The sequence below is a fragment of the Myxococcales bacterium genome (assembly GCA_016717005.1).
GTDB lineage: Bacteria > Myxococcota_A > Polyangia > Haliangiales > Haliangiaceae > UBA2376.
Genome location: JADJUF010000012.1, coordinates 1 through 115343, shown reverse-complemented (window position 1 = coordinate 115343; position 115343 = coordinate 1). Strand labels below are relative to the sequence as shown.

The following is a 115343-nucleotide window of genomic DNA, read 5'->3' as shown; positions in this document are numbered from 1 at the left end:
TTGCAGTAGGCGATCAGGTTCTGGTCGCGGCCGAGCACGTAGACGAGGCGGAGCCCCTCGTCCTGCCGGACGGTCCGGTCGACGAGCTGCTGGATCTCCGAGTCCTGGTTGTCGATCAGGAACTTCTCGAGCGCCTTGGCGAACACCTGCGTGGTCGTCGCGCCCTTGCTCTTGAGCGACTGCCGGAAGTTCTCGGTCTTCTCGCGCGCCGACTGGTCGTAGGCGCTCCGGATGTTGCACGCGTTCAGGGCCCCGAACCCCACGACCGTGAGGAGGATCAGGAATGTCGTGGTCAAGATCATCTTGACCGAGATGCTCAGACCGGCCCGCTTAGCCATTGAGCTTCAGATGTTATGCTCGCGGGTCGGAGGGGTCAAACCACCGGGGCGACACAGCGCCCCGACGACGCGGTTCCGCTCTCGCTGAAAGATTCCAGCACGACGCGGATCAGCGCGCGGTCACCACGGTCGTCCGTCGGTGTGTCGGCCCGGCGAGGCCGGCAGCGGCGACTGCGTGCCGTGCAGGACCAGTTCGGCGGCGTGCTCGCCATCGGGCGCGCGCACGAGCGACTGATCCATGCCGCCGAGCGGGCCGAACTCGACCTCGGCCAGCGCGGCCCCGCTCGCCGCGCGCACGGTGACGTGGTCCCCGCCGTTGTTGAGCTGCAGCGGGGCCATCACCACCGTGGCCACGCCGGGCAGCGCCGGCGCGCCGCCTCCGAACACGACCAGCACCGCGCCCGGTGCCAGGGTGGTCCCCGCGGCGAACGTCCCCCGGATCATCGTGGCGTCGGCCACGGTGGCGCCGCCCAGATCGAGCGGGGCCGCGCCGACGTTCACCAGCTCGATGAACTCGTCCTCGGTCACGCTGGCCACCCCGTCGCCGTTGGCGTCGAACCCGACCGGCGGGTCCGCCAGCACCTCGTTGATCAGCAGCCGCGCCGGCGCCCCACCGCCGCCGAACGGCGCGCCGTCGCTGCGCAGGCCCGGCGACGCCGGCGCGGTGGCCACGGTACGGTGGCCGACGAACGGGCTGGCGGGGTCACCGTCGCGCTGGCGGACCAGCGACTGATCGAGCCCGCCCTCGGCGCCGAACCGCAGCTCGGCGAGGAGCTCGCCGTCGGTGCGCCGCACGAACACCTCGTCGCCGCTGTTGTTGAGGTACAGCCCCGCGGTCGCCACGGTGATCACGCCCGGCAGGGCGGGCGCCGAGCCCCCGAACACCACCAGCGCCTGGCCCGGGCTCAGCCGGGTGCCATCCGCGAGCGTGGCCCGGACCGCGACCGCGTCCGCGATCGTGACGCCGGACAGATCGAGCGCCGTGTCGCTGACGTTGACCAGCTCGATCAGCTCGTCGCCGCGGGTCGAGAACACGCCGTCGCCGTTGGCGTCGAAGTCCGCCGGCGGATCGGCGAGGACCTCGTTGATGATCAGCCCGACGCCGGGCCCGGGCGCGCGCGCGCCGAACACCCGGACGCGATCGACGAACCAGCCCTGGCCGCGGTTGGCGTTGGCGTCGACGGTGTCGAAGGCGAAGCGGACCTGCACCCGCCGCCCGGCCAGGCCCTCGAGCGCGACCAGCCGGGTCGAGAACGCGCCGGCGGTCGAGCCGGTGCGCTTGTCGACGGCGACCACCACCGTCGGATCGTCGACGTCGACGACCTCGACCCGCAGCAGATCGCGATCGGCCGCGCTCTCGACGTCGACCAGCTCGTCGTAGGCCAGGCGTGGGGCCGCGACGTCGGTCAGGTCGATCACGGGTGAGACCAGCGAGCCGCGGTGGGGCGCGCCGCGGTCGTAGTCGCCGCTGGTCTCGTCGCCGTACCAGAACGCCGCCGCGCCCGCGCTGGCCCGGCGTCCGGACACGTGCCACAGCCCGTCCGCGGTCCAGGCCCCGAGGCCGCGCTCGGCGCCGTCCTCGTACACCGGCTGCGGGTCCGGCAGCGCCACGGTGACGACGTTGGACAGCGCCGCGGTCTTGCCGAGCTCGTCGATCGCTTCGAGCGCGACGTAGACGGTGCCGACCGGCGGCACCTCGAGCTCGGCGGTCTGGCGCGTCCCGGCCGCGGCCGGCGCCGGCCCCGGCGCCGGGGTCGCGCTCGCGAACGTGGCCTCGGTGATCGGCGCGGTCGACCAGCGCAGGTCGTAGCGCGCGGCGGTGCCGTGGGCGCCGTCATCGCCGGGCGCGGTCCACATGATCCGGACCGTGGTCGTGGTCACCGCGGTGCTCAGCAGGTCGACCACCGCGCCCGGCGGCGCCGGATCGCGCGCGACCACGAAGCCGAGGCCGTGACGCTCGGCCGCGGCGTAGAGCAGGTCCCAGTGGGGCGTGCCGTTGCCGAGATCACCGTCGTCGTCGTCGCGCAGGAACACCTCGCGCACCGCCTCGGGGATCCGCGGCGCGTTCGACGGCAGCGACGGGAGCACCAGGGCGCGGGCGCGCGCGTCGCCGGCGGTCTCACCCTCGGCCGCGATCAGGTTGGCCCGGGCGTGCCAGACGAACCCGGCCCAGGCCTGGCCCAGGGCGTGGACCTCGTCGGTGCCACCGGCCGGGTAGCGGTAGCTGTTGTCGCAGGTCCGGATCATGCGGTCGCCGTCGAACAGATCGCCGCCGACGACCGGCCCCTGGAACTCCAGGCACGCCAGCACGTCGCCCCAGCCCTCGGACAGGCCGCCGTTGGTGATGCCGCCGAACGTGTGGTCGACGGTGACGGTACTCGTGCGCGACGATCGACGCCTCCGCGCTGTTCTTGCAGCCGCCGCCTGAGCGGTAGAAGTTGATCGTGCGCGCGACCGGCGAGAAGTACGCGTTGCAGGTGCTGTTGAGGTTGACGTTGATCGCCAACGGCGCGCCGAGCGACGCCGGCGCGACGCCGTTGTCGCCGAGGAACTGCCAGGTGCGCGTCACGTAGTAGTAGGCCGTGGCCTGGGCCAGCGTGGCCTCGCCGGTCGCGCCACCGAGCGTCAGGTCGACGGTCGGCGCGGCCGGCGCGCTGGCCGTCAGCGCCGGCCCGGACAGATCGGCCACGGTCGCGGCCGGGCCGCGCAGGCGGGTCGTCACGGTCGCGCCGTCCGCCGCCGCCAGCAGGTAGCGGCCGTCGCGGCCGGTCACCGCGGCGGCCGCGCCAGCGGTGACCTCGGTCGACGCGAGCGCCAGCTCGGTGGCGCGCCCGCGGCCGCCCGGCGCGCCGCCGACCGCGACCCAGCCGCCGACCCGGCCGCTGGTGTAGTAGGCGCGATCGTCGACCACCTCGACCCGCCCGGCCCGCGGGCCGCTGGCGATCACCAGCGCCCGCAGCTCGCTGCCCTCGGCGACCAGCTCCCAGGTCAGCTGCAGCTCGCCGTCGATCGGCCAGATCGCCAGGTCGCCGGTGATCGGCGCCTGCGGCGCGACCCGCAGGTGGTCGCGCGCGTCGCGCTCGGCGGCGCCGCGCGCCACGGTCGGGGCCATCGCGACCTGGGCGCCCTGGTACAGGTGGTAGCTCGACGCGAGCAGCCGCTCGCCGTCGGCGCCGGCGCGGCTGGCCAGGTAGACGTAGGCCCCGCGCACCGGGACCCCCTCGACCTGCTGCTGCCCGAACACCGTCGTGAGCGTGCCCGCGCCCGCGGTCGGCATCACGTGCACCGACGTCGAGAAGTCGCGCCCACCGAGATCGCCCAGCACCTCGCGCAGCGCCGGCGCGCTCGCCCGCACCCGATCGAGATCGACCCGATCGCGCGCGATCCCGAGCACGATCTGATCGTGTCGATCGCCCCCGCGGATCTCGCGCTCGTAGCCCGGACCGCCGCCCGGCCCCCCTGGCTCGGCGCACCCGACGACCACCACACACCCCATCAACATCGCTCGCAACCGCATGGCTCCCTCCTCCGCGCGCACCACCGCGCGCCCTCGGTCGCTCAGCAAGGCCCAGGCCACGCGCGCCCACTCATGACGTCGCCGACTTGCGCCGCCGCGTCCGGCCGGACGTCCGAATTCCGGACAGAGACGGCCGAGGCCCGCCCAGGGCCGGACGCGCACGCCTGTCCGGGCGTCCGGCTGCGACCACCGCGCCGCGCCCGTGGCACAGTCGCCCGCGAGGTGGTTCGACGATCTGATCTCGGCGGACGCGACGACCGCGTCGCGCGGCGGCCGGATCGTCGCCGTGCGCGGGTCCGCGGCGCGCGCGCCGCTGCTATCGCCTCACGGCCGCGCGCCCATCAGGAAGAACGCGGCGCCGCCGAAGCGCGAGGCCCACGACGCCTCGTTGTGGACGCCGCCGCTCTGGACCACGTGGTGCAGGTCGACGCCCTCGACGTAGCCGAGCGTGGCGTAGCGCTGGGCCAGCATGTTGGTGTTGGTCACGTCGTCCATGCTGGCGCCGGCGTTGCCGGAGTCGACGTAGACCCGGCGCGGCCGCGGCGCGGCCGGCGTGGCGGCGACCCGGGCCAGGATCACGCGATCGTCCCACCACGTCGACGGGCTCATCGCGCCGACCAGCCCGAACACGCCGGGGCGGGTCACGCCGGCGTAGGCCGACACCAGCCCGCCGAGCGACGAGCCCATGATCGCGGTGTCGGCGGGGCCGGGCGCGGTGCGCAGCATCGCGTCGACGGTCGGCTTGAGCTCGGTGGCGACCATCGTCAGGTAGGCGTCGCCGCCGCCGCCGTCGCCGATCGAGCTGTCGACCGTCGGCGTCAGCTCGTAGATGCGGCCGCCGGTGTTGTCGATGCCGATCACGATCGTCTCGCGAGTCGTCAGGCACAGCCCGACGGTGCACCCGGCGTCGTCGGTGCACGCCGTGCTGTCGCCGCAGCGGCCGACCTCGCCCGCGGCGTCGAGGGTCTCGTCGACCCGCCACTCGACCCCGCCGAACGCGGTGCTCGGATCGAACAGGTTCTGGCCGTCGTGCATGTACAGGACCGGGTAGCTGGCCCGCGGGTTCTCGTCGTAGCTGGCCGGGAGGTAGGCCCGGATCGTGCGGTTGTTGTTGAGCGCGGTCGAGTGGAAGCTGCCCACCACCGTGACCACCCGGCCGGCGGTGGCGGTGAAGTGCGGATACAGATCGAGCGTCTGGCCCGGCGCGAGGTGGTAGTTCGGCCCGCGGGCCCAGGTGGCGTCGTCGAGCAGCGGCTTGAACTCGATCGGCGCGGCCAGCGCGTCGGTCGACAACGTCCACGTGTCGTCGGCGCCGGGCGTGAGCGCCACGCCGGTGGTCCATGACAGCGGCCCGCCCGAGCCCCGCAGCGTGACCGTGCGCGCGCCGGCCGGGTAGTGCACGCGCACGACCGTCCCCGACGACGCGTCGGGCGGCAGCGTCGCGTCCGCGGCAGCGTCGGGTGACCCCGTCGCGTCGGGAGACGCGGCGGCGTCGAGGGTGCCGGCGTCGTCGCCGCCACAGGCGGCGAGCGCGAGGAACAAGACCAGGGAGGAGCGCACGGCGCGCACCCTAGCCAAAGCCCGCCTCCCACACAACGCCGATGAATCGGCCGCCTCGAACGCGGCCCCCGCCCTCGGCGACGCCCGTGGCGTCGCGTCGTCAGCCGCGACTAGACGAGGCGGACGTTCTCGGCGCGCGGGCCCTTCGGACCCTGGCCCTCGTTGTACGAGACCTTCTGGCCCTCGCGCAACTCCTCGAACCGGACGCCCTCGACGGCCGACATGTGGAAGAAAACATCGGTACCCGAGGCGTTGGAGATGAAGCCAAAACCCTTGTCCGTAAGCCGCTTGATAGAACCTTCAGCCATTTGCACACTCTCCTGCGAACTCAGGGCCGCATCCGCTCGACAACGTCGTCGTGCGGTCAACGTGTGCGACCCAGACGCGCAGCATGGCACAAGGCTCGCCGACAGCAAGCGCTGTGACCACATGCCTGCACTCGGTCGACCGCCGACCACGCGCAGGGTCTGCGCCCGGGTCCGGGACCGCTGTTGTTTCGGCGCCCAGGCCCCGCAGGCGGCGCGGCGCGGCGCGGTCAGGCGCCAGGGGGCCGCACGGGCCAGGGCCGCAGGAGAATCCGGATCCAGGAGCCAGCCCGGGAGCCCCGTCGGGCCTTGCCCATCGAGGTGCCGGCCTGGTCCGGGGCAACGACGGACCACCGCGTCCCACGCACCGCCCCGCCGACCAAGCCGCTGACGCTCAGCGCCCGACGGCCCGGAGCATCACCATCGGCGTCATCGCGATCACGCGCAGCTCGGTCGCCAGGTACGTCTTCAGATCCTCGAGCGACGCGGTGTACGCGAGGTCGTAGAGCAGCTTGATGCGCATGTCGTCGGCCAGCGCGCCCTTGGTCTCGTCGAGGTCGTAGGGGTTCTGCAGCGTCGACGCCAGCTTCTCGATCTCGCTGCCGGCCGGGACCTCGCCGGTGTACCCGAGCGAGACCTGCGCCAGCCCCGTGATGCCGGGCTTGACGTCGCGCATGCGCTCCTCGAAGAACGGGATCGCGTACGCGAGGTTCTCGATCAGCTCCGGCCGCTCGGGCCGGGGCCCGACCAGGCTCATCTCGCCGCGCAGCACGTCCCAGAACTGGGGCAGCTCGTCGAGGCGCGACTTGCGCAGGAACTTGCCGACGCGGGTGATGCGCGGATCGTCCTTGCCCGCGACCACCGCGCCGGTGAAGCGCTCGGCGTCCGGCCGCATGGTCCGGAACTTGTGCATCTCGAACTCGTGGAAGCGGAAGCGCTTGACCCCGGCCTCGTACTTGACGTCGCGCAGGCCGCCGGCGCGGCGCTGCCGGAACAGCACCGGGCCGGGCGAGTCGATGTAGATCGCCGCGGCGATGATCGGCATCAGCGGCGCGGTCAAGGCCAGGCCCGCGACCGAGCCGACCAGGTCGATCGCGCGCTTCACCAAGCGGACACTGCGGTGCATCGCTCGGGACCGTACCACGCGCGGCGCGGGCGCCGCAGCCCTCGACCGGCGCACAGATCTGGTATGGTCGACACCCATGGAGTCGCGCCTGATCCGGCTGACCGCGCCGTGCTCGCTGCGGCATCGCGCGCTCGCGGTGCGCCTGGTCGCGGAGTCCTGCCGGCTGGTCCGCGGCGAGCGCAGCGGCGACGACCTCGGCGTCGGCTACGACGTCCGCGATCCGTTCGACGTCGCGGTCGTGTCGGCCTTCGCCGAGATCTACAACAACGTCGCGCTGCACGCGTGCGCCGGCCTGATCGAGCCGCAGGTCGAGCTGCGGATCATCGCCGACGACGACAGCCTGACGGTCGAGCTGGTCGATCCGGGCCGCGCGTTCGACCCGACCAACGTCGCCAGCCCCGACCTCGACGCGCTGCCCGAGGGCGGCATGGGCCTGCACATCGCGCGGGCCATGCTCGACACCGTCGACTACGAGCCGGGCCCGCCCAACCTGTGGCGGCTGACCAAGCGACGGCCGGCCCGCGCCGATCAAGACGCGCCGGCAGATCGCGACGACACCGCCGACGTAGACGCGCCGGCCGATCAAGACCCGCCGGCAACCCGTACCGCGCAAAGGTGAAACGTGCCCATCGACATTGTCCGCAGTGACCAAGACGACGCGACGTCGCTCCGCATCAGCGGCACGCTCGACGTGCTCACCGCCCCGACCCTCGCCACGACCATCGAGCAGATCGTCGAGGCCAAGCGGAAGCAGGTCACGGTCGATCTGGCCGGCCTCGATCTGATCGACAGCTCCGGCGTCGCCGGGCTGGTCGCGCTCTACAAGCGCGTGCGCGCCGTCGGCGGCCAGGTGCACGTCGTCAACGCCCGCGACCAACCGCTGGCGATCTTCAAGCTGCTGCGCATGGACAAGGTGTTCCTGCAGTAGTGCGGCGCCCGCGCGTCCTCATCGTCACGAAGATCTTCCCCAACGCCGCCGAGCCGCTGTCGGCGCCGTTCAACCGGCAGCAGTTCGCGGCGCTGGCTCGGCACGCGGACATCGTCGACGTGCTGGCGACGATCCCGTCGTTCCCCGGCGCCGGCCTGATCAAGCGCTGGTCGAGCGCCGGCCGCCTGACCGACGTGCCGGCGCGCGAGATCATCGACGGCCTGCCGGTCCGGCACCCGCGGACGCTGTTCGTGCCGCGCCTGGGCCACGGCACCTGGGGGCCGCTGTACGTGGCGTCGCTGGCGCCGCACCTGGTGCGCTACCGCGGCGCGGTCGACGTGGTGCTGGCGTCGTGGGCCTACCCCGACGGCTTCGCGGGCGTGGTCGCGGCCCGGCTCCTGGGCGTGCCGGCGGTGGTGAAGCTCCACGGCTCCGACATCAACGTCAACGCCAAGCTGCCGGGCCCGCGGCGCCAGCTGGCGTGGGCGCTGCCGCGCGCGGCGCGGGTGGTCGCGGTCAGCCAGGCGCTGGCCGACGAGGTCGCCGCGCTCGGGGTCGCGCGCGACCGCATCGCGCTGGTGCGCAACGGCGTCGACGCCGAGCTGTTCCACCCGCGGGATCGCGCCGCGGCCCGCCAGGCGCTGGGGCTGCCGCGCGACGCCCGGATCGCGGTCTACGTCGGCAACCTCAAGGCCGCCAAGGGCGTGCTCGATCTGCTGGCGGCGTTCGCGCAGGTCGACGATCCCGCGGCCCGGCTGGTGATCGTCGGGGGCGGCGACGAGCGGGCCGCGGTCGCCGCCGCCGCCGCCGCCGATCCGCGGATCGTGGCGGCGGGCCCGCGACCGCTGCCCGAGATCCCCACGTACATGGCGGCGTGCGACGTGCTCACGCTGGCGAGCTGGGCCGAGGGCACGCCCAACGTCGTGCTCGAGGCCCTGGCCAGCGGCCGCCGGGTGGTCGCGACCGCGGTCGGCGGCGTGCCCGATCTGATCGACGACCCGCTCCTGGGCGAGCTGGTCCCGGCGCGGCGACCGCCGGCGCTGGCGGCCGCGCTCGCGCGCGCGCTGGCGCAGCCGTACGTCCCCGAGGCCGTGGCGGCGCGGGGCGCCCGCGGCGGCTGGGACGCGAGCGCCGCCGCGCTGGCCGACGTGCTGCGGGCCGCGCTCGCGGCACCGACGTGACCCGCGCAGCCCCGGTCAGCGCGGCTGATCGAACGTCGCCTCGACGACGAGCCGGCGCAGCTCGTCGAGCACCGCGGCGTCGTCGAGGCTCGCGTCGTCGGCCTCGAGCAGCTTGGCGACCCGGCGCAGGCCGAACTGGACCGCGCGGCTCGACGCGTTGCCGTGGTAGGCGCCGGCGTTCCAGAACGTGTTGCGACAGATCTGCGGGTGGTGCTTGCCGCGCGCGCGGGCCAGCTCGCGCACCTTCCAGTAGCGGGCCTCGACCGCGGCCGCGGCCACCGGCGGCGGCCCGACCGCGCACGCCAGCGCCCGCGCGGCGTCGGCGCGCTGCTCCTCGCCCTGCCGGCACTCGCGGTAGAAGCCGTACGCGATCAGCGCGGCGAACCCGACCACCAGCCCGCGCCAGCGCCACCGCGACGCCGCCGATTCTGCAGTCGGCCGCGCGGCGGTCGAGGTCATCACCCGAGATTGTACACACGGGCCGGATCGCTTGACCATCGGGCGGGTTCGATGCGACGCCAGGGCATGCGCACCGCCGTCGCCGCTTCGCTGATGCTGGCCACCCTCGCCTGCGGTGGCGACGACGGCCCCGGGACCGCGACCGACGCCGCGGCGGTCGACGCCGACGGCGACGCCCCGACGCAGCCCGACGCGGCCGCGCCCGACGGCGCCGGCGCCGACGCACCGGCGGGCACGCTCGCGCTCATCAGCCCGGTCATCACCGAGGGCGGGGTCATCCCGCCCATGTTCTCGTGCCGCGGCACCAACGTGTCGCCGGCCCTGGCCTGGACCGGCGGGCCGACCGCGCCCGGCTACGCGGTGGTGCTGACCGATCGCAGCAACAACCTGGTCCACGCGATCATCTGGGACGTGCCCGGCGCGCTGGCGGCGCTGCCCGAGGACGTCGACAAGCTCGCCGAGCCCCTCGACGTGCCCGGCGCCAAGCAGCCGCTGGCCTACGACGGCCAGACCCGCGGCTACCTGGGCCCGTGCCCGGGCACGACCCACACCTACGAGTTCGCGCTGTACGCGGTCGACGCCAACCCGCTGCCCGGCCTGTCGCTGGCGTCGACCCGCGCCCAGGTCCTGGCTGCGATCACCGCCCACGACACCGCCAGCGCGACCCTGACCGCGACCTTCACGCCGTGATTGAATCGTTCGCCGCGCTGGCGCGTACCATCGGCGGATGAAGACGCTCCTCGTCTGCGCCGTGCTGGCCACCACCGCGACCGCCTGGGCCTGCCCGCAGCCGCCGCCGATGCGCGCGCACCTGCGGCTGGGCACGCCCGACGGCGCGACCATCCCCGGCAACGGCGGCCTGCTCGTGACCCAGTCGATGGAGCCGGACTACGGCGGCATGAAGCAGGGCGGCGCGGCCGCCGAGCTGCGCGTGCGCACCACCGACGGCACCGCGCTCACGCCCGCGGTCGACTACCTCGGCGACGGGATCGAGCGCTGGCGCTTTCCGACGACGACCGCGCGCGACCTCGAGGTGCTCGACGACGCCAGCGCGGTGATCGCCATGGTGCACCAGGTGCCGACGGCGCGTCGCGCGCTGGCCGCGCCGCGGGTCAAGCGCCTGACCTCGACCGCGGCCGGCGGCGCTGGCCAGCCCGCGTACGGCGTGCCGGGCTCGCACATGGTGCTCGACCTCGCGCTCGCGGCGCCATCGCCCGACGCCACGCTGATCGCCGAGCTGGTGGGCGCCGGCCCGTGGTTCACCGCCGCCGCGCCGGTGGCCAAGCGCATCGTCCGCGACACCTACGCGGGCAAGGGCTGCTCGGGCGGGCCCGGCCCGGTCCTGGCCGGCTCCCGCCTGCGGTTCGCGTGGCTCGGCACCGACGGGCGCATGTCGGCGTGGTCGCGGCCGACCACCGTCGTGCGCGTGCGCGCGCCCTGACCGATCGCGGCGGCCCGCGCGACCGCCGCGCGTCGGCGTGGTCGCGGCCAACCACCGGCGTGCACGCGCGCCCTGACCGATCTCGGCGGCCCGCGGTACGGTGCGGCCATGGCCGACGCGCTGGCGCCGTTCGCACCGCCGACCGCGGCCTGGTTCGCGGCGACGTTCGCGGCCCCGACGCCGGCGCAGGTGCAGGCGTGGCCGGCGCTGGCGCGCGGCGAGCACGTGCTGCTGGTGGCGCCGACCGGCAGCGGCAAGACCCTGGCGGCGTTCCTGGCCGCGCTCGATCGGCTGATGTTCGCGCCGCGCGCGCCGACGGTGAGCGCGGCCCGCGGCCGGCGCGGCCCCGGCACCCGCGTGGTCTACGTGTCGCCGATCAAGGCGCTGGCGGTCGACGTCGAGCGCAACCTGATGGCGCCGCTGGCGGGCGTCGGCGCGGCGGCGGCCGCGGCCGGCGTCGAGGCCGCGCCGGTGACCGTCGCGGTCCGCACCGGCGACACCAGCGCCAAGGAGCGGCGCGCGATCGCCCGCGGCGGCGCCGACGTGCTGATCACCACGCCCGAGTCGCTGTACCTGATGCTCACCAGCGCGGCGCGCGAGGCGCTGCGCGGCGTCGAGGTGGTGATCATCGACGAGATCCACGCGCTGGTCGGCAACGAGCGCGGCGCCCACCTGGCGCTGTCGCTCGAGCGGCTCGCGCACCTGACCGGGCGCCCGCTGCAGCGCGTGGGCCTGTCGGCGACCCAGCGCCCGCTCGACGAGGTCGCCCGGTTCCTGGCCGGCGCGCGGCCGGTGACGATCGTCGACGCCAGCGCGCCCAAGGCCCTGGCGCTGTCGGTCGAGGCGCCGTTCGCCGAGCCCGGACCGGCCGACGCCGCGCCGACCACGTCGAACTGGGACCGGGTGTTCCCGCGCCTGCTCGAGCTGGTGCGGGCCCACACCAGCACGTTGGTGTTCGTCAACTCGCGGCGCCTCGCCGAGCGCGCCGCCGCCGCGCTCAACGAGCTGGCCGGCGAGGTGCTGGTCCACGCCCACCACTGCTCGGTCGCCAAGGAGCAGCGCGGGCTGATCGAGGACCAGCTCAAGGCCGGCGCGCTGCGCGGGCTGATCGCGACCAGCTCGCTCGAGCTGGGCATCGACATGGGCGCGATCGATCTGGTCGTGCAGGTCGAGCCGCCGCCGTCGGTGTCGAGCGGCCTGCAGCGGGTCGGCCGCGCCGGCCACCAGGTCGGCGCCACCAGCACCAGCGTGATCGTGTCCAAGCACAAGGGCGACGTGCTGGCGTGCGCGACGCTGGTGGCGGCGATGCGCGCGGGCGCGGTCGAGCGCAGCCGCTACCTGCGCAACCCGCTCGACGTGCTGGCGCAGCAGCTGGTCGCGATGGCCGCGCTCGAGCCGTGGCCGGTCGACGCGCTCTACCAGGTGGTCACGCGCTGCGCGTGCTTCGCCGAGCTGCCGCGCGCCGCGTTCGACGCGACGATCGACATGCTGTGCGGCAGCTTCGCGATCGAGGAGCTGGCCGAGGTGCGGCCGCGGCTCACCTACGATCGCGCGGCCGGCGTGATCCGGGCCCGCGACGGCGCCCACCGGGTCGCGATCACCAGCGGCGGCACGATCGCCGATCGCGGGCTCTACGGCGTCTACGTCAGCGGCGCCCCGGCCGGCAAGGGCCGGGTCGGCGAGCTCGACGAGGAGATGGTGTTCGAGAGCAAGGTCGGCGAGCGGTTCCTGCTGGGCGCGTCGACCTGGCGCATCGACGAGATCACCCACGACCGGGTGCTGGTGTCGCCGGCGCCGGGGCAACCCGGGAAGATGCCGTTCTGGCGCGGCGAGAGCGCGATGCGCGCCTTCGAGCTGGGCCAGCGCATGGGCGCGCTGGCGCGCGAGCTGGCCGGCGTGCCCGGGCCGGCCGCGCACGATCGCCTGGTCGGCGAGCTGGGCCTGACGCCGGCGGCGGCCGAGGTGCTGGTGACCGACCTGGCCGAGCAGGCGCGGGCCTCGGCGGTGCCGACCGATCGCACGGTCGTGGTCGAGGTGTCGCGCGACGAGCTGGGCGAGCTGCGGGTGTGCGTGCTGGCGCCGTTCGGCGCGCGGGTGATGGCGCCGTGGGCGATGCTGGCCCAGCGCGCGGCCCGCGACGCGCTGGGCTTCGAGGTCGAGCTGCTGTGGACCAACGACGGCTTCGTCGTGCGGCTGCCCGACGGCGCCGGCCTCGACGGCGGCGACGCGTGGCTGTTCCCGGCCGCGGCCACGCTGACCGACGCGCTGACCGGCCTGATCGCGGGCACGTCGATGTTCGCGGCCCGGTTCCGCGAGGCCGCGGGCCGCGCGCTGCTCTTGCCGCGCCGACGCCCGGGCCAGCGCACGCCGCTGTGGCAGGTGCGCAAGAAGGCGCAGGACCTGCTGCGCGGCGCCCAGCGCGTCGCCGACTTCCCGATCCTGCTCGAGGCCTACCGCAAGTGCCTGACCGACGTGTTCGACGTCGCGGCGCTGCGCGAGGTCATGACCGCGATCGCCGACGGCACGATCGCGGTCGAGCGGCGCCTGGTCGAGGCGCCGTCGCCGAGCGCGAGCGCGGTGCTGTTCGGCTACGTCGCCAGCTTCATGTACGAGGGCGACGCGCCGCCGCTCGAGCGCCGGGCCGCGGCGCTGGCGATCGATCCGGCGCGGCTGCGCGAGCTCATCGGCGACGGCTCGCTGCGGGCGCTGCTCGACGCCGAGGTCCTGGCCGAGCTCGAGGCCACGCTGGCCCGGGCCGACCACCCGCCGACCACCGCCGACGGCTGGCACGATCGCTTGCTCTACCTGGGCGACGTCGACGCCACGGCGCTGACCGCGGCCGACGCGGCGATCGTCGACGGGCTCGTCGCCGCCGGGCGCGCGCTGGCGCTGGCGGTCGGCGCCCGGGCGCTGCTCGTGCCAGCCGAGTACGCCGGCCGCTACCGCGACGCGATCGGCGCGGCGCTGCCGGCCGGCGTGCCCGCGGCGTTCCTGGCGCCGACCGCCGATCCGCGCCGCGATCTGCTCGTGCGCTACGCGCGGACCCACGGCCCGTTCACCGCCGCCGAGCTGCGCGCGCGCTACGGCCTCGACGCCGGCGCGCTGGCCGCCGCGCTCGCCGCGCTGGTCGCCACCGGCGAGCTGGTGGCCGGCGAGTTCCGCCCCGACGGCGCCGACGCCGAGTGGATCCACGCCGACGTGCTGCGCAGCGCGCGGGCGCGGTCGCTGGCCAAGGTGCGCCGGCAGATCGCCCCCGTGTCGGCGGCCGCGTACGTGCGGTTCCTGCACGCGTGGCACGGCGTGGTCCACCGGCGCGCCGGCCTCGACCCGCTGCTCGACGCGATCGAGAAGCTCCAGGGCCTGCCGGTGCTGGCGTCGCAGCTCGAGGACGAGCTCCTGCCGGCGCGGGTCGCGCGCTACGCGCCGGCCGACCTCGACACGCTGGCGGCGGCCGGCGAGGTCGTGTGGCGCGGCGTGGCGCCGGCCGGCGCCAAGGACGGCCGGATCGTGCTGGCGCTGGCCGAGCACGCCGAGCGCTTCGCCGATCCCGAGGCCTTCGCCGCCGCCGAGGCCGGGACCGGCGAGCTGGGCCAGCGGGTGCTGGCGCTCTTGCGCGCGCGCGGCGCGCTGTTCTTCACCGAGATCAAGGCCGCGATCCCGATCTTCCCCGGCGACCTGGTGCGGGCGCTGTGGGCGCTCACCTGGAGCGGGCTGGTCGCCAACGACAGCTTCCGGCCGCTGCGCGAGCTGGGCGCCGACGAGGCGGCGCCGACGCGGCACGGTCGGCGGGCGCGGATCGCCGCGGCCGGGTTCCGCTCGCGCCGCACGCTGCCGGCCGCCGCCGAGGGCCGCTGGGCGGCGGTGCCGACGCCGACCACCAGCGCGACCGATCGCGGCCACGCGCTCCTGCACCAGTGGCTGGCGCGCTACGGCGTGGTCACCAAGGACAGCGCGACCGCCGAGGGCGGGTTCGCCGCCGCGTACCCGGTGCTGCGCGCGCTCGAGGACGCCGGCCAGCTGGTGCGCGGCCACTTCGTCGCCGACATCGCCGCGCTGCAGTTCGCGACCTCGGGCGCGGTCGAGCTCTTGCGCAGCCACGCGCGGCCGCGGGTGCCGCCGGCGGTGGTCGCGCTGGCCGCGGGCGACTGCGCCAGCCCGTTCGGCACGGTGCTGCCGTGGCCCAGCGGCGCCGGCGACGTGCGCCCGCGCCGGATCGCCGGCGCCACGGTGATCACCGTCGACGGCGCCGCCACCGCGTGGCTGCCGCCGGATCTCGATCACCTGTGCGCGTGGCTCGGCGACGACGCCGCGCTCGCCGCCGAGCTGACCGCGGTCGAGATCGTGCGGCTGGTGCGCGAGGCCCGGACCGCCGGCGAGCCGGCGACGATCCACACGATCGCCGGCGTGGCCGCGCCCGCGCACCCGCTGGCCCGGCACCTGATCGCGGCCGGCCTGGCCGCGCGCGACGCGACGCTGGTGCTCGATCGCGCGCGCGACGTGTGGCGCTGATCGCCCGCGGCGGCCGCGCGCGGCGCGACGCTGGTGCTCGATCGGGCGCGCGACCTGTGGCGCTGATCGGACGCGGCACGGATCGAGCGCCAGCGCGGCTCGCGCTGTCGGGTCCGCGTGCCAGCGTGGCAGCGATCGGCGCCGCGGCGACCACGGTCCGCGCGGTTGGCGCTGGGCACGCGGGTTGCTGAACGTCGTCCGCATGCGCCGCACGCCCCTGCTCGTGATCTCTGCCACCGTCGTCCTCGGTCCGCTCGGGCTCGCCGCGCCGCGCGCCCGCGCCGACCGCACGCAGGAGGTCGCCGACGTCGACGATCCGCGGTTCGCGTGCGCCCGGCCCAAGGCCAGCTTCGAGATCGGCTTCCCTGACGAGGTCGGCGTGCGCGATCTGGTGACCTGGGCCATGGGCTTCTCGTGCAAGCGCTTCATCTACAGCGCTGGCATCGCGTCGCGCTCGGCCAAGCTGACGATGGTCACGCCCGGCAAGCTCGACGCGGCCGCGGCCTGGGCGGTGTTCGAGGCCGGGCTCGAGGCCATGGGCCTGGCCGCGGTCGCCAAGGGCCCGGTCTACGAGATCGTCGAGGCCGCGAGCGCCAAGGACGCGGCGCTGGCGATCCGGCGCCAGTTCCCCGACGGCGGCAGCGGCGCGGTGCGGCTGCTCCTGCGCCCGGCCCATGTCGGCGTCGACGACCTGCGCAGCGCGCTCGACCTGGTCAAGTCGAAGTATGGCGTCGTGACGCCGCTGCCGAACCTGCGCGCGCTGCTGGTGACCGACGACGGCCGCCACGTCGCGCGCATGCGCACGCTGGTCGACGAGCTCGATCGCCCCGGCGACGGCGCCGGGGTGTGGGCGGTGCCGGTGACCCACCGCGATCCCGACGCGCTGGTCGCGGTGCTCGAGCCGCTGCTGGCTCCGGACACCACCGCCCCGTCGTCCGCCCGGGCCGCGCGCCTGGTGGCGGATCGTCGGGCCGGCGCGGTGTTCGTCGTCGGCGCCGCCGCCGACTACCAGCGGGTCGCGGCGCTGGTCGGCGTGCTCGATCGCGACCCGGGCGGCGAGACCACGATGACCGCGGTGCGCCTGCGCAACGCCCGCGCGATCGAGGTCGTGGCGGCGCTGGGGCCGCTGACCAGCGGCGGCGGCGACGGCAAGGCGCTGGGCCAGGTCAAGCTCGCGGCCGACGACGGCACCAACGCGGTCTTGATCCAGGCGTCGGCCGGCGACACCCAGGCGGTGCGGGTCATGCTCGACGAGCTCGACGCGCCGCGCCGGCAGATCTACGTCGAGGCGATGGTGCTCGAGGTGTCCGAGTCGGCCAACCGCCAGCTCGGGGTGTCCTGGCACGGCGGCGACGACACCGGCGACGGCGGCGTCGCGATCGGTGGGTTCCAGACCGGGACGCTGTCGTCGGTGGCGGCCGCCGACAGCCTCGCCAGCGCCGGCAGCGGCCTGCTGGCCGGCGTGCTGGGCACCTCGCTCACGAGCACGCTCCTGGGCGAGAGCGTGCCGTCGTTCGGCGTGCTGCTGCAGGCGGTCGCGGGCGCGAGCGAGATCGAGGTGCTGGCGTCGCCGCACCTGATGATGCTCGACAACAAGCCGGCGCTGATCTCGGTCGGCGCCAACATCCCGTACCTGTCGCGCGCGGCCACGACCGCGACCGGGGCGGCGACCGGCGCGTCGATCGATCGCCAGCAGGTGGCGCTGACCCTGAAGATCACGCCCCACGTCGCGCCGGCCGAGCCCGGCGCCAGCCCCGGCGACGCGCGCATCCGGCTCGACGTCGCGCTCGAGCACAACCAGCTCGGCGACTCGGACTTCGAGGGCCTGGGCCCGACCTGGAAGGAGCGCAAGCTCGAGACCACGGTCGTCGTCGGCGACCAGGACAACCTGGTGCTGGGCGGCCTCATCGACGAGCGGGTCGAGCACTCGGTCGAGAAGGTGCCGCTCTTGGGCGACCTGCCGGTGCTGGGCGCGCTGTTCCGGTCGAGCCGCGACGTCCGCACCAAGTCCAACCTGCTGATCGTGATCACGCCGCACCTGATCGACGACTCGGCGGCCGGGCGCGCGGTGTTCGAGCGGCGCATGCGCGAGCGCGAGGAGTTCCTGCGGGCGCGCTCGGCGCTGTCGACCCGGCTGGTGACGCCGCAGGTCGACTACCGCCGCAAGCGCGGGCTGGTCGCCGAGATCGACGCCCGGGTGCGCGCGACCGAGGCCGAGCGCGTGGCGCGGGCCGCGCTGCAACCCGCGGCGCCGCCGAGCGGCCGGGTCGACGCGCCCGAGGTGCCGGCGGCGCCGACGCCGTAGCAGGCGGCGCGTGCCCGACGCGGCCGCGGCGCGTACACCGCCCCCGGCGGCGCGACGCCAGCTCGCCGCGCGGTCGCCGGGCGCCGCGGAGGTCCTGGTCGACATGACCCGCTACCGGGAGGCGATCGCGACCTACCAGCGCCTGCTGGCGCTGCCGCTCGACGCCGACGCCCGGCGCCGGCTCACCGCCGCGCGCGACCGCGCCGTCATGCTGGCGCGCTGACTTCGCGCGCCGATCGCCGCGCGCGTGGTATCGATCGAGCATGATCCCAGGCGCGATCATCGGGCTCGTGGTCGGACTCACGATCATGCTGATGCACCGGCGCAACGCCCGGCGAGGCACTGGCGTCGCCGGCGATGTCGAGCGCGCGCTGCGCGAGCGCGGCCGGCAGACGGTCAGGCAGGTGGCCCAGACGCTCGGCAAGGACACGTTCCTCGGCCGCGGTCAGGTCGCGCAGGCGCTCGCGGCGCTGTCGTCGACCGGCAAGGTCCGCGTGCACCCGGCGCCGACCGGCACGCCGACCTTGAAGAAGATCGACGTGATCACCTACGAAGCGATCGGGTAGGCGGGCCGGCGCGTCAGGGCCGCGGCGCGATCAACCGGCTCCAGCGCGCGACGTCGACGACCGCCTCGGCGGTCAACCCGGCGTCGGCCTCGGCGCAGCGGGCCGCGCCGGCGGCGCCTCCGACCAGCTCGCCGTGGGCGCGCGCCGCGACCCGCGCGAAGCCGGCCATGTCGCACGCCGCGAGCGCGCGCGCGGCCTGGGCGTAGCCGTCGCGCGCGTCGGCGACGGCCCCGCTCGCGTGGGCGATGCCGGCCTGGACCAGCGTCGCCAGCGCCTGGGCCCACGCGACCGGCTCCTTGGCCAGCGCCTCCGCCGCGCCCCGCGCGAGCGCCAGCCGCTCGGGCCCGCGCCCCAGCGGCGCCGCGCCGATCGCCGCGCGCGCGAGCAGGTACTGGGCCTCGATCCGGACGGTCTGGATCCGGAACAAGAACGCGCGATCGAGATCGGCCCAGGCGCGCTGCGTGCGCTCGAGCGCGCCTCGGGATCGCCGACGTACAGATCGATCTGGGCGTTGGCGAGCAGCAGGTAGTAGTCGTGGAGGTTGAAGTCGGCGACGTCGGCGCGGGCCTGGGCCACGCCCAGGACATGGGCGCGCGCGTCGCCGGGCTTGTCCTGGACCAGCCACGCCAGGTTCGAGCGCCACGACCGCACCCCGTGCTGCGAGTAGACGTCGCCGCGATCCTCGGCGTCGCGCAGGTACAGCGGCGTCAGGCGCACGAACGCGCGGGTCTCGCCGAGGTAGTACAGCGCGGCCAGCAGGAACAGCTCGGTGAGATCCATCTCCCAGCGGGTGTGCACGCTGTGATCGCTCATCAGCCGCAGCCCCAGCTCGAGCTCGGTGCGGGCCTGGCGCCACTGCCCGTTGAGGAACGCCGCGAAGCCCTTGCACGCGGCGACCAGCCCCACGTACAGCGGCTCGCCGATCGCGTCGGCGACGCGCTGGGCGTGCGCCGCCGCGGTGGCCGCCGCGCGCGCGGTCGCGCTGCCGGGGACGCCCAGGTAGCCGATCTCGATCGCCAGCGCCTGGGCCACGCGCCCGCGCTCACCCAGCGCCAGCGCCGCGCGCAGGTGCCAGAGCTGCACGACCTTGCCCAGCGCCGGGTTGGCGAACGCCAGCCCGCTGGCGATCGACCACATCGCGTCGACCTCGCGCAGCGCCGACGCCGGCACCTCGTCGACGCCGCGCTCCTTGAAGCGCTTGCCGCGCACGCGCAGGGCCACGCGCTGGCGCAGCACCGCCCACGCCACGCCGCGCCGGCCGGTCGGTAACGTCCGCCCGAGCTCGGCCAGGAGCTCGTGGGCCAGCGCCATGCCCTCGCGCAGCTCGGCCGCGCGCAGGAGCTGCTCGAGCCGTAGCCGCCGCAGCTCGAAGCGCGCGTCGCCGGTGGCCAGCTCCGAGGCCGCCTGGAACATGATCGCGGCCTCGGTCAGCTGCCCACCGTTGACCAGCACGCCGGCGCGCGCGGTCAGCGTCGCCTTGCGCGCGTCGGGGTCGAGGTCGCCGAACTCGAGCGCGATCGCGTACAGATCGGCGGCGCGCCGGAACGCCAGGGCGTGCTCAGCGGCGGCCGCCGCGCGCACGGCCGGCGCCGCGACCTCGGCGGTGTCGCCGGCGCCCAGCAGGTGATCGACCAGCGGCTCGGGCTCCTCGGGCGCGTCGGCGAGGTAGGCGTCGGCCAGCGCGCGGTGGACCGCGGCCAGCTCGCCGCTGGCGAGCTCGTCGGTGATCGCCGCGCGGATGCGGTCGTGGAACGGCTCGACCCGCGCCCCGTTGACCCGACACAGGCGCTCGGCCCGGAGCAGCGCCACCGTGCCGGCCGGATCCGTCACCGCGGCCGCCCGCGCCGCGATGGCCAGCGGCAGCGGCCGCCCCGCGACCGCGCTCGCGGTCAAGAGCGCCCGGGCCGGCGCCGCCAGCTGGCCGATGCGCCCGCGCAGGAGATCGTCGAGGGTGGTCGCGCCACCGGCCGAGCCCGCTGACCGGGCCAGCTCGACCAGGAACATCGTGTTGCCGCCGGCGTCACGCACCAGGGCCTCGGCCCACGGCCCGACGTCCCCGTCGAAGCTCGTCACCAGCTGGACCAGCGCGCGGGCGTCGTCGATCGCCAGCGGCGGCACCTCGACGATCCGCACGTCGGGCGGCTCCGGCGCGGTCCGCGCGCGGCCGGCGACCGTGGCCACCATCGGCCCGTCGGTGTCCTCGCTGCGATGGACCAGCAGCACCAGCACCGGCGGTCGATCGCTGCGCGCGATCAGATCGCCGAGGAAGCCGGCGCTGTCGGCGTCGCCCCACTGCAGATCGTCGACGCAGACGATCACCGGCCGCAGCGCCGCGAGGCGCCCGAGCAGGTAGCGGAGCGCGCCGAACGCGCGCCGCCGCGTCTCCTGCGGGTCCATCACCTCGAACCGCCGCAGCTCGGGCTCGGCGATGCGCGGCACCCGCCGCAGCACCGGGAACAGCCGCGCCAGCGCGGCGACGTCGCGCGGCAACACGCCGGCCAGCTCGGTCGCGCTCAGCTTGAGGAGCGCGCCGGTCAGCGCGTCGATCAGCGTGTCGAGCGTCTTGTAGGGCACGCGCTCGCGCTCGTGGCAGCGCCCGGCGAGGATCAGCGCCTCGGCGCTGGCGTCCTGGAGGAACCGGTTGATCAGCGCCGACTTGCCCATGCCCGAGGTCGCGCGCACGAACACCGCGACGCCGCGCGCGCGCGCGTCGACGAGCGCCTGGTGCAGCGCCGCCAGCTGGGCCTCCCGGCCGACGAAGGGCCCGGCGCCGCTGGTGCGCTGGACGGTCGCGGTCGCCAGCGACGGCTCGCGGCCCAGCGCCGCCAGCACCGCCGCGCCGTCGGGCCGCGCCCGCGGATCCGGCGCCAGGAGCGCCATGCACAGCGCCGCCAGCGCCGGCGGCGCGGTGGGCGCCTCGTCGAGCACCGGCGGCGGCGCCTCGTGCTGCTTGCGGCGCATGACCTCGTCGGGTCGACCGTCGAACGGCCGCCGCCCGCACAGCGCCTCGTACAGCATCACGCCCAGCGAGTACCAGTCGCTGGCCGGATCGAGCGGCAGATCGGCGGCCTGCTCCGGCGACATGTAGACCGGCGTCCCGACCGCCGCGCGCTCGTGGGTGTGATCGACGCCGGCCAGCTCGAGCTCGGACACCAGCCCGAAATCGAGCACGACCAGGCGGCCGCTCGGCTCGACCAGCACGTTGGACGGCTTGAGATCGCGGTGCAGCTTGCCGGCGGCGTGGAGCGCGTACAGCGCGTCGCTCAGCTGGCCGAGCGCGCGCTCGAGCCGCGCCTGGTGCAGCGGCGCCGCGATCACCTGGGCGCGCGCGCGCGGACCGTGGGGCCGGGTGTCGCCGTCACCGTCGGCGCCGTCGCCGTCGAGGAACGGCTGATCGCTGCCATCGCTGGGCCGCACCCAGTCGATGAACGACACGCCGCGCACCAGCTCCATCGTGAAGAACCACTCGTCGCCGGTGGTGTGCAGCTCGTGCAACGTGCACAGGCCGGGGTGGGCCAGGTCGCACAGCGCGCGGAACTCGCGCTTGAAGCGGTACAGGTCCCGGGCGCTGGTCGCCTTCAACGTCTTGAGCGCGACCTCGCGCTGCGCCACCTGATCCCACACCCGGTAGACCACGCCCATGCCGCCGGCGCCGAGCTTGCCTCGGACGACGAAGCGCTCGTCGCTGGCGCGATCAGACCTGGCTTCGGCCCCCACGTCTCCAGCCTACCGGACCCTCACCCTCTCAGGGTGAATATTTTGTAACTCAGGCTACATCTACGGGATCAAACCGCGACCCTCCAGACCAGCTGCTGGGTCCGTCGACCGAGGTGCGGGACCGCCCACGTCGACGGCGCGGTGCCCGGCTCGAACAGCTCGACGGTGGCGAACCCGGCGGCGCGCAGCTCGTCGGTGAGATCGGCGCGGGTGCGGCCGTCGAACGCCATGGTCTGGCCCCGGGTCGCGCGCTTGAACAGCTGCTCGAGGCCGCGGCCGACCCGGCCCGGGCGCGGCTGCTCGACGAACGGCACCAGATCGAACACGACCGCGCTGCCCGGGCGCGCCGCGCACACGGTCGCGAGCCCGCGCCACAGCGCCTGCTGCGCGGCCTGATCGAGGTACATCAGCAGCCCCTCGACGACCACGCACACGGGCCCCGGCGCCAGCACGTCGTCGAACGCCAGCGTCGTGACGTCGTGCGCGTGCAGCACCAGGTTGGGCCGCGCCGCGACCGCGCGCCCGCGCTTGCTGCGCCCGAGCAGCTTGCGCTTGTGCGCGATCACCGCCGGGAGATCGACCTCGACGTACCGGATCGCGGGGTCGGCCGAGAGCGCGGCGCCGCGGCGCGACAGCCCGGCGGCCAGCTCGAGCACCTGCGCGCAGCTTGCCGCGGCGACCAGCCGATCGATCATCACGTGGCGCTGCACCAGGCCGTGGCGCAACGACGGCAGCTCGCGTCGAAACAGGCGCGCCACGCCGAGCGCGAGGTTGGTGGCGTTGAAGACGTCGCGGCTCTTGCGGCTGGAGAACAGCTCGGCGCCGTCGAGCTTGCCCCAGCGCCAGGCGTGGGCGGTGTAGAGCGCGGTGACCGACAGGTCGCCGGCGCGCGCCAGCGCCCTGGGCGCCGGCGGCGCAGGACGTGCGGGGTCGGGCGTCGCGTCCGGCGGCATCGCCCGCGCACCATACCCCTGGCGCTCGCCCGGGTGCCGGGTTGCGCCGCGCGCCTGCGCGATCTGTCCGCGGGCGGCGAGACGGGTAAGGCGGAGAAAGCACAGCGCCGGGCGGCGCCGGTCAACCGGTGGCGCCGGCCGGTCCGACCGGCCGGTCGCGAGCTCGGCCCCGGCGTCAGCCTCGGACACAAGCGCAATCGCCGGTGGGGATCAACGCCTGACACGCCAGGCCTGGAGCGCGAACTGTCCGCGTCAGGTGGTCGAGTCGTGGGATTGTCGTCGGGAAGTCGTCGACGTTGACCGGTCGCATGCGTTAGCGTGCGCCCGTCCGGAGTTAGTCCATGGTCCGCGACCGCCAGCACGTCCCCCCGTCGATCATCGTCCTGTCGCCGCTCGAGCGCCCCGATCCGGGCGTGGTCGCCGCGGCCATCGGCGCGGGCGCGGTCGGCGCGCTCGATCTCGGCCGCGATCCGGACCGCGCGCGCGCGGCGCTGGCGGCGCTCGGCCACCAGGTCGAGCGGTTCGCGGTCCGGTTTCCGGACGGCTGTCCGCTCGGCGTCGCCGACCTGCCGGCCGCGGTCGACACGGTCATCGTCACCAGCGCCGCCGCGGTCGCTGGCCTGGCGCCGCGCCGGGTGCTGGTCCAGGCGACCTCCCTGGCCGAGGCCCAGGCCGCCGTCGCCGCGGGCGCCGACGGGATCATCGCCAAGGGCAGCGAGGCCGGCGGCCGCGTCGGCGAGACCACGACCTTCGTCCTGGTGCAGGAGCTGGTCGGGGCGCTGGCGGTGCCGGTCTGGGCCCAGGGCGGCCTGGGCGTCCACACCGCCGCCGCCTGTCGCGCCGGCGGCGCCGCCGGGGTCGTGCTCGACAGCCAGCTCGCGCTGTGCCGCGAGGCGACGCTGCCCGCCGACGTGCGCGCGGCGATCGCGGCGATGGACGGCAGCGAGACCACCGTCGTCGCCGGCCACCGCGTGTTCACGCGCCCGGATCTGCCGGTGGCGGCGCTGCCCGACGACGTCACCGCCGACGACGTGCGCGCGCGCCTCGGCGCCGACTCGCTGACCGAGCAGCTGGTGCCGGTGGGCCAGGACGGCGCCAGCGCCGCCAGCTTCGCGCGCCAGTTCGGCGGCGTCGCCGCGGCGGTGCGCGGCGTGCGCGCGGCGATGACCACGCACGTGCAGCTCGCGGCCGAGCTGGCGCCGCTCGCGCCGGGCGCGCCGCTCGCGGCCGGCCACGGCCTGCGCTATCCGATCGCCCAGGGGCCGATGTCGCGGGTCAGCGATCGGGCCGCGTTCGCCGAGGCGGTCGCCGCCGCCGGCGGCCTGCCGTTCCTGGCCCTGTCCTTGATGCCCGGCGCCGAGGTCCGCGCGCTCGTGGCCGAGACCGCGGCCCGCCTCGGCGATCGGCCGTGGGGCGTCGGCATCCTCGGGTTCGTCCCGGCCGAGCTGCGCGAGGAGCAGCTCGCGGTGCTGCGCGAGATCAAGCCGCCGGTGGCGCTGATCGCCGGCGGGCGTCCGTCGCAGGCGGCGCCGCTCGAGGCCGACGGCATCGCGACCTACCTGCACGTGCCGTCACCCGGGCTGCTCGATCTATTCCTCAAGGACGGCGCGCGCCGGTTCGTGTTCGAGGGCCGCGAGTGCGGGGGCCACGTCGGCCCGCGCTCGAGCTTCGCGCTGTGGGAGATCCAGCTCGAGCGCCTGCTCGCGCACCCGGCCGTGGCCGACGTGTCGGTGCTGTTCGCCGGGGGCATCCACGACGCGCGCTCGTGCGCGATGGTCGCCGCGATGGCGGCGCCGCTGGCCGCGCGCGGCGCCAAGGTCGGCGTGCTGATGGGCACCGCGTACCTGTTCACCCACGAGGCGGTCGCGTCGGGCGCGATCCAGCCCGGGTTCCAGGCGGCGGCGGTCGCGTGCGATCGCACCAGCCTGCTCGAGACCGCGCCCGGCCACGCCACGCGCTGCGCCGACACCGCGTTCACCGCCGCGTTCGCCGCCGAGAAGGCGCGGCTGGCGGCGACCGGCGCGACGCCGCAGGAGCGGTGGGCCGCGCTCGAGCAGCTCAACCTCGGCCGGCTGCGCATCGCCGCCAAGGGCCTGCGCCGCGAGGGCGACGCGATCGTCGCCGTCGACGCCGCCAGCCAGGCCGCCGACGGCATGTACATGATCGGCCAGGTCGCCGCGCTGCGGTCGTCGACCTGCTCGATCGCCGAGCTGCACGACGAGGTCAGCGCCGGCGGCCAGGCGCTGGTGGCCGCGCACGCGGCCGCGCTCGACGACGCGCGGCCCCGGCCGGTGCGCCCGCGCGGCCACGCCACGCCGGTCGACGTCGCGATCGTCGGCGTCGCGGCGATCTTCCCCGGCGCCGGCGACACCGACGCCTTCTGGGCCAACATCGTCGGCGGCAAGGACGCGGTGCGCGAGGTCCCGCCCGAGCGCTGGAGCGTCGAGCAGTACTTCGATCCGTCGGCGACCGGCACCGGCGCCGGCAAGAAGACGCCGTGCAAGTGGGGCGGGTTCCTCGATCCGGTCCCGTTCGATCCGCTGGCCTACGGCATCCCGCCGCGCTCGCTCGAGGCCATCGAGCCGGTGCAGCTGCTCAGCCTCGAGGTCGCGCGGCGCGCGCTCGACGACGCCGGCTACGCCAGCGCGGTCTCGACCACCGGCCGCGCGCTCGATCGCGAGCGCACCGCGGTGATCTTCGGCGCCGAGGCCGGCACCGATCTGTCGAGCGCGTACGGCTTCCGCGCGATGTTCCCGCACTACGTCGGCGAGCTGCCGGCCGCGCTCGACCGTGCGCTGCCGACGCTGACCGAGGACTCGTTCCCGGGCGTGCTCGCCAACGTCATCGCCGGGCGCATCGCCAACCGCCTCGATCTCGGCGGCGCCAACTACACCGTCGACGCGGCGTGCGCGTCGTCGCTGGCCGCGGTCGACCTCGCGGTCAAGGAGCTGGTCACCGGCGGCAGCGACGTCGTCGTGTGCGGCGGCGCCGATCTGCACAACAGCATCAACGACTACCTCTTGTTCGCCAGCGTCCACGCGCTGTCGACCTCGGGCCGGTGCCACACCTTCGACGCCGACGCCGACGGCATCGTCCTGGGCGAGGGCGTGGCGGCGATCGTGCTCAAGCGCCTCGCCGACGCCGAGCGCGACGGCGATCGCATCTACGCCGTGGTCAAGGGCGTGGCCGGCGCCAGCGACGGCAAGAGCCTGGGCCTGACCGCGCCGCGCAAGGAGGGCCAGATCCGCGCGGTCGAGCGCGCCTACCGCCAGGCCGGCGTGTCGCCGGCCGAGGTCGGGCTGGTCGAGGCCCACGGCACCGGCACCGTCGTCGGCGATCGCACCGAGCTGGCCACGCTCACCGACGTGTTCGGCCGCGCCGGCGCGACCGCGGGCGCCTGCGTGCTCGGCTCGGTGAAGTCGCAGATCGGCCACACCAAGTGCGCGGCCGGCATGGCCGGGATGATCAAGGCGGCGCTGGCGCTCTACCACGGCGTGCTGCCGCCGACGTTGCACATCCAGCGCCCCAACCCGGCCTGGGACGCGGCCACCAGCCCGTTCCGGTTCCTCGACGCGGCCCGGCCGTGGACCGCGGCGCGGCGGGTCGCGGCGGTCAGCGCGTTCGGCTTCGGCGGCACCAACTTCCACGCGGTGCTCGAGGCCCACGACCACGCCCGGACCGGGCTCGAGGCGTGGCCGGCCGAGCTGCTGCTGTTCCGCGGCGCCGACCGCGCGGCCGCGGGCGCGACGATCGCCAAGGTGCGCGCGCGCCTGGCCGCGGCGCCGCCGCCGCGCCTGCGCGATCTGGCCCGCTCGGTCTGCGCCACCGGCGCCGGCCCGGTGCAGTTCGCGATCGTCGCCGACGATCTCGCCGACCTGCGCACCAAGCTCGACACCGCCGAGGCCGGCCCGGGCGATCGCCGCGGCGTCTTCGTCGCGTCCGACGTCGGCGGCCCGGTCGCGTTCCTGTGCCCGGGTCAGGGCAGCCAGCGGCCCGGCATGCTGGCCGAGCTGTTCCTGGCGTTCCCGCGCCTGCGCCGGCTCCTGGCCCACGGCGCGCGGTGGGCGCCGACGCTCTTGCCCGCGGCGGCGTTCTCCGACGGCGAGCGCGCGGCCCAGGCCGCGGCGATCACCGACACGCGGGTGGCGCAGCCGACCCTGGGCATGGCCGATCTCGCGATGGTCGAGCTGCTCGGCGGGCTCGGCGTGGTCCCGGCGATGGCCGCGGGCCACAGCTACGGCGAGCTGGCCGCGCTCGCGGTCGCGGGCGCGCTCACCGTCGACGATCTGCTGCCGCTCTCCGCGTTCCGCGGCGAGGCCATCCTGGCCGCGGCCGGCGGCGATCCCGGCACGATGCTCGCGGTGACGGCCGGCGCCGACGTGGTCGCGCCGCTGATCGCGGAGTGCGCCGGCGTGGTGATCGCCAACCACAACAGCCCGCGCCAGTGCGTGCTCGCCGGCGCGGCCGCGGCGATCGACCTCGCGGTGCCGCGCCTGACCGCGGCCGGCCTGACGACCCGCCGGTTCCCGGTCGCCGCGGCGTTCCACAGCCCGCTGGTCGCCGACGCCCAGCACGCGCTGGCCGCGCGGCTGGCGGTGCTCGACGTGCGCGCGCCACGGCTGCCGGTGTGGTCCAACGTCACCGCCGCGCCGTACCCGGCCGAGCCCGACGGCGTGCGCGCGCTCCTGGCCGAGCAGGTCGCGCGGCCGGTGCTGTTCGCGCCGCAGATCGAGGCGATGTACGCCGCCGGCGCGCGGGTGTTCGTCGAGACCGGCCCCGGCCAGGTGCTGACCCGGCTGGTGGGCGAGATCCTCGGCGACCGCCCCCACGTCGCGATCGCGTGCGACACCGGCAGCGGCTCGAGCCTGCGCGCGCTCCTGCGCGCGGTCGCGACGCTCGCGGTCCACGGCGTCACCGTCGACGCCGCCGCGCTGTTCGGCGATCGCGACGCGCGGCTGATCGACCTGGCGCCGGCCAAGGCCAGCAAGCGCCCGAGCGCGGGCTGGCTGATCGACGGGCACACCGCGCGCTCCGTCGACGCGCCCGCGCCGGCCCCCGCGCGCCCGGTCGCGCTGGCGCTGGCCTCGGTCGTCGCGCCCGCCGCGTCGCCCCGCGCCGCGGCCCCGCGCCCGCTCGGCCCGTCGCCCACCGGCGCCGCGCCGCCCCCCACGACCGTGGAGTCCAGCACCGTGGCCAGCGACCGCGACGTGATCGTGCTCGAGTACCTGCACAACGTCCGCACCGCGATCAGCGCCCAGCGCGACGTGGTCCTGGCCTACCTGGGCCAGGCGCCGGCGCCGATGGCCGAGCCGCTCGCCGACCACGCGCCGCCGCGGCTGCGCGCCGGCCGCCCGACGCTGCCCGCGCACCCGGCCGCGGCGCCGCCGCCGGTGGTGATCGACGTGGCGCCCGAGCCGACCGCGCTCGACCCGATGGCGCTGGTGCTCGAGATCGTCAGCGAGCGCACCGGCTACCCGCCCGAGACGCTCGGGCCCGACCTCGACCTCGAGGCCGATCTCAGCATCGACTCGATCAAGCGCATCGAGATCATCGGCGAGCTGGCCGCGCGCCTCGGGCTGCAGGTCGCCGGCGGCGGCGACGACGCGATGGTCGAGGAGCTGGCCACGCGCAAGACCTTGCGCGCGCTGGTCGACTGGCTGTCGGACCGCCTCGGCGCGCCGAGCCCGGGCGCCGCCGTCGCCGAGCTCGCGACCGCCGCGCTCGCTGAACCCGCGGCCGCGCCCCTCGAGCTCGGCCGCTACGTGTTCTCGCGCGTGGCCGCGCCGCTCGGCGCCGGGCGGGTCCCGACGGTCGCCGGCCGGAACGTCACCGTCGTCGACGACGGCCTCGGGGTCGCGGTCAACCTGGCCTCGCGCCTGGCCGCCGACGGCGCCGACGTCACCGTGGTCGCGCCCGGCGATCGCGGCGCGCGGCCCGACGTCGACGGCCTGATCGATCTCAGCGGCCTGGCCACGACCGTCCACGACGGCGACGGCGCCACCGCCGCCATGACCGCGATGTTCGATCACGTCCGGGACGCGGTCGTCGGCGGCGCGTCGAGCCTGCTGGTCGCGACCGGCCTCGGCGGCCGCTTCGGCGAGGATCCGGTCGACGCCGGCCTGCGCGGCGACGGCGCCGGCGGGCTGATCAAGACCGTCGCGGCCGAGTGGCCGTCGGTGCGCGCGCGCCGGCTCGATCTCGATCCGCGCGAGGCGCCCGAGCGCCTGGCCGAGCTGATCCACGCCGAGCTGAGCTGCGACGACGATCTGCTCGAGGTCGGCCACGCCGGCGGCGAGCGCGCCACCCGCACGCTGGTGCCGGCGCCGTCCACCAGCGCCGGCGGCCTCACGCTCGGCCCCGACGCGGTCGTGCTGATCACCGGCGGCGCCCGCGGCATCACCGCCCGGGTCGCGGTCGAGCTCGCGCGCCGCTGGCGCTGCCAGATCGAGCTGGTCGGCCGCTCGCCGCTGCCCGGCCCCGAGGAGGTCACCCTGATCGCCGCCGCCGACGCGCCGGCGCTGCGCCGCGCGATCCTGGCGGCGGGCGTGGCCAAGGAGCCGGCCGCGATCGAGGCCAAGGTCGCCCGGGTGCTGGCCGATCGCGAGATCCGCGCGACGCTCGCGGCGATCACCGCCGCCGGCGCCACGGTCCGCTACCACGCGTGCGACGTGCGCGCGCCCGGCTTCGCCGAGGTCATCGACGGGATCTACGCCCGCCACGATCGCCTCGACGGCGTCATCCACGGCGCCGGCGTCCTCGAGGACAAGCTGATCCGCCACAAGACCGCGGCCTCGTTCGCGCGGGTCTACGGGACCAAGGTCGCGGGCGCGCTGACCCTGGCCGAGCGGCTGCGGCCCGACACCCGGTTCGTCGTGTTCTTCGCCAGCATCTCGGGCGCGCTCGGCAACCGCGGCCAGGTCGACTACGCCACCGCCAACCAGGCGCTGGCCGCGCTGGCCGCGGCGATGGCGCCGCGCATCAGCGGGCGCGTGGTCGCGATCGACTGGGGCCCCTGGGCTGGCACCGGCATGGTCTCGCCCGAGCTCGAGCGCGAGTACGCGCGCCGCGGCCTCGGGCTGATCGATCCGGCCGCCGGCGTCGAGCACCTCCTGGCCGAGCTCGGCAGCGACGCGCGCGACACCGAGGTGGTGATCGTCGGCGGCGATCCGCGCGCGCTGGCCCCGCGCCCCGTCGACCATGCCTGACCACGGGCTCGACGTCGCGATCGTCGGCCTGGCCGCGGTGTTCCCGGGCGCCGCCGACGCCGACGCGTACTGGCACAACCTGGCGCGCGGTCACGACGCGATCGGCGACGTGCCCGCGGCCCGCTGGGATCCGGTCTACTTCGATCCCGCGGCCACGGCGGTCGACCGGTTCTACTGCCGCCGGGGCGGCTTCGTCGACGACCAGGCCGGGTTCGACCCGATCGCCTTCGGGATCATGCCGGTGACGGTGCAGGGCGCCGAGCCCGATCAGCTGCTGGCGCTGCACGTGGCCGCGCGCGCGCTCGCCGACGCCGGCCTGACCGAGCGGCTGCCGCGCGCGCGCACCGGCGTCATCCTCGGGCGCGGCGGCTACCTGACGCCCGGGATGGCCCGGCTGTCGCAGCGGGTCCGCACCGCGCAGCAGCTCGCGACCACGCTGGCCGAGCTGATGCCGGACCTCGACGCCGCCACGCTCGATCGCGTCCGCACGACCTTCTCGGCCCGGGCCGGCGAGCTCGGCGCCGAGGCCGCGATCGGCCTGGTGCCCAACCTGGCGGCGTCGCGCATCGCCAACCGCCTCGATCTGCACGGCCCGGCCTACACCGTCGACGCCGCGTGCGCGTCGTCGCTGGTCGCGGTCGATCAGGCCTGCGGCGAGCTGGCCCGCGGCCGCTGCGACGTCGTGCTCGCGGGCGGCGTCCACGTCTGTCACGACGTGACGTTCTGGAGCGTGTTCACGCAGCTCGGCGCGCTGTCGCGCGCGCAGCAGATCCGTCCGTTCGATCGCCGGGCCGACGGCATCCTGATCGGCGAGGGCGCCGGCGTGGTCGTGCTCAAGCGCCGCGCCGACGCCGAGCGCGACGGCGATCGCATCTACGCGATCATCCGCGGCACCGGCGTCGCCAGCGACGGCCGCGAGTCGAGCCCGATGCGGCCGCGCCTGGGCGGTCAGGTCGCGGCGATGGCCCAGGCCTGGCGCGACGCCGCGTGCGATCCGGCCACGGTCGGGATGATCGAGGCCCACGGCACCGCCACGCCGACCGGCGACGCGGTCGAGCTGGCCGCGCTCGCGCAGTTCTTCGGCGGCCCGGATCACCGCCCGGCGCCGGGCCTGGGCTCGGTCAAGTCGATGATCGGCCACGCGATGCCCGCGGCCGGCGTCGCCGGGCTGATCAAGGCCGCGCTGGCGCTGCACCACGACCTGATGCCGCCGTCGCTGCACTGCGACGAGCCGCGCGCCGAGCTGGCCGCGACGCGCTTCCGGATGCTCACCGCGGCCGAGCCGTGGGGCGAGCGCCCGCGCCGCGCCGGCGTCAGCGCGTTCGGCTTCGGCGGGATCAACGCCCACGTCGTGCTCGAGGCCGCGGGCGGCGTCGCGCCCACGCCGCGCCGGGTCCGCGCCCGCGCCGCGCCGTCGACGCCGGCGCTGCTCACGCTCGCGGCGGGCTCGATCGCCGAGCTGGCCGCGGCGCTCGACGGCGGCCCCGCGCCCGGCGGCCCGATGCGCCTGGCGCTGGTCGATCCCAGCCCCGAGCGCCGCGCGCTGGCCAAGAAGGTGCTCGCGCGCGGCCAGCCGTGGCGCGGCCGCAACGATCTGTGGTTCACGCCGCGCGGCCTCGGCGCCGCCGGCGGCCGGCTGGCGTTCGTGTTCCCCGGCATCGAGATCGTGACCACCCCCGACGTCAGCGCGGTCGCGGCCGAGCTGGGCGTGGCGGTGCCGCCGGCGCTGGCGTCGCCGATCGACGCCGCGCGCGATCTCGAGCACCAGGGCCTGGCGGTGTTCGCGCTCGGCCGGCTGCTCGACCTTGCGCTGCGCGCTGCCGGCCACACGCCCGACGTCTACGCCGGCCACAGCCTCGGCGAGTGGACCGGCATGGTGGTCAGCGAGCTGGTGCCGCCGGCCGCCGCGGCGGCGTTCGTCGGCGGCCTGCGCCCCGGCAGCCTCGAGGTGCCCGACGTGGTCTTCGCCGCGGTCGGCTGCGGCGCCGTCGGCGCCGAGGCCGCGATCGCCGGGCTCGACGACATCGCGGTCTCGCACGACAACTGTCCGCACCAGAGCATCCTGTGCGGTCGCCACGATCGCGTCCGCACCGCGCTGGCGCGCCTGGCCGAGCGCGGCGTGCTGTGCCAGGAGCTGCCGTTCCGCTCGGGCTTCCACTCGCCGCTCCTGGCCGACTACCTCGGCCCGCACCGCGCGCACCTGGCGACGCTGGCGCTGGCGCGGCCGCGCACGCCGATGTGGTCGGCGACCTCGTGCGCGCCCTACCCCGAGGAGCCCGACGCGATCCGCGCGCTGGCGATCGACCACCTGGTCAAGCCGGTGCGGTTCCGCGAGCTGGTGACCGCGCTGGCCGGCGCCGGCGTGCGCGGGTTCGTGCAGCTGGGCGTCGGCAGCCTGACCAACTTCATCGGCGACACGCTGCGCGGCGTCGATCACCTCGCGGTCGCCGCCAGCGCCGACAAGGGCGACGCCGCGGCCCAGGCCCGGCAGCTCGCGCGGGTGCGCGCCGCGCTGTGGGTCGAGGGCTGGGACGGCGCGCCGGCCGCGCGCGCGTCGTCGCCACCGCCGCGCCCGCTGCCCCGCCTCGATCTCGGCGCGGCGCTGGTCCGCCTCGACGGCGCGCTGCCGCCGCTGGCGCGGCCGGCCACGACCTCCGCCGCGCCCATCGGCGATCTGGCCGCGGCCCTGGCCGACGTGACCTCACCGATCGCCGCCGAGCTGGCCGCGCTCCTGCGCGAGGCGGCCGAGGCCAGCGCCGCGGTCGCGCACGCCTGGCGCCAGCCGCCGACGATCCTGCCGACGCCGCCGGCGCGCGCGCGCACGCTCCGGCGCACGCTGTCGGTCGCCGCCGATCCGGCCCTGGTCGATCACTGCTTCTACCGCCAGCCGCCGGGCTGGCCCGAGGTCGCCGATCGGTTCCCGGTCGCGCCGATGACGATGATGCTGGGCATGATGCGCGACGCCGCCCAGGCGCTCGCGCCCGACCGCGTCGTGATCGCGCTCGAGGACGTCGCCGCGCTGCGGTGGCTGGCGGTGGCGCCGCCGGTCGAGGTCGAGCTCACCAGCCGCCGCACCGCCGACGACGCGGTCGAGGTCGAGCTGGTCGGCTACGCCCGCGCCACCGCGCGCCTCGCCGCCGCCTACCCACCGGCGCCGGCCGCGCGCACCCGGCCGCTGACCGCGCCGCGCCCGACGCCGGTCGACGCCGCGCAGCTCTACGCCGATCGCTGGATGTTCCACGGCCCCGGCTACGCCGGCGTCACCGCGATGGGGCCGATGGGCGACGACGGCGTCGACGGCGAGATCACCGCGCTGCCCGCGCCCGGCGCGCTGCTCGACTGCGCCGGCCAGCTGATGGGCTGGTGGGTCATGGACCACGAGCGGATCGATCGCCTGGCGATGCCGATCCGGATCGCGCGGGTGGCGCTGTACGGCCCCGAGCCGACGCCCGGCACCCGGGTCGCGTGCGCGGTCCGGTTCCGCGCGCTCACCGCGGTCGCCGCCATCGCCGATCACGAGCTCACCGTCGCCGGTCGGGTCTGGTGCCAGATCGACGCCTGGGAGGATCGTCGCTTCGACAGCGACGAGCCCTTGTGGAAGGTGCTGCAGTACCCCGAGCACAACGCGCTGGCCGAGGTCACCGCCGACGGCTACGCGCTCGTGACCGAGCACTGGCGCACGGTCGCGTCACGCGAGCTGGTGATGCGCCGCTACCTCGGCGTCGGCGAGCGCGCCCAGCACGACGCGGTCGGCGCCCGCGGCCGGCGCGCGTGGCTGCTCGGCCGGATCGCGGTCAAGGACGCGGTCCGCCGCCACCTCTGGGCCGCCGGCGCCGGCCCGCTGTACCCGATCGAGATCGCGGTCGGCAACCACGCCGACGGGCGGCCGTTCGTGACCGTGCCCGACGGCCGCGCGCTGGCGGTGTCGCTCGCGCACAAGGACGAGCTGGCGGTGGCGCTGATCGCCCCGGCCGGCGCCACCCCCGGCATCGACCTCGAGCGGATCGAGGCGCGGCCGGCGTCGTTCGAGGCGGTCGCGGTGTCGCCGGCCGAGCTGGCGCTGGGCGGCGCCGGCGATCGCGACGCCTGGCTGGCTCGGGTCTGGGCCGGCAAGGAGGCCGTCGCCAAGGCCCGCGGCACCGGCCTCACCGATCCCCGCCACCTCACCTGCACCGCGGTCGCCGGCGACCGCCTGACCATCGACGGCGTCGCCGTCGACACGCGCACCCACGGCGCCCACGTCGTCGCCTGGACCTGGCTGGAGCCCGCATGACGCTCGACCCCACCACCGCCGCCACCATCCTCGCCACCGTCGAGCGCCTGATCATCGAGATCGCCGGCGACGAGATCACGCTCGCCGGCCCGATCACGCTGGCGACGTCGTTCAACGGCGACCTCGAGCTCGAGAGCATCGAGTTCGTCGCGCTCGCCGAGAAGCTGCAGGAGCACTATGGCGCCCGCATCGACTTCGTCGGCTGGATCTCGACCAAGGAGCTCGATCAGATCATCGCGCTCACGGTCGGCGAGCTGGTCGAGTTCATCGCCCGCGCCCCGGCCTGACCATGCGCTTCGTCGACACCGGCACCGTGCGGCTGCCACGACCGACCTGGGCGCGGGCCCGGCGGTGGTGATGCTGCACGGCCTCGTCGTCGGCACGCTGGCGTCCTGGTACTTCACGGCGGCGCCGACGCTGGCGCGCGCCCACGCGGTCCGGCTCTACGATCTACGCGGCCACGGCAAGAGCGCGCGCCCGGCCACCGGCTACGACACCGCGACGATGGCGGAGGACCTCGCGGCGGTCTCCGCCGATCTGCCGGGGCCGATCGATCTGGTCGGCCACAGCTACGGCGCGCTGGTCGCGCTCGCGTTCGCGCGGCGGCATCCGGACCGCGTGCGCCGCCTGGTCGTGGTCGAGGCGCCGCTGCCGCCGGCGCAGTTCGCCGAGCACCACGGCTTCCTCGGCGCCAGCCCGGCCGAGATGATCGCGGCGCTGCCGCCGAGCCTGCAGGACGCGCTCGCCGGCGGCCGGCGCCAGGCCGGGCGGCTGCTCGCGACCCTGCGCGCGCTGGCCTACGACACCACGCTCCTGGCCGACCTGCAGGCCGAGCCCGATCTCACCGCCGCCGAGCTGGCGGCGATCGCCGCGCCGACCTTGTGCGTCTACGGCGATCGCTCGTCGTGCCTGGCGGCCGGCCAGCGCCTCGCCGCCGGCCTCGCGCGCGGGCGCCTCGCGGTCCTGCCCGGCGGCCACTACCTGCACCTCGACGCCCGGGACGCGCTCACCGCGCTGATCGTGGAGCACCTCGATGGCTGACGTCGTCGTCGACGGCGTCCGCCTGCACGTGCAGCGGCTCGGCGCCGGCCGCGCCGCGGTGTTCGTCCACGGCCTGGTGATGGACAACCTGTCGTCGTTCTACTTCACGCTGGCGACCCCGGCCGCGGCCCACCGCGCGGTCGCGCTCTACGACCTGCGCGGCCACGGCCTGTCGGCCCGGCCCGCCACCGGCTACGCCCTCGCCGACTTCGTGGCGGAGCTGGCCGGGCTCGCCGACGTGGTCTCGCCCGAGGCGCCGATCGACGTCGTCGGCAACAGCTTCGGCGGGCTGGTGGCGCTGGCGTTCGCGGCCGCGCACCCGGCCCGGGTCGCGTCGCTGGTGCTGATCGACGCCCACGACGGCACCGACGGCTGGGCCGCGCAGATGGCGTCGACGCTCGGGCTCCAGGGCCAGGCCCGCGACGCCAAGATCGCGGCGTCGTTCCAGGCCTGGCTGGGCCGCCACAGCGAGCGCAAGCGCACGCGCCTGGCCGAGCACGCGCGGGCGCTGGTCGAGGACACGACGCTGGTCGCCGACCTCGCCGCGTCGCCGCCGCTGGCGCTGGCCGCGCTGGCCACGATCACCGCGCCGGCGCTCTTGCTCTACGGCGCCGACTCCGACGTGCGCGCGCGCGGCGAGGCCCTGGCCGCGGCGCTGCCCGCCGCCACGCTCGAGATCGTGCCCGGCTGCACCCACTCGATCCTGTGGGAGGCCACGGCGCTGGTGCGCGCGCGGGTCGTCGCCTGGCTGGAGGCGCGCTGATGGCGCGGATCCTGTTCGTCGTGCCGCCGCTGACCGGCCACGTCAACCCGACGGTGTCGGTGGCGCGCGCGCTCGCGGCCCGGGGCCACGAGGTCGCGTGGGCCGCGCACCCGGGCGCGGTGCGGCCGCTCTTGCCCGCGGACGCGCGGATCCTGCCGATGCCCGAGCGGGTCGACGCCGCCCACGCCGCCGACGTCACCGACAAGGCCCGCGCGGTCCGCGGCGCGGCCGCGCTCAAGTTCCTGTGGGAGGACTTCTTGATCCCGCTGGCGCGATCGATGCGCCCGGCGCTGACGGCCGCGGTCGCCGACTACCGGCCGGAGCTGCTCGTGGTCGATCAGCAAGCGGTGGCCGGCGGCCTGGTCGCGCGCGCCGCCGGGCTGCCGTGGGCCACGACCGCGACCACCTCGGCCGGCGTCACCGATCCGCTCGCGGCGCTGCCGCAGGTGAAGCGCTGGCTCGGCGAGCTGTTCGCCGACCTCGAGCGCGAGGCCGGCCTGCCGCCGGCCGGCGACGGCGGCGAGCTGTCGCCGCACCGGGTGATCGCGTTCACGACGCCGGCCCTGGTCGGCCCGGCCGAGGGCTTCCCGGCCCACTACCGGTTCGTCGGGCCGTCGGTGAGCGACCGCCCCGAGCCGGCGTCGTTCCCGTGGGCGGCGCTGGGCCCGCGCCCGCGCGTGCTGGTCACCGTCGGCACGGTCAACGTCGACGCCGCCACTCGCTTCTACGCCACCGCGATCGCCGCGCTGGCCGAGCAGCCGCTGCAGGTGATCCTGGTGGCGCCGCCCGAGCGCGTCGGCCCGCTGCCGGCCAACGTGCTGTGCCAGCGCTACGTGCCGCAGCTCGCGCTCCTGCGCGAGGTCGACGCGGTCGTGTGCCACGGCGGCCACAACACCGTGTGCGAGGCCCTGGCCCAGGGCCTGCCGCTGGTGATCGCGCCGATCAAGGACGACCAGCCGATCGTCGCCGATCAGGTCGTCGCCGCCGGCGCCGGGCTGCGCGTCAAGTTCGGCCGGGTCACCGCGCCCGAGCTCGCGGCCGCGGTCCGGCGCGTGCTCGACGAACCTCCGTTTCGCACCGCCGCCCGCGCGGTGCAGGCATCGTTCGCCGCCGCCGGCGGCGCCGCCGCCGCCGCCACCGCGCTCGAGGAGCTGCTCGCATGATCTGGGTCCTGATTCCCCTCGCCGCGCTGTTCGCGCTGTCGGCCCTGCGCATGCGCGGCCGCCTCGCCGCCCTCACCACGATGGCGCCGTCCGACGCGCCGGTCGCCGCCGACCACCGGTTCTTCACCGCGCCCGGGGTGACCCTCGACGACGCCACCCGCCGGGCCGCGAGCGCCCACGCCACCGCGCACGGCCTCGAGGTCGTCGACGTGATCCCCGGCGACCTGCCGACCATCGCCGCGCTCAGCCTGGCCCAGCTCGTCGATCCCGCCACCTACCGCGCCGACCGGCTCGCGGTCGGACGCACCGCCAGCTACGCGCTCCTGTGCACCGCCGAGGTCGCCGAGCGGGCCCGCGCCGAGCCGCCCGCCGACGAGGTCGCGTTCTTGCGCCTGGCCGCCCGGCTCAAGCAGTACGCCACCGCCACCACCGACCTGGCGGTCGCGCCGTCGGCCCGCGCCGGCCGCGAGGACCTGTCGCGCCGCCGCGCCGTCGTGCGCGCGCTGCTGGGCCCGTCGACGCCGGTCGCGCTGATCCTGCAGCCGCTGTTCTTCGCGATCATGGCGGTCGGCGTCTGGCTCGCGCCGATCGCTGGCGGCGTCACGCTCGGGCTGTGGCACCTGCAGCCGCTGATCTCGATCGCCGCCACCAAGGTGCGGTCGCGGGATCTGGCGCTCGTCACCCTGCTGCGCGCGCCGGTCGAGCTGTACCTGTTCGCGCGCACGTTGCTGGGCCGGTGGCGCCCCGACGCCGGGCCCGATCCGGTCGAGCGCCGCCGCGCCGTCTACGCCGAGCTGGCCACCACCGCCGACACGTTCTTCGAGCCGCGCCGCGACACCTGCCCGGTGTGCGCCGAGCCCGCGCTGAAGGTGCACCTGCGCTTCCGCGATCTGCTCCAGCACAAGCCCGGCCGGTTCGTGCTCGATCGCTGCACGGCCTGCGGCCACGTCTTCCAGAACCCGCGCCTGTCGATCGCCGGGCTCAACTACTACTACAAGGACTTCTACGACGGCCTCGGCGAGGCCGGCATCGCGTTCATCTTCGGGCTGTCGGGCGCCGGCTACCTCGCGCGCGCGCGCATGGTCAAGGACGTGACGACGCCGGCGCGCTGGCTCGACGTCGGCTGCGGCCACGGCCACTTCTGCCTGAGCGCGCGGGACGAGCTGCCCGGCACCCGCTTCGACGGCCTCGACCTCAGCGACAGCGTCGACGAGGCGCTGCGGCGCCGCTGGATCGATCACGGCTTCCACGGCCTGTTCCCGGAGCTCGCCGCCGAGCTGGCCGGCAGCTACGAGGTCGTCAGCATGGCCCACTACCTCGAGCACACCCGCGAGCCGCGCGAGGAGCTCGCGGCCGCGCACACCACCCTCACGCCCGGCGGCCACCTGATGATCGAGGTGCCCGATCCCGAGTTCGGCCTCGGCACGCTGCTCGGCACCTACTGGCTGCCGTGGTTCCAGCCCCAGCACCAGCACCTGCTGTCGGTCGGCAACCTCGAGCGCCTGCTGCGCGAGGCCGGGTTCACGCCGCTCGCGTGGCACCGCGGCTCGGCCCACCAGCGCGTCGACTTCCTGTTCGCCGCGTTCCTGCTGCTCGGGCGCCTGGCGCCGCCGCCGCTGCAGCCGTGGCGGCCGCGCTCGACCCTGGCGCGCGTGCGCCGCGGCCTGGTCTGGACCCTGGGCTCGCCGCTGATCATCCTCGGCATCCTGGTCGATCGCGTGATCACGCCGTTCGTCAAGCGCGGCAAGCGCTCCAACACCTACCGGGTCCTGGCGCGCCGCGATGGCTGAGCCGACCGCGCACCCGTTCCTCGACGAGCCCGACCGCTTCTTCATGGAGTGGATCCCGGCGCAGCTCGCCGCGCACCCGGCCTACCGGGCCCAGGTCGGGCGCGATCACGCGATCGCGCAGATCGAGCTGGCCGGCGAGCGCGGCGGCACCTGGCAGGTGACCATGGGCGACGGTCAGGTCGAGGTCGCCCGCGGCCCCCACGCCAAGCCGTCGTTCACGATCGCCATGACGGTCGACACCTTCCGCAAACTGCGCGAAGGTCGCATCGGCATCCCGGGGGCCCTGCTGCGCGGCAAGATCAAGGCCCGCGGCAGCCTCGGCACGCTGCTCAAGGTCGGACGCAATCTCAAGCACGAGGGCTCATGACACGCACCTTCTCGACGCTGTTGCTCGCGCTCGCGCTCACCGCCGCCTGCGGCCCCAGCGGCAGCGGCGACGACGTCACCGACGGCCCGCCGTCCGACGGCGTGCTGCCGCCGATCTTGATCCCGGGCGGCGGCGCCACCTCGGCGCCGATCGACGGCGTGGTCAACGTGTTCGTGGTCGAGCCCGGCGGCTCGACGCCGGTCGTCGGCGCGGCCGTCCACCTCGGCGGCGCCGGCGGCGCGGTCCAGCTCGACGCCACCACCGACGGCACCGGCCTCGCGACCTTCCGCGACGCCACCATCACCGGCCCGCAGACCATCACCGCCACCGCCGGCGGCCGCACCGCCGCCACCTGGCTCGGCGTGCCCGGCGGCAACGTCACGATCCCGCTGGCCCGCCGCCCGGCGGCGACGCCGATGGCCCGCGTCACCGGCACGATCGCCGGCTGGGGCAGCCTGCCCGGGCCGTCGTTCGGCCACTACACGCTCGCGGTCGTCACCTACTCGTTCACCAGCGATCCCAGCGCCGCCGACAACCGCATCCCCCAGCCGACCTCGGGCGGCACGCCGCAGAACACCTGCGTCAACTCCGGGCTCGGCGGCAGCTGCGCCTGGGAGATGAACGCGCGCACCGGCGCCCAGCTCCACACCGCGGTGATCGTCGACGGCGACTCGCGCGGCACCACCGACGCCGCCGACGACACCTACACGCTGATCGGCTTCGCGGCCGGCTCGCCGATGACGCTCAGCGCCGGCCAGCAGGTCGCCGGCGAGAGCCTGGCGATCGTCCCCGCCGGCGGCCGCACCAGCATGACCGTGCAGTTCCCGGCCGCGGCCCCCGGCCTCGGCCACGCGCTCGCGATCCCGATGCTCGACACCGGCGCCAACGGCCAGATCGTGTTCCCGCTGCCCGCGGTCACCGCCGCGAGCCCGTCGACGCAGGTGCTCGCGGCCAGCGGCGCCTTCGCCGGGTCGTACCGCCTGGTCGGCCTGGCCACGCCCACCGCCACCGCCACCGCGCCGTACTCGTCGAGCTTCGTCGCGGTCGCCAACCCCGGCAGCGCGGCGCTGCCCGCGTGGTTGCCGGCGCCCACCGGCGTCTCGACCGCCGGCGGCACGTTCTCGTTCGGCGCCGGCGCCGGCACCTCGCTCGCCTACGCCAGCTTCTCGACCGGCGGCAGCCCGGCCTGGGTCGTCACCGTGCTCGACGGCTCGTCGTCGTTCCGCTTGCCGCCGATCAGCCCCGATCCGCTCAGCGGCTCGGTCACGCTCGACGTCACCACCGTCGACGTCGCCGACTTCGATCCGGCGCAGTTCCTGGTCACCGACCTCACCGTCGGCCTGGCCCGGGCCAGCGGCGCGTCGACGACGTTCACCCGCTGACGCGCGCCGCGGCGGTCACGCCGGCGGCTTGCGCGAGCCCGGGCAGCGCTTGCCCAGGCCCTTCTGGTGATCGACCACGACGCCACGGTTCATCGCCTTGACCTTGCCGCACGACGAGCACTTGCCCGACGAGGCCTCCAGGTCCAGCTCGGGCGCGTCGCCGCCGTCGCCCTCGTCGGCACCCTCGGCGCCGTCGCCGTCGGCCGGCGCGGCCGCATCCGGAACCGCCGCCGCCGCGCCGCGCGCGGCCGCGGGCGCCTGCCGCTGCCGGTGCTGCGCCTCGCGCAGCCGTCGCATGTCATCGACCTTGCCCATCGCGGCAGTGGAGCGCGGATCGTCGGTCGGGGGAAGCGCGAACGACGCCCGGGATCGCGATCAGCGCCGACGGCGGCGCAGCAGCGCCAGCCCGAGCCCGACGATCAGCGCGCCGCCGGTCGACGAGCCGCCGCCGGTCGCGCAGCCGCCGCTGTCGTCGCCGCCACCCTCGGTGCCCGCGTCAGCTCCAGCGCCGGTGCCGGCGTCGGGGCCCGGGGCCGCGCCGACGTAGGTCTCGAGGAACGAGCGGTGGGCGTCGGTGCGCCGGAAGTGCGCCGGCGAGTCGCAGTTGCCGTTGTCGGCGTACGAGTCGACGCCGATGACGGTCTCGACGCCGCCCTCCATGATCGTCGCTGGCCCGCCCGAGTCGCCCAGGCAGGTCAGGTGCTGCGGGTCGCCGACCCGGACCGTGTCACCGGCGTCGAGGCCGGCGATCACCGTCGAGGCCTGGCGCCGGGTCATGCTGGGCACGCCGACGGTGGCCTGGCCGTAGCCGATGATCCGGGCCGCCTGCCCGGCCATCGCGGCGGTCAGCGCCGTCCGCCGGATCGGCAGCGGCGTGATCGTGCTCGGCGTCGCGAGCAGCGCGACCGCGATGTCGGCGGTGAACGGCGGCGACGGGTCGTAGGACGGGTGGACGTGGACCTCGCGCACCGGCACGAGGTGCGGCTCGAGGGCGACGAGGGTCGGGTAGATCGACGCGTCGGCGTCGGGGAACATGCCGAAGATCCAGCCCGGGTGGTTCGCGGTGTCGACGCAGTGGGCCGCGGTCAAGAGCACGTCGGGCGCCACGAGGGTCGCGGTGCAGGTCGCCAGCACCGAGCGATCGGGCGGGTACGACGCCAGCAACACCACCGCGTGGTCGTCGGGCGAGGCCGCGCCGCCGATGATCGGCGCCGCGGTCGTGGCCGGCCGATCGTCGGCGGCGGTGCAGGCCGCCGCCAGGGCCGCCACGGAGCACAGGAGCTTGGTGCGCATGGCCGCGGACTCTACGCGGGCGGCCCCGACGATCAAGCGCCGTCGTCGCGGTATCGTCGGGCCATGGTCCCCCGCCCGCCCGAGCTCGGCCCGCTGGTGCCGTTCCGCCGCGGCCGCTTCGAGGAGCTGCCCGAGACGCCTTGGCGCCCGCACCCGTTCGCCGACACCCAGCTCACGCGGGTCCCGATCACCACCGCCGAGCTCGGCGCCTGCACCGCCGCGGTCCGCACGTTCGGCAGCGGGCCGCCGCTGCTGCTGGTGCACGGCCTCATGACCACGAGCTACTCGTGGCGGTACGTGCTCGCGTCGCTCGGCGCGCACTTCACGCTGTACATGCCCGACCTGCCCGGCAACGGCGACAGCGACCGGCCCCAGGATCGCGCGTACCACCCCGAGGCCCTCGCGATCTGGCTCGGCGCGGTCCAGCGCGTGCTCGGCATCCGCGGCTGCCCGGTCATCGGCAACTCGATGGGCGGCTACCTGAGCATGCGCCTGGCGCTGCGCGAACCGGACGCCATGTCGCGGCTGGTCAACCTGCACTCGCCGGGCGTGCCCGAGGCCCGGCTGTGGGCGCTGCGCGCGGCGCTGGCGATGCCGGGCGCGTGGCGCGCGCTGGCGTGGGCGGCCCGCCGCGATCCCGAGCGCTGGGTCCACAAGAACGTCCACTACTGGGACGAGTCGCTCAAGTCGCGCGAGGAGGCGCGGATCTACGGCGGCCAGCTGGCCTCGCCCGAGGGCGCGCGCGCGTTCGTCAAGCACCTGGCCGAGACCATGGCGATCGGTCCGATCCGCGAGTTCCACCGGACCTTGCGCGCGCGCCGCGCCGCCGGCGAGCGCTTCCCGGTGCCACTGCTGCTGGTCTACGCCGAGCGCGATCCGATGGTGCCGCCGCGGTTCGGCGACGTCTTCGCCGAGCTCATCCCCGACGCCCGGCTGGTGCGCCTACCCGAGGCCTCGCACTTCGCGCACGTCGACGCCGCCGACCGGTTCGTCGCGGCGGTGCTCGACTTCGTCCGCGGCCAGCCGTAGGCAGCCGCGCGCCCGCCGCCGCGATCCGTGGCAAGGTCGCGCCGTGCCCCCGCTGCCCGCCGCGATCCCCGACGTCGTCGACCTCCAGCTCGTGCGCGGCGCCGACGCCGACGCCGCGGCCGGCCCCGACCTGCTGATCGAGATCCCGCACGGCGCCACCCGCACCGCCGACTACGACCGCTACGCGCGCCAGCTCACCAGCCCGCTGCCGGCCGACCTCGTCGACTTCTTCCACGTCAACACCGACGCGGGGGCGCCCGAGCTGGCGGTCGCGATCGCCGAGCTGGTGGTCGCGGCCGCGCCCCGCCGCCAGGTCGCGATCGTGCGGTGCCGCGTGCCGCGCACGTTCATCGACTGCAACCGCCAGATCGACGCGTCGCCGGAGGACTTCCGCACCGGCAAGGTCGGCCCGGGGCTGATGCCGTGGATCACCACCGCCGAGGATCGCGCGCTCCTGCGCGGCGCGTTCGACGCCTACGTCGCCACCGTCGCCGCCGCCGCGGCCGCGCTCGCCCCCGACGGCGCCATGCTGATGCTCCACACCTACGCGCCGCGCACCGTCGACGTCGAGGTCGATCTCGAGATCGTGCCCAACCTGCGCCGGGCCTGGGCCGCCGACCGGGTCGACACCTGGCCGCTGCGGCCGGCGCTCGACGTCATCGGCCGCACCCTCGACGGCGTCGACCACGCCCCGCCGGCGGTCGTGGCCGCGCTGACCGCCGCCGCCGCCGAGCTCGACCTGGCCGTCGCCACCGGCGTGACCTACCCGCTCCACCCCAGCACCCAGGCCCACGCCCACGTCCTGGCCCGGCCCGGCCGGACCCTGTGCGTCGAGGTCCGCCGCGATCTGCTGGCCGAGCCGTTCACGCCGTTCGCCGAGATGCGCATCGGCGCGGCCCAGGTCGCGCGCCTGGCCCGGCCACTGGCGACCGCGATCGCGGCGTGGTGGTGACCGGCCGGCGCCCCTGGACGCCGTTCACCGACCGATCGACCGCCGTTCCCGCGCCACCGCGGCCCAGCCCATCGAGCCGCTCTGCTATCGTCAACCGCTGACGTGAAGCTGCTGTTCGTCGCTTCAGAGCTGGCCCCGTTCGCCAAGACCGGCGGGCTCGCCGACGTGCTGGCGGCGCTGCCCCGCCACCTGCACCGGGCCGGCCACGACGTGCGCGTGGTCGTGCCGCTCTACGACACGATCGACTTCCGCGGCGCCGCGCTCGCCCCGGTGGTCGAGCTGCTGCTGCCGCTGGGCGAGCACCGCTACTCGATCACGATCTTCACGACCGCCGCGGCGCCGCCGACGTACTTCGTCCACTGCCCGGCGCTGTTCGGGCGCGGCCGCCTCTACACCAGCGACGCCGACGAGCACCGCCGGTTCCTGGCCCTGTCGTACGCGGCGCTGCACCTGTGCCAGCGCCTCGACTTCGCGCCCGACGTCGTCCACTGCCACGACTGGCAGGCCGCGCTGATCCCGCTCCTGCTCAAGACCACGTTCGCGCGCGACCCGCGGCTCGCGCGCGCCAAGTCGCTCCTGACGATCCACAACCTCAACTACCAGGGCAGCTTCCCGGCCTCGATCGGCCCCGACACCAACCTGACCCACCTCGCGCACCTGTTCCACCAGGAGCTCTTGCAGGCCGGGCGCGTCAACTTCCTGCTGCAGGGCATCCTCTACGCCGACGGCGTGTCGACGGTGAGCCCGACCTACGCGCAGGAGATCCAGACGCCGGCCCACGGCGCCGGCCTCGACGGCTTCCTGCGCGCGCGCAGCTCGACGGTCGTCGGCATCCTCAACGGCGTCGACTACGACGAGTGGTCGCCCGAGCGCGACACCTACATCCCGGCCCGCTACAGCGCCGCCGATCGCCGCGGCAAGGAGCTCGACAAGCAGGCGCTGCTCGAGGCGCTCGGCCTGCCCTACGCCGCGCGGGCCCCGGTGATCGGCGTCGTCTCGCGCCTGGTCAGCCAGAAGGGCTTCGATCTGCTGGGCGCGGTCATGCCGGGCCTGCTCCAGCGCCACGGCTTCCAGCTGACCGTGCTCGGCAGCGGCGAGCCCGGCCTCGAGGACATGTTCGCGCGGCTGCAGCGCGCGTTCCCGCGCCAGGTCTGCTTCTACCAGGGCTTCAACAACAAGCTCGCGCACCTGATCGAGGCCGGCGCCGACATGTTCCTGATGCCGTCGCGCTACGAGCCGTGCGGCCTCAACCAGCTCTACAGCCTGCGCTACGGCACCGTGCCGATCGTCCACAAGACCGGCGGCCTGGCCGACACCGTGCGGCCGTGGCACCCGCGCACCGGCACCGGCACCGGCTTCCTGTTCGAGCACCACGACGCCGCCGGCGTGCGCTGGGCGGTCCAGGCCGCGCTCGCGACCTACCGCGATCGACCGGCGTGGTCGCGCCTGGTCGACAACGGCATGGCCGAGGACTTCTCGTGGGATCGCCAGACCGCGCTCTACGAGACCCTGTACACCCGCCTCGTCGACGGGGGCCGCGGCCGCCGCGGGAGGAGCTGACATGCACGTCGTCTTCATCGAGCCCCGCTTCCCCGCCAACCAGAAGCAGTTCATCCGCGCGCTGGCCGAGATCGGCGCGACGATCAGCGCGATCGGCGAGGGCAGCAAGGCGTCGCTCGACGACGACCTGCGCCGCTGGCTGACCCACTACGAGGAGGTCACCAACGTCACCGACCAGGCCCAGGTGCTGGCCGCGGTGCGCTTCATCCAGCGCCACGCCCACGTCGATCGGCTCGAGGCCTCGGTCGAGGCCCACATCATGCCGACCGCGCACGTGCGCGAGGCCGCCGGCATCCCCGGCACCAGCGTCCGGACCGCGTTCCTGTGCCGCGACAAGCCGGCCATGAAGGAGGTGCTGCGCGCCGGCGGCGTGCCGTGCGCGGCCTCGACCGCGGCCGGCTCGATGGCCGAGCTGCGCGCGTTCGCCGAGCGCGTCGGCTACCCGATCCTGGTCAAGCCGCGCGACGGCGCCGGCGCCTCGGGCGCGGCCCGGGTCGACACCGACGGCGAGCTCGAGGCCGCGGCCCGGGCGCTCCACCTCGAGCGCGGCCGCTCGATCGCGGTCGAGGAGTTCATCGAGGGCCACGAGGGCTTCTTCGACACGCTGACCCTCCGCGGCCGCGTGGTCCACGAGTTCGCGACCCACTACTACCCCAACGTGCTCGAGGCCATGCGCACGCGCTGGATCTCGCCGCAGTTCATCACCACCAACCGCATCGGCGCCGACGGCTACCGCGAGGTCAAGGCCATGGGCCAGCGGGTCGTCGAGCTGCTCGGCATCGAGACCTCGGCCACCCACATGGAGTGGTTCGCCGGGCCCAAGGGCCTCAAGTTCTCCGAGATCGGCTGTCGGCCGCCAGGCGTGCGCGCGTGGGATCTCTACAACGTCGCCAACGACATGGACCTGTACCGCGAGTGGGCGATGCTGATCGCCGCGGGCCGGCCCAGCCAGCGCCCGTCGCGCCGGTTCAGCGCCGGCATCATCGCGCTGCGCCCCGACCGCGACGGGCGGATCAGCCACTACGACGGCGTCGAGGCCGTGCGCGAGGCGTTCGGCGGCAACCTGATCGACTGGCACCTGCCGCCGCCGGGCACCCCGACCCAGGGCGTCGAGGCCGGCTACATGGCCAACGCCTGGGTCCGGATGAAGCACGAGGACTACGATCGCCTGCGGCAGATCCTCGACGCGGTCGGCCGCACGCTGAAGGTCCGCGCGCACTGATGGCCGCCGATCTGATCGTGCTCGGCTCGCAGCACGCCACGCCCGACGTCGGCGCGGTCGTGCGCGCGCGCGGCCTGCGCGGCCCGGTGGCGATGGTCCGAGCCGGCTACCAGGAGCGCGAGGCCGACGACGCCGCGCTGGTCGAGGCCCTCGGCGTGCCCGCGGTCAACCTGGCCTTGCACGCCCGCGCCGGCGCGGTCTTCGCCGACGATCCCGCGTTCACCGCCGCGTACCAGGCGCGGCAGTCGCTGCTCCGCCACATGCAGAGCTGCTACCGGGTCCGGCTCGAGAAGACCGAGGACGCGGCCCGGACGATCGCGCTGCGCTACTTCGAGCCCGAGCTGCTCGAGGGCGAGGACGCCGTGTCGGTCGACCAGTTCCGGCAGCTCGACGACAACCACCTGATCCGGTGCGGCCAGGTCCGGACCGCGTTCGCGGCGCTGTGGCACCCGACCGAGCGGCCGGTGGTGGCGCGCCACCGGGCCGAGCTGGCGGCGCTGCTGGCCCCGGTCGAGGCCGTCGTCATCGCCGGCGGCCACGTCGCGTCCTTGCACAACCGGCTCGAGCTGTTCGACCTGCTGGGCCTGGCCGCCGGCAAGCTCTTGATCGCGTGGGGCGCCGGCGCGATGGTGCTCACCGACCGCATCGTCCTCTATCACGACTACCCGCCGTACGGCTCCGACATCGCGCAGCTGCTCGACGCCGGCCTCGGGCGCGCGCCCGGGGTCGTGGTCATGCCCGATCCCAGCCGCCGGCTGCGCCCCGACACCGGCCCGGCGATCGCGCGGTTCGCGCGCCGGATGGCCCCGGCCCTGTGCGTCGGCATGGACCTCGGCGCCGAGCTCGAGTTCGAGGGCGGCGCGCTGATCGGCGGCCACGGCGGCCTGCTCCGCGCCGACGGCGTCGTCGACCCGGCCTGGACCCACCGCCGCCCGGACCCGTGGGCCGAGGCCGCCAGCGACAGCATCGACGAGGTGCCGCAGTGAGCGCCGGCGCGATCGCCGAGCTCGAGGCCGGGCCGCGCACCCGCGAGGCGGTCAACGCCTGGTTCGCGCGCCACAAGTTCCCGGTCGTGGTCGGCCCGTCGATCACGTTCGTCTGGCGCGGCGACGCCGAGGCGGTGCACCTCAAGCACTGGGTGTTCGGCCTGCCGTCGTCGCAGTCGCTGGCGCGGGTCGCCGACACCGACGTCTGGCACCTGACGATGCAGCTGCCGGCGGGCTCGCGCGTCGAGTACAAGCTCGAGATCGTGCGCCACGGCCACGGCGAGTGGATCCAGGATCCGCTCAACAAGGCCCTGGCCCGCGATCCGTTCGGCGCCAACTCGGTCGCCCACGGCACCGGCTACGAGGTGCCCGAGTGGATCCGCCACGATCGGACCGCGCCGCCGGGCCGGCTCGACGAGATCTTCCTCGACTCGCGCACGTTCGGACGCCGCAGCTTCGGCCTGTACGTGCCGGCCCGGTTCCAGCGCAGCCGCCGCTACCCGCTGCTGGTCGTCCACGACGGCCACGACTACCTGCGCTACGCGTCGATGGGCACGATCCTCGACAACCTGACCGATCGGCTCGAGGTCGCCGACGCGATCGTCGTGTTCACGAGCTCGCCCGATCGCCTGCGCGAGTACGCCGACGACGAGCGCCACGCCCGGTACGTGACCGAGGAGCTGGTGCCGTTCGTCGAGCGGACCTTCCCGCTCGAGGCCGTGCCCCAGAGCCGGTGCCTGATGGGCGCCAGCTTCGGCGCGGTCGCGGCGCTGTCGACGGCGTGCCGCTACCCCGGCTTCTACGGCCGGCTGCTCTTGCAGTCGGGCAGCTTCGCGTTCACCGACATCGGCGACCGCAACCACCGCGGCCCGCTGTTCGATCCGGTGGTCGCGTTCATGAACCGGTTCCGGGCCGAGCCGACCGCGGTGTCCGAGCGGGTCTTCGTCAGCTGCGGCATGTACGAGTCGCTGATCTACGAGAACCGATCGCTGGTGCCGATGCTGCTCGGCACAGGCATGGACGTCCGCTACGTGGAAGCCCGCGACGGCCACAACTGGGAGAACTGGCGCGATCGGCTGCGCGACGCGTTGTCGTGGCTGCTGCCGGGCCCGTTCCTCCTCGTCTACGAGTAGGCTAGAAGAGCATGGCCACCGTCACCCGCACGATCGGTCTGTCCCTGGGCGCCGACATCTGCTGGCCCATCTGCTACGAGCAGATCCTCGGCAAGCTCGACCTCGCGATCCCGTGGCAAGGCGACACGGTCGAGGTCAAGGTCGAGCGCGTCAGCATCGAGCCGTTCGATCTGCGGCAGCCGTGCCGCTACGACGTCGTCCTCGATCGCCTGACCCACTGGTACCACACCAGCCGCGAGTGGATCAAAAAGGCCATCGTCATGGACGGCCTCTACGTCCTCAACAACCCGTGGTCGGTGCAGTCCAACGAGAAGCACACCTCGTACTGCGCGATGATGGCGCTGGGCATGCCCATCCCCGACACGTGGATGGTGCCGCCCAAGGACTACGAGCCGCTGCCGGATCTGGCGCCGACGCTCAAGCGCTACGCCAAGCTGTTCGACCTGCGCGCGATCGGCCAGCAGCTCGGGTACCCGCTGTTCATGAAGCCGTACGACGGCGGCGGCTGGCGCGCCGTCAGCCGCTGCGCCGACGAGGCCGCGCTCCGGGCCCGGTACGAGGAGAGCGGCAAGAGCGTCATGCACTTGCAGGCCGCGGTCCACCCGTTCGACAGCTTCGTGCGCTGCATCGGCCTGGGCCCCCAGACCTACTTGGTCAAGTACGACCCCGACGCCGCGCTCCACGACCGCTACACCCAGGCCACCGACTTCGTCAGCGACGACGAGGCCGAGCTCCTGCGCGACACGACGCTCACGATCAACGCGTTTTTCGGCTGGGACTTCAACTCGTGCGAGGCGCTGCGCAAGGGCGGCGCCTGGTTCCCGATCGACTTCGCGAACCCGTGCCCCGACTCGCAGGTGACCTCGCTGCACCGCCACTTCCCGTGGCTGATCAAGGCCAACCTGCGCTGGTCGATCTTCTGCGCGGTCACCAAGCGGCCGATGCGCAAGAACCTCGACTGGGGGCCGTTCTACGAGGTCGCCGCCGACCGCGACCGCCCGTACCGCGACAAGCTCCGGGCCTACGCCGCGATCGCGGCCGAGCGGTTCGAGACCGATCGGTTCGAGGAGTTCTGCGCCACGCACCTCGGCCACCTCGACGAGATCGCCTGGGACTTCTTCGGCACCGACGTCGCCAAGGCCGCGGTCCGGGCCAAGGTCGCGGCGCTGTTCCCGAAGCACGAGGTCGAGCCGTTCACCGAGCTGTTCTGGCGCCGCATCCAGGCGTGGCGCGCGGACACCGCCGGGGGCCGCCGTGGCTGAGCGCGGCGACAAGGTCGTCGCGCGCTGGCGCAGCGAGCGGGTCGAGCGCGAGGTGACGCTGGTCAAGTGGGGGACGATCGGGCAGCCGCTGCTGCTGTTCCCGACCGCGGGCGGCGACGCCGAGGAGGTCGAGCGCTTCCAGATGTTGGACGCGCTGGCGCCGCTGCTCGACGCCGGCCGGCTCAAGGTCTACTCGTGCGACTCGGTCGCCGGCCGCGCGCTCCTGGCCCGCGAGGGCGCGCCCGCGCACCAGATGTGGCTGCAGAACCAGTTCCAGCAGTACGTCCGCCACGAGGTCGCGCCGGCGATCCGCGCCGACTGCAAGAGCGCCGACCTGCCGATCTGGACCGCGGGCGCGTCGATCGGCGCGTTCCACGCCGCCTCGGTCGTGTGCCGCTTCCCCGACGTCTTCACCCGCGCGATCGCGATGAGCGGCACCTACGACCTGCGCCGGTTCTACGACGCCCGCGAGTTCACCGACCACTTCTGGGTGTCGTCGCCGCTGCACTTCGTGCCGACCCTGGGCGGCCGCCACCTCGAGGTGCTGCGGACCCGCTACGTCCACATCGTCTCGGGCGAGGGCAAGGCCGAGGACATCGGCGAGTCGTGGAACCTGGCCAAGGTGCTGGGCCGCCAGGGCATCCCCAACAAGGTCGATTCGTGGGGCCCGGACTGGCATCATGATTGGGTGACCTGGCGCAAGATGCTGCCGCAGACGCTCGAGCAGTGGCTGCGGGAGGGGGCGCGATGACCTCGACGCGCGATCACAAGAACACCGACGGGGCGCTCGACGCCGAGCGCCAGCGCGCCTTCACCAGCGCGGTCATCGCCGACCTGCGCGCGCTCGAGCGCATGATCGCCGAGAACCGCTTCGAGACCGACGTCCGGCGGATCGGCGCCGAGCAGGAGATGTTCCTGATCGACGACCAGTGGGCGCCGGCCAACGGCGTGCTGGCGCTGCTCGACAAGCTCAAGCCCGATCCGCACTACACCACCGAGCTCGGCCAGTTCCAGCTCGAGGCCAACTGCGATCCGCAGGTGTTCACCGGCGACGGCCTGTCGCTGCTCCACGCCCAGCTCGACCTGCTCGTGGGCAAGGCCCGGACCGCGGCCCGCGAGCTCGGCATGGACGTCGTGCTCATGGGCATCCTGCCGACGATGGGCAAGCGCCACCTCGGCCTCGACGGCATGGTCCCGAGCGCGCGCTACCAGCAGCTCAACAAGGTCCTGACCGAGCTGCGCAACGGCCGCTTCGACTTCTCGATCAACGGCCTCGACGAGCTGATCATCGAGCACGACTCGGTGATGCTCGAGGCCTGCAACTCGAGCTTCCAGGTCCACCTGCAGGTGAGCCCGGCCGAGTTCGCGCGCTACTACAACCTGGCCCAGCTGCTGGCCGGGCCGCTGATGTCGGTGTCGTCGAACTCGCCCATCCTGTTCGGCAAGCGGCTGTGGGCCGAGACCCGCATCGCGCTGTTCCGGCAGGCGGTCGACACCCGCAACCACGGCGGCCACCTGCGCGAGACCGAGGCCCGGGTCAACTTCGGCACCCGCTGGGTCCGGCAGTCGGTCAGCGAGATCTTCAAGGAGGACATCGCCCGGTTCCGGCCGCTGGTCGGCACTGACCTCGACGAGGATCCGATGGCGATGCTCGCGCGCGGCGAGGTCCCGCAGCTCAAGGCGCTGCGCCTGCACAACGGCACGATCTACCGCTGGAACCGCGCCTGCTACGGCATCAGCGACGGCAAGCCGCACCTGCGGATCGAGAACCGGATCATGCCGGCCGGGCCGAGCACGCTCGACGAGGTCGCCAACGCCGCGCTGTGGTGCGGCCTGATGGTCGAGATGGGCGCGCGCGAGGACGACATCCCGCGCCGCATGGACTTCGATCAGGCCGGCGCCAACTTCTACACCGCCGCGCGCGAGGGCATCACCGCCAACTTCACCTGGCTCGATCACGAGGACATCTCGGCCCGCGAGCTGATGCTCGAGCGCCTGCTGCCGCTGGCCCAGGCCGGCCTGCGCCGCCAGGGCGTCGCGCCCGCCGACGTCAGCCGCTACCTGGGCGTGATCGAGGAGCGGGTCAAGACCGCCCGGACCGGCGCGCGCTGGCAGATCTCGTCGTGGAACTCGCTGCGCGATCGCTCGACCCCGGCCGAGCGCGCCAACGCGGTCGTCGCCGCGACCGTGGCGCGGCAGGGCACCGGCCGGCCGGTGGCCGAGTGGGAGCGGGCCCGGCTCGACGAGGCCCACGTCCGCGGCTCGAACTACCGCCGGGTCGATCACTACATGACCAGCGACCTGTTCACGGTCCAGGCCGACGACGCGATCGAGGTCGTCGCCAACCTGATGATCTGGGAGCGCATCCGCCAGGTGCCGGTCGAGGACCGCGACCACCGCCTCGTCGGCGTCGTCACCCACCGCGCGGTCCTGCGCTTCATCATGAACGGCGGCTCGTGCCGGCGCACGCCGGTCGCCGAGATCATGAAGCGCGACCCGGCCACGGTCACGCCGACGACGCGCACGCTCGAGGCGCTGCAGCTGATGCGGCGGCTCAAGGTCGGGTGCCTGCCGGTGGTCGACAACGAGCGCCTGGTCGGCATCGTCACCGAGGAAGACTTCATGGACATCGCGTCGAAGATGCTCGAGGAGCAGCTCACGCGCGACGGCCCCGACCGCACCGGCGACAGCCTCGACCGCACCGGCGACCGCGTCGCCGCGGCCGCGGACGTGCGCCCCGATGACGACGTCGCCGATCGCACGCTCGACACACCGCGCGGCCAGACCGCGGCCCCCGCCGCCGACCCGGCGCCGCCGCCGAGCGACCCGACGCCGCCCACGTCGTGACCTCGGTCGCGCCCGGCGCCGCCGCCGCGCGACGCTACTCCGCGTACATCGTGATCTCGGTCGCGACCTGGTTGGCCAGGTCGACCGTCGTGCGCCAGTCGGGGTGGCGCAGGATGATGAAGCCGTCGGACACGAGCGTGTGCTTCCAGTTCCGGCGCTGGGCGCCGACCGGCAACAGCCGTGACTCGACGACGTGGTCGCCGTGGGCGCGCAGGAACTCGCGCAGCCCGGTGACCCGGGTGATCCGGCCCTGGCCGAGCGCGCGCTTGAAGATGATCGCGACGTTGTAGCGCCGCGCGGTCGAGGCCTCGAACCGCCCCCAGCACACCGCCCGCGCCCACTCGCGGAACAGATCGATGTCGCAGGTGTAGTTCATCTGATCGACCAGGTGCGCGCCGCCCGGGCGACAGCCGATCTCGCCGAACACGACCTCGCCCGAGGGCTTCTTGAACCACTCCATGTGGGTGAAGCCGTCGCCCATGCCGAGCGCGCCGAGCACGCGGTGGCCCAGCGCGATGCCGGCGGCCACCGCCGGCTGCTCGAGGTTGCGGACCGTGACGATCACCGGGCTGACCCACTCGTTCGAGCGCGCGATCAGCGGCTTGGGCAGGTACTGCGCGACGTTCATGAACGCCGGCCGCCCGCCGACGCAGACCGTGTCGAACGTGAACTCGTCGCCGTCGATGAACTCCTCGAGGCTGGCCTCGGGCACGTGCTGGGTCCGCGCCATGACGGTCTCGAGGTCGCGGGCGCTGTCGAGCTGGTAGGTGTCGGCGCTGCCGGCGCCGGCGATCGGCTTCATCACCAGCGGGTAGCCCATGACCTCGGCCGCGGCCCGGGCCTCGGCCGCGGTCCGGACCCGGGCCGAGCGCGGCACGCGGACCCCGGCGGCGGCGACCCGCTCCTTCATGAGCTGCTTGTCGCGAAAGCCGAGGACCGTGTCGTAGCTCATGCCCGGCACGCCCAGGCGCTCGCGCAGCTTGGCGGCGGTCAGGACCATGACCTCCCAGTTGGCCGCGACGCGATCGACGCCGCGGCCACGCACCCACTGGTAGACCCGCTCGGTGACGTCGGCCTCGTCGAGGAGCCGCGGCACCTGCAGGTAGTCGGTCAGGTGTTGCTTGAGCGAGCGCGGCAGCGACGCGACCGGCGCGTCGCCGACGCCGTACACGCTGGCGCCGACCTCGGCCAGGCCGCGCGTGTACTGCTGCATCTCGGGGGGATAGGCGGGCGCGAGGAAGACGACCTTCATACGACGCGGACTCCTTGGGCGAGCCCGCGGGCGCGCCAGCCATCATGCTACAACGCGGCGATGCGCAACGTGGTGTTCGCCGCGCCGTTCCCGCTCGAGACCACCATGCGGTTCGCGCGGGCCGTCGCCCGCCTCGCCGGGGTCCGCCTGCTCGGCATCGTCCAGGAGCCGCCGCGCGGCGACGACGCGCGCCTGTACGCCGACGTCGTCGTCGTCGACGACGGCCTCGACACCGCCCAGCTCCTGGCCGCGGCCCGGACCCTCGCGCGCCGCCACGGCCCGCTGCACCGGGTGCTCGGGATCCTCGAGCCGCTCCAGGTCCAGCTGGCCGAGGTCCGGACCGCGCTCGGCGTCGCCGGGCCGACCCCGGCCACCGCCGATCTGTTCCGCGACAAGGCCCGGATGAAGGACGAGCTGCGCCGCCACGACCTGCCGTGCGCGCGCCACGCGCTGATCCGGACCTGGGCCGACGCCGAGGCGTTCGTCGCCCAGGTCGGCCTGCCGCTGGTGCTCAAGCCCCAGGCCGGCATGGGCTGCAAGTCGACCTGGCGGATCAGCTCGGCCGACGAGCTGCGGGCCGCGCTCAAGGCGCTCCACGCCGGCCCCGACCACCCGGCGCTGGCCGAGGAGTTCCTGCGCGGGCGCGAGTACAGCTTCGAGACCATCACGATCGGCGGCCAGGTCGTGTTCCAGTCGTGCTCGCGCTACTACCCGACGCCGCTCGAGGTCATGGAGACCCCGTGGATCCAGTGGGCGGTGGTGCTGCCGCGCGACATCGACGGCCCCGAGTTCGCCGACGCCCGCGCGCTCGGCGTGCAGACCGTGGCCGCGCTCGGCCTCGACACCGGCATGACCCACATGGAGTGGTTCCGCCGCGACGACGGGACCCTCGCGATCGGCGAGATCGCCGCGCGCCCGCCCGGCGCGCACATCGTGCTCGCCAACGGCTACGCCCACGACGCCGACCTGTACCGGGCCTGGGCCCGGGCCGTCGTCGACGAGGCCTTCGACGGGCCGTGGCCGCGGAGGTACGCCGTCGGCGTCGCCTACCTGCGCGGCGTCGGGCGCGGCCGCGTGCGCGCGGTCCACGGCGTCGACCGCGCCAACCAGCTGGTCGGCCACCTCGCGGTCGAGTCGCGCTTGCCCAAGCCCGGCACCCCGCGCGCCGACAGCTACGAGGGCGACGGCTACATCGTCGTGCGCGACCCCGACACCGAGGTCGTCAAGCGCGCGGTGTCGACGATCATCGAGACGATCCAGATCGAGTACGCCTGAGCGCCGCCGCGGCGCGCGGCGCGCGCCAGGCGTCTCGCGTCTCGGAGGGGAGGCTCGTCGGGGCTTGCCCCCGACGAGGGGATGCCTGGCGACAGGCCTCCCAGGAAACTCAGAGCTTGTAAGTTTTTCGGTCGAGCACCGGTCGGCGCGCCAGGCGTCTCGCGTCTCGGAGGGGAGGCTCGTCGGGGCTTGCCCCCGACGAGGGGAGGCCTGGCGACCTGGCCTCCCAGGAAACTCAGAGCTTGTAAGGTTTTCGGTCGAGCACCGGTCGACGCGCCAGGCGTCTCGCGTCTCGGAGGGGAGGCTCGTCGGGGCTTGCCCCCGACGAGGGGAGGCCTGGCGACAGGCCTCCCAGGAAACTCAGTTCGCCCACTCGACCGACACGTCGAAGCCGTGGCGGACGACCGACGAGTCGGTGACGAGGCGCAGGTAGTGGTAGCGGCCGGCGAACTCGTCGGCCGAGGTCGGGCCGGCGGCGCCGGTGTAGCGGCCGTCGAGGGCCCAGCGCCCGCCGCGCCACGAGTACACCTCGAGGAAGTCGTAGCTGGCCTCGAGGTCGAAGGCGCCGGTGGTGGTCAGGCGGATCTTGCTGGCGCCCTCGGGCGCGTAGACCTGCTTCCACTCCGACGCGCGGTTGCCGTACGGGTGCGCGGTGGTGAAGCGCTCGAACCCGTGCCAGGCCGGGCCCGCCTGCCAGGCGCAGGTGCTGGCGGCGCACGCCCAGGTCCCCGGCACCGCCACGTGTGGCAGCGCGGCGCAGTCGGCCGGCGCGTCGCAGTAGGACGCCGCCACGCACGCGCCGCTGGCGTCGGGGAACGGCGCCTCGAACGCGCTGACGTCGTAGCGGCAGCGGTTGTCGTCGGTGCAGGTCGGCGCGGCCAGGCCGCCGCAGGTGTCGCCGATCTGACCGCACGCGCCGGGGTGCCGGACCTCGACCTGGGCGCAGCCGGCGGCGCAGCCGTTGCTGTAGGTGCGGCCGTCGACGCCGCAGACCGGGTTGAACAGCGCCGGGCACACGCACGACGCGGCCTCGACGCAGGCGCCGGCCTCGCAGGTGAAGCCGCTGGCGCAGGTGAGCGCGCCGCCGGCGCCGCACGTGAACAGGTCCTCGATCTGCGCGATCAGCGCGGCGTCGTCGGCCGGGTGGCTGCCCTGGGGCCGGGTCGACGCGTAGCTCGCGGCGCCGACCGCGACCGACACCGCCTCGCTCCAGTTGCTCGGCTCGCTCGCGCCCGGACGCTCGAGGACGTGCCCGTCGAAGACGAACCGCACCGCCGCGGCCAGCCGATCGTGATCGATCGTGCCGAGCGTGGTCACCTCGACCGGCTCGCCGGGGCGATAGAACACGCGCTGGGCCGTGGTCCCGATCGCGCGGTGGCCGGTGTGGGTCCCCGCGAACCCGCCGCCGATCGTGTGCTCGAGCGCGACCGCGTCATCGGCCGCGCACGCGGTCGCGCCGCGGCACCCGCACACGTCGGGCGTCGGCGTGACGTCGACCTGCCCGGCCGCGCACGCCAGCACCGGCGGCAGCGGGCACCGCACGGCCGTGCGGTACTCGATCGCGTCGACGCGGAAGCCGTCCTTGACCACCGACGCGTCGGTGCTCAGCCGCACCGTGAGCCGCTGGGCGTCGCCGAGCGCGCCCCACTCCGACCACAGGTTGTCGCGGTTGCCGTCGAACGACTGGAACCGGCCGGTCGCGCTCTCGAGGTGGACGTAGTCGTAGCCAGCCTCGGTGCGGATGCTCGCGAAGTGCACGCGCGCGTCGGTGGCGCAGCTCGGCACCCGGCCCGCGAGGTCGATCGGATAGGCGCGATCGAGATCGTTGCCATACGGGTGCGCCGACTCGACGGCGATCTGCACGATGACGCCGTCGCCGTCGGACTTGCCCTCGGCCGGCGCCGCCGTCGGGCTGCCCGGCGGCAGCTCGCTCTCGAGCACGCCCTTGTCGGGATCGATCTTGTCGGTACACGCCGCCGCCAGCACCACCACCGCGAACACGCCAACGCTTCTGAGGTTCATGACGCTCAGCGTCGAAAGCAACCTTTGTTCCGCCGCGACACCCGGCCAAGGCCGCGAGACTCCGCGATCCTCGGTGGCGACTGGAGTGGCCACCGGCGCAGGCTGGCGAGTCGACCGGCCTGTGGCGCGGTGTCGCGCTGCCGCGTCATCGCGGTCGGTGTCGCGGCGAGGTCGCGGGGCGCGCCCCGCGGTCACGCGTGCTGGATGTAGTCGGTGAGATCGTAGATCGAGCGCTGCTGATCGCGGATGACCCAGCGGGTCAGGTCGCCCGCCGAGACCAGCCCCACGACCTGATCGCCGTCGACCACGGGCAGGTGGCGGTGACGGCGCGCGGTCATGATCGCCATCGCCTCCTCGACCGTCGTGCTCGGCTCGACGACGTTGAGCTCGGTCGACATCACCTCGCCGACCAGCAGCGTCGTCGGGTCGCGGCGCTCACCGACGACGCGCACCAGCACGTCGCGCTCGGTGAAGATCCCGACCAGGCGTGTGCCCTCGAAGACCAGCACCGATCCGATCTCGCGCTCGTTCATCAGTCCGACGGCGGCGCACACCGTCGCGCTGACATCCACCTTCTCGATCCGACCGACCTTCGCGTCGACGACCTTCCAGACCGGGCTCTGCATGGCGTCCTCCTCCTCGCGGCCCCAGTGCCGCACGACCATCTTCCCCTCGATCGACCCCGAAATCATCGACGGAGTTTTCGGTGCCCGCCGCTGCACTCGGCGGTCGTCGTGCAAAATTCCACGAGCGCTGGCGCTCAGCGCGCGCGCCGCCGACGGCGCAGCCCGAGCGCGCCGAGCAGCAGCAGCGCCCCGCCGGGACCGTGGCGCCCGGCGGCCGCGCAACCGCCGTCATCCTTGGGCGGATCCGGCGGCGTGACCGGCAGCGGCACGTACTGATCGACGAAGTCGAGCTCGCTCGCGACGAGGGTCTGCAGATCGAAGCCGCTGAGGCACAGGTCCGCGGTCCCGCCCGAGGTCACCCCCGCCACCTCGAGCCCGTCGGCGCCGGCCACGAACGACGGCCCGCCGCTGTCGCCGTAGCAGGTCGTGCGCCCGGTGCTCGTGTCGAAGCACATCAGGTTGGCCCCGCTCACCTCGGGATCGTTGACGGTCGCGCAGTCGATGTTGGCGACCTCGACCGCGCGCAGCACGCCGGCCCCTCCGCCGTTGTCGTCGGCGTCGCCGTAGCCGACCTGGGTGATCGCCGTCCCCGCCGCGGGCGCGACGCGATGGATCGGCGTGATCGCGTGGCCGGTCGCCGGGGCCGCCAGCTCGATCACCGCGATGTCGTTGTCCCAGGCGAACCCGTCGTAGCCGGGGTGGCCGTGGACCGCGGCGACCGCGACCTCGGCGCCGCCGCTGGTGTCGTTGACGTCGGCGTCGTCGAACCGGATCTTGAGCGAGGCCGCGGTCTCGCCCTCGACGCAGTGGGCCGCGGTCAGCACGTACCGCTCGTGCACCAGCGTGCCCGTGCAGAACCAGTTGCCCGGGCCGTTCTCGAGGGCCACCACCGACGGGAACTGGCTCGACGGGACCAGCGCGCCGCCGATGATCGCGTCGCCGCGCTCGCCCAGCGGGCGATCGTCGACGCAGGCGGTGGCGACGACAGCGAACAGCGCGGCGGCGAGCAGGGTGCGGGTCATGAGGGGCTCCGAGTATGCAGGGGCGCGGTCCCGCGGTGAAGAGCAAGCCGCGTACCCGCCACCCGATGCCCGGCGGCCGCGCGACGCAGCAATGATCTCGCTGGTCTCGCCCCGCGTGACGGCGTGCGGGCCCCGCTCGATCGCGACCCGCCGGCCTCACCCGGGGTGCGGAGGCCCGGGCGCGCGATCAGTACGGATCGGCGGGCACGGTCGCGCCGCCCGCCGCCGCGATCGATCGGGGCGGCACGGCCGTCGTCCCGGCCGGCAGCGCGATGGTGTCCCCGGCGCGCAGCTCGTGGACCGGCACGTCGGCCCACGCCAGCGGCGCACCGGCGGCGCAGGCCTGGGGCGGATCCCGTGGCGCCACCGCGTAGATCGCGCCCGCGCCCACGACGGTGCCGACGCCGTCGGGGTCGACCACGAGCGCGGTGCCCTCGTCGATCCCGAGGCCCAGCGGTCGCGCCGCCGTGCCGTCGACCAGCGCCCGCGCCACGAACGCCAGCAGCCGCCCCATCCGATCGCGGGCGGCGAAGTGGGTGTCGGTGATCACCTGGGCCAGCGGCGGCACCGCGACGAACCCGCGGGCGAAGGTCATGAAGCGATTGTAGGGGTCGGCCAGCGCCTCGTCGGAGTAGACCGAGCCGTTGCGCGCCGCGAACACCAGCTCGCCCAGCACCGCGCAGCCGGCGCTGGTGCCGCCGAGCACCGCGCCGCGCGCGTGGGCCGCGGTCAGCGCGGCCGCGACCGGCCCGTCGCCCCACGCCGCAAGGTACACGGCCTGATCGCCGCCGGCGAGGAACACCGCCTCGGCGTGATCGATCGTCCACGCGACGTACGGCTCCCGCGCCAGCGCCGCGCTGTCGACCAGCAGCGTCTCGACCGAGTCGACGCCGCCGATGGCGCGGTACAGGTAGTCGTTGTACCCGTCGGCGCCGGAGGCCCGCAGCACGACGACGTCGCCGCCGCCGATCCGGTCGCGCTGCCAGGCGAACGCGGCGTCGACGTCGGCGCCGCCGCCCATCAGGATCAGCCCGCCGCGGGTCGCGGTGACCGCGTCGGCCGCGTCGCCGGTCAGCCACCGGGTCAGCCCCGGCGGCGGCGCGGGCGCAGCGGCGTCCGCGGCCACCGCGTCGATCGGATCGCCGGGCGTCGCGCCCCCGCTACCACACGCAGCGACCAGCACGAGCACGAGCGCGCGACCCATGCCCGTGGCTACCCCACTCCGCGGCCTGCGCGCAACCGACGCCGCTCGCCATCGTGGATCAGCGCGGGCGGCACTCGGCGCGCAGCGCGGCGCCGAGCGGAGGCGACGGCTCGGTCACCGCGCGGGCGCACGCGACCAGCGCCGCGGTGCTCGCGTCGAGCGGCTCGCCGCACGGCGACTCCACGACGATCTGCCGCCGACGTCGCGGCGCCTCGTGGGTCGTGCGCACCACCGGCAGCGCATCGCACGTCGCGCCGAGGCCGTGCTTGAACCGGGCCCGCGTCACCGCGCGCGTCAGCTCGCGCATCGCCGCGCGCGACACGCAGCCCGACCGCCCCATCGCTTCGCCCGAGCCCGCCTCGCCCGCCCCGACCCACGTCCAGGTCCCCTCGGCGTAGATCGCCAGGGTCTGGGTCTGGACCGACGTGGTCTCGCCGGGCGGCACCGGCTGCGCCGGCTCGGTCTGGGCCCGATAGATCGGCGTCCCGACGCCGCGCCGTCGGCACTCGGCCGCCGCCGGCGTCGCCGTGACGGCGCCCGCGCCCGCCGCGATCGCGGCCACCAGCGCGAGCCGCGCGCGCGCGACACGAGCTCGTCCGCGCGTGGCGGGTGCAGGCCTCATCCCGCGAGTGTAGCGCGCCGCCGGCCGACGCGACCCCGCCTCGGTCTTCGGTGCCGTCGACGACGCCGCTGTTCGCGATCGAGCGCGCCGGGCGCACCTTCGTCATCACCCTGCAGTCGCCGGCCGACCAAGCCGAGGACGCGGCGCGGCTGGCCGAGGCGGTGGTGACGAGCCTGCGGGAGCCGCACGACGGGCGGCGTCAGGCGTCGAGGCCGAAGAAGTCCTTGAGCGCGCGCGGGGCCCGCGGATCGCCCAGCGCGATCGCGCGCCGCAGGTCGGCGATGGCGTCGGCGTCCTGGCCCAGCTTGTGGCGCGCGACCGCGCGGTTGACCAGCACGTGGGGGCGCTCGTCGATCGCCAGCGCGCGGGTGTAGTCGTCGATCGCGCGCGCGTACCTCGCCAGCCCGGCGCCGCCGACCGCCGTCAGCCCGGCGCCGTCGATGCGCAGGTTGCCGGCGGCGGCCGCGACCTGGCCGTGGCACACGCCGCGGTTGTAGTACGCCGAGGCGTCGCCTGGGTCGGCGGCGATGGCGGCGTCGAACGCGGCGATCGCCTGCGCGAGGCGCCCGAGCTTGAACTGCACGACGCCCAGGTTGTAGTGCGCGATCGCGTGCCCCGGGACGCGCGCGATCACCTCCCGATAGATCGCCGCGGCGCCGTCCGCGTCGCCGGCCTCCTCGAGCGCCACCCCCCGATCGATGTTCGGCCCCTCCGGGTCGTCGTCCGCCATGGGGCGAGGATGGCGCGGCCGAGCGCGGCGATCAACGGCGCCGCTGGCGACGACGCCTACGCCAGCCAGGCGCGCAGCTGCGCGACGACCTCGGGGTGATCGAGCAGATCGAGGTGGCCGGCGCCGGTGATGAGCCGCTGGTGCGCCTCGGGGAAGGCCAGGGTCAGCTCGGGCCGCGGGTGGCGCCCCAGCGCGCTGTCGACCGGCACGAGGCCGTCGCCCGGCGGGCGCTCGACCGGCGCGCGCGCGGTGGTCGCGGCGATCGCGTGGCAGGCGACGCCGTCGGGCAGGGGCGCGGGGCTGCGCTGGTCGGCGCCCGGCGCGAACCGATCGACGCCGGCCCAGTGCTCGTCGAGGACGTTGCCGTAGCGCAGGTCGGTGACGCCGGCGCTGCGCAGCTTGCCCAGGCGCGCGAGCGGCGCGCTGTACCGGCTGACGCCGAGCGCGCGCTCGAACAGGTTGCCGTGGCGCTCGAGCGGCGCGCCGTGGTGCGGCGAGCCCAGGCACACCAGCGCGCGCAGCGACCGGCGCCAGCCATGATCGGCCCGCTCGCCGACGACGCACGCGCTGCGCGCGACCAGGCCGCCCATGCTGTGGCCGAGCAGCACCAGCTCGTCGACCGGCGTCGGCCACGCCGTCACCAGGCCCTCGAGCAAGCCGGCCAGCTCGGCGCCGTTGGTCGACACGTGCCGCCCGCTGTTGTAGTGCGCGTAGACCGGCGCGAACCCCAGCGCCTCGGCCAGCGCCGCGCCGTGATCGTGGCCGCGGCGCCGCCAGCCGACGTCGCTCATGCTCGAGCCGTGGATCAAGACCACGAGCTTGCCGCCCGCCGCCGGGAACGCCGCGGCCAGCGCCGCGGGCTCGAGCACCAGCGGCACGCCGCCGTGGCGCAGCCGGCTCGGGATCGCCAGCGGGTTGCCGGTCGCCTCGAGCCAGTCGCCGACGACGCCGTTGATCGCCGCCAGCACCGCCTCGCGCTCGAACCCTGGGCGGCTCGCGCCCAGGATCGGCGACAGCTGCGCCAGCGCGCGATCGAGCCCGGCGCCCACCAGCGCCGCGACCCCGCGGACGCTGCCGTACACCAGCCCGGAGATCACGCGCCCCGGCAGCGTGATCGGCCGCGCCAGCCCGCCGGGCCCGTCGGCGATCGCCCGGTGCATGTCCTCGACCACGCTGGTCACCCCACGGGTCGCGTCGATCACCAGGCGGCTCGCGCCGCGCAGGTCGTCGCCGTGGTCGCGCTCGGCGGTCATCCAGCAAGCGTAGTCGGCCCCGTCGCCGTTGGACACCTGAACCGACGTCGGGCGCGTCAGAACGAGAAGTGGTTGGACGCGCCGGGCCGGAACGTCGGCGCGTCGCGGCGGATCGCCCAGATCCCGAACGCCATCACCGCCGCGCCCACGCCCATCGTGATCCCGCCGGCGGTGGTGAGCCCGCCGATGTCCTTCGATAGGCCGATCGGCAACAGCACGATGCCGGTCAAGAGCGAGGTCCCGCCGACCGAGGTCGCGACGATGCCGACCTTGCGCAGCGCGCCGGTGTGGTCCTCGTACACGCTCAGCGTGCGCCGGTAGACGCTCGCCTCGGGGCCGACGTGGACCAGCTCGACCTCGAGCGCGTCCCGGTCGCCGATCACTGGGAACCCGAGCATCACGTTGCCGGTCGCGACGTCCATGACGCAGGGCGACGCCGGGCACAGCAGGTGCGGCGCCTCGAACAGCCGGTAGCTGACCCGCCCCTGGTCGTCGGCGATCGGCTCCGAGCCCATGCCGACCCGCTGCACCGGCGTCGGACCATCGACGACATCGACCACCAGCCGCCCCTGCCCTTCAGTCAGCGCGGCGACGCCGACCGCGGGCGCGACCGGCAGCGGGGTCGGCGCTGCCGGCAGCCGCCGCACGCACGCGGGCAAGGTCGCGAACGACGACACCATCACCCCCGCCAGGGCCAGGGGGTGCGCCCGCCGTGGGAACCGGAGTAACCTCATGGGTGCACCACGGTCGTCATGACGTAGGTGGCGCGGGTGAATATTCATCTCGCCGACCGAGTCCGTCGTCTCGGGGGTTCGCCTCATGCGCTCATTGTCGCTCGTCTTGCCGCTCCTCGTCTGCGCCGGATGCGTCGGTGTGGTGGCGCGCCCGCCCCCGGGCATGACGATCTCGATCCGGGGCACGGTCCAGACCAGCGTCACGGCCAGCGGTCAGGTCCGCGCCAACGTCCCGGTCGTGGTCGCGCCCCGGCGCCCGCCGTCGCGATCGTCGGCGCGCCGGTCGTCGAGTTCTTCGGGATCCCGCTCGAGGGCGCCCAGGACGTGGTGTTCGTCCTCGATTGCTCCGGCTCGATGACCGACCCCGCGCGCGGCCGGCTCGCGCAGATCGCCGTGCCGGTCGTCGCAGCGCCGCCGCCGCCGCCGGTCCCGCAGCCACCCCCACCGCCCCCGCCGCAGCCCGGCGACCCGGCGGTGATCCCAGGCTACTCCGACCCGCCGCTGACGACGTCGCCGCCGCTGACCTCGCCGCCACCGATGCGGCCCGAGGAGCAGACGCCCCCGCCGATCGTGCAGCCCGCGCCCGCCCCCGCCCCGGTCCTCCCGCGCAAGTTCGACATCGCCCAGGCCGAGCTCATCGACGCGGTCCGGCAGCTCCCCGACGGCACGCGCATCAACGTCATCTTCTTCAACAGCGATCTCCAGGCCGTGGCCACCGAGCTGGTGACGCTCCAGGCCAACGACCGCGACCCGCTGGTGGCGTTCATCATGGACCGCGTCGCCACCGGCAGCACCGCCCTGACCCCGGCCATGCGCATGGCCTTCCTCATGAACGCCCGCCGGATCGTGCTGCTGTCCGACGGGCTCGGCAACGTCGGCGGCTCGTCGGGCGCGCTCCTGCGCGACGCCCGCGAGGCCGTGCGCGGCGGCGTCCGCATCGACGCCATCGGCCTCGGCGACGATCAGGACGCCCGGCTCCTGCACACGCTGGCCACCGAGAGCGGCGGCCTGTACCAGCGGCTGTAGCGCGCCGCGGCGCCGGCCGCGACCTCGGCGTGATACCTGGTCGTATGCGCGCGTGGCTGTCGTGTCTGCTCCTGGCGATCGCCTGCGGCGGTCACCCGCCCGGTCGATCGGCGCCGGTCGCCCCCGCGCCGGTCGCCCCCGCGCCGGTCGCCCCCGACGTCGCCGGGCCCGAGCCGACGCCGCCCGAGCCGACGCCGCCCGGGCCGAGGCCGGGTGAGCTGCCCGACGCGCCGCCGTGGACCGCGCCCGCGGCGCCGCTGCACGTGCTCGCGGTGCTCCCGCAGGTGCCGGCCGGGGCCCGCTACGTGCTCGGCGCCGACGTGGCCCGCCTCGCGCGCGGCGCCGCGGGCGGGGCGCTGCGCGAGCTCCTGGCGATCATCATCGGCGCGAGCCCGCCGGCGTGCAGGTCGATCACGACGGCGCAGTTCGCGCAGGTCGTCATCGCCGGGGTCGGGCTCCAGGGCGAGCAGGTCTACTTCCTCGGCCCCGCGCTCACCGAGCGCGCGACCGCCCCGTGCCTGACGGCCACGCTGCTGGGCAAGGACGGCGCGACGATCGAGCACAAGCCGCTGTCGGGCCGCACGGTCTACTACGCCGACGGCGCCGGCGCCGTCGACGACGTCGTGGCCTGGTCGAAGATCAGCGGCCCGATCTACGCCAGCCGCGAGGACTGGCTGGCCGCCGCGCTCGATCCGCGCGCGCCCAAGGCCACGCCCGACCTGGTCGCGCTGGCGGCCACGGCCGATCACGCGCGCATGGTGTGGCTCGCCGCGCTGGTCGCGCCGGCGGACCTCGCGCCGCTCGGCCTGCCCGACGGGCTGCTCGCCGGCCCGGTCGCCGTGCGCGCGGGCCTCGACCTCGGCGACGAGCTCGAGCTCGACGTCGACGTCACGTTCGCCACCGCCGACGCGGCCGCGCGCTTCGGCGACCTCGTGCGCCTCCAGGTGCCCGCGCTGCGCGCCGATCCCGACACCGCGCCCCTGGTCACCGACGTCCGGCTCGGGATCCACGGGGCCGAGCTGCGGCTGATCGTCCACGTCGATCGCGACGCGACCGCCGCGCTCATCGCGCGGCTCCACACGCCGTAGCCGACGACGCCACCGCGCGCCCGCCGCGCGCATCGCGCTCAGCCCGTCAGCTGATCGCGCTCGATCAGCGCCAGCAGGCCCCGCCGGGTCGCCTGCCACTGCCGCGTCAGCGCCGGGCTCACCGCGCCGAGCTCGCTCACCGCCTCGAGCAGCGGCCAGGTCGTCGTCGGCCGCCGCACCCACGCGCCGGCCGGGTCGCAGGTCCAGCCGGTCTTGCCCTCGAACGCGCGCCGCTCGACCCGCAGCGTCCCGTCGGGCGAGCGCGCCGCCAGGGCCGCCACCGTCGGCGCCACCGCGGCCAGCGGCAGCGCGCGGCCGTGCGCGGTCGCCCACGCCACCACCGCCGCCAGCCCACGCAGCGTGTCGTAGAAGTAGAACCGCGGGAAGCACAGCGCCCCCCAGCGCTCGGCCGCCACGCGCTCCTCGGCGTTGTGCCGCGTCGCCGAGCCGTGCACCAGCGCGCGCCCCAGCACCATCGCGGCCGCCCGGTCGCACGCCGCGCTCGCCGCCCGCCGGGTCATCGCCTCGAGCGGCGCGATCGTGCCCACCATCGAGCTCGGGCACTCGTCGGCCACCAGGTACGCGCGCTCGTCGCAGGTGTAGCCGCCGTCGGCCAGCTGGTAGCGGGGGTACCACGCGGCGGTCCACGGCAGCGCCGCCTCGACGTCGACGCCGCACGCCGTCAGCACGCGATCCATCGACCCCAGCGCGCAGTGGCACGACGCGTCCCGCGCACGATCGGCGCCCGGCGGCCAGTCCTCGTCGCGGAGCGGGAACGTGTGCAGCGGCAGGCGGTCGAGCCCCGCGACCATCGCCGCCACCGCCCGCGCTGGGATCCGCGCCGCCGCGCCCAGCTCGTCGAGCAGCACCATGCTCCACCACGGCGATCGCCACTTCGGCCAGTAGGTGTCGCGCGCCAGGCTCGCCATCGCCTCGTCCGACGCCAGGTACGCCGCCTCGTCGTCCATCGCGCGGGCCACCGCCGCCGGCTCCGCCAGCTCGACCTCGGGGATCGACGTCAGCCACGCGCGCAGGTCTGCCAGGTCCATGCCCCGACATCCTACCCGCGCCCAGGCAGCGGCACGACGAGATCGCGATCGCGCCGTGGCGCCGACGCGCCGCGATCGCGCGCAACGCGGCGCGCGTCTCAGGCATCCTTGTGGCATGGGCTACCTGGTGGTGCGGCAGGACGACAACGGCAACCGGGCGGTGATGGCGCGGTTCACCGATCGCGCCGACGCCGAGGCGATGGAGGCGGCGTTCACGGCGCGCGCGCACAAGCAGATCTACTGGGTCGAGGTCGCGCAGGCTGAGCCGACCGCCCCGACCGCCCCGACCGCCCCGACCGCCCCGACCGCCCCGACCGCCCCGACCGCCCCGACCGCCCCGACCGCCCCGACCGCCCCGACCGCCCGACCGCCCCGACCGCCCCGACCGAGCGTTGATCCGACGAGCGCGCCGCGCTCACATCGTCGTGCAGTCGACCGGCGGCATCGCGGCGATCCACGCGTGGATCAGCGCCGCGCCCTTGGTGTGGGTCAGCGACCGGCCCAGCAGCGGCATCATCGCGCCGACCTCCTCGGTCGACAGCCGGAAGTACAGGATGGACGTGTCGGGATCGCCCGGGACGATGTCGAACGCGAACCCGCCGGTGCCGGCGCCGGCGCTGCCCGGGCGCTTGCAGTACCCCAGCCGGAACAGGTCGACGTTGTCGTGCCCGAGGAACAGCTGCGACGTGATGCCCTGCACCGCGTTCGGGTCGTGGCAGTGCGCGCAGTTGATGTCCAGGTACGAGCGCGCGGCCTGATCGAGGTCGGCCGGCGGGATCGCCGCGACGCCGCCGGCGTCGAGCACGCGCAGATCGTACGCCGCCGGGATCGACGCGGTCGGCGGCGCGCCGGTCAGCATGCCCAGCGCGCCCAGGCGATCGAGCTGGTTGACCGTGCCGACCGCGCCGCCGTACGGGTAGGTGCGGTTCAGGTGCCGGGCCTTGACGCCGATCGGTACGATCGCCGGCGCCGCGGTCGGGCTGGCCTTGCGGGCGTGGCAGGTCTCGCACTGGTTCTTCTGCGGCACCAGGTAGTTCGACGTCCGCGGCAGGCCGTCGTCGTCGACGAAGCTGATCACCTGGACGTCGCCCGCGGGCGCCAGCTCGGCGTCGGTCTGGTCGTCGTTCCAGACGTAGGGCAGCGGCCGCCAGCCGTCCGGGTACCGGACCAGGAGCCGGGTCTCGATCAGGCGCACGCCGACGGTCGGCGCCCGCAGGTCGGCCGGGAACGCGAAGTTCTTGAGCAGCACCGAGCCCACCGGCAGGTCGAACACCAGCTCGGGATCGAACGTCGCCGCCGCGCCCGCGGGCAGGTACACCGCGCGTTGCTTCTGCGCGTAGTCCGAGAACAGCGGCGCGTTGAGGTCGTACGCGACGACCCGATCGTCGGTGGGGTTGAACGTGGTGCCGGTGGCCGGGTCCCAGGCGAACAGGTTGTACGCCGACAGCGTGGTCGGGGGCGACGCGGTGACGTCGACGTGGACCGGCTGGCTCAGATCGACGCCACCGCCGCCGTCGTCACCACCGCAGCCGACGGTGACCGCGACCGCGAGCGCCGCCAGGCCCAGCGTGCAGGAGCTCCGCATGACAGCCTCCGGGCCTCAGGGCAGGACGACGTCGGCGATCGGGCCGCCGGCGAGCGTCGTGCAATCGAACGGCGCGAACGGCGCCGCCGGCCGGAAGAACGGGACCAGGTTCGCGGCCGACTGCACGGCGAGGTTCATGCTCGCGAACGTGCCGTTGGTGTTGCCGCCGACGCAGATGTGGTTGTCGTTGGTGTTCATCGTCGGGTCGGTCGAGTCGAACCCCGCCTCGCCGATGCTGTCGTAGAGCACGCTGTCGACCGGGTTGGTCGCGTAGGTGAGGATGAGCAGCACGCCGAACTGGAGCGGGTCGGCGGTGTCGGGGTGCAGCCCCGAGCCGGTGTGGGTGTTCCCGGCGACGACGATGTTCTCGCTGCGGTAGTTGGTGATCGTGTTGGCGCCGGCGCCGGGGATCAGCCCGAGGTCGTTCCACTGGCCGGCGATCGTCGTCGTGTCGAGCTCCCAGCTGGTCTCGCGGCCCTCGATCACCAGGCCGCTGACCAGCGCGATGTCGCCGGTGTTGTTGTTCTCGTAGGTGTTGCCGGTGATCTCGACCCGGCGCGACGCCATCGCGAACGTGCCGGTCCCCGACGGGATCGACGCGACCGTGCCGCCGGGGCGAAGTTGACGTGGTTGTTGTTGCGGATGATGTTGTCGCGCAGCCGCACGTCGCGCCCGACGATCGGGTTGCCGGGCAGGTCGAACACGACGATGCCGCCGGTGTTGTCGTCGGCGGTGTTGCCGTAGACGTCGGCGTACTGGGTGTTCTCGATCTCGAGGCCGGCGACGTTGCCGGTGACCGTGTTGTTGCGGACGATCACGTGCTGACACTGCCCGACGTACAGGCCGGCGTCGGACGCGTTCACGGCCTGGCTGTCCTCGACCAGCACGTGCTGGGACTTGACCGGGTAGATGCCGTAGGCGCCGTTGGTCGAGTCCGACGGGGTCGACCACGCCGCCTTGATCCGGCGGAACACGACGCCGTCGCTGGCCTCGACCCGGATGCCGTCCTTGGGCGCGTCCTGCACGGTCAGGTCCTGGACCAGGAAGTCGTCGCCCTGGACGTCGACGCCGTTGACCTGCGCCGCGGTCGTCGCGTAGTCGAGGATCGTGACGTCGATGCCCTGGCCGATGAGGTGGGTGCCGGCCGAGCGGATCGTCAGCGAGTTGGTCATCGCGAACGTGCCCGAGCCGAGCACGATCGTCGTGCCCGGCGCGATCGTGTTCACGGTCGTCTGCAAGAGCTCGACGTCGCCGCCGTTGATCTGCACGCACGTCCCGGTGACGTCCGCGCACGAGTTGGTCGGGAAGTTGTTGTCGTCGCCGCCGCAGGCAGCGAGGGCCACCACCAGCGCGGCCGCCGTGAACATCGTTCGAGTCATGAGTCCTCCGTGCGGTATCGTGCCGCACCTGGCTTGAGCATTCCTGCGGTATGTAACATACTCCGGGTATGGCCGTCACGCGCCGCGCGCTCCATGTCGAGGACACGCGACGAGCGCTCCTGGCCGCGGCCCGTCACGAGTTCGCCGCCCGCGGCTACGCCCAGGCGTCGCTCGACGACATCGCCGCGCGGGCGCGGCTGACCAAGGGCGCGCTCTACCACCACTTCAAGAGCAAGGCCGCGCTGCTCACCGCGGTCTACCTCGAGATGGAGGAGGAGCTCGCGGTCCAGGTGAGCGACGCGGTCGCCGCCTGCGCTGGTGACGCGCGGGCCCGGCTGTTCGCCGCGGTCGGCGCGTTCTTCGCCGCGTCGGCCGAGCCCGCGTACGCGCGGATCGTCCTGCGCGACGCGCCGGGCGTGCTCGACCGGGTCGAGGGCCGCTCGATCGACCACGCCATCGGCCTGGGCCTGGTCACCGCGCTGGTGACCGGGCTGCGCGACGAGGGTCGGCTCGGGCCGCAGCTGCCGCTGACGATGGCGGCGCGCATGCTCCTGGCCGCGGTCAGCGAGATCGCGATGAGCATGGCCCACGCCGACGACCCGGCGGCGGTGCAGCGGGACGGCATGCTCGTGATCGACGCGCTCGTGACCGGCCTCGCGCTGGCCACCGCGCGCCCCGCCGACGTCGCGCTGGACGCGGTCGCGTGAGTCCGCGCCTGGGCCGCGTCGCGGCGATGATCATCGCGAGCGCCACCGGCTGCGCCGTGCCGGCGTCGTCGCCGCGGCCGCCGCCGACCGCCGCGCCGACCGCCGACGCGCCCGACGAGATCGTCGCGAGCTGGGCCGAGCTGCGGCCACGCCTCTACGCGATCTATCGCGGCCAGCTCGCGTTCGAGCCCGGCGCCGCGTGCGCGCGCGACCTGCGGCCGGTCGACCCCGCCGACGCCTGAGCCGCGCCGCGCCGCGCCGCGCACCAGGCCTGGCGCGCGCGGGGCGCCCGCCGACGGCCGATGAATACCCGCCCGGCCGTCCTCGTCGGTGATCCCTGCTGTGCAACCGCTCGATCGCCGTCGTCGCCTTGACCAGCCTGGTCGGGTTGTCCGTGCTCGCGGCCCCGGCGGCGGCCGATCGCCGGCGGCGCGGCCACGGCTGGCACCACCGCCACCACGCGCGCACCGTCGACGCGCGCCGTCGCGCACCCACGCCGCCCCTGACGCCCGCGCCGGCCGCGCCGATCGCGCCCGCCACGCCGGCGCTGTTCGGCATCGGCGGCGGCGAGGACGATCCGCGCACCCACGTCGCGTTCGACGCGCCCGGCGAGCTCGTCGCCGCCAGCGCCCGCGTCGTCGTCGACCGGGTCGCGCCGACCGGCCTCAACTTCTTCGCGCTGCAGGTGAACTTCAACAACGGCACCTGGGCCCACGGCGGCCTCCAGGACGTCGACGGGCCCGCCGGCACGCGGACCCGCCAGATCAACTGGGGCGGCCTGGTCAACCGCGGCGGCGGCAGCGCCGACTACGAGCAGCAGGACGACCGCGCCGACCTCGCGCGGATCCAGAACCCGCCGGTCGGACAGCACCTGGGCCCCTACGCCTGGCGCACCGGCGTCGCGTACGAGTACCTCGTCGAGCGCGGCGCGCGGGTCAGGTTGCCGGCCGGCGACTACCGCCTGATCCCGGGGCGTCCGCTGGTGCGCGTCGCCAAGGCCCGGACCATGTACGAGTGGCGCTTCACCGTCCGGCCAGTGGCCGGCGACGGCCCGACGTTCGTCGCGGTCCTCTACGACGCCGCCGACGCGATCACCAGCTTCTACCTGTGGAACGAGTCGGGCTACGGCTCCACCGACGCCGCGCAACACACGCGCTGGTGGGCCCCGCGGTACGTCGAGGCCGGCGCGTCCGGCGCGCGCGAACCCGCCGCGTGGCACCGGTTCTGACCGCGGGCGCGGTCGAGCGGTCCGCGGCGATCGGGATCAGCGCGCGCGCAGGCCTCCGTCGGCCTGGCGGACGTGCACGATCGAGCGCGTGGTCGGCCCGGCCGCGCACGTCTCGGGATCGGGCTCATCGCCGGCGCACAGCTGCGGCTGGCAGGTCTCGACCTGGACCACGTCGAGATCGCCGTCGCAGTCGGCGTCGACCGCGTGCAGCGTCGACGTGCACAGGTCGAGCACCTCGGCCTCGGGCTGCGCGCCGACCTGCGCCGTCAGGTGCGGCGCGAGGGTCTCGACCGCGAACGACGCCACCCAGGTCGTCGTCGTCGATCCGACCGCGGGCTGCGGCGGGCCCATCAGCTCGTAGGTGACCCACACGTCGCGCGCCCCGTCGCCGTCGCGATCGTCGACCGCCAGCCCGACGACGCGGACCGGCAGATCGCCGATCGCGGCGAGCTCGACGTCGAACTGGAGCTCGGCCCGGGCCCGGACCGTCGGCGTCGCGCCGGCCGGCACCGCGAACAGCGTCGGGTTGCACCGGTCGGCGTCCGACGTCTGGCCGCAGTCGCCCTCGACCCCGACCAGCAGGCGCCCGCCCGCGTCGTCGGGCGCCGCCGCCAGCACGACCCAGTCCGCGGGCAGCGCCGCGGCCGCGGGCTCGTCACCGGGCTCGCCCGCGTCGTCGCCGGCGGCCGCGTCGAACGCGATGCCGCCGGGCGCCGCTGGATCGACGCACAGCGGTCGCGCCGCCGGCGGCGCGGTCCGCGCCGGCGCACCACCGCACGCGATCAAGACGCCGCCGGACGATGCCAGGACCAGGGACCATGCGCAGCGCATGGCCGCACTGTAGTCCAGCGGTGGGCGCGGAGTGGTCGCCCGGACCACCATCCGAGCTAGTACCTCGCCGCAATGAATTTGACCGGTTGAGGACGCCGATCCATCGCCGATCGCTGCGTTGAACCTCCTCGAGTTCCAGCGAGGAGCCCGTCGTCGGTTCGCCTTGCGCTCGGCGCGCCTCGACGCCCGCAACCGGTCAGATCCACTGCGGCGAGGTACTAGGCCGACACCGCGCGCGGTCGTCCGGCGCTCAATCGGCGTCGCCGGCCGGCCGGCCGGCGCGCGTTCGGCTCGGCGGCGAGCCCGGCCGCGCGATCACCGCGTCGTCCCCCCGGCCGCGCCTTGATGTCGGCCGGAGCAGATGCGACCATGCGGTCGTGGCTCCTGGGGTGGACAACGGCGACGTGGACCAGCACGCCACGCTGCAGCGACGGATCGCGACGCTCGAGGCCGAGCTGCGCGACCACCGCCGCGAGCGCGCGATGGTGCGCACGCTGCTCGAGACGATGCCGGCCGTCGTGGTGCGGATCTCGCTCGACGGCACGATCGAGTTCGTCAACCGGGTGCTGCCCGAGTACGCGTCGCGGCCCCCGATCGGTCACTCGATCTACTCGTTCGCGCCGCCGGATCAACACGACGTCATGCGCGCGGCGCTCGAGAAGACCCGCCGGACCGGCGAGGTGTCGTCGTTCGAGAGCATCGCGCAGGCGCCCGACGGCACGCGCGACTGGTACTGGAGCGTCGTCGGGCCGATCCACGAGGGCGGCGCGCTGGTCGGGCTCACGTTGATCTGCACGAACATCACCCGGGTCAAGCGCGCCGAGCAGGAGCTGCGCGACGGCCACGCGCACCTCGCGCTCGCCCTCGACGCCGGCGGCGTGGGCGTGTGGCGGTGGGACGCGCCGACCGACGCGGTCACCTGGGACGCCAAGCTGTGCCAGATGTTCGGCGTCGCGCCCGAGGCCGCGCCCCGGACCCGGGCCGAGTTCCTGGCGCTGGTGTCCGACGATCAGCGCCCGGCCATGCGCGCGCACATCGACGCGGCGATGGCGTCGGGCGTCTACGTCGACTTCGAGCTGCGCGCCGACGGCCCGGGCGAGGTGCGGTGGTTCATCATCAAGGGCGGCGTCGTGCGCGACGGCGACGGCGCGATCGTCGGCCTGATCGGCGGCGTCGTCGACGACACCCAGCGCCGCCGGCTCGAGGTCCAGGTCGCCGACGCCCAGAAGCTCGACGCGCTCGGCCAGCTCTCGGCCGGCGTCGCCCACAACTTCAACAACATGCTCGCGGCCATCGTCCCGGCGATCGAGCTGGCCGCGCGCGAGGTGCGCCCGCCGGTGGCCGAGATCCTCGGGGGCGCCCGCGACGCCGCGCTGCGCGCCGCCGACCTGGTCAAGCAGCTGATGCAGTTCAGCCGGCGCGACCACGCGGCCCGGCCGCGCCTCGAGTCGCTCGAGCGCGTGCTCGCGCGCGCTGCTGCTGTGCCGCAACACGTTCGGCCGCGAGATCGCCCTGACCGAGCGCGGGATCGGCCTGGCCACCGCGGTCACCGTCGACGGGCCCCAGATGGAGCAGGCGCTCGTGAACCTGTTCATCAACGCGCGCGACGCGCTCCAGGGCGTCGACTCGCCGCGCGCCCAGATCGAGGTCATCGTCGAGCGACGCCCCGGCCGCGTCGGCGCCCCGGCCGCGCTGCAGGTGCAGGTCCGCGACACCGGCGCCGGCATCGCGCCCGATATCCGCGGGCGCGTGTTCGAGCCGTTCTTCACGACCAAGCCGATCGGCCACGGCACCGGGCTCGGGCTCGCCACGGTCTGGGCGTCGGTCCGCGCGCACCGGGGCTCGATCAGCTGTGACTCCGCGCCCGGCGGCGGCACGACCTTCACGATCCAGCTGCCGCTCGACGACCGCGCCGCCGACGCCACGCCCGAGGGCGCGCCCGCCGACGCCACGCCCGGCAACGGCGAGCTGGTGCTGATCATCGACGACGAGCCGGCGCTGCGCCAGATCATCGCCGCGCTGCTCACCCGCGCCGGCTACCGGGTCGCGACCGCCGCGTCTGGCGCCGAGGGCGTGGAGCGCTTCCGCGCAGCGCCCGCCGACCTCGTGCTGCTCGATCACTCGATGCCCGGCCAGCCGCCCGCGACCACGCTCGCGCAGCTCCGCGCCCTCGCCCCCGGCCTCCCGATCATCTCGTTCAGCGGCCTCGGCGCCACGCTGGTCGACGCCACCGCGCACCTGCACAAGCCGGTCGACTCGAACACGCTGCTCGCCGCGATCCGCGCGGTCCTGCCGCCGGCGCCGTAGCGCCGCGCCTACTGCGCCAGCACCTTCCAGGAGATCACGCGGTCGAGCCGGGCGCCGTAGGCCACCTTGGTGCTTGTCGCCGATGACGACGGCCTGGCCGCCGCCGTGCTTGGTGGTGTAGACGACGTGGTTGTCGGGCGTCCAGTAGTGCTGCATGACCGGCCCGATCGGCGTGATCATCTTGTCGTCGATGACGAGCCCGCCCCCGGCGGCGTAGAGCAGGTGGGCGCTGTCGGGGCTCCACTCGGGCATGGTCGTCCCGGTGTACGGCCGGCTCTCCTTGCCGTCGAACCCGATGATGGTCTGTCCCGCGCGCGTGCCGCTGTACGCGAGCCGGCCGGACGCGCTCCAGTACAGGCCCGTGATCCGGTCGAACGCCGCGCCGGCTTGTCCCCGCCACCTGGAACTCCTGCCGTCGGCCGCGCCGATGTACGCGACCTGCGCGCCGACGGGGCTGAACGAGATCTCGGTGGCGCGCCGGTCCTCGGGGATCGTCCCCAGGACCTTCTCCTCGAAGCTCACCTCGACCGGCGGCGGCGCCGGCGGCGGCGCGGGAGTCGATGGCGTCGCCGGCGTCGACGGTGGGGCGGCGGCGGTCCCGGCCGGCTCGCTCTTCTTCTTGCCGCACCCTGGCACAGCGGCCAGGAGCAGCGCCAGGAGCGGGCCGATGACGTTCTTCAAGGTGTCCTCATGGTGTGATGGACCTGCCACCGTCGCGCCCGGGTCCACGCCCGCGCGTGCCCGGCGACCGCGCGGCTCGCGGCCCGCGCTGCGGCGGCGCGCGGGTCGTCCCAGGACGGCCCGGCCAGGACGGCCCCGCGCGCTCCACCGTGCGCAGTTCGGCGTAGCGCGCGACGCCCCGTCCCCGGCGCCGCCGACGCGGCGCGCTCAGCAGCCGCAGGCGTCGTACCGAAGCTCGGCGGTGCTGACACCGGTGGCGCCGCCCGGACCGCGCTCGTACGGCGCCGGCGCGGTGCCGGCGCGGACGGGCACGCCCACCAGCTCGAGGCCCGTCGCCATCGCGCCGCGGCGGGAATACACCGCGCGCGGCGATGGTCCGGAATGACCGAGCACACCATCCAAGGAGGCCCTCGATGAGCAACGTCATGCAGATCCACGCTGCCGCCGGCGGCGCCGCGGGCGCCCTCGGTGTCGGCGGCAGCGGCGCCCACGTGGTCGTCGCGTGCGAGCACGCGTCCCGGCGCGCGGCGATCGTCGACGCCCTGGCCCGCGACGGACACCGGCTCTCCATGCCGCGCGCGCCGCTCGAGTTCTACGCTCAGGTCGGCATCGCCGGCCCCGATCTCCACCATCCGCGCCCGCCGGACCTGGTGATCATCGACACCACCGGCACCCGCTGGACCACGCCCGAGCTCCTCGAGCTGGCGTGCGGCGCGCCGTGGCACCTGCCCACGGTCGCGCTGGTCGGCGCCGACGACCCGCACGCCGCGCCCCGCGCCTGCGCGCTCGGCGCCCGGGCCGCGCTCACCCTGCCGCTCGATCCCCACTTGCTTCGCGCCGAGGTCGTGGCCAGCGTGCTCCCTGCGGCCCGGGGCGCCGCCTGATCGCGCAGGCCCTGGTCGCATCCACCACGAGAAGAAAGGAGAGCGTCATGCGAACGAACACGTCCATTGCCCTCGCCTCGATCCTCATGCTGGGGTTCGCAGGCACGCCGCCGGCCCAGGCCGGCGCCCCGACCTCGACCGCGCCGATCCAGCTGCTCGGCAAGCGCGTGTGTCTGCCGACGACGCCGCCGACGACGGCGTGCGACGTGCGGCTCACCCCGCCCGCGCCGCCCACGATGCGCATCTTCGGCCAGACCTGGTGCCTCGGCCCTACCACCACCACCGCGCGCTGCGACGTGCGGGTGCCGGCCGCCCAGCCCGCGACCGCGTCCACGCCCGCCGCGCGCGACCACGAGCCGGTGCTCACGCGCTGGCTGCGCGCGCTGCGTGGCCCCACACCGCCCGGCCGCGGCTGACCCGCCGCGCCCGTCATCCGGTGCCGGCGACCATCCAGGCCCACTGATCGACCGCGCCCGCCAGCGTCGCCGCTGCGGGCGTGTCGAGGTGCGCCGCGAACGCGCGCTCGAGCGCCTGGCGCCGCGCCGGATCCCGGAGCCACCGCTCCACCAGCGCGCGCCCGGGCGCGTCGCGCGCTATCCCGCCGGCGGCCGCGCCGCCTGCGCGTCGAGCAGGCCCGCCAGCCCGCGCAGCAGGGTCGCCACCGACGCGGCCACGGCGGGCGGGGCCTCGACCGCGACGCGGCCGTCGGCGAGAGGCCGGATGCTGATCTGCCCGAGCAGGCGCTGCAGGGTCGCGGCGTCGCTCGCCCCGACCGCCGCGGCGCCACCGTCGAGCGCCGGGACGCCGACGGCGACCACAGGCTCCGCGGTCACCGGGCCTAGCGTGTCGCTGGGGCCGTCGCTGCTCGCGAGCTCCACGGCGGTGTCGTCAGCGCCGTCGCTGCTGTCGCCGAGGGCGACCGCGTCGACCACCGGGCGCTCGACCAGGCGCTCGACGCGATCGAGGAACGTGCCGGCCTGCGCGAAGTCGACGACGTCGCTGGTGCCGTCGAACACCCCGCGGAACAGCGCCTTCTTGTCGCCGACCAGGCCGACGATGCGCGCCTCGATGCCACCGTCGGCGACCAGCGCGTAGACGTCGACCGGCTGCGCCTGCCCGAACCGATGGACCCGGCCGATGCGCTGCTCGAGCACCGCCGGGTTCCACGGCAGGTCGAGGTTGATGACACAGCTCGCGGCCCGCTGCAGGTTGAGGCCGACCCCGCCGGCGTCGGTCGCGAACAGCACGCGGGCCGACGGATCGTCGTGGAAGTCGACCAGGTTCTGGGTCCGCCGCCGCTGCGACTCGTCGCCGGTGAAGAACACCGCGCGCACGCCCGCGTCGCCGAGCACGTCGCCGACCGCCCAGTGCGCCAGCTTGAGCATGCGTCGCCACTGGCTGAACACGACCACCTTGCGGCCCTGGTCGACCGCCAGCGCGGCGATCCGCTCGCGCAGCTCGAGCAGCTTGGGGCTGGCCAGGCGCTCGAGCATCGCCGCGCTCGGCCGCCGCGCGTCGGCCAGGGTCGGCCACACCTCCTCGAAGTCGCGCTGCGCCAGGCCGTTGCAGATGATGCGCTGCTGGGTGAGCAGGCTCATCAGCCGCAGGAACTCGGGCTGCGTCAGCGGTCGGCGCTGGGCCGACGCCGCCAGCCGGGCGATCGGCAGGTCGAGGTCGTCGTGGGCGGCGCGCTGCGCGGCGGTCAACGGCACCGCCACCGCGGTGTCCTGCCGCGACGGCAGCTGGCCCAGCACCTCCGACCGCAGCCGGCGCAGCAGGCACGGCCGCAGCCGGGCGCGCAGCGTGTCGAGGTTGCGCGCGCCCACCACCTCGCGGCGCCCGTCGCCCCGGACCGCGTGCCACGACGTCAGGCGCCAGCGCGGCTCGAGCGCGGTCTCGTCGACCCAGTCGAGGATCGACGACAGCTCGCCCAACCGGTTCTCCATCGGCGTCCCCGTCAGGACCAGCCGCCACGGCGCCGCCAGCTGCTTGACGTAGGCCGAGGTCTTGGCCGCCCAGTTCTTGATGCGCTGGGCCTCGTCGAGGACGATCACCTCGGGCGCGTAGCGCTGCATGAGCGGCAGGTCGCGCAGCACCTGCTCGTAGTTCGTGAGCAAGATGCCGCCGCCGCGCCGCTGGTAGATCCGGGCCCGGTCAGCCGCGCTGCCGTCGACCACGGTCAGCGGCAGATCGGTGAACAGCTGCCACTCGCGGGCCCACTGCGCCTTGAGCGCCGCCGGCACGATGATCAGGCCGCGCTCGACCCGCCCCGCGGCCACCAGCACGTGACACGCCGCGATCGCCTGCGCGGTCTTGCCCAGGCCCATGTCGTCGGCGAGCAGCAGCCGGCCGTCGGTCAGGAACCGGCTCACGCCCTCGAGCTGATAGGCGAACAAGCGCTGCTTGAGGCTGCGCAGGTGCCGCAACAGGTCCCGCGGGCGCACCGCGCGCTCGGACTGCGCCAGGCGATCGCGCTCGGCCTGGAGCAGCGGCACCAGCGCCGGCTCGGCGCACCCCGCCGGGCCCTTGTCGATCGCCGCCAGCAAGGTGGAGACGATCTCCCGACGCGCCATCGGATCGTCCGGCCGCAACCGGCGCAGCCGCCGATCTGCCGTCGGCGCGGTGGGCGGAGCAAACAGCGCCGCCGCCCTGGCTGAGGCCACGCCCCGCGGCGCCGACCGCGGCGCTCGCCACACCACGCGCTCCAGCCAGTCGCCGACGCCCGTGAACGGCCGCACCGGCTCCCAGCCCAGCCATGGCCCGACGGTGGACGCAGTCGCCGCAGGCGCGGTCGCGGTCGCAGCCGCGGTCGGCGCGGTCGCGGACTTTGCCGCCCCGCCCCGCCCGCGGCCTTTGGCCAGCCGCGGCAGCTCGGCCTGCACCACCGCGAACAGGTGCTTGCACAGCCCCAGGCCCGACTTCCCGTAGTCAGCGCAGGCGCAGCTGCCCATCGGCGGGCTCACCGCCTCGAGCCACACGTCGTACGGACGGCGCTCGCTGCCGCGCCGGCCCACGCGGTACTGACCACGACCGCCGCCCCGCGGCCTGGTGACGATGCGGAGCTCGTCGCGCTTCGCCGCCTTGGCGCGGCTCACCAGCGCCTCGAGCGCGTCACTCGCGACCCCGAAGTCGGTCCCCACCGTCACCGCCAGCGCCTGCCGAGCCAGCACCCCGCCCGGCACGCCCGTGCTGTGCCGCGCCGCCTCGGCCGCGAGCACGCCGAACGCCTCCAGCTCCGGATCGGCCGCCTCGGCCGCGCCGCCCATGGGCGCAGCGGAGGACGCGGGGAAGGAGGACGCGGACGATGGTGCGGCGCCTTTCACGCCGCGCACCTTGCCAGCGAGGGCTGACAGCCGGTCGGGCCGGGCGCCGGGGCCTCTGCGCGCCGCCCGGCCCCGTCGCGTCGTGGCGGCGCTCCGAACGACAGGAGCTTCACGCGGATGACGACTGCGCGGTGCGTCCTGGCTCCTCGACCGCTCGCCCTGCTCCACCGGCGGGACCGGTACCGGCCCAACCGGCGATCGCCGATCAGTGCACCGACCGCCACAGCGGTTACAGCGGGTGCACCTCCCAGAGGACATCGTTCTTCGGGTACGTCGCCATCTCGAAGCCACTCGCGATCGCGCGCTCGTGCACCGCGAGCGCGGCGCGGCGGGTCGGGAGCACCAGGCGCACTGACCCCACCGGGGTGCCGTCGTGGGCCTCACCCGACGCCGCGATGCCGACCAGCTCCGACCACGCGGCCTCATCGACCGCACCGGTGTCGGGATCGACGATGAGCCCCTTGTACCCCACGCGCTCGTCGGAGTCGTAGAACGTGAACGGCACCAGCTCGTCGCGCTCGGTCGGGACCACCATGCGATCGCCGAGCTGGTTCCACCCGTCCTCGATCTCGGCCGACACTAGCGGCGCGAGCCAGCGCTCGGCGACCGCGCGCGCGTCCGCGACGGCGCGGGGATCGGTGAGCTCGGCGCCGAAGGCGACGCGCACGACGTCGCCGTCGGCCGTGCGGGTCGCGCCCTTGGGCAGCCGCGCGCGCTCGATCGCCGCGAGCACCGCGGCCCGCTCGGAGTCGGCCCGGTGCCAGGTGCGGCCCAGGTGGTAGTCGAGCCCGCCCAGCGGCCATGTCATCGACTCGCGCGGCGGCCGCGCGCGCGGGTACGGCGCGTGGGACGAGAGGTACGCGACCGTCAGGTGGCAGCGCCGCTTCGCGAAGCGCGCCGACCACGCGGACACCAGGCCCGCCACGCGCGCCCGGGTCGTGCCGTCGACCAGCGCGCCGCCCAGCCCGAGCGCCAGGCGGAAGCCGGTTCGATCGAGGGTGACGTGGACCATGAAGTCCGGGTCGTCCAGGTCGCCGCTGTAGAGCTGCGCGATCTCACCGCGCCACGCGCCGACCTGCTTGTCCAGGTCCGCCGCCGAGCCGATCGCGCGCGGCTTCCCGTCGCTGACCCAGACGTGGGTCGCGCGCTCGAGCGAGCCGTCCGCGCGCAGCGGCGCGAGCAAGCACTCGCGCAGCGTGTCGGGCGCCAGCCACGCGCCCATCACGTCGTCGTCGACCTCCCACGTCCCGAACAGACCGATGCCGTCGCGTTCCCAGCCCATGTGCGACTCCTACCGCGCGGTGAGCGCGCTGGCCGCGAACGTCTGCTGGATCGCGAGCGCCTGCATGATGGAAGCGAATCTACACCGGCGCGCGGTGGCGGTCATCGCTTCGGCCGCCGCGATGACGACGTCGGCCGTGGGCCGCGGTTGATGGCCACGGCCACGATGACCGGGATGGAGGCACCAGACGAGCACTTCTTCGCCGGTTCCGCACGTTCCTGAACCAATTTCCGCGCGCGCGCGCTGACAACAGCCGTCGTCTTGTGACCTCGCGGCGGCATGATCAGCGGGGGTGACGGCTTCGGGATGCCGCGCCGTGGCGCCGAGCGCGTCGCCGACCGCCAACCCGAGCAGCGCGCCATACGAATCCTTCATGTGAGCGACCCCGGTGCGAGTCGAGCGAGGCCGCGAACCGCGCCGCGAACACAGCCAGATGCGGGCCGCGCAGCGGACGCACCGGCGTCAGCCGCCGCGCGCCGGGTGGCCGGACGGGCGGCTCGACGGGGGCCACCGGCACGCGGACCGCGCCCTCACCGCACCGCGCCTGGCGCACGAGCCGGGTGCCGGCCGCGGGGACCGATACCGCCGGCGCCGCGATCACCGACGACGCCCGCGCAGCGCCACCCGACGCCGACACGTCTCGGGCGCGTGCCGCGCGCGCCGACACGACCGACTCGTCGCGGTCCGCTCTTGCAGCCCGACGCGATCAGCGCGGTGGTGAACACGAACCCGGTGGTGATGAGCTTGAGGCTGCGCATGCTGGCGCGACAAAGCACCCCCGTGCGAGCCCATATCGAGGCGCCGCGCTCCGCGACGCCTCGCCGACCCCGCGCAGGCGGGCGCCACCACGACGGGGCTCGTCGCCCTCCGCGCACCGTGCGCATACGCACGGCACAGCCGCCACGCTCGCCTCGGATCCGCGCGCGGCGGCGTCCGACGAGCCGCGCGCTACCGGCGGGGATCGCGGGTGCTGCGGTCGGTGGCATCGTCGCCGCGCGTCGGGCTGCGGGTGCCGGCCGCGTCCTCGTCGCCGCGGGTCGGGGCCTTCGCCGGCTGCGCGTGGCGGCCGGTGTCCTGGTCCGACGCCGGGAGATCCACGCGGTCGACGAGCTCGCTGTCGCTGTCGCGCTCGTCGTCACCGGCGTCGCCCTCGCCGGCGTCGGCGCCGCCGCTCCGGCCGGTGCGGACGCGGCCGGGCGGGATCATCTCGGGCCCGGTCTCGCCGGGGCCCTGCGGGCGCTCGACCTCACGCCCGCGCCGCGGGTTCGCGTCCTCCTCCTTCGCCGGCGTGGTGACGATGTTCGGGTTGCGCATCGAGGGCTTGGCTCTGGCTGGTGGAGTCGTCATCGCCGGACCGAAAAGCAACATCGATGCCACCGGCGCCACGCCGGCCCGCCCGGCGCCCGGACATCGGCTCGCGAAGTCCTAGCCGCTGCCATGCGGAGGATCCGCCGGGCGCGCGGGATCGCGCCGACACCAGATCGCGGGAGTCGGAGAGGCCGGAGATCAGCGTCGTGGTGTCGACATTGGAGGCGGACTCACGATCGGGCTGGAGAGAGCTCATGCCGCGGACCATCGCCAGCGCCGTGCCAGCACGCGGCTTGCTGAATCCTCGCCAATGATCGATGCAACGGACGACAAGCGCGAGGCGGAGTTCAGGATCACCCGCGCGTGGCGGCGGGCCTGGGTCTGGCCGCGGGGCTGCTGACGGGCCTGGCCGGCAGCCGCGTGACCTCCGCCTCCCATGGACACTGAGCACCGAGCACCCGACCGGCGCGGACAGGACCTGCATGACCGCCGGGCGAGCGCCAGGGACACACCGAGCGCCGCGGGCGCCCCGATCAGCGCGACCGCCGGCGGTTGCCGCCCTCCGCGACCCCAGCCCCATCGGGACCACCAGCGTCATCCGCCGCGGAACGACCCGGTGGACCGCAGCGCGGCCCGCTCGCGGAAATTGTCCCCGCTGCCTCTGCGCGCTGAGCCCGCGGACCTCTCTCAAGCCAACACTAACCCGGACCAGGAGAATGACGATGACGGTCAAGTGGAGCGAGGGCCACGCCCTCGAGCCCGACACCCGCTTCGGGCAGGGCTCGCTCGAGGCGCTCCGGGACCGCGGGGCGCGGCCGCGTTCGCGCCGCCTACGACGACACCGCCATGCTCGGTCCCGCGCTGGTCGGGGACCAGCGTGGCTGCGCGCCAGCGGGTCGATGGTCGAGCGTCATGACTGGACCGTGACCGAACGCGGCGGCGGGACCCACGCCGTCGACGTGAAGGTTCCATCCTCCACCTGGCGTACGTACCTCAACCGCAGCTCGCTCCCGTTCTGGGGTATCCACGTCGCCGCGATCGTCGGCGTTCTCCTGCTCGGCTGGTCGTGGCGGGGGCTCGCGCTCGCGCTCGCGCTCTACGTCGCGCGCATGTTCTTCGTCACCGCCGGGCATCACCGGTACTTCTCGCATCGGACCTTCAAGACCTCCCGCGCCGGCCAGGCGGTGCTGGCGTTCCTGACCCAGACGACGATGCAGCGCGGCGTCCTGTGGTGGGCGGCGAAGCACCGCCACCACCACCGGTACTCGGACATGCCGAGCGACATCCACTCGCCGGTGCAGCGCGGCTTCTGGTTCTCCCACGTCGGCTGGAGCACCTCCGACGAAGCCGGTCCGGCGGACCGCGACCTGGTGCGCGATCTGACCCGGTACCCCGAGCTGGTGGCGATCGACCGTGCCAAGCACTTGCCCGCCATCCTGCTCGCCGTGGTGCTGTTCGCGGTCGGTGGAGCTCACGCGCTGGTGTGGGGCTTCTTCGTCTCGACCGTGCTGCTCTGGCACGGGACCTTCACGATCAACTCGCTGTCCCACGTGATCGGGCGGCGCCGCTACCCCACCAAGGACGACTCGCGCAACCACTGGCTGCTGGCGCTCGTCACCCTCGGTGAGGGGTGGCACAACAACCATCATCACTACCAGAGCTCGTGTCGTCAGGGGTTCTTCTGGTGGGAGGTCGACCTGACCTACTACGTTCTGCGCATGCTGGCGTGGACCCACGTGATCTGGGATGTGCGCCAGGTGCCGGACCACGTCCGCGACGGGAGCGCAGCGCCCCGCCGGGCGGGCGCGCAGGCCACGATCGCAGCGACGCCGGCGGTCGTGGTGTCGAGCTGATGCGGCCCCCCTCCATGGTCAGCGTCGGTTGCGCGAGCCCGCGGCGAGCGTCAGGCTCGTTGGCCCCGGCAACCCGGCGCCCATCGTGGAGGGGGGGGTAGGGCGCGACACGGAGCTGCCCCCGCCGGGGCCGTGCCGTGGATGCGCCCTCGCCTCACCGAGCGCAGGTGCCACGGTGTCGCCACCGGTCCCGTTGGGTACCACTTCGACCGAAAGCGAGGGCCCCCGGGCCCCACCCCGCGGCAGCCTCATCGGTAGCAAAGGCGGGCGCGATGCATGGATGGCGGCGCGTTGCGCCGCGGCGTCGCATGAGGGGCCCCGGCGACGGTCCGCGACTTGCTTCCCTTCACGACATGCATCCTACTTCCCGTGTACGCGGTGACTCATCCATGCCCCTCATGAGTGAGATCGACGTCGGGTACATACCACCGGCATCACGGTGGTCCGGTATCGTCGGCGGCGTCCTCGTCGCCGCCTCGCTGTGGCTCGTCCTGCATTTCCTCGGGATGGGGATTGGGCTCACGGCCATCGACCCCGACGATGCAAGCAGCCTGAGCGCGGCCGGCATCGGTGCCGGCGTGTGGAGCCTGTTCGCGCCCATCCTCGCGTTGTTCGTGGGCGGCCTGGTTGTGAGCCGCATGTCGCCGACTCCGAGTCGGGTCAACCGATTGATCCAAGGCGCGCTGGTCTGGTCGATATCGACGCTCGTCGCGGTGACGCTGATCGTGTCGATCGTCAGTAGCCTGGTGGCCGGCGTGGCGTCCGCGGGAGCGAAGGCGGCGGGGGCGGTCGCCGGCGCGGCGACGGCCGGCGCTGTCGGCGCGGCTGGGGCGGTCGAGGGGACGTCGTTGTCCTCGCTCGGCCTCGATGGCGATGACCTCTTGGCGCCGATCAACGAGCGGCTCCGCGCCGAGGGCAAGCCGGCCGTGACGGCGCGCCAGCTCGAGGCCGCGGGCAAGCAGACGCTCGAGGCGGCGGTCCACTCCGGGAAGCTCGACCGCCAGATGCTGGCGACGGCCCTCGTCAAGAACACGGCGCTGACCCAGCAAGACGTCCGTGACCTCGCGGCGCAGATCGACCAGCGCTATCAGGAGCTGACCCAGCGCGCGGCCGAGATGGCGACGCGTGCGCAGGAGGCTGCGCTTCAGGCCGCCGAGACGACCGGCAAGGCCATCATGAGCATCTGCTTGGCGCTGCTGCTCGGCCTTGGTGGAGCGATCGGCGGTGCGCTGCTGACCGGCCGGTTCGACCGGCGCCGCAACACCACCTGGGTCAACCCGGCGACCATCGACGCGTAGCCCTGTCAAGCGCCGGCTGGCACCCGGACGGAACGGTGCGCGCGTCCAGCCGCGCATCATGGCGGCAGGCGCTCCGATCCGGATCGGCGCATCATCGCCCCGGTCAGGACCGCGCCCATCGCGCTGCCCGGCGTGTGGGTCGAGCCGGCGCGCCCGGTCGCCGCGAGGGTGACCGTCGACAGGCGCCGTACCGCGAGGGCGGAGCGGCCGAACGCAGCGCCTCCGAATTCCCTACCGTTCCGAGGCGCTGCGCCCCGGGAGCCTGTCTGAGGCCAGCGAGCGAGTCGCGGGAACGGACCGGGCGACGTCGTTCCGACTGACGAGAAGATCCGCCTGGCACGCGATGTGCTGTGGCTCCGAGTCATGCAAGTTCACAAGATGACATTCGCGTTGCTCATGATCTCTGGTCTCGTCACTGGCTGTAAGAACAAGGACGAACGCCCCGCAGACGACGTCGCCAGTGCCCGCGACAAGTTCGTGGCGGCGCAGAAGGACGTCGCGGCGGCGCAGAAGGACGTCGTGGCGGAGCGGAAGGACGTCGTGGCGGAGCAGAAGGACGTCGTGGCGGAGCAAGCGGACGTGAACCGAGCCAATGTCGACCTCGCCAAAGCCCGGGCCGAGTTTCAGATGGCCCTCGACAAACGTCTCGCGGTGATCGATCAGCGAATCGAGGCAGCTCGCACCAGCGCAGCGATTGACCATGAGCGCCTCACCGCGCTGCGAGCCGAGGCCCTTGCGTTGCGCACCAAGGTCGCCAACCAGGCGGAGCCGTACTCCGAGAACATGCACGGCGCCTTCGATCGGATCTCCCACGACATCGACGTGGAGCTCGACAAGAAGTAGCGGACCTTCGTCGACTTCGGTTGCGGCCGGGCGCCTGCCAGACGAGAACGACGCGGACGCGGACGCCGACACCGACGCCCTCGAGCCCGCCCCACCGCGGGTCCGGCCGCTGCGCACGTTCATCGCAGGCCTCTTCAGCCTCGCGGGAGCCTCCGCCGCGGTCTTCTCCTGGTTCGCGCTTCGCGGCTTCGACCGCGCGCCGGCGCCGCAGGGCTCGGCCGCCGCGATCGGCCAGGCCTTCGCCCCGTCAATCGCCTGGGCGTGCCTCATCCTGTCCGCGATCGTCGCGATCGCGGCGACCATCGCCTTCGCGGCGGCGCTGGTGGAGGCGCGAGCGGCCAGGCGGCAGCACGCCGCAGCGGCGCTCCCGGCCGCAACCGCAAGGCCGCGGAACGGCACGGCAATGTAAGTGGAGGCGCCGGGAGTCGAAGGCAGTCAGTGTGTCCACTGAGGCGCTCGAAAGCACTCTAAACCTGCGAGATCACCCGGACGCCGCGGACGCTCGCGCACCGTCGACGCCAGGGGCTGTGCTACGCCATAGCACAACGCCAGACGAGGCCGTATCGGAGGTAGTCGCGGAGCTCGTGGAGGCCATTGAGGAACTGGCAAGCAGGGGCGAATGGGAGGGCGGGATCAGGCTCGCTCCGGGGTTCGCGGAGGCGGCCGTGCGGCTGGTGATCGGCAGTTGGATTGGGGTGCGGCGGCCTCGGAGCTGAGCGCGCCAGTTCGAGGCGAGGAGCTTACGATTTCTCGCTCCCCATTTATTGTCAGCCTGCGCCGGACGCCGAGGCCCAGCGCACGTCCGCCGCGCCTCGAGCGGGTACCCGTGGGTACGGCGGTCACGGCGGTCCCACGACCAGGGTCTCAAACATCTGCCGCATCTCCGGCGACTACAGTGACTCCGCGTCGGGCACTTCGACGAGTTGTCCGCCGAAGGTCGCGACGGCGTCGCGAGCGCCGGAGCCGCCGCTGGCGCGACGAGGCGACGCAAAGCCCCGCCAGTGCCGCTCGACCTGGTGCCGACACCCGCGGCCGTACCGTCGAAACGTCCGCCAGAAGTCACGTAGCCCCAGCCGGAAGTCGTGGTGGACGAGGGCATCTTCGACGACGTGGGAGCTCATACCCAGCCGCGGCGACCTTGAAGGCAAGGCCGGGATCTTCGCCGCCCGGAGCCTTGACGTCCTCGTCAAAGCCCCGACTTCCTGCAGGACCGACCGCCGATACCCGCAGCAGGCCGTGACGACGTAGAGCACGCGTCCATCATCCATGCGGAATGGGTCGAGGATGTGGTGGTACTCGAAGTACCGACTGAACAGATCGGTGCCCAGCGCGCGAACGCGACCGCCGACGCCGCCAACTCGCCGGGGCGCGTCGGCGAGATAGCGCGCGAGCCGCTCGATCCAGCGCGCGTCCACGACCACGTCATCGTCAGTGAAGAGCACCAGCTCGAACCGCGCCTGGGCGACGCCGGTGTTCCGCGCGGCGGCTGGACCACGGTTGGCGTCATGGCGCAGGAATCGGACCCGCGCGTCGCGCAGCTTGGCCTGGAGTGCCTCTCGCACCGGGGTCGGCGAGCAGTCGTCCACCAGGATGACCTCAACCTCGCCCTCCACCGCGCTCGCCGAGGCCAGCACCGAACACACAGCGCGCTCCAGCGACGCGAGCCGTCCGTGGCAAGGAATGACCACCGACACCGCCAGGGGCGCACGCCGGCGCACCGTCACAACGGGCCCTCCCGGCGATGACAGTGCAACATCCCGCAGTTCTTCCGGCAGGCGTCCATCACGGTGCGCGCCTGGGCCGCGGCGTCGCCGTGCCAGGCCGCGCGCAGGGTCGTGTCGCGGACGGATCCGAGATGCGCGCCGCCGAGCAGCTCCTTCATGGCGAAGCACAGCTGGATCTCGCCGTACATGTTCACCATCATGTTGCGGTGAGCCGAGCCGCACACCGGCTCGCTGATGAAGTCCGGGTTCCGGAAGTAGAGCTTCATCCACTCGAGGTCACGAACCTCAGTGTTCAGGAATCGGTCAACCTTCCGCAGCGCCACCAACTCGTCGAGCACTCGATCGACGAGCGCGAGGTCCTGTGGGCGGTGCTTGTCGAAGAACGGGTCGCCGAGCCCCTGGTTCATGAAGGTCCGCGCGAGCGCCTGGAACATCACGCCATCGACACCCAGCGACCTCGCGAAGGCCACATGCTCCAGGGCGGCCGGCAAGGTTCGCGCGCACAAGATTCCGTTGACGAGGATCTTCACGTCCGAGCCTGGGTGCCGAGACTCCCGGGCCTCCACGAGGCCGCGGATCGTCTCCACGACGGCCGACCAGGTGCCGGCGCGCCCTCGCAGCCAGTCGTGCGTCGCAGCGTCGGGCGCGTCGACCGAGAGCACGAGGTAGTGAGGACCCTCCCGCAGAAGCGTGTCGAAGAGTTCGGCGGGGATCAGGGTGCCGTTCGTGTTCACCGCGACCGAGTGGCCCTGCTCTCGGGCGGCGCGAGATCGCGAGGACCTCGTCCGCCTTGGAGGAACGGCTCGCCCCTGGTAAGCACGACGACGCCGTGGTCCGCCCATCGACCAAACTCATCGACCAGCGCGACCTTCTCGGTCGTAGTCAGCGTCCCCGCCGGCTCCGATGACATCCACATGTGGCACTGTCGACAGCGGAGGTTGCACGCGGTGGTGGTCTCGATGAACAGGTAGTGCGGGGCCGGGCTGAGGACAGCCGGCAGCCACCCTGGGCGCGACGTCATGCTCCACCTTCCGGTCGGGACGGCCTGACCAAGTCGATGACCACGCCCAGGACCGCCTCGCGGTCGAGGGCGGTCACGTCGATGAGCCGCTCATGCCGATACCGGTTGGCGCGGACCTCGTCGTTGAGGATGCGACTCGGCTCCCAGTCCTTGAACCCGGTCGTGCGAGCCTCAAGCCGGGCGGCGAGGATCGCGGGCGCTACCCAGAGCGAGACCGTCTCGTGGCGCAATGCCGCACCGTCAAGGCGCCCCTGCACCGAGGTCCGCCGGCCCCGGCTGAACGTGTCGACCAGCGCGACGGGTTTCGTCCCGATGGCCACGAAGCGCTCGATCGCCGCGAGCGCGACGTCGAGGGCCACGTCGTGATGGGCTCGGCTTGTCCAGTCGACCTGGGCGATCATCGCGCGAACGTCGTCGACCTCGACGACCGCGCCCTGTTCGAGAACGCGACGCAAGCCACGTCCCAGCGTCGATTTTCCGACGCCGGGCGCACCACGGATCACCAGCACGTCGAGCGGCCCGGTCATCGCGGCGGTCCTTCTCGCTCGTAGACGCCGTGCACGTAGTAGCAGCCGTCGCAGTACGGGTGCTGGTCGGGCCCGTCGACCAACCGGCGGAACGCCGCGGCCAGCGAGCCGTTCCACGACCGCTCGAACCCGTGCCGCTCGAGGTGTCCGTACGCGTACGGGTTGAACATGTTGCAGACCGTGATCTCGCCGTTCCAACGGACGACGACCTCCTTGCGCGGCCGGTCGCAGCCTCTCGCCGATGTCGGAAGCACGTACGGGCCGCACAGCGAGAGCCCCCCGATGTGGTCAGGGAGCGTGAGCGCGACGCCGAGCGTCTGGGCCAGTTCGCGCGCGAGATCAACGGCACGAGCGATCTCGGGTTGCGCGCGCTCGACCCATCGCTCGTCCTGGAGCTTGACCACATTCACGAGGACGCTGGGGACCCCAACGTCGGCGGCCAGCTTCACCAAGCCTGGCAGCTCGCCCACGTTCGCGCGCTGAAGGGTGAACAGGAGGTGCAGATGGTCGGCGGTGCCGTGGCCAGCCGCGAGCGCGGACAGCGTCTCGAGACGCATCCGCTGTTCCGCCCAGGTAGCCGGCCGTCGCAACCGCTCGAACAGAGCCGGCGTCGCCGCGTCCCACGATATGAGCACGACGAACCGCGCGCTCACGAGACGACGCATCGTCGCCTCCCCGCACGTGAGATTGGTGATCAGCTCACCGCGCAGGCCGGCGTCGCTGACGCGATCGACGCAGTGGTCAAAGAAGGGCACGAGCGTAGCTTCACCGAGGCCATTGAGCCGAACCTCGCGCACGCGCGGGAACAACTCGGCGACGCAACGATCGAACAGCCGGCGGGCCATGAAGCGGGTCTGGTCCACGCCGAACTCGCCGATGCGGCACATCGGGCAGTCCAGGTTGCACGTGTTCGCGAGGCTCGAGGATGAGACGCTCCGGGTCCGGCGGTCGCTCCGCGGCGGCGACAGGGCGCGTCATCTCGATCATCCCGCGCCGCCGACGCTCGGACGAAAAGGGCCGGCCGTTTCTCTCGACGATCTCGAGTACGTTGGCACCATCGGCGAGCGGTACTCGCACGGTCACGAGCGCCTCCGCTCGTACCAGCCCCCGTTGTACGCGAGCCGTTGCAGGACCCGCAGGGCGAGAAAACCGAGGCGCGTCCGCCGATCGAGCCCTTCCATCCTGTAGATGCGATCGTGCCATCGAAGGTCTTCCCAGATCGCAGCCGGCGATCGAGACGGCGGGTCCAGGCCCGGCAGGCCATCTCCTTGGGTTCGCTTCACATCCATCAGTGACATGGGTGCTCCAAGGCGCTCGACTCGGCGCGCAGTGTGGGCCATACCCGTGAGCCATCTTCCACGTGGCCGTCACTCCGGAACGAGCTGCAGCGCGATTTCGAACGATGCCTCGCTCGGCCGCCCGTTCGTGTCCATGGGCACGTCGAACCGCCAGCCACCGATCTGCTGCTCGATGCACGCGTCGAGCTGAGCGGAGAACCCGGTCGACTTCGGGCGGACGGCGCGCCCGAGTTCGGAGACCGTGAACGCCAGCCTGACCTTGCCGCCGGCCGTCGGATCGGTATGGAGCAGATCTTTGTGACAACGCTTCAGACCGCCCATGTAGGCGGACAAGATCTTCCTCAGTACCTGATCCGGGGTCAGTGTTGAGTCGTTGACCTTCGCGGCATCAGCTCCCGCGTCTCTGGGACCGTTGCGCGATGCGGCATCGTAGATGGGGGCGGCGCGGCGCCCTGGTGAGGCGATGGGTGTTCCTGGCCGTCCCCCGGCTTGAGCTGCCGACGCCTCAGGGGACGGCAGCGGATCCGCCGACGCCGAAGCAGCAGGGACGCCGGCGCTGGCCTCGGCCGGCGACGTAGCCGGGGCGCGACCGGACCGGGTCACAACGAGCGTCACCACGACGCAGGCGACGCCGACGACCAGGGTGCCCAGGACCGCGAGAAACACACCGCCGCGTCGCTGCGGCCGGAACTCGAGGTCATCGTTGCTCGGCTCGGAGCGCCCGTCGACCTGCGGTAGCAGCGCGGGCAGCTGCCGGGTCAGACTCGTCGTCAGTGATGACTCATCAGCCGGCCAGAACTCGATGTTGAACGACCACGTACTGCGTCCGACGGAACCGGCCGACACGCCGATGCCCAACCCCATCTTGCCCAACTCGAGGTCGACCTTCCCACCACCCTCGAAGACATCGCTGATGCTCAGGACCACCTTGCAGTGGATGGGCCGCTCGTTCATGCGAATCGCCACCAGGCCATTGAGGATCGGATCGCCTTCCAGCCAAGCACGCAGCTCTGCCGGAAACGACGGCGGCTTGGTTGGCTCGTTGAACTCCGCGTGGACGTGCCGCGTCACCTCGCCCTCGCGGACCACATCCGCCGAGAGCCCGAGCCCGAGGGTCTTCGCCAGGACCGGAATGCTCAACTTGCCTTCCTGGGTGCCCTTCGTCATCACCGCAGACACGAGCTCCACCCGCCGGGCACCCAGAGCTGCAGCGATCTGCGTGAACGCCGCGAGCTTCTCCTGGGCCATCCGCTCATTCGCGTGGGCCGGCACCAGGTAGTAATCGAGGCGGCACGGGTGCCGGAGGTAGACTTGGCCGTCGACCGGATGGCCGATGTCGAAGCGAAAGGCGCGCCTGGCCGTGGGCAGATCCACACGATCAACGCCAAGGCTATTGCGCGTCCCGAACCAACGCCTTCGGATCTCCCCCAACTTCGTGTCCGACGCAACCAGGAGGAGCTCGGGGCGTTCGGAGTCTGTCGTCACGTGGCGTCATTCTACGCGTACACTGGTTGGACGTCCTCACTAACCGAGCCCTTGCGTCAAGATCGTCCCAACTACCCGCCGTTCACCGCAGGCCGGCGAATCCAAAGACGCCATGTGCCCTGGCCGCCAGCGGCAATATCGTTCGCTGGCGCGGCGCGCACCCCCAACACAGTTGCCGACGCGATCGCCGCGAACGCTCGCACGCCACCGCAGCCTGCGGGCCAGATCCGGAGGGCTACGGATGCGCGTCTCGGATCTTGTCGCCATCGCGTCGCGCAACGCCACGCGTGATCAGGAGCTCGATGCCCTCCCCCATCCGTTCGGCTACACGCCCGCCAGTGCGGCCAAAGCCGAGCACGCGGGCGGTCTGCTTGACCAGCTCGTCGAAGGGCAAGGCGACGTTCCGGCGCAGCGCGACGGCGGCGGCGTTTGCGACCTCCTCGATCGGGATGTCGGTTGCGTCGCGACGCGAAGCCTCATCCGAGACCCGGAACGCCCGGTAGGCGTCCGGCGCCTGATCCTGACGCCACAGGAACTCCCCGACCTGCAGGATCCGTCGTCCATCGATGGCGCCCTGCACGCGGGTGGTGACCCGCGCCGACGTGCGCGGGATGCCGTAGAACGACGCGATCCGCTTGACCAGCAGGCCCAGCGAGACGGGCGCTTCGACCGTCACCACCGCCTCGACCAGCGCGCGCAAGTCGCCCTCGCGACGCGGGTCGTAGAAGTCGTCTACACCTCGGTGCCCGGCCGGAGCTTCGGCGATACGATACGGCCGGCTGTCGCTGGCCTCCACGGCGGCGGCCACTGGCGGCGGTGACGCCGGGGTGTGGTTGACGGCCACGGTTGGCGCGGGCTCGGCGGCACGCGCGGGCACCATCGGTGGCACCGCGTACGCTGCCGGCTCGGTCCGGGCGGACGCCGCGCTCGGCGGCTGCACCGCGGCGCGGATCGCCTGCTCCAGCTTCGTCATCTCCCGATCGGGATCGAGCCACCAGTCGGTCGACCAGATCCGGTGGAGCTTCCAGCCGAGCGTCCCCAGCACCTCGGCCCGAAGTCGATCGCGCTCGCGCGCCGAGCGCGCCGAGTGGTAGTAGGCGCCATCGCATTCGACGCCGAGCACGTATCGCCCCGGTAGGTCGGGGTGGCGCACGCCGGATCGATGCGATAGCCGGCACAGCCGACCTGGGTATCGACCGACCATCCGCGGGCGGTCAGGCGGCGATGGACCTCTTCCTCGAAGGGCGAGTCGAACCGTGCCTCCGACCCGACCTCCAGCGCTTCGGCGATCGCCTTCGGGCCCCGCTCGGCGTAGTCGAGGAACGCCTTCAGGTCTCGCACGCCTCGGGCGTCGGTGCGCGACAGGTCGATCTGCTCGGGGCGCAAGGTCGAGAACACGACCAGCTGTTCACGGGCCCGCGTCACGGCGACGTTGAGACGCCGCTCGCCCCCTTCGCGGTTGAGCGGGCCGAAGTTCATGGCCACCCGTCCGTTCCCATCGGGGCCATAGCAGATCGAGAACAGCATCACGTCGCGCTCGTCGCCCTGGATGTTCTCCAGGTTCTTCACGATGACCGGCTCGGTCAGCTTGTCATCGAAGAAGCTGGCCAGGGCGTCGTGCTTGCGGCGCTCCTGGTCGATCAAATCCTCGACGAGCTTCTGCTGCGGCTGGCTGAAGGTGACGACACCGATCGAGCGTTTCGCCTGCGCTGGGTCGAGCAAGCGCGCCACCAGCTCCTGGACCAGCGCCTCGGCCTCGGCCCGGTTGGTGCGCGCCCCGCCCTTGTCGTACACGCCGGCCACCATCCGCAGCGTCACGCCCAGGTGCGGCACCCGGGCCGCCGAAGACGGGAAGGTGTTGAGGCGATTGTCGTAGTACCGATGATTGCTGAACGCGATCAGATCCTCATGGCGACTGCGGTAGTGCCAGTCGAGCCGACGCGACGGCAGACCGGCCGCGTCGCACTCGTCGAGGATGCTCTCGAGCTCGTCGAACTCGTCTTCGTCGCCGTCCCCATCGCCCGCCTGCTGAAAGAACGTCGTCGGCGGCAGCTGCTTCGAGTCCCCGACGATCACCGCGCTGCGCCCGCGTGCGAGCGCGCCGATCGCGTCGTGCGTCGGGATCTGTGACGCCTCGTCGAACACGACGACGTCGAACTGGACGGCATCGGGCTCGAGGTACTGCGCGACCGAGAGCGGGCTCATCAAGAAGCACGGCTTGAGCCTCGTCACGAGCTCCGGGATCTCGCGGAACAACTTGCGCAACGGCTTGTGCCGCGACTTCTTCTTCAGCTCGCGCTGCAGGATGCCGAGCTCGCTGCCGCCCGCGGCATCGATGCTGGCCCGTGGGGCGCGCGCGGCCAGGTGGGCACGCGTCATAGTCTGGGTGTCCCGCAGCAGCCGCCGGTCCCGCGTCGCGAAGGCGTCGACCAGCGCGCGCTGAGGGTCCCCGTGAAACGACTTGAGCGCGGCGTCGTCGTGGCTGGTGCGGACCAACCACGCCTCCAGCGCGCTGCGTTCGGCCGCGGCGGCGATGCTCGAGGGGACGATCCGGCCGGCGGCGACGGCGTCGACCAGGCCGAGCGCCCCACCCGTCCGCAGCGCGCGCTGTGCCTCCTGGTACGCGAACCACTCGCGCAACAGGGGCAGCTGCCCGCGCCACGCCAGCACCTGCACGCGCAGTTCAGCGACGTCGTCCGGAGGCTCGACCGCCCCCGGCTCCGAGAGCCAGCCGAGCGAGGCCTGGAGCTCCGCCACGCTCGCGCGGGCGGCCTGGACGTGCGCCTGCAGCTCGACGCCACGCTGACGAATCATCGGGTCGGTGGCGCCGGCCTGCGCCACCGCGACGAGCTCACCGCTGCGCTGGATCCGGGCCATCGCCGCCTGCACGCCGGCCGCCCATTCGACCGCCTGCTCCATCGCTGCCCAGTCGCGACGCGGTGGGTCCCACAAGGGACCAAAGATCGGGCGGCCGCGCGAGCCCAGCGTGGCGATCGTCTCGCCGTGGTCGCGGGCGGCGATGGCGAGCCCCAGATCCGTGGCGACGTCCCGTGCCCGGGGCACACGCGGCCCGCGCGCCACCTCCGCCAGCACCTTGCGTGCGCTCCGCAACATCCACCACGCGATCAGAAAGAATGCCCCCGCGTACCGATCGAAGCGGGCCTTCAACGCGGTGAGATCGAGCGCGTAGAGGCCCTCCGAGTACCGTAGCGCGAGCGCGGTGGCGGCCTCATCATGGGCGCGCCCGGCTCGGACCAGCGTGGTGGCGGTCTCGTGCACCTCCGACCACTGCTCGGACGCCAGCAACTCGTCGCCCTTCGGTGGCGCGTCCGACATCAAGACGCACCCGGCCCCCAGCGCCGCCGATTCGGTGAGGGTCGCCGGCGGGACCACGGCCAGCCGGATCCCGACGTCGGCGCCCGCAGACGCCACGGCGGCGAGCTGCGCCTCGAGCCGATCGATCGCGTCGCGGACCCGGTTCACCAGACCGAGGTCCCACGTTGGCAGCGCACAGTCCTGCCAGGCGACCGACGACAGCTCGGGCAGAGCTTCGACCGCGTGCTGCAGCGCCTTGGCGGCGTCCGCCGTCGCCGTGATCTCGGCGGGTGACTGGGAGCACGCGTCATCGAGCGCCACGCGCGGCTCGGTCCGCAGCGCCGTCAGCCGCGACAAGGCCCTGAACACCGTGAGCCCCGCGCGGTCACGGTGCAGCGCGTCGGCGTAGGCGTTGAGCTGGTCGCGCTCGCGTCGTAGCGCCGCCAGGGATGCGTCCCAGTCGGCTGGCCGCGCGACCGGCCCGACGTCGAGCGCCGCCTGCAGCTGACCGAGCACGTGTTGCTTGCTGCTCTTATTCGAATGCAGCTCGAGGCAGAACGGCGCGAGGTCGACCCGGGACAGGCGGCGGTGAACCACGTCGAGCGCCGCGACCTTCTCCGCGACGAACAGGACCCGCTTGCCCTGGGCGAGACAGTGCGCGATCAGGTTCGTGATCGTCTGCGACTTGCCGGTCCCCGGAGGCCCCTGCAGCACGAAGCTCCGGCCCTCACCCGCGGCGGCGACCGCCGCCAGCTGGCTCGAGTCGGCGTCGAGGGGGCACAGCAGGTCCTCCGGTCCGTATCGCCGATCGAGGTCCTGTGGCTCGACGAACGCACCGGCATTCGGAAACGAGCCCTTGCCGTTGACCAGGTGCGCCACCACCGGGTTCTCGAGCAGCGCGCCGGCGCGTTGCTCGAGGTCGGCCCACATGAGGAACTTCGCGAACGAGAAGTGGGCCAGGTACGCGTCGGTCGCGACCTCCCATCGATGCAGGTTCACCACGGCCTCACGCACGACGTTGAGGACCGCAGCCACATCGACGCCGGCCTCGTCCTCCGGCAGCTCGGCCAGCTCGGGCAGCGAGATCCCGTGCTCGCTCCGCAGCTTCTCGAGCAAGGTCGCGTTCAAGCGCGTCTCCTCACCGGACGCCGTCAGCGAGAACTGCGACGAGCGTGCGTCGCGCTTCAATGTCACTGGCACCAGCAGGATCGGCGCCAGTCGAGGTTCCTCGCTGGTGTCGCTCTCGAACCAGTGCAGCATGCCCAGGGCCAGGCACAGGGTGTTCGTGCCGCTCTCTTCGATGCTCTCGCGCGCCGTGCGGAAGATCTCGGTCGCGCGCCCCCACAGCGCGTCGCTCGCCACATCGACGTGCAGCGCGCCGGCGTCGCGGTGCTCGCGCAGGAACGCTTCGAGCGCGTCGTCGCCCAGCCGCTCGTCAACCAGCTTCCGCGCGCGCGGGTCCTTGTCGCCGAACGCGTCCGGCTGGGGCAGCAGCTGCAGCGACGCGCCCCTTGCCAGCGCGTCTTCGAGCCCGGGCAGGTCCTTCCCGAGCACCCGCAGCACCTGCTTGCCGTCCCGGCGGAAGTTCAACAGCCGGTTGCGTAGGCTGGTGTCGAGCAGCCGCTGCTTCCACTTCTCGACCCGCGGGATCTTCGCCGCCTTGGCTGGACCGGTCGCAGCGTCGCCCCCGGGCGCGGGCACCGGACCGCTGGGCGCCACGACGACGACCGGCGCCGGCGCCGCCTCGACCGTAGCGTACTCGCCGACGACCCGTGCCGGCAGCGGCAGGAACCGCTGGCGCCGGGCGGCGCGGACGTCCACGGCGAAGCGGAAGTCGGGCGTGTCGAGGTGCTCGAGGCCGCGGCGGACCGCCTGCGCGAACGGGACGATCGGCCGGGTCGCGACCGCCGGCGAATCGAACACGAGCAGGCGCCCGAGCTCGGCGTGCTTCCGCAACCGGAGGCCGTCGTCCGTCGCGCCCTCCGCGAGCTCGTGCTCGACCAACCACACCGCCGGCAGCGCGTGGCCATCGAGGACCAGCAGCATCGGGTGCAGCCCCACCTGCTCGAGGCACGCCGCGAGCAGCACCGACAGGTCCAGGCACGTCCCCATCCGATGCTCGAGCACTTGCTCGGGCGTCCGGATCTTCTGCCCCGACGCCTCGAAGCTCGCCGGGGGATTGCTGTACGTGATGCCCAGCGCCTGGATCGTCTCGTAGATGCCCTGCGCGATGCCCTTCACGCGGCCTGGCGAGCGCGATTGGTACCCGTCCAGCGCCGGGTCACCCGTGATCCGCTGGATCGCCGCGCGGGCGTCGGCGAGGATGCGGGCCACCGCCGGATGGTTCGGGATCACGAAGGCGGCGAGCAGTTGCGGCACCGTGCTGGCCGACCATTCGTTGTAGGCCAGCACGCCCACGGCCAGCGATCGCGTCGCGACGACGGCATCATTCGTGCGGACGGCCACCGTCAGCACGCCGTCCGTGCGCTCGACTTGGCTCACCAGCCGCGCCCGGTCCGGCGGCACGTCGACCACGTCGAACGTGAACGTCCCGCCCGCCGGGATACTGCTGACGTGGGCCGACCACGTCGTGCTGTAGTCCGGCGCCAGCGTGACCTCGACCGTCAAGTCGTCGCGCGCCTCGCTCCCGCTGTTCGACAGGCTCAACCGCTGCACCAGCGGCACAGCATTGGCGACCATCGCGAGGTTCAGATCGCGGGCGGCCTCGACGTCGATCGTGATGCCCGTTTCTCTGCCCGCCGCGGCAGGCAGGCTACTCGTGGATGTCTCGCCGCCCATGGGTCGTGAATCTTACACTCGGCCAGGCGGGTGATCGCCGCGGTGGCCAGGGGATCGTCCGTGGTGACCGCCAGCCAAGCCGCGGCGGCATCTCGGCGCCGACATCAGCTTTGGGGCCGAGGCGTTCCGACTGAGATCCGCGCGGGCATCGCTTGCCTCGATCGCCTGGCAACGGACGGAGCAGAACGTGCCTACAGCCGCGCCACCGAGCCACCCTGCCCTGGTCCCTTCCGGATCTTCCCCAGATGAAGCAGTGGGTTGCCCCCCACCCCATACCTGGCCCCGCATTCGGATCAGTTTGGCAACACTGTCCTCGCGCGACCGGATCGTTCACGACCCGTGGTCATGCCGGTCCGTGGGGCTCCAGCCAATCTTGAGCCGCCACCAGATCTCGTATGGCTGGCAGGTCCGACTTCACGAACGCTTCCCACAGCGAACGCGCAGCCTTCGCGAACGTCCCAGCGTCCTCATCCTCGAAGGCATTCGGGGCTAGGAACTCACGAGTGTAGAGCTGCGTCCAGGAGGAGCTAAGGGCCTTGGCCATCTTCGGGAACAGATGTGGGTGCGCAGCCGCGACGCCATGGAGGAGTTCGCGCGTCCGCGCGGGGCCAGGGCCAATGTACAACTTCAAGACGAGTCTGCCCGGGTTGTTCTGAAACTCGAACAAGAGCATCCGGCCGCTCTTCGTCCACCCCGTGCCTGCCTTGAGGGTGGTCACGTCCCACTGCGCGGGCGCGAAGCGGATGTACCGCTTGTTGCAGTCGTCGAGCACCAGACCCGATGTGCCGGCGATGAGTTGCTCCAGAAGCTCGCGAAGATGCTGCTGTGGATCGGGTCGATGTTCGAAGATTAGGTCGAGCGCGCGACTGTGCTTTCGGTAGATGCGCCGGCACAGATCAGCAATCTCGGAGTCGCTCACGATATGTCTCCTCAGGAGCTGGGAGTAGTGCGATAGCAAGACTCGGACGTCGGGACCGAGCGTCGACGAGCGTGTCGATATGACCTCGTCTACCAGGTTCGCGATCAGCGTGTAGTCAATGGCCAAATATCGTCCGTCAGAGGGCTCGTCGCCGTCGGGCGTCAGGTAGAGGCCGATCAGCTTGAAGCCGGGGTAGTCGGCCCCCACGCGGTCCCAGTATCGACGGAGTTGTTCGGAGTGCTCTGCTGCGTCGATCTTGTTCTCGAGAATGACGGCGAGCCGGTTCCTCTCATCGATGATGAGAATGTCGATGTTGTTCGACTCTCTGCGAACGCTTGCCTCGTGGAGTTCTGAAACGTCGAGCATCACGGGCGTGATGGCCGTGGGGCTGGACGTTGCACGCGCCAGCGCGCGCTGCAGGAGACGTCGCAGGAAGTGGTCGCCAAATCCGTGCGCTTCGGTCGGCCTCAGCAGGAACGCCAGCATATCAGAATGTCGGAGCTCGCGACGTACCGCGCCGATGGCCTCGAACAGGTTGAACTGAGACAACAGCGCCTCGAGTTGTTCCAACTCCCTGTTCTCGACCACGAGCGCCTCGAGTCCTTTCACTGAATCCGTATCGCTCGCCATCGTCTGGGCTCCTTCGGGGCATGCGGTTGCCGGTCGGCCTCAACCTAGGCGGTTGGAACGGCGCCCATCGGCACCGTCCACCGACGGCCGTTCAGAACAGCTGGGTGACCTTCTTGGCGGAGGAGGACGGGCGGCCTTCTTCACCTCGTTGCGTTCCAGCGTCTTCGGAGGTGGAGCGCGCAGATTGCTACTTGGGCTTCTTGAAGATGCACTCGTAGCTCATCTCCATAGCGGTGCCCGATTCGCCGTTGCTTGACCGGCGTGCAAACACGAGTTCCCAGCCATCGGCCCCAAGGTTCCCCATCTCCTCTGCGAAGGCGAGATCGGGAACCCTTCTCGACACCAACGGTCGCCGCCAATTCGGAGCCGTCGACCGGGGCGAGACCGCGTTCATGGCGGCCTCACCTCGACGCGCACCTGGAATCCGCCCTCGTTGTTCCCCTCGTCGGTGTCGTTCACGAAGAGGAGGAGGAAGCCCGCTCGGTCCACCGTGAACGTCTTCCCCCGGCCCACGACCAACGTCTGGTCGGGGAGTGCGGCGACGAGGGCGATGTGCGGGGCGTCGGCGAAGCCGGGGTACTTGTAGCTGGCCCACCGGCCCGGTTCGGCCCCGTTGGGGTCGAAGCACTCATCTGGTCCCGAGGGGCACGCCTTCCCCGTCGCGGTCACTGTCACGCGATCGCCGTTCCACACCGGCACGGCGGTCCACCGGGTCGACTTTCCGCCCATCAAGTCGTCGAGCGACATCCGCGCGTCGACGTAAAGATCGACTCCGACCATCGGGCGTCCCGAGGCCTTCCGGACTTCCAGATCGAGCGAAGCGACATCGCCGACATTCGTGAGCGTGCGCGCGCCTGGCCGCACCAGGTCATCAACCCGCAACCGCAGCTGGCCAAGCACCCCGTCGTCCACGGCGTCGAGTACCTGGACCAGCGCCTCGGCGTCGCCGCGGTGGCGTCCGACGGGGATCGCGATCGGCTGCGACCAAGAGGGCGCCAGCGTCTGGCCGATCGGCGAGATGCTGTAGGTAAGGCCGTCGATCTTCACGACGACGTAGGGTGCTGGAGCCTCTGGTTCGGGATCGGCAACCATCGAAGACCCGAGCGCGAAGCCGAGTTCTGGGTAGCCAACGGCCAGGCCAATGAGTCCGCCCAAGAGCGATGGCGAGTTGTCCCGGCCACCCAGGTGCCACGGCCCGCCGTTCGCCCGAACCGCCGGCAAGGCCGCCGCGCGAAACCGCACCTCGTACCAGGCCGTCCCCACCGGCGCTGCCGCCCGTTGAGGGCCACCACACCCGACCGCCGTCAGCGCAGCCGTCAGCAACCAGATGCGATTCACGTTCGACTCCTGTGGGTAGCGTGCCCACCGGGCTGGGTCGCGGTCAAGGATCGCGTGCCAGGAACGCGACGCTCGCCGAGCTCGGCTTGGAGGGTATCCAGCCGCCGGCCGCGGACGCGCCAGCGACGAGACATGCCATCGCCGGATGCGACCGCCCGCGGCGCCCTCACCGCCCGAGCCATCTCCCGTGCCGCTCGATAGACGCGGCACCAGCCGTCGCGGTACGCACGCGGCATGGACGTCAGCAAGACCGGCGAACCAGACGCGACCGTCAACGACATCCGCGACAGCTTCGTGCGGATGTTCGGGGACGCGCACGTCAAGACGTGCGCCGCGTTCGTCGCCGATGCCATCGAGCGCGCCGCGACGCACGGCGCCGCCCGGTGGGTCGCCTCGCTCCGCGGGCCGGCGCGCATCAACATCACCGTGGGCCGCGCCTACGTCTTGTCCCTGCAGAAGGACGTGATCTATGTGCCGGTCGACCGCGCGTCCATCGACGCGGCGACGAGCCAGGCGCTCGCAGCGCTTACCACGTCGACAGACGACCAGTTCAAGTCGATCCCAGGGACGATCACCTACGCGGTCCCGGCGGAGAAGCTGGCCGCGGCGCGGGAGCTCCTGGTCGTCGGTCACCACGCGTTCATCGATCGAGCGGCGCAGACGGCCAAGCAGACGCCGTACTACTACGCCCATTGCAAGGCGATCGTCGACTTCCTGAACTCGACCCTGGACCGCAACCTCGCCCAGCCGGCCTACGAGGAGATCCCCGCACCGGCGCCGACGGCCCGGGCATGGTTGTTCCAGGCGAATCCGCAACAGTACGATCTGCCGGCGGCGCTGGCAGAGCTGGACGAGCTCAACTGGGGCGTCCGGCAGCAGTCGAAGAAGATCCGCGCGGGCGATACGGCGTACCTGTGGCTCTCCGGGGAGGGCGGCGGCCTGCTGGCGCGCGCGCTCGTGACGACGGACCCAGACGTTCTGCCGCCACGAGCCTCCGAGGCCAAGTTCCGCCGCTCCGACGAACCTGCCGAGGACGAGCGCGCCGTCGTCGTTCGTATCGAGCAGCGGCTCGCGGAGCCCGTGGACCGCGACCAGCTGCTGTCGTACGTGGAACTCGAAGACCTCGGCTTTCTACAAGCGGCGCAAGGCACGAACTTCGCCTTGAGCCCTAGGCACGCGGCGGTCCTGCGCGAGCTCAGCGAAGGGCGTCGCCCCAGCCGCCTCGTCAAGGTCGCGCCGGGTGAGCTGGCGAAGTACTGGGACGATTGCCGCCTCGGTGGGTACATCTGCGTGGGATGGGACGACGTCGGCGACCTGTCGAAGTTTGCGTCGTTCGGCGAGTCCCGGAAGGCCTTCGCGGAGACCTGGCCCACCGGCACGTCACCGGGCCACATCACCCTCAAGGCGAAGGAGCTGTGGACGCTCCGTTCACTTCGCCCTGGTGACCAGGTCGTCGCGAATCGAGGGGTCTCCGAGGTGCTGGCGGTCGGCAAGGTGACCGGGCCGTACGTCTTCCGCCCCGACCGTCCCGAGTACCGTCACACGGTGAGCGTCAGCTGGGACATCTCGCTGGCGCGCACGCTCCCGGAGCCGCAACCGCTGTGGGGGCTGCGGACGGTCACCGCGATCGCGCCCGAGCTGGCGGCGATCATCTTCGGGAAGGCACCACCCCCGTCCGCAGCGCCGCCGCTCGGCGCGTACGACGCGATCCAGGCGTCTCTCCAGAAGGATCGTCTGTTCTTCTCGGACGAGACGGTCAGCCACTATCTCCTGGCGCTGCAGACGAAGCGCTTCGTGATCCTCACCGGGATCTCGGGCACCGGCAAGACGATGCTCGCGCGGGGTGTGGCGCGGCACTTCCGGCCGCGCCTCACCACCCGCCAGACGAGCGAGCCGCCGGACGATGCGGTGACCATTCGGGTCGCGCCCTACATGCTCAAGTACCGCCGCTTCGTCATGCCCGTGGCGTTGCGCGATGAGCTCTTCCGCGATGGCAAGATCTCGGAGGTGGAGTTGCGGGCAGGGGGCCAGGTGTGGACGTGTCACGTGTCGCAGACCCACGAGGACCGCGTCGCGACGGTCCAATTCCGGAAGGAACTGACCCAGTGGTTCAAGGCGACGTTCCAGGTCGGCGACGAGCTGGTCCTCCGGCCGTCGCTCGATGGCAAACCGCACATCGACCTGGTCCAGGCGCAGTACACCGAGACCACGACCGAGCTCGAGAACTACGCTGTGATCGCGGTGCGCCCGGACTGGACCGACGGTCGCAACCTGCTCGGGTTCTACAACCCGATCTCGCGTCGCTACGAGACGACCCCCTTCTTGCGACTGCTGCTCCGCGCCCAGGACGAGGTCGCACGGGCGCAGGCCGAGCAGCGGGCGCCCCACCGGTTCTTCGTCATCCTCGATGAGATGAACCTCGCCCGGGTCGAGCATTACTTCTCGACTTCCTGTCCGCGATGGAGTCGGACGAGCCGCTCGAGCTACACGACCAGGACTCGATCGAAGCCGGTGAGGACAGCGACGACCCGGAGCTGGTGGCGATCCCGGAAGAAGGTGCACGTACCGCCCAACCTGTTCTTCACAGGCACCGTCAACGTCGATGAGACGACGCACATGTTCAGCCCGAAGGTGCTCGATCGCGCGTTCGTGATGGAGTTGCACGACGTCGACCTGAACGCGCACGGCGCCGCGAGCCCCTCCGACGACGAGTTGCGCCTGGACGGCTTCACCGCGCTCGTCGACTGGGGAGAAGCCGAGCACCGCGGACTGGAATGAGCTCAGCGAGCTCCACGGCGGGTTCTCGAGCCGAGGTGGTGAAGCTCCACGAGGTCCTAGCCCGCGAGGACCGGCACTTTGGATTCCGCGTCGCCAATGCGATCGCGCGCTTCCTGGAGCTGGCGGCGACGCAGGCTGCGCCAGAGATCGAGACACTGCGCTGCGCCCTCGACCTGGCGATCTTGTCGAAGGTCCTGCCGAAGCTGCACGGCACCACCCATGAGCTGAGGGACGTGCTCGCGGCGCTGTTCGCGTTTGCGGTCGGCGAAGAGAGTCCGTCGACAACAGGGGCCTGGACCGTGCGCAGCGGCGTGTTGGAACTGCTCGGTCAAGGCGATGCGGAGCCGAGGCTGCCGCGCTCCGCGCGCAAGCTCTGGCGCATGCAGCGCCGCCTCACCGCCCGCGGCTTCACCTCCTTCATCGAATAGCCGTGCAATATCGCGAGCGCAAGACGACGCAGTGGCACCCGCTCACGCCGGGATCGCGGCCACGACTTGTCGCGGAGAAGACCTGGGAGTTCGAGGGCGAGCCGGCAGCCCTCGATTCGATCGTGGACGTTGTTGGGGCGGCCGCTGACCGTGTGACGCCCGCGCACCTTCGCCTCACTTTCGGAAACGCGGTGGGGCTGTTCCGGACGACCGCAGGCATCACACTGGAGGTGCACTCCGGAAAATGGGAGGAGGCGCACTTCGACGCCATGCTGGCTGACGTCGTCTCGATCTGCGCGGACCTCCCGCTCGCGACCAACGCCAACGCCGGCGCACTGCCCTACCGACGCACCGAACAGGCAGACGATCCCGCCGGGTACCACGCGTTCGTCTACTTGCGGCAGATCCTCCGCGAGCACGCAGCCGAGCCAGACCGCCTCCAGACCGCGCTCGAGGCCGTGCTCCGGGACCCGCATCGACGCCTCGAGACCGAGCGGGAGGTCGTTCCGCTCGACCGTGGCCGGTTCGTCGACGCCGTGACCCTGCAGGCGCTGACGCGCCCTGGCGCGCTTGCGGCTGTGCGCGGCCGCACCGCACGACTCCCGCTGGCGCAGGCACTGAGCGGCCACCTGCCGAGCACGCTCAACCAGCCGCGCACCGTGCAGAACCTCGACACGCTCGAGAATCGATTCGTTCGGGCGTTCCTGCTCCACTCACGTCGGATCATCGACGAGGTCCGCGGACGCGTGGCCAAAGGCGAGGCCTCGTTCCTGCGTGCCCGCCTGACCTCTGACTGCGCCTGGATGGACGCGCTGGTAGGCGGCTGGCTCCAGCATCCGATCTGGAACGATGTAGGCGACCTGACCCAGCTCCCGCTGGCGTCGACGGTGATGCAGGCACGGCGCGGCTACCGCGACGTGCTTCGCCACCACATCCGGCTGATGCTCGCCTCGCAAGCGCTGCCGCTGTCGCACGCGGACACGTTCGAGTTGCTCGAGGCTCGCAACATCGCGGTGATGTACGAACTCTGGACCTACTTCGCGGTGGTCGCCGAGTTGACCGAGATCCTGGGGCCACCCACCCAGGCGATCCGGACCACGCCGGCGTTCTGGGGCCCGAATGTCACGCAGGGGTTCGAGGTCCGCTGGCCGTCACAGCACCGGGCTTCGTACAACCAGACGTTCCCTGGCGAGACCAGCAGCGGCTCATACTCCACGGAGCTTCGCCCCGACGTCACGCTGTGGTGCCCGCACGACGAGTGCCACGTCCTCGACGCCAAGTTCAAAGTGTCGGACGGCGGCTCGTTCTTGAACGCTGACGTCCACAAGATGCACGCCTACCGCGACGCCATCGGCGCGGCCCGGTCGGCCTGGGTCATGTATCCCGGTATCGCGTTCCAGGAGTACGCCACGCAGGACGGCGGCACCTGGGGCGCGGTCGGCGCGACGCCCTTGCGGCCAGAGCCCGGAGGACGCGACGAGCTGCGCGGCCTGCTGTCGCGGCTAGTCGGTGCGTAGGGCGGCGACTGTGCCGTCGCGCTGCCACCTCACCCAACCCGCGTGCAGCGGATACGACCTGTCAATGTAGTCGCGACGTCAGGGCCGCCACGAGCCCGCGTGCTCGAGCCACGCGATGTCGCCGAGCACCCACTGCTTGCCCGATAGTTTCGCGTCGTACACCAACGCGCCGACCGCGAGCCCCTTGCCGCGCGCCTGTGGTGGGTGCCCTTGAGCTCGAGTGCTTCGAGCACGCGCTTCGCATCGTCGCTGTTGCCGCGGTGGAGAACGACAGCTGCATGCGCGACCAGCGGCTTGTTGGTGTAGTCGGCGCCAGTACCGGCCTAGCGTGAGAAGAGGCGGCGGTAGTGCACAACTTCGTCGATGGGCTTCGCCTCGTCGAATCCGTTCGCCTCGAACGTGAGGGCGGCCGCGTATCCGATCGCTTGTTCGAAAGCGGCAGCGACGTCCTTCTTGGGGAGCTTGGGCTTCTTCAGCTCGAGTACGACGAACTGGCCGCCGGCAGGCCCGCGGCCGGTGCGCGCCAGGATGTCCATGTTGCCCGTGGCGGAGTTCCCGCGTTGGTCAACGACTGTGGCGAGTTCAGTCGGAAACCCGGAAGGGCACCACGGGCTGCAGGTTGGAGACCGCGCGGTCGCCGGCCTTCGGGCCTCGCAACCGGTCGACGAGCTGCAGCTGTACCTGCAACTCTGCCGTGCGAGCTGACAGCTTGGCGTTGCACGAGGCGATGAACGTTCGCAGCAGAGCTGCGTGCTTGGCGTTTCCCGACCATTGCATGGGCTCATCGGGGGCGCCGATCCCGTGGGCGGCGATCTCATCCCTTCGTACCGTCACCTCCGGCGACCGCTTGCCGTCAGGGAAGAACTTCAGGATGGCGACGTGGTGGCCGAGCACGAGCAGCTTCAGGGAGAGCGACTTGTTGGCCTTCAGCATCTGGCTCTGGTCGATCGTGAAGTGCATGCCTTCGCGTCGCAGAAGGAGCGAAGTGACGCCTGGCCACCGCTCACGTGCCTCAACCAGGCGAGCGATCGTCTTGCGACGCTGCCTGATCTCGCCTCACCGGCTGTCAACAGTTCGTCGCGAACGTCGTCGATGATCCCTTGGGCGGTGCGCATGAGGTCTCTCAAGTATCCCACCAAGCGCCGTCGGCCTGTTGCGCGACACGTGGAAAGAACGCCGCAAACCGATCCCCGGCGAAGCTGTGGATCGGCACGACCCGCTCAGGTGCGATCGCCCCGACCAGGCGCTGCAGGTCGGGTATGAACGCGTGGCCGCTGGCGTGGTGGATGTGCATCGGGATGCCGTGGGCCTCGAAGGTCGCCTCCAGCGCGACCCCCGACGGTTCGCGCAGGTACCCGGGCCACATCGACCAGACGGCGACGGCGTCGTCGAGGCAGCCGGTGGCGGCGAGCTCGTTGGCCATCGAGGCCCGGAACGTCATCACCAGCTGGTCGCGCCGATCGCGGAGCTCGTCTGCGTAGATGCGCCGGTCGCGGACGGCGTCGGTCCGGGCGAACGCGCGGTGCCTGAGGACCTTGGCCTTCTGTGCATTGGGGAGGAACACGCGGACGCGCGGCCAGCCCGCTTGCGGGATCGACGCCAGGCCGGTCGCGGCGGCGATCGCGGCGGTGTAGAGGTCGATGATCAGGTCTCGACCGGTGCGCAGCGCCGCGCGGTACATGGTGACCAGGCGGTCGATGTTCTGCGCCGAGTACAGCGCGAGGGCCATGCCGCGGGTGGACGCGAACGTGTCAGCGCACGCGGCCTCGACGTCGCGCTCGGAGGGGCCGCGCGCGCGGCCGTCCGAGTCGGCGCGCACGTGGGTGCCCTCCATGAGCAACACGTCGACGCGGTCGGGCGGCCGCCGCAGCAACTCCTCGAACAGCCGCGCCTTGCGCCCGTGCGCGCGGATGTCGCCGGTGTAGAACAGCCGACGGCCGTCCGCCTCGACCAGGAGCGAGTACGCGTCGAACGCCGAGTGGTCGTTGAGGAACGGCGTGATCCGGAACGGGCCGAGGTCGAAGGGCACGCGGTGACGCAGGTAGCCCCGCGGCGCGGTCGCGAGTCCGCCCGGGGTGAAGAACGCGGCCTCCGCGAGGATCCGGCTGGCGGCCTCGCCCATGAAGATCGGAACCGACGGGGCGAGCTTCGACATCAGCCCGTAGTGATCCGGGTGCGGGTGCGAGAGCACGACGCCGAGCAGTGACGGATCGTTGCCGTCGAACCCGCGCACCGGCGGCAGCGGCACATCGGTGCCCTCCGCCGCGGTGATCGGGCGGCCGAGGTCGAGCACGATGCGCGCCCCGCCCGACTCGAGCTCGATGCAGTTGCCGCCGATCTCGTGGGCGCCCCGGTGGATGCGACAGGAAAGTCCCATGGGGGATTAATACCGGGCACGCCCGACGTTTCCTGGAAACGCCGCTAACCCGCGGGTATCCTTGGCTGTCGAACGTGCTGCCTTGAAGAAGTCTGCGACGCGAGGACGCCCCGTAGCCCCCGTGGTGCTCACCGCCGCGGAGCGCCGCACGCTGTCGTCGTGGTCGCGGTTGACGGGCGCGACGCCAGCCGCTGTCGGACTCCGTGCACGAATCATCCTGATGGCCGCCGGCGGCGTCGCGAGCGTCGAGATCGCTGCGCGGCTTCGAACGAGCCCCCAGACCGTCTGCGAATGGCGCGCGCGCTTCATTCGTCGGCGACTCGAGGCGTTGTGGACCGCGCGGGACCGCGTCGCTTCGACGGCTCGTCGGGCGCCCTGAGCGATCATCGTCGCTGGACCTGCACACGGTGCCGGCGTCAGTGAACAAGCGCGCGCGTCCAGGTCCGTTCGCGGCCGATCTGGCGCAGCCTGGCCGGCCTCGTCAATGAGCCCGATCGTCAAGACGCCCTACCCCACCCGCCCGGCCACCTCGACCCAGCGGCACAGGCCGCTCACCAGGCGCAGCTGGGCGGGCGTGCGGCACTCGGCGCGCAAGAGGCGGGGGCTGGCGACGACCACGGCGGCGCAGCGGGCGCGTGAGGTGGCGACGTTGAGGCGGTTGCGGCTGTAGAGGAAGTCCATGCCGCGGGGCGCGTCCTCGGCGGTCGACGCGGCGAGCGAGTACAGGGCGATCGCGGCCTCGCGGCCCTGGAACTTGTCGACGGTGCTGACCACGACGTCGCCGAGGCCGCGGCGCTGCAAGGTCCGCGCGAGCTCGTCGACCTGGGCGTTGTACGGGGCCATGACGACGACGTCGCTGGGGCGCAGCGGCGCGGGCGCGCCGGTGGGGCCGATCCAGGTGGCCCCGCCGCGGCCGCCGAGCATTCGCTCGAGCAGCGCGGCCACGGCCTCGGCCTCCTCGCTGCTGCGCCCACGACGGCCCTCGTGATCGACGGGCAGCCAGAACGCGCCGCAGGCGTCGAGCGCGGTCACGCCAGGGACGCGCACGCGCTGGCGCGCCACGGCGGGGCCGGGCACGAGGCGCCCCTCGTAGTACTGCTCGCTGGTGAACGCGCACAGGCGTGGGTGGAGGCGGTGCGTGGCGTCCAGCAGCACGCCGCGGTCAGGGGCGATCGTCGCGCGGCCCGCGAGCAGGTGCTCGAGGACCGAGACGGCGGCGCCGTCGGGGTGGCTGCCGGCGATGGGCTGCTCGAGCTGCTGGGGGTCGCCGACGAGCACGAGGCTGTCAGTGGCGGCACACGCGACGAGCGCGTCGGCCAGGGACATCTGGCCGGCCTCGTCGATGAACAGCACGTCGACGCGGGCGGCCATCGTGGGCCGCGCCCACTGCCAGGTGGTGGCGCCGAGCAGGTCGAGCGTTCCGACCCGGTCATCGGCCTTCTCGGCGCTGCCGATGGTCTCGATGCCATCGGCGCGAGCCTCGCCGTCGGTGCGCAGCGCCGCGACGGGAATGCGGCCGCCGTCGGCCCGCGCGCGCTCCAGGACCTTCGCGACCAGGTGGGCGATGACCGGGTGGCTGGTCGCCGTCACTCCGACGCGGCGACCGGCGCGAATGAGCGCGAGGATCATCGCGGCCGCCGTGGTGGTCTTGCCGGTGCCGGGCGGACCCTGGATGGGCAGCACGGCGCCGCGCAGCCCGCCGACGATGCGGACGCACGCGTCGGCCGGCGCCTCGTCTGGGCGCACCAGGCTGCCACCGACGACCGGGACGCCGCGCGGCGCGCGCGCGAGCAGCAGGTCGCGCACCAGCGAGGGCGCGCGGTCGGCAGGCACGCCGCGCTCGGCGAGGTCGACGCCGATGCGCAGGAGCTCGCGGTCCTTGGGCCTGGCTCCGACGATGTGCTTCGTGACCAGCGAGGTGAGCGGTGCGGCGCCGCCATCCTTGCGCGATATGACGACCGTGCGGGCGTCCAGGTCGATGCTGTCGATGCGCCCGATGCCAGTTCCGGCATCGACGTACGCGTCGGAGTCGTCCTCGATGGTGACGTCCTGGGCCGGGAAGCGGTAGCGCTCGCGATCGCTGCGCTGCTTGCCGACGCGCGCGACCGTCTCGATGAACTCGAGCCCGGCCAGGGACTTGGGATCGTCGAACCGCTGGTCGTCGTCGCTGTCTGCCCGCCGGAAGAACTCGCCCCAGGCGATCGACGCCTCGCGCTGGTACCAGGCGACCAGGTCGGCGATGCGCGCGAGCGCGACAGCGGCGTCGCCATCCTCGTCCGCGGCCCGCGCGCGCAGGCGCGCCTCGCACGCCGCGATGTCGGCCCGCAGGCCCTCGCTCTCCTCGCTGCGCTCGGGCACGTTCACGACCGGGCGCGGCCCCCCGACGCCGTCCGCGATCAGCGTCGCCCGCCACGCCTCCAGGTAGTCGCGCAGGGCCAGCGCCGAGCGGCAATCGTCCTCGTTGTACCCGATGACCGTGGCGCGCCAGGCGGGCGCGATGGCGCCCGGGTCGCCGCGCTGGAGCAGCACGCGCACGCGCCGCAGGTCGAGGCGCGCGTCCTCGAGCTCGACCGCCCGGGCGTAGCCGGTCACCGCCTCGAGCGGCTTCAAGCCGTACGACTCGACGCCGATGCGCAGGGCCTGGCGGGTGACGGTCATCAGGTCGACGAAGCGGTGCTCGCGCAGCAGGCGGTCCATGAGCGCGGCGCCGACGCCGGTCATGCCGACCAGCCGGCGCAACGCCGCCGGCTCGTACGGCGCGTAGTGATAGACGTGCAGGCCCGGGTGGGCCGCGAGGCGCGGCTCGAGCCACGCGAACCAGTCGGCCAGGGCGCCGCGCTCGCCGCTCGCGTCGTCGGCCCAGCGGCTGTGGTAGCGCCAGGTGTCGCCGTCGCGGGCGACCCAGCCGAACAGGTACTCCTGACCGCGGCGGCCGATGAACAGATCGCCCTCGAGGTCCAGGAAGACATCGCCGATGTCGGGCGCGGGCAGGCGCGCGAGGCCGCGGTCGGGCTCGACCGGCAAGGCCTCGACCGGCGGCACCGGCACCGCCCGCGCGGCCACCTGGAGCGCGGCCTGGTGCGCGAGGACCTCGTAGGTGTTGACGCTGCCGTACACCGGACGCCAGGTGAGCGGACGCGGCTCGGCGGCGAGTGCGGTGACCGTCTCGATGCGTCGACGCCCCAGCTCGCGGCGCTGCGGGCGGCCGCCACCCGCGACCAGGGCCAGGTGATCGTCGGTGTGCCAGCGCGCGTCGCAGGCGCGGAACCACGGGCAGGTGTCGCAGGCCGCGCACGGCTCGGGGTAGGTCGGCACCGGCGTCACCACCACGGCCTCGAGTTCGGCCCGCCACCGCCGGTACGCGGCCCCGTACTCATCGAAGCGATGATCGTCGAAGAGGAACGGCCCATCGTCGCCATCGCCGGGCGCGACGATGCGCAGGCGCGGCGGCGGCACGCCCTGCTCGGCCGCCAGGAGCTCGGCGTACACGCACAGCTGCAACAGCGCGCCGGTGCGGGTCTCGGTGGCCAGCTTGGCCTCGTGGATCTCGTAGGCCCACGGGCCCAGCGCGCTCGCGGCGTCGACCCGCACGAGAAAGTCAGCCGCCCCCGCCCACAGGCCGCCATCCAGCTGCGCCTGCGCGATCACATCGGCCCCCGCGCGGATCGCCGCTCGCGTCGCCGCGACGTCCCCAGGCCGGACCACGCTGCGCCCGCTGGCGATCAGGTGCGCCCGGTACGCGTCCTCGTGGGCCCGGCCGCGCTCGGCGAGAATCTCGAGCACCGGATCGAACGACGGCGGCCCCGCCCCGCTGCCGTCGGCATGCGCCCGCGCCAGCGACGTGCGGTGCGCGCACCCGACGTGGCCCGCCAGGTCGGTGGCCACCAGCCGCCAGGATCCATCCACCAAGCGCATCGGGAGGCACAGTAGCGGTCGGGTCTGATCGCGCGGGGGCGGCGGCGGCGGCGGCTACCCGGCTGTGACGCTGTTTGCGTAGGTCGCTGACGTGTCGTATCCGCTGCACGAACCGCATCCTTCCCGGCTGACGCCGGCGGTGGCAGCTTGAGGGCGTGACGACCGCGACCTGCTCAGCGCGTAGCCGGCTGCTCCGACGAGGGCGGCGGCGGGACGTCGAGGGGGCCGAGCTCGGCGTCGAGCTGGGCGGCGTCGAGGCGAGCGCGGGTGGCGGGCCAATCGCGGGGACACAGCTCGAGGTAGCGGTCGCGGGGCCAGTGCGGGAAGACGCGGAAGACGTCGCGCAGGTACGCCTCAGGGTCGAGGCCGTGGAGGCGTGCCGACGCGACCAGGGTCAGGAGGTTGCCGGCGGCCTGGCCGTGGTCGTCGCTGCCGACGAACAGCCAGGCCTTGCGACCGACGGCGATCCGGCGCAGCGCGCGCTCGGCGGCGTTGTTGTCGAGCCGCAGCCGGCCGTCGTCGAAGAACTGGACGAGCGGGCCGTGCTGGCGGTGGGCGTAGCCGAGCGCGGTGCGGAGGAAGCCGCGCTGGGCCTTGACCTGCTCGTACTCGACGTCGACCCACGCGAAGAAGGCGTCGACGTGCGGGCGGAGGTGGAGGTCGCGGAGCGACTTGATCTCGGCCGGTGGCCGGCCGCGCCAGCTGCGGTCGAGCTCGAAGATCCGCCGGATGCGCGCGAGGCCTTCGCGCGCGACCACGTCCTTGGTGATCGCCGCCTCCCAGAACTTGGTCCGGACGTGGCTCCAGCAGCCGACCTCGAGCCGGACTGCTCGGTCGACCTCGTCGTCGTCGGGCGGACCGCGCCGGTCGGGCGGCCGAAACAGGACGTCGTAGACGCTCTTCGCGTCGGCCTGGACGTAGCCGGCGAAGCCGCGGAACAGCTCGCCGACGGCCGCCGAGGTCTCTTTCGGCGTGTACTCGAAGAAGACGTGATCGGTGTCGGCGAGCTGGACGAAGAAGTGCGCGCGCCGGCACGCGCGCCGCACCTTGTCGCCGTCGCGCAGCGGCTGGACCAGGACGCCGGTCGCGTCGGTCGCCAGGCAGAAGGCGTGCGCGAACGCGTCGGTGCGCATCGCGTGCACGATCGAGCCGCCCATGATCGCGCCCAGCTCCTCGAGCCATCGGCTCATCGAGCCGCGATCGATCGGCGCGCCGAGGCGCTTGAACCGATCCTCCTGACGGTAGAGCGGCAGGCCATCGCAGAACTTGTCGCTCGCGATGTGGGCGAGCAGCGACGGGCCGGCGATCGAGCGCGGCAGGATCTGCAACGGCGGCGGCGCGATCCGGATCGCCGGGTCGCGGTCGGCGGCGGTGGGCATGCCCGCCGGGTGATACTTGATGCGCACGGTCACGAGCCGGATCATACCGCCACGGCGCCAGACCATCTGGCACGTCTCCTCGGCGCCGATCCGAACGGCCTTGCCGTCGAGCAGCGGGTCGACGATGACGATGCGTTCCTCGGGCACGTCGAGGTCGCGCAGCGTGCGCCGCCCGGTCGGCCGGCGCTTGGGGGCGGCCGGCGGTGGCTCGGCGCCGGCCGGCGGCTCGTCCTCGCTCAGTCGGCCGGCGACCTCCTCGAGCTTGGCGAGCGTCGCCGCGAACTCGAGGTCGAGCTGCGCGGTGTCGATGCGCTCCGCCTTGGCGACGAACAGCCGGCGGCGCTGCAGCTCGAGCTCGAGTTGCAGGTGCCGGTAGGCCTCGCGCAGGCGGTCGCGTTCGTCGCGGTACGCGGCGGCCTCGCGCATGGCGGCGCCGAGCTGCGCCTCGAGCGCGACGACACGCTCGCGGAGCGCGACCTGATCGAGAGACGTCGAGTCGTCGAGCACGCACTCTCCTCCTACTGACTCGCGATCGATCTGTCGAGATCTGCGATCAGGAATCGTGCGTGATCGTCAGTGCCGCGTCGTCCGCCGTGGTCGAGGCGGCCCTGGATCGAGATCGACGCCGTCCAGCAGGTCGTCGAGCGCACGCTCCTCGATCAGCAGCGTGTGCTCGCCTTCGGCTGCGAGCGGCAGGCGAAACGTCCCGGCGTCAAGCCGCTTGTAGAACAGGCAGAGGCCCGTGCCATCAAAGAACAGCACTTTGAGCGCGTCGCGCCGCTTGCCGAAGAACACGAACAACGCCCGCGACCGCGCGTCGCGCTCCAGCCGCTCGGTCACCAGCCCAGCCAGCCGGTCGAAGCCCCAGCGCAGGTCGATCGGCTCGAGCCCGACGAACACCTCGACGCCGGCGGGGATCACGCGCGACCTCGCACGCCGAGCGCCGCGAGCACCGTCGACAAGGTCGCTTGGTCAACGCCAGCCTCGACGATGAGCCGCGCCCGCGCTTCCAGCAACTCGACCACGACGGCGCCGGCCGCCGGCCGGGGCGGCGCTGCCGCGACGGAGGGCACGCGGATGAGTTGCACCATCCCGACCGAGGATGCCGGCGGCTTCTCGCGCCTCAGCCTCGACGACCACCACCGCAGCGTGCTCGCCGCGAACCCCTCACGCGCGCTGAACGCCTCCGCGGTCTCGCCGCTCGCCCGCCACCGCGCGACGCTTCTGCCACCTGCTGGTCGTGTCCGTCATCGGTGCTCACGATGCGCCCCGGCCATCCGTCACGCCAGAATGCGGTTGGTGCAGCGG

The 115343-nt window shown here is 73.6% G+C and carries 88 protein-coding genes and 6 pseudogenes (1 of these 94 running past the window's edge); 47 read left to right on the top strand and 47 right to left on the bottom strand.

Features of this window, described 5'->3' with window-relative positions:
* The 5 genes from IPL61_13665 to IPL61_13645 form a co-directional block, all read right to left on the bottom strand.
* Positions 1 to 338: the 5' portion of a SpoIIE family protein phosphatase gene (locus IPL61_13665; GenBank protein ID MBK9032339.1), read on the bottom strand. Its footprint begins 1342 nt before the window's first position; the window shows 338 of its 1680 coding nt (coding positions 1–338); its start codon is at positions 336 to 338; its stop codon lies off the left edge, out of view.
* Between the two features lie 120 nt (positions 339 to 458).
* Positions 459 to 2648, bottom strand: coding sequence for a lamin tail domain-containing protein (locus IPL61_13660; protein ID MBK9032338.1), 2190 nt, complete (start codon positions 2646 to 2648; stop codon positions 459 to 461).
* A 1531-nt stretch (positions 2649 to 4179) separates the two neighbouring features.
* Positions 4180 to 5415: an alpha/beta hydrolase gene (locus IPL61_13655; GenBank protein MBK9032337.1), complete on the bottom strand. Its 1236-nt coding sequence runs from the start codon at positions 5413 to 5415 to the stop codon at positions 4180 to 4182.
* 110 nt (positions 5416 to 5525) lie between these two features.
* On the bottom strand, positions 5526 to 5723 hold the full coding sequence (locus tag IPL61_13650; GenBank protein ID MBK9032336.1) for a cold-shock protein: 198 nt from the start codon (positions 5721 to 5723) through the stop codon (positions 5526 to 5528).
* Positions 5724 to 6114: 391 nt separating this feature from the next.
* Positions 6115 to 6846, bottom strand: a complete 732-nt coding sequence (locus tag IPL61_13645; protein MBK9032335.1) for a sugar transferase — start codon at positions 6844 to 6846, stop codon at positions 6115 to 6117.
* A gap of 76 nt (positions 6847 to 6922) precedes the next feature.
* Here IPL61_13645 and IPL61_13640 point away from each other — a divergent pair, with 76 nt between their 5' ends.
* From IPL61_13640 to IPL61_13630, 3 genes are read left to right on the top strand one after another with little or no spacing between them, the layout of a single operon-like run.
* Positions 6923 to 7465 carry an ATP-binding protein gene (locus tag IPL61_13640; GenBank protein MBK9032334.1) on the top strand — a complete coding sequence of 181 codons (543 nt, stop codon included), beginning with the start codon at positions 6923 to 6925 and terminating at the stop codon, positions 7463 to 7465.
* Between the two features lie 9 nt (positions 7466 to 7474).
* Positions 7475 to 7774 carry an STAS domain-containing protein gene (locus IPL61_13635; GenBank protein ID MBK9032333.1) on the top strand — a complete coding sequence of 100 codons (300 nt, stop codon included), beginning with the start codon at positions 7475 to 7477 and terminating at the stop codon, positions 7772 to 7774.
* On the top strand, positions 7774 to 8955 hold the full coding sequence (locus IPL61_13630) for a glycosyltransferase (GenBank protein MBK9032332.1): 1182 nt from the start codon (positions 7774 to 7776) through the stop codon (positions 8953 to 8955). The genes IPL61_13635 and IPL61_13630 overlap by 1 nt, the downstream gene beginning before the upstream one ends.
* 15 nt (positions 8956 to 8970) lie before the next feature.
* Here IPL61_13630 and IPL61_13625 read toward each other — a convergent pair whose 3' ends face one another.
* Complete coding sequence (locus IPL61_13625) at positions 8971 to 9414, bottom strand: hypothetical protein (GenBank protein ID MBK9032331.1); 444 nt, start codon at positions 9412 to 9414, stop codon at positions 8971 to 8973.
* A gap of 66 nt (positions 9415 to 9480) precedes the next feature.
* Here IPL61_13625 and IPL61_13620 point away from each other — a divergent pair, with 66 nt between their 5' ends.
* From IPL61_13620 to IPL61_13595, 6 genes are all read left to right on the top strand, one after another.
* Entirely contained in the window at positions 9481 to 10104 is a 624-nt protein-coding gene (locus tag IPL61_13620) for a YbhB/YbcL family Raf kinase inhibitor-like protein (protein ID MBK9032330.1), read from the top strand.
* Between the two features lie 37 nt (positions 10105 to 10141).
* Positions 10142 to 10855, top strand: a complete 714-nt coding sequence (locus tag IPL61_13615; protein MBK9032329.1) for a hypothetical protein — start codon at positions 10142 to 10144, stop codon at positions 10853 to 10855.
* Positions 10856 to 10963: 108 nt separating this feature from the next.
* On the top strand, positions 10964 to 15364 hold the full coding sequence (locus IPL61_13610; protein MBK9032328.1) for a DEAD/DEAH box helicase: 4401 nt from the start codon (positions 10964 to 10966) through the stop codon (positions 15362 to 15364).
* Between the two features lie 202 nt (positions 15365 to 15566).
* Complete coding sequence (locus IPL61_13605; GenBank protein ID MBK9032327.1) at positions 15567 to 17669, top strand: hypothetical protein; 2103 nt, start codon at positions 15567 to 15569, stop codon at positions 17667 to 17669.
* A 10-nt stretch (positions 17670 to 17679) separates the two neighbouring features.
* On the top strand, positions 17680 to 17892 hold the full coding sequence (locus tag IPL61_13600) for a hypothetical protein (GenBank protein ID MBK9032326.1): 213 nt from the start codon (positions 17680 to 17682) through the stop codon (positions 17890 to 17892).
* 40 nt (positions 17893 to 17932) lie between these two features.
* A complete protein-coding gene (locus IPL61_13595) occupies positions 17933 to 18235 on the top strand; it encodes a hypothetical protein (GenBank protein ID MBK9032325.1) in 303 nt (100 codons plus the stop codon).
* A gap of 72 nt (positions 18236 to 18307) precedes the next feature.
* On the opposite strand, the gene IPL61_13590 is transcribed toward IPL61_13595, so the two are convergent.
* Positions 18308 to 21952, bottom strand: coding sequence for a protein kinase (locus tag IPL61_13590; GenBank protein ID MBK9032324.1), 3645 nt, complete (start codon positions 21950 to 21952; stop codon positions 18308 to 18310).
* Between the two features lie 68 nt (positions 21953 to 22020).
* Positions 22021 to 22905: a class I SAM-dependent methyltransferase gene (locus IPL61_13585; protein ID MBK9032323.1), complete on the bottom strand. Its 885-nt coding sequence runs from the start codon at positions 22903 to 22905 to the stop codon at positions 22021 to 22023.
* A 383-nt stretch (positions 22906 to 23288) separates the two neighbouring features.
* On the opposite strand from IPL61_13585, the gene IPL61_13580 reads away from it, so the two are divergent.
* From IPL61_13580 to IPL61_13540, 9 genes are all read left to right on the top strand, one after another.
* Positions 23289 to 30110 carry an SDR family NAD(P)-dependent oxidoreductase gene (locus IPL61_13580; GenBank protein ID MBK9032322.1) on the top strand — a complete coding sequence of 2274 codons (6822 nt, stop codon included), beginning with the start codon at positions 23289 to 23291 and terminating at the stop codon, positions 30108 to 30110.
* On the top strand, positions 30103 to 34383 hold the full coding sequence (locus IPL61_13575) for a polyketide synthase dehydratase domain-containing protein (GenBank protein MBK9032321.1): 4281 nt from the start codon (positions 30103 to 30105) through the stop codon (positions 34381 to 34383). The genes IPL61_13580 and IPL61_13575 overlap by 8 nt, the downstream gene beginning before the upstream one ends.
* Entirely contained in the window at positions 34380 to 34670 is a 291-nt protein-coding gene (locus IPL61_13570; GenBank protein ID MBK9032320.1) for an acyl carrier protein, read from the top strand. The genes IPL61_13575 and IPL61_13570 overlap by 4 nt, the downstream gene beginning before the upstream one ends.
* A 70-nt stretch (positions 34671 to 34740) precedes the next feature.
* Positions 34741 to 35424: an alpha/beta fold hydrolase gene (locus IPL61_13565; protein MBK9032319.1), complete on the top strand. Its 684-nt coding sequence runs from the start codon at positions 34741 to 34743 to the stop codon at positions 35422 to 35424.
* Positions 35417 to 36187, top strand: coding sequence for an alpha/beta hydrolase (locus IPL61_13560; protein ID MBK9032318.1), 771 nt, complete (start codon positions 35417 to 35419; stop codon positions 36185 to 36187). The genes IPL61_13565 and IPL61_13560 overlap by 8 nt, the downstream gene beginning before the upstream one ends.
* Complete coding sequence (locus IPL61_13555) at positions 36187 to 37350, top strand: glycosyltransferase family 1 protein (protein MBK9032317.1); 1164 nt, start codon at positions 36187 to 36189, stop codon at positions 37348 to 37350. The genes IPL61_13560 and IPL61_13555 overlap by 1 nt, the downstream gene beginning before the upstream one ends.
* A complete protein-coding gene (locus IPL61_13550; GenBank protein MBK9032316.1) occupies positions 37347 to 39140 on the top strand; it encodes a class I SAM-dependent methyltransferase in 1794 nt (597 codons plus the stop codon). Before IPL61_13555 ends, IPL61_13550 begins: the two co-directional genes overlap by 4 nt.
* Entirely contained in the window at positions 39133 to 39507 is a 375-nt protein-coding gene (locus IPL61_13545; protein ID MBK9032315.1) for an SCP2 sterol-binding domain-containing protein, read from the top strand. The genes IPL61_13550 and IPL61_13545 overlap by 8 nt, the downstream gene beginning before the upstream one ends.
* Complete coding sequence (locus IPL61_13540; GenBank protein MBK9032314.1) at positions 39504 to 40889, top strand: hypothetical protein; 1386 nt, start codon at positions 39504 to 39506, stop codon at positions 40887 to 40889. The genes IPL61_13545 and IPL61_13540 overlap by 4 nt, the downstream gene beginning before the upstream one ends.
* A 15-nt stretch (positions 40890 to 40904) precedes the next feature.
* On the opposite strand, the gene IPL61_13535 is transcribed toward IPL61_13540, so the two are convergent.
* Both IPL61_13535 and IPL61_13530 read right to left on the bottom strand, forming a co-directional pair.
* On the bottom strand, positions 40905 to 41204 hold the full coding sequence (locus IPL61_13535) for a hypothetical protein (protein ID MBK9032313.1): 300 nt from the start codon (positions 41202 to 41204) through the stop codon (positions 40905 to 40907).
* 60 nt (positions 41205 to 41264) lie between these two features.
* Positions 41265 to 42182 carry a trypsin-like serine protease gene (locus IPL61_13530; protein MBK9032312.1) on the bottom strand — a complete coding sequence of 306 codons (918 nt, stop codon included), beginning with the start codon at positions 42180 to 42182 and terminating at the stop codon, positions 41265 to 41267.
* Positions 42183 to 42245: 63 nt separating this feature from the next.
* On the opposite strand from IPL61_13530, the gene IPL61_13525 reads away from it, so the two are divergent.
* The 9 genes from IPL61_13525 (at position 42246) to IPL61_13485 (ending at position 53173) form a co-directional block, all read left to right on the top strand.
* Positions 42246 to 43211, top strand: a complete 966-nt coding sequence (locus IPL61_13525) for an alpha/beta hydrolase (protein MBK9032311.1) — start codon at positions 42246 to 42248, stop codon at positions 43209 to 43211.
* Between the two features lie 43 nt (positions 43212 to 43254).
* Positions 43255 to 44163: an N-formylglutamate amidohydrolase gene (locus tag IPL61_13520; GenBank protein ID MBK9032310.1), complete on the top strand. Its 909-nt coding sequence runs from the start codon at positions 43255 to 43257 to the stop codon at positions 44161 to 44163.
* Positions 44164 to 44265: 102 nt separating this feature from the next.
* A complete protein-coding gene (gene glgA, locus IPL61_13515) occupies positions 44266 to 45723 on the top strand; it encodes a glycogen synthase GlgA (protein ID MBK9032309.1) in 1458 nt (485 codons plus the stop codon).
* Between the two features lies 1 nt (position 45724).
* Positions 45725 to 46945 carry an ATP-grasp domain-containing protein gene (locus IPL61_13510; GenBank protein ID MBK9032308.1) on the top strand — a complete coding sequence of 407 codons (1221 nt, stop codon included), beginning with the start codon at positions 45725 to 45727 and terminating at the stop codon, positions 46943 to 46945.
* Positions 46945 to 47931 carry a hypothetical protein gene (locus IPL61_13505; protein MBK9032307.1) on the top strand — a complete coding sequence of 329 codons (987 nt, stop codon included), beginning with the start codon at positions 46945 to 46947 and terminating at the stop codon, positions 47929 to 47931. Before IPL61_13510 ends, IPL61_13505 begins: the two co-directional genes overlap by 1 nt.
* Positions 47928 to 49064: a DUF3327 domain-containing protein gene (locus tag IPL61_13500; protein ID MBK9032306.1), complete on the top strand. Its 1137-nt coding sequence runs from the start codon at positions 47928 to 47930 to the stop codon at positions 49062 to 49064. Before IPL61_13505 ends, IPL61_13500 begins: the two co-directional genes overlap by 4 nt.
* Before the next feature lie 11 nt (positions 49065 to 49075).
* Complete coding sequence (locus IPL61_13495; protein ID MBK9032305.1) at positions 49076 to 50326, top strand: hypothetical protein; 1251 nt, start codon at positions 49076 to 49078, stop codon at positions 50324 to 50326.
* Positions 50319 to 51077 carry a hypothetical protein gene (locus tag IPL61_13490; GenBank protein ID MBK9032304.1) on the top strand — a complete coding sequence of 253 codons (759 nt, stop codon included), beginning with the start codon at positions 50319 to 50321 and terminating at the stop codon, positions 51075 to 51077. The genes IPL61_13495 and IPL61_13490 overlap by 8 nt, the downstream gene beginning before the upstream one ends.
* Positions 51074 to 53173, top strand: a complete 2100-nt coding sequence (locus IPL61_13485; GenBank protein ID MBK9032303.1) for a CBS domain-containing protein — start codon at positions 51074 to 51076, stop codon at positions 53171 to 53173. The genes IPL61_13490 and IPL61_13485 overlap by 4 nt, the downstream gene beginning before the upstream one ends.
* Positions 53174 to 53207: 34 nt before the next feature.
* Here IPL61_13485 and IPL61_13480 read toward each other — a convergent pair whose 3' ends face one another.
* Complete coding sequence (locus IPL61_13480) at positions 53208 to 54425, bottom strand: ATP-grasp domain-containing protein (protein MBK9032302.1); 1218 nt, start codon at positions 54423 to 54425, stop codon at positions 53208 to 53210.
* A gap of 60 nt (positions 54426 to 54485) precedes the next feature.
* Between IPL61_13480 and IPL61_13475 the strand changes: the two genes are divergently transcribed.
* Positions 54486 to 55700 (top strand): ATP-grasp domain-containing protein, encoded by a 1215-nt coding sequence (locus IPL61_13475; protein ID MBK9032301.1) that lies wholly within the window; start codon positions 54486 to 54488, stop codon positions 55698 to 55700.
* A gap of 360 nt (positions 55701 to 56060) precedes the next feature.
* On the opposite strand, the gene IPL61_13470 is transcribed toward IPL61_13475, so the two are convergent.
* The 8 genes from IPL61_13470 to IPL61_13435 form a co-directional block, all read right to left on the bottom strand.
* Positions 56061 to 57722, bottom strand: a complete 1662-nt coding sequence (locus IPL61_13470) for a hypothetical protein (protein MBK9032300.1) — start codon at positions 57720 to 57722, stop codon at positions 56061 to 56063.
* A 191-nt stretch (positions 57723 to 57913) separates the two neighbouring features.
* Positions 57914 to 58348 carry a CBS domain-containing protein gene (locus tag IPL61_13465; GenBank protein MBK9032299.1) on the bottom strand — a complete coding sequence of 145 codons (435 nt, stop codon included), beginning with the start codon at positions 58346 to 58348 and terminating at the stop codon, positions 57914 to 57916.
* A 134-nt stretch (positions 58349 to 58482) separates the two neighbouring features.
* Positions 58483 to 59370: a serine protease gene (locus IPL61_13460; GenBank protein ID MBK9032298.1), complete on the bottom strand. Its 888-nt coding sequence runs from the start codon at positions 59368 to 59370 to the stop codon at positions 58483 to 58485.
* A 187-nt stretch (positions 59371 to 59557) separates the two neighbouring features.
* Positions 59558 to 60574 carry a cyanophycinase gene (locus IPL61_13455; GenBank protein MBK9032297.1) on the bottom strand — a complete coding sequence of 339 codons (1017 nt, stop codon included), beginning with the start codon at positions 60572 to 60574 and terminating at the stop codon, positions 59558 to 59560.
* Between the two features lie 58 nt (positions 60575 to 60632).
* Positions 60633 to 61196, bottom strand: coding sequence for a hypothetical protein (locus tag IPL61_13450; GenBank protein MBK9032296.1), 564 nt, complete (start codon positions 61194 to 61196; stop codon positions 60633 to 60635).
* A 199-nt stretch (positions 61197 to 61395) separates the two neighbouring features.
* Positions 61396 to 61926 (bottom strand): tetratricopeptide repeat protein, encoded by a 531-nt coding sequence (locus tag IPL61_13445; GenBank protein ID MBK9032295.1) that lies wholly within the window; start codon positions 61924 to 61926, stop codon positions 61396 to 61398.
* Positions 61927 to 61982: 56 nt separating this feature from the next.
* Complete coding sequence (locus tag IPL61_13440; protein ID MBK9032294.1) at positions 61983 to 63179, bottom strand: alpha/beta hydrolase; 1197 nt, start codon at positions 63177 to 63179, stop codon at positions 61983 to 61985.
* 56 nt (positions 63180 to 63235) lie between these two features.
* Entirely contained in the window at positions 63236 to 63913 is a 678-nt protein-coding gene (locus IPL61_13435) for a hypothetical protein (protein ID MBK9032293.1), read from the bottom strand.
* Between the two features lie 324 nt (positions 63914 to 64237).
* Here IPL61_13435 and IPL61_13430 point away from each other — a divergent pair, with 324 nt between their 5' ends.
* Together IPL61_13430 and IPL61_13425 are read left to right on the top strand one after the other, a co-directional pair.
* A complete protein-coding gene (locus IPL61_13430) occupies positions 64238 to 64939 on the top strand; it encodes a VWA domain-containing protein (GenBank protein MBK9032292.1) in 702 nt (233 codons plus the stop codon).
* A 44-nt stretch (positions 64940 to 64983) separates the two neighbouring features.
* Positions 64984 to 66027, top strand: a complete 1044-nt coding sequence (locus tag IPL61_13425; protein MBK9032291.1) for a hypothetical protein — start codon at positions 64984 to 64986, stop codon at positions 66025 to 66027.
* Between the two features lie 38 nt (positions 66028 to 66065).
* Here IPL61_13425 and IPL61_13420 read toward each other — a convergent pair whose 3' ends face one another.
* The 4 genes from IPL61_13420 to IPL61_13405 form a co-directional block, all read right to left on the bottom strand.
* On the bottom strand, positions 66066 to 67076 hold the full coding sequence (locus IPL61_13420; GenBank protein ID MBK9032290.1) for a hypothetical protein: 1011 nt from the start codon (positions 67074 to 67076) through the stop codon (positions 66066 to 66068).
* A gap of 415 nt (positions 67077 to 67491) precedes the next feature.
* Positions 67492 to 68661, bottom strand: a complete 1170-nt coding sequence (locus tag IPL61_13415) for a hypothetical protein (GenBank protein MBK9032289.1) — start codon at positions 68659 to 68661, stop codon at positions 67492 to 67494.
* Positions 68662 to 68676: 15 nt separating this feature from the next.
* Positions 68677 to 69228 (bottom strand): hypothetical protein, encoded by a 552-nt coding sequence (locus IPL61_13410; GenBank protein MBK9032288.1) that lies wholly within the window; start codon positions 69226 to 69228, stop codon positions 68677 to 68679.
* Complete coding sequence (locus tag IPL61_13405) at positions 69144 to 70040, bottom strand: right-handed parallel beta-helix repeat-containing protein (protein ID MBK9032287.1); 897 nt, start codon at positions 70038 to 70040, stop codon at positions 69144 to 69146. The genes IPL61_13410 and IPL61_13405 overlap by 85 nt, the downstream gene beginning before the upstream one ends.
* Positions 70041 to 70108: 68 nt before the next feature.
* Between IPL61_13405 and IPL61_13400 the strand changes: the two genes are divergently transcribed.
* The 3 genes from IPL61_13400 (at position 70109) to IPL61_13390 (ending at position 71975) form a co-directional block, all read left to right on the top strand.
* Positions 70109 to 70747 (top strand): TetR/AcrR family transcriptional regulator, encoded by a 639-nt coding sequence (locus tag IPL61_13400; protein MBK9032286.1) that lies wholly within the window; start codon positions 70109 to 70111, stop codon positions 70745 to 70747.
* A complete protein-coding gene (locus tag IPL61_13395) occupies positions 70744 to 70989 on the top strand; it encodes a hypothetical protein (protein MBK9032285.1) in 246 nt (81 codons plus the stop codon). The genes IPL61_13400 and IPL61_13395 overlap by 4 nt, the downstream gene beginning before the upstream one ends.
* Before the next feature lie 128 nt (positions 70990 to 71117).
* On the top strand, positions 71118 to 71975 hold the full coding sequence (locus tag IPL61_13390) for a hypothetical protein (protein ID MBK9032284.1): 858 nt from the start codon (positions 71118 to 71120) through the stop codon (positions 71973 to 71975).
* Between the two features lie 36 nt (positions 71976 to 72011).
* On the opposite strand, the gene IPL61_13385 is transcribed toward IPL61_13390, so the two are convergent.
* Positions 72012 to 72806: a hypothetical protein gene (locus IPL61_13385; GenBank protein ID MBK9032283.1), complete on the bottom strand. Its 795-nt coding sequence runs from the start codon at positions 72804 to 72806 to the stop codon at positions 72012 to 72014.
* A 482-nt stretch (positions 72807 to 73288) separates the two neighbouring features.
* Between IPL61_13385 and IPL61_13380 the strand changes: the two are divergent.
* The 7 genes and pseudogenes from IPL61_13380 to IPL61_13350 all read left to right on the top strand — a co-directional run bounded on the left by IPL61_13380 (position 73289) and on the right by IPL61_13350 (position 77094).
* Positions 73289 to 73639, top strand: a pseudogene (locus tag IPL61_13380) (PAS domain S-box protein).
* Between the two features lie 108 nt (positions 73640 to 73747).
* A pseudogene (locus IPL61_13375) lies at positions 73748 to 73975 on the top strand (PAS domain-containing protein).
* Positions 73976 to 74086: 111 nt separating this feature from the next.
* Positions 74087 to 74233 (top strand): annotated as a pseudogene (locus IPL61_13370) (hypothetical protein).
* A gap of 154 nt (positions 74234 to 74387) precedes the next feature.
* The gene (locus tag IPL61_13365) at positions 74388 to 75113 is read left to right on the top strand and encodes a response regulator (protein ID MBK9032282.1); all 726 of its coding nucleotides are present in this window, start codon (positions 74388 to 74390) and stop codon (positions 75111 to 75113) included.
* A 250-nt stretch (positions 75114 to 75363) separates the two neighbouring features.
* Positions 75364 to 76179, top strand: a complete 816-nt coding sequence (locus IPL61_13360) for a hypothetical protein (protein ID MBK9032281.1) — start codon at positions 75364 to 75366, stop codon at positions 76177 to 76179.
* Between the two features lie 28 nt (positions 76180 to 76207).
* Positions 76208 to 76678, top strand: coding sequence for a hypothetical protein (locus IPL61_13355; protein ID MBK9032280.1), 471 nt, complete (start codon positions 76208 to 76210; stop codon positions 76676 to 76678).
* A 47-nt stretch (positions 76679 to 76725) separates the two neighbouring features.
* A complete protein-coding gene (locus IPL61_13350; protein ID MBK9032279.1) occupies positions 76726 to 77094 on the top strand; it encodes a hypothetical protein in 369 nt (122 codons plus the stop codon).
* Between the two features lie 13 nt (positions 77095 to 77107).
* Here IPL61_13350 and IPL61_13345 read toward each other — a convergent pair whose 3' ends face one another.
* The 5 genes from IPL61_13345 to IPL61_13325 all read right to left on the bottom strand — a co-directional run bounded on the left by IPL61_13345 (position 77108) and on the right by IPL61_13325 (position 82630).
* Entirely contained in the window at positions 77108 to 77245 is a 138-nt protein-coding gene (locus IPL61_13345) for a hypothetical protein (GenBank protein ID MBK9032278.1), read from the bottom strand.
* A gap of 26 nt (positions 77246 to 77271) precedes the next feature.
* Positions 77272 to 79944, bottom strand: coding sequence for a DEAD/DEAH box helicase (locus IPL61_13340; protein MBK9032277.1), 2673 nt, complete (start codon positions 79942 to 79944; stop codon positions 77272 to 77274).
* 286 nt (positions 79945 to 80230) lie between these two features.
* On the bottom strand, positions 80231 to 81283 hold the full coding sequence (locus IPL61_13335) for a hypothetical protein (protein MBK9032276.1): 1053 nt from the start codon (positions 81281 to 81283) through the stop codon (positions 80231 to 80233).
* A 9-nt stretch (positions 81284 to 81292) separates the two neighbouring features.
* Positions 81293 to 81658 carry a hypothetical protein gene (locus IPL61_13330; GenBank protein ID MBK9032275.1) on the bottom strand — a complete coding sequence of 122 codons (366 nt, stop codon included), beginning with the start codon at positions 81656 to 81658 and terminating at the stop codon, positions 81293 to 81295.
* 573 nt (positions 81659 to 82231) lie between these two features.
* Positions 82232 to 82630, bottom strand: a complete 399-nt coding sequence (locus tag IPL61_13325) for a hypothetical protein (protein MBK9032274.1) — start codon at positions 82628 to 82630, stop codon at positions 82232 to 82234.
* Between the two features lie 860 nt (positions 82631 to 83490).
* On the opposite strand from IPL61_13325, the gene IPL61_13320 reads away from it, so the two are divergent.
* From IPL61_13320 to IPL61_13310, 3 genes are all read left to right on the top strand, one after another.
* Complete coding sequence (locus IPL61_13320; protein ID MBK9032273.1) at positions 83491 to 84444, top strand: fatty acid desaturase; 954 nt, start codon at positions 83491 to 83493, stop codon at positions 84442 to 84444.
* A gap of 398 nt (positions 84445 to 84842) precedes the next feature.
* Complete coding sequence (locus IPL61_13315) at positions 84843 to 85742, top strand: hypothetical protein (protein MBK9032272.1); 900 nt, start codon at positions 84843 to 84845, stop codon at positions 85740 to 85742.
* A gap of 363 nt (positions 85743 to 86105) precedes the next feature.
* Positions 86106 to 86585, top strand: a complete 480-nt coding sequence (locus IPL61_13310) for a hypothetical protein (GenBank protein ID MBK9032271.1) — start codon at positions 86106 to 86108, stop codon at positions 86583 to 86585.
* An 890-nt stretch (positions 86586 to 87475) separates the two neighbouring features.
* On the opposite strand, the gene IPL61_13305 is transcribed toward IPL61_13310, so the two are convergent.
* The 11 genes and pseudogenes from IPL61_13305 to IPL61_13255 form a co-directional block, all read right to left on the bottom strand.
* Positions 87476 to 88309, bottom strand: coding sequence for a glycosyltransferase family 2 protein (locus IPL61_13305; protein ID MBK9032270.1), 834 nt, complete (start codon positions 88307 to 88309; stop codon positions 87476 to 87478).
* Entirely contained in the window at positions 88306 to 89043 is a 738-nt protein-coding gene (locus IPL61_13300; GenBank protein MBK9032269.1) for a radical SAM protein, read from the bottom strand. Before IPL61_13300 ends, IPL61_13305 begins: the two co-directional genes overlap by 4 nt.
* 283 nt (positions 89044 to 89326) lie before the next feature.
* The gene (locus tag IPL61_13295) at positions 89327 to 89857 is read right to left on the bottom strand and encodes an AAA family ATPase (protein MBK9032268.1); all 531 of its coding nucleotides are present in this window, start codon (positions 89855 to 89857) and stop codon (positions 89327 to 89329) included.
* Positions 89854 to 90744, bottom strand: coding sequence for an SPASM domain-containing protein (locus IPL61_13290; GenBank protein ID MBK9032267.1), 891 nt, complete (start codon positions 90742 to 90744; stop codon positions 89854 to 89856). Before IPL61_13290 ends, IPL61_13295 begins: the two co-directional genes overlap by 4 nt.
* A 480-nt stretch (positions 90745 to 91224) precedes the next feature.
* Positions 91225 to 92640, bottom strand: a complete 1416-nt coding sequence (locus tag IPL61_13285) for a hypothetical protein (protein MBK9032266.1) — start codon at positions 92638 to 92640, stop codon at positions 91225 to 91227.
* Between the two features lie 235 nt (positions 92641 to 92875).
* The gene (locus IPL61_13280) at positions 92876 to 93763 is read right to left on the bottom strand and encodes a DUF3320 domain-containing protein (GenBank protein ID MBK9032265.1); all 888 of its coding nucleotides are present in this window, start codon (positions 93761 to 93763) and stop codon (positions 92876 to 92878) included.
* A gap of 911 nt (positions 93764 to 94674) precedes the next feature.
* A pseudogene (locus IPL61_13275) lies at positions 94675 to 95454 on the bottom strand (hypothetical protein).
* A 1068-nt stretch (positions 95455 to 96522) separates the two neighbouring features.
* Positions 96523 to 96885 (bottom strand): annotated as a pseudogene (locus tag IPL61_13270) (AAA family ATPase).
* Positions 96886 to 97056: 171 nt separating this feature from the next.
* Positions 97057 to 98754 (bottom strand): annotated as a pseudogene (locus tag IPL61_13265) (DUF4011 domain-containing protein).
* Between the two features lie 343 nt (positions 98755 to 99097).
* Positions 99098 to 100303, bottom strand: a complete 1206-nt coding sequence (locus tag IPL61_13260; GenBank protein ID MBK9032264.1) for a PD-(D/E)XK nuclease family protein — start codon at positions 100301 to 100303, stop codon at positions 99098 to 99100.
* A 390-nt stretch (positions 100304 to 100693) separates the two neighbouring features.
* A complete protein-coding gene (locus IPL61_13255; GenBank protein ID MBK9032263.1) occupies positions 100694 to 101641 on the bottom strand; it encodes a hypothetical protein in 948 nt (315 codons plus the stop codon).
* 234 nt (positions 101642 to 101875) lie between these two features.
* Between IPL61_13255 and IPL61_13250 the strand changes: the two genes are divergently transcribed.
* The 3 genes from IPL61_13250 to IPL61_13240 are packed head-to-tail and all read left to right on the top strand — an operon-like array spanning position 101876 to position 106364.
* Entirely contained in the window at positions 101876 to 104419 is a 2544-nt protein-coding gene (locus IPL61_13250; protein MBK9032262.1) for an EVE domain-containing protein, read from the top strand.
* 38 nt (positions 104420 to 104457) lie between these two features.
* Entirely contained in the window at positions 104458 to 104847 is a 390-nt protein-coding gene (locus IPL61_13245; protein MBK9032261.1) for a hypothetical protein, read from the top strand.
* A gap of 2 nt (positions 104848 to 104849) precedes the next feature.
* Positions 104850 to 106364 carry a DUF2357 domain-containing protein gene (locus tag IPL61_13240; protein MBK9032260.1) on the top strand — a complete coding sequence of 505 codons (1515 nt, stop codon included), beginning with the start codon at positions 104850 to 104852 and terminating at the stop codon, positions 106362 to 106364.
* 323 nt (positions 106365 to 106687) lie between these two features.
* Here the strand turns inward: IPL61_13240 and IPL61_13235 are convergent, their stop codons facing one another.
* The 3 genes from IPL61_13235 to IPL61_13225 form a co-directional block, all read right to left on the bottom strand.
* On the bottom strand, positions 106688 to 106900 hold the full coding sequence (locus IPL61_13235) for a hypothetical protein (protein MBK9032259.1): 213 nt from the start codon (positions 106898 to 106900) through the stop codon (positions 106688 to 106690).
* A gap of 46 nt (positions 106901 to 106946) precedes the next feature.
* Entirely contained in the window at positions 106947 to 107324 is a 378-nt protein-coding gene (locus IPL61_13230) for a hypothetical protein (GenBank protein MBK9032258.1), read from the bottom strand.
* Between the two features lie 163 nt (positions 107325 to 107487).
* Positions 107488 to 108741 carry an MBL fold metallo-hydrolase gene (locus IPL61_13225; protein ID MBK9032257.1) on the bottom strand — a complete coding sequence of 418 codons (1254 nt, stop codon included), beginning with the start codon at positions 108739 to 108741 and terminating at the stop codon, positions 107488 to 107490.
* Between the two features lie 121 nt (positions 108742 to 108862).
* Here IPL61_13225 and IPL61_13220 point away from each other — a divergent pair, with 121 nt between their 5' ends.
* Positions 108863 to 109120 carry a helix-turn-helix domain-containing protein gene (locus tag IPL61_13220; GenBank protein ID MBK9032256.1) on the top strand — a complete coding sequence of 86 codons (258 nt, stop codon included), beginning with the start codon at positions 108863 to 108865 and terminating at the stop codon, positions 109118 to 109120.
* A gap of 128 nt (positions 109121 to 109248) precedes the next feature.
* Here IPL61_13220 and IPL61_13215 read toward each other — a convergent pair whose 3' ends face one another.
* From IPL61_13215 to IPL61_13200, 4 genes are all read right to left on the bottom strand, one after another.
* Positions 109249 to 112656, bottom strand: a complete 3408-nt coding sequence (locus IPL61_13215) for a TM0106 family RecB-like putative nuclease (GenBank protein MBK9032255.1) — start codon at positions 112654 to 112656, stop codon at positions 109249 to 109251.
* 173 nt (positions 112657 to 112829) lie between these two features.
* On the bottom strand, positions 112830 to 114461 hold the full coding sequence (locus tag IPL61_13210) for an IS66 family transposase (GenBank protein MBK9032254.1): 1632 nt from the start codon (positions 114459 to 114461) through the stop codon (positions 112830 to 112832).
* Between the two features lie 147 nt (positions 114462 to 114608).
* Positions 114609 to 114935, bottom strand: a complete 327-nt coding sequence (tnpB, locus tag IPL61_13205; protein ID MBK9032253.1) for an IS66 family insertion sequence element accessory protein TnpB — start codon at positions 114933 to 114935, stop codon at positions 114609 to 114611.
* A 17-nt stretch (positions 114936 to 114952) separates the two neighbouring features.
* The gene (locus tag IPL61_13200; protein MBK9032252.1) at positions 114953 to 115126 is read right to left on the bottom strand and encodes a hypothetical protein; all 174 of its coding nucleotides are present in this window, start codon (positions 115124 to 115126) and stop codon (positions 114953 to 114955) included.
* Positions 115127 to 115343 lie beyond the last annotated feature (217 nt).

What these genes read in the sequence shown, in the direction of transcription:
- IPL61_13310 (MBK9032271.1), top strand. Translation starts at nt 86,106, where the DNA reads ATGCAAGTTCACAAGATGACATTCGCGTTGCTCATGATCTCTGGTCTC.
- IPL61_13495 (MBK9032305.1), top strand. Translation starts at nt 49,076, where the DNA reads ATGGCCACCGTCACCCGCACGATCGGTCTGTCCCTGGGCGCCGACATC.
- IPL61_13560 (MBK9032318.1), top strand. Translation starts at nt 35,417, where the DNA reads ATGGCTGACGTCGTCGTCGACGGCGTCCGCCTGCACGTGCAGCGGCTC.
- IPL61_13625 (MBK9032331.1), bottom strand. Translation starts at nt 9,414, where the DNA reads ATGACCTCGACCGCCGCGCGGCCGACTGCAGAATCGGCGGCGTCGCGG.
- IPL61_13250 (MBK9032262.1), top strand. Translation starts at nt 101,876, where the DNA reads ATGGACGTCAGCAAGACCGGCGAACCAGACGCGACCGTCAACGACATC.
- IPL61_13540 (MBK9032314.1), top strand. Translation starts at nt 39,504, where the DNA reads ATGACACGCACCTTCTCGACGCTGTTGCTCGCGCTCGCGCTCACCGCC.
- IPL61_13290 (MBK9032267.1), bottom strand. Translation starts at nt 90,744, where the DNA reads ATGTGCCGCATCGGCGAGTTCGGCGTGGACCAGACCCGCTTCATGGCC.
- IPL61_13525 (MBK9032311.1), top strand. Translation starts at nt 42,246, where the DNA reads ATGGTCCCCCGCCCGCCCGAGCTCGGCCCGCTGGTGCCGTTCCGCCGC.
- IPL61_13555 (MBK9032317.1), top strand. Translation starts at nt 36,187, where the DNA reads ATGGCGCGGATCCTGTTCGTCGTGCCGCCGCTGACCGGCCACGTCAAC.
- IPL61_13565 (MBK9032319.1), top strand. Translation starts at nt 34,741, where the DNA reads ATGCTGCACGGCCTCGTCGTCGGCACGCTGGCGTCCTGGTACTTCACG.
- IPL61_13330 (MBK9032275.1), bottom strand. Translation starts at nt 81,658, where the DNA reads ATGAAGGATTCGTATGGCGCGCTGCTCGGGTTGGCGGTCGGCGACGCG.
- IPL61_13340 (MBK9032277.1), bottom strand. Translation starts at nt 79,944, where the DNA reads ATGGGCGGCGCGGCCGAGGCGGCCGATCCGGAGCTGGAGGCGTTCGGC.
- IPL61_13315 (MBK9032272.1), top strand. Translation starts at nt 84,843, where the DNA reads ATGAGTGAGATCGACGTCGGGTACATACCACCGGCATCACGGTGGTCC.
- IPL61_13235 (MBK9032259.1), bottom strand. Translation starts at nt 106,900, where the DNA reads ATGGACATCCTGGCGCGCACCGGCCGCGGGCCTGCCGGCGGCCAGTTC.
- IPL61_13550 (MBK9032316.1), top strand. Translation starts at nt 37,347, where the DNA reads ATGATCTGGGTCCTGATTCCCCTCGCCGCGCTGTTCGCGCTGTCGGCC.
- IPL61_13335 (MBK9032276.1), bottom strand. Translation starts at nt 81,283, where the DNA reads ATGGGCTGGGAACGCGACGGCATCGGTCTGTTCGGGACGTGGGAGGTC.
- IPL61_13510 (MBK9032308.1), top strand. Translation starts at nt 45,725, where the DNA reads ATGCACGTCGTCTTCATCGAGCCCCGCTTCCCCGCCAACCAGAAGCAG.
- IPL61_13350 (MBK9032279.1), top strand. Translation starts at nt 76,726, where the DNA reads ATGCGAACGAACACGTCCATTGCCCTCGCCTCGATCCTCATGCTGGGG.
- IPL61_13360 (MBK9032281.1), top strand. Translation starts at nt 75,364, where the DNA reads ATGGTCGTCCCGGTGTACGGCCGGCTCTCCTTGCCGTCGAACCCGATG.
- IPL61_13460 (MBK9032298.1), bottom strand. Translation starts at nt 59,370, where the DNA reads ATGACCCGCACCCTGCTCGCCGCCGCGCTGTTCGCTGTCGTCGCCACC.
- IPL61_13405 (MBK9032287.1), bottom strand. Translation starts at nt 70,040, where the DNA reads ATGACTCGAACGATGTTCACGGCGGCCGCGCTGGTGGTGGCCCTCGCT.
- IPL61_13465 (MBK9032299.1), bottom strand. Translation starts at nt 58,348, where the DNA reads ATGCAGAGCCCGGTCTGGAAGGTCGTCGACGCGAAGGTCGGTCGGATC.
- IPL61_13640 (MBK9032334.1), top strand. Translation starts at nt 6,923, where the DNA reads ATGGAGTCGCGCCTGATCCGGCTGACCGCGCCGTGCTCGCTGCGGCAT.
- IPL61_13225 (MBK9032257.1), bottom strand. Translation starts at nt 108,741, where the DNA reads ATGGGACTTTCCTGTCGCATCCACCGGGGCGCCCACGAGATCGGCGGC.
- IPL61_13435 (MBK9032293.1), bottom strand. Translation starts at nt 63,913, where the DNA reads ATGAGGTTACTCCGGTTCCCACGGCGGGCGCACCCCCTGGCCCTGGCG.
- IPL61_13645 (MBK9032335.1), bottom strand. Translation starts at nt 6,846, where the DNA reads ATGCACCGCAGTGTCCGCTTGGTGAAGCGCGCGATCGACCTGGTCGGC.
- IPL61_13450 (MBK9032296.1), bottom strand. Translation starts at nt 61,196, where the DNA reads ATGAGGCCTGCACCCGCCACGCGCGGACGAGCTCGTGTCGCGCGCGCG.
- IPL61_13415 (MBK9032289.1), bottom strand. Translation starts at nt 68,661, where the DNA reads ATGCGGAGCTCCTGCACGCTGGGCCTGGCGGCGCTCGCGGTCGCGGTC.
- IPL61_13485 (MBK9032303.1), top strand. Translation starts at nt 51,074, where the DNA reads ATGACCTCGACGCGCGATCACAAGAACACCGACGGGGCGCTCGACGCC.
- IPL61_13455 (MBK9032297.1), bottom strand. Translation starts at nt 60,574, where the DNA reads ATGGGTCGCGCGCTCGTGCTCGTGCTGGTCGCTGCGTGTGGTAGCGGG.
- IPL61_13215 (MBK9032255.1), bottom strand. Translation starts at nt 112,656, where the DNA reads ATGCGCTTGGTGGATGGATCCTGGCGGCTGGTGGCCACCGACCTGGCG.
- IPL61_13210 (MBK9032254.1), bottom strand. Translation starts at nt 114,461, where the DNA reads ATGCGCGAGGCCGCCGCGTACCGCGACGAACGCGACCGCCTGCGCGAG.
- IPL61_13530 (MBK9032312.1), bottom strand. Translation starts at nt 42,182, where the DNA reads ATGCGCACCAAGCTCCTGTGCTCCGTGGCGGCCCTGGCGGCGGCCTGC.
- IPL61_13610 (MBK9032328.1), top strand. Translation starts at nt 10,964, where the DNA reads ATGGCCGACGCGCTGGCGCCGTTCGCACCGCCGACCGCGGCCTGGTTC.
- IPL61_13295 (MBK9032268.1), bottom strand. Translation starts at nt 89,857, where the DNA reads ATGACCGGGCCGCTCGACGTGCTGGTGATCCGTGGTGCGCCCGGCGTC.
- IPL61_13535 (MBK9032313.1), bottom strand. Translation starts at nt 41,204, where the DNA reads ATGGGCAAGGTCGATGACATGCGACGGCTGCGCGAGGCGCAGCACCGG.
- IPL61_13505 (MBK9032307.1), top strand. Translation starts at nt 46,945, where the DNA reads ATGGCCGCCGATCTGATCGTGCTCGGCTCGCAGCACGCCACGCCCGAC.
- IPL61_13425 (MBK9032291.1), top strand. Translation starts at nt 64,984, where the DNA reads ATGCGCGCGTGGCTGTCGTGTCTGCTCCTGGCGATCGCCTGCGGCGGT.
- IPL61_13445 (MBK9032295.1), bottom strand. Translation starts at nt 61,926, where the DNA reads ATGGCGGACGACGACCCGGAGGGGCCGAACATCGATCGGGGGGTGGCG.
- IPL61_13200 (MBK9032252.1), bottom strand. Translation starts at nt 115,126, where the DNA reads ATGGTGCAACTCATCCGCGTGCCCTCCGTCGCGGCAGCGCCGCCCCGG.
- IPL61_13325 (MBK9032274.1), bottom strand. Translation starts at nt 82,630, where the DNA reads ATGACGACTCCACCAGCCAGAGCCAAGCCCTCGATGCGCAACCCGAAC.
- IPL61_13260 (MBK9032264.1), bottom strand. Translation starts at nt 100,303, where the DNA reads ATGGCGAGCGATACGGATTCAGTGAAAGGACTCGAGGCGCTCGTGGTC.
- IPL61_13585 (MBK9032323.1), bottom strand. Translation starts at nt 22,905, where the DNA reads ATGCCGCCGGACGCGACGCCCGACCCCGCACGTCCTGCGCCGCCGGCG.
- IPL61_13620 (MBK9032330.1), top strand. Translation starts at nt 9,481, where the DNA reads ATGCGCACCGCCGTCGCCGCTTCGCTGATGCTGGCCACCCTCGCCTGC.
- IPL61_13385 (MBK9032283.1), bottom strand. Translation starts at nt 72,806, where the DNA reads ATGCGCTGCGCATGGTCCCTGGTCCTGGCATCGTCCGGCGGCGTCTTG.
- IPL61_13595 (MBK9032325.1), top strand. Translation starts at nt 17,933, where the DNA reads ATGATCCCAGGCGCGATCATCGGGCTCGTGGTCGGACTCACGATCATG.
- IPL61_13615 (MBK9032329.1), top strand. Translation starts at nt 10,142, where the DNA reads ATGAAGACGCTCCTCGTCTGCGCCGTGCTGGCCACCACCGCGACCGCC.
- IPL61_13650 (MBK9032336.1), bottom strand. Translation starts at nt 5,723, where the DNA reads ATGGCTGAAGGTTCTATCAAGCGGCTTACGGACAAGGGTTTTGGCTTC.
- IPL61_13470 (MBK9032300.1), bottom strand. Translation starts at nt 57,722, where the DNA reads ATGAACCTCAGAAGCGTTGGCGTGTTCGCGGTGGTGGTGCTGGCGGCG.
- IPL61_13480 (MBK9032302.1), bottom strand. Translation starts at nt 54,425, where the DNA reads ATGAAGGTCGTCTTCCTCGCGCCCGCCTATCCCCCCGAGATGCAGCAG.
- IPL61_13400 (MBK9032286.1), top strand. Translation starts at nt 70,109, where the DNA reads ATGGCCGTCACGCGCCGCGCGCTCCATGTCGAGGACACGCGACGAGCG.
- IPL61_13420 (MBK9032290.1), bottom strand. Translation starts at nt 67,076, where the DNA reads ATGGACCTGGCAGACCTGCGCGCGTGGCTGACGTCGATCCCCGAGGTC.
- IPL61_13320 (MBK9032273.1), top strand. Translation starts at nt 83,491, where the DNA reads ATGGTCGAGCGTCATGACTGGACCGTGACCGAACGCGGCGGCGGGACC.
- IPL61_13230 (MBK9032258.1), bottom strand. Translation starts at nt 107,324, where the DNA reads ATGCACTTCACGATCGACCAGAGCCAGATGCTGAAGGCCAACAAGTCG.
- IPL61_13575 (MBK9032321.1), top strand. Translation starts at nt 30,103, where the DNA reads ATGCCTGACCACGGGCTCGACGTCGCGATCGTCGGCCTGGCCGCGGTG.
- IPL61_13355 (MBK9032280.1), top strand. Translation starts at nt 76,208, where the DNA reads ATGAGCAACGTCATGCAGATCCACGCTGCCGCCGGCGGCGCCGCGGGC.
- IPL61_13440 (MBK9032294.1), bottom strand. Translation starts at nt 63,179, where the DNA reads ATGACCGCCGAGCGCGACCACGGCGACGACCTGCGCGGCGCGAGCCGC.
- IPL61_13570 (MBK9032320.1), top strand. Translation starts at nt 34,380, where the DNA reads ATGACGCTCGACCCCACCACCGCCGCCACCATCCTCGCCACCGTCGAG.
- IPL61_13475 (MBK9032301.1), top strand. Translation starts at nt 54,486, where the DNA reads ATGCGCAACGTGGTGTTCGCCGCGCCGTTCCCGCTCGAGACCACCATG.
- IPL61_13605 (MBK9032327.1), top strand. Translation starts at nt 15,567, where the DNA reads ATGCGCCGCACGCCCCTGCTCGTGATCTCTGCCACCGTCGTCCTCGGT.
- IPL61_13410 (MBK9032288.1), bottom strand. Translation starts at nt 69,228, where the DNA reads ATGGCGTCGCGCCGGGTCGAGATCACCGGCAACACCTACGAGAACAAC.
- IPL61_13545 (MBK9032315.1), top strand. Translation starts at nt 39,133, where the DNA reads ATGGCTGAGCCGACCGCGCACCCGTTCCTCGACGAGCCCGACCGCTTC.